106 protein-coding genes and 7 pseudogenes (2 of these 113 running past the window's edge) are annotated in these 111,047 nt (G+C 70.4%); 59 read left to right on the top strand and 54 right to left on the bottom strand.

All coding sequences use genetic code 11. From position 1 onward, the window contains the following. The 6 genes from OHT57_RS04895 to OHT57_RS04870 all read left to right on the top strand — a co-directional run. Window positions 1-400: the end of an amino acid permease gene (locus OHT57_RS04895; RefSeq protein ID WP_328744719.1), read on the top strand. The gene continues 1,043 nt to the left of window position 1, outside the view; 400 of the gene's 1,443 nt are visible here — the last part of the coding sequence; its start codon lies off the left edge, out of view; its stop codon occupies window positions 398-400. Window positions 401-478: 78 nt separating this feature from the next. Next, window positions 479-1,498, top strand: coding sequence for an asparaginase (locus OHT57_RS04890; protein ID WP_328744717.1), 1,020 nt, complete (start codon window positions 479-481; stop codon window positions 1,496-1,498). Window positions 1,499-1,598: 100 nt separating this feature from the next. Continuing rightward, window positions 1,599-3,011: an aspartate ammonia-lyase gene (gene aspA / locus OHT57_RS04885; protein ID WP_328744715.1), complete on the top strand. Its 1,413-nt coding sequence runs from the start codon at window positions 1,599-1,601 to the stop codon at window positions 3,009-3,011. Window positions 3,012-3,067: 56 nt separating this feature from the next. Next, window positions 3,068-3,997: a glutaminase gene (locus OHT57_RS04880; protein ID WP_443053421.1), complete on the top strand. Its 930-nt coding sequence runs from the start codon at window positions 3,068-3,070 to the stop codon at window positions 3,995-3,997. A 131-nt stretch (window positions 3,998-4,128) separates the two neighbouring features. Further along, a complete protein-coding gene (gene mptB / locus OHT57_RS04875; RefSeq protein ID WP_328744713.1) occupies window positions 4,129-5,532 on the top strand; it encodes a polyprenol phosphomannose-dependent alpha 1,6 mannosyltransferase MptB in 1,404 nt (467 codons plus the stop codon). Next, complete coding sequence (locus OHT57_RS04870) at window positions 5,529-6,887, top strand: glycosyltransferase 87 family protein (RefSeq protein WP_328744712.1); 1,359 nt, start codon at window positions 5,529-5,531, stop codon at window positions 6,885-6,887. The genes mptB and OHT57_RS04870 overlap by 4 nt, the downstream gene beginning before the upstream one ends. 83 nt (window positions 6,888-6,970) lie before the next feature. Here the strand turns inward: OHT57_RS04870 and OHT57_RS04865 are convergent. The 4 genes and pseudogenes from OHT57_RS04865 to OHT57_RS04855 all read right to left on the bottom strand — a co-directional run. Continuing rightward, window positions 6,971-7,774: pseudogene (locus OHT57_RS04865) on the bottom strand (D-alanyl-D-alanine carboxypeptidase family protein); the annotation flags it as partial. A gap of 158 nt (window positions 7,775-7,932) precedes the next feature. Then, window positions 7,933-8,154 (bottom strand): IclR family transcriptional regulator domain-containing protein, encoded by a 222-nt coding sequence (locus OHT57_RS47375; protein ID WP_443053597.1) that lies wholly within the window; start codon window positions 8,152-8,154, stop codon window positions 7,933-7,935. After that, window positions 8,151-9,287: a transcription termination factor Rho gene (rho, locus tag OHT57_RS04860; protein ID WP_328744710.1), complete on the bottom strand. Its 1,137-nt coding sequence runs from the start codon at window positions 9,285-9,287 to the stop codon at window positions 8,151-8,153. Before rho ends, OHT57_RS47375 begins: the two co-directional genes overlap by 4 nt. Before the next feature lie 275 nt (window positions 9,288-9,562). Continuing rightward, window positions 9,563-10,390, bottom strand: coding sequence for a class I SAM-dependent methyltransferase (locus OHT57_RS04855; protein WP_328744708.1), 828 nt, complete (start codon window positions 10,388-10,390; stop codon window positions 9,563-9,565). 264 nt (window positions 10,391-10,654) lie between these two features. On the opposite strand from OHT57_RS04855, the gene OHT57_RS04850 reads away from it, so the two are divergent. Genes OHT57_RS04850 through OHT57_RS04840 form a run of 3 tightly spaced genes read left to right on the top strand, consistent with a single transcriptional unit; the run spans window position 10,655 to window position 12,953 of the window. Further along, window positions 10,655-11,389, top strand: a complete 735-nt coding sequence (locus OHT57_RS04850; protein WP_328744706.1) for an SgcJ/EcaC family oxidoreductase — start codon at window positions 10,655-10,657, stop codon at window positions 11,387-11,389. After that, window positions 11,386-11,727, top strand: coding sequence for a YciI family protein (locus OHT57_RS04845; protein ID WP_328744704.1), 342 nt, complete (start codon window positions 11,386-11,388; stop codon window positions 11,725-11,727). Before OHT57_RS04850 ends, OHT57_RS04845 begins: the two co-directional genes overlap by 4 nt. After that, window positions 11,724-12,953: an RNA polymerase sigma factor gene (locus OHT57_RS04840; RefSeq protein WP_328744702.1), complete on the top strand. Its 1,230-nt coding sequence runs from the start codon at window positions 11,724-11,726 to the stop codon at window positions 12,951-12,953. Before OHT57_RS04845 ends, OHT57_RS04840 begins: the two co-directional genes overlap by 4 nt. Before the next feature lie 130 nt (window positions 12,954-13,083). Here the strand turns inward: OHT57_RS04840 and OHT57_RS04835 are convergent, their stop codons facing one another. Beyond that, window positions 13,084-13,422, bottom strand: a complete 339-nt coding sequence (locus OHT57_RS04835; protein ID WP_443053420.1) for a nuclear transport factor 2 family protein — start codon at window positions 13,420-13,422, stop codon at window positions 13,084-13,086. Window positions 13,423-13,472: 50 nt separating this feature from the next. Here OHT57_RS04835 and OHT57_RS04830 point away from each other — a divergent pair. Next, window positions 13,473-13,915, top strand: a pseudogene (locus OHT57_RS04830) (PadR family transcriptional regulator); the annotation flags it as partial. 5 nt (window positions 13,916-13,920) lie between these two features. After that, entirely contained in the window at window positions 13,921-14,649 is a 729-nt protein-coding gene (locus tag OHT57_RS04825) for a class I SAM-dependent methyltransferase (protein ID WP_328744700.1), read from the top strand. Here the strand turns inward: OHT57_RS04825 and OHT57_RS04820 are convergent. From OHT57_RS04820 to OHT57_RS04800, 5 genes are all read right to left on the bottom strand, one after another. Continuing rightward, window positions 14,646-15,827 (bottom strand): serine hydrolase domain-containing protein, encoded by a 1,182-nt coding sequence (locus OHT57_RS04820; RefSeq protein WP_328744698.1) that lies wholly within the window; start codon window positions 15,825-15,827, stop codon window positions 14,646-14,648. The two genes, OHT57_RS04825 and OHT57_RS04820, sit on opposite strands and share 4 nt — an antisense overlap. Before the next feature lie 100 nt (window positions 15,828-15,927). Beyond that, the gene (locus tag OHT57_RS04815) at window positions 15,928-16,896 is read right to left on the bottom strand and encodes an acetylxylan esterase (RefSeq protein ID WP_328744696.1); all 969 of its coding nucleotides are present in this window, start codon (window positions 16,894-16,896) and stop codon (window positions 15,928-15,930) included. Between the two features lie 280 nt (window positions 16,897-17,176). Further along, on the bottom strand, window positions 17,177-17,761 hold the full coding sequence (locus OHT57_RS04810; RefSeq protein WP_328744694.1) for an Rv1733c family protein: 585 nt from the start codon (window positions 17,759-17,761) through the stop codon (window positions 17,177-17,179). A 118-nt stretch (window positions 17,762-17,879) separates the two neighbouring features. Then, the gene (locus OHT57_RS04805) at window positions 17,880-18,659 is read right to left on the bottom strand and encodes a ferredoxin reductase (RefSeq protein ID WP_328744692.1); all 780 of its coding nucleotides are present in this window, start codon (window positions 18,657-18,659) and stop codon (window positions 17,880-17,882) included. Further along, on the bottom strand, window positions 18,652-19,257 hold the full coding sequence (locus OHT57_RS04800) for a sulfite oxidase-like oxidoreductase (protein ID WP_328744690.1): 606 nt from the start codon (window positions 19,255-19,257) through the stop codon (window positions 18,652-18,654). Before OHT57_RS04800 ends, OHT57_RS04805 begins: the two co-directional genes overlap by 8 nt. Window positions 19,258-19,424: 167 nt before the next feature. Between OHT57_RS04800 and OHT57_RS04795 the strand changes: the two genes are divergently transcribed. Both OHT57_RS04795 and OHT57_RS04790 read left to right on the top strand, forming a co-directional pair. Next, window positions 19,425-19,553 carry a hypothetical protein gene (locus tag OHT57_RS04795; protein ID WP_328744689.1) on the top strand — a complete coding sequence of 43 codons (129 nt, stop codon included), beginning with the start codon at window positions 19,425-19,427 and terminating at the stop codon, window positions 19,551-19,553. After that, a complete protein-coding gene (locus OHT57_RS04790; RefSeq protein ID WP_328744687.1) occupies window positions 19,550-20,284 on the top strand; it encodes a GNAT family N-acetyltransferase in 735 nt (244 codons plus the stop codon). The genes OHT57_RS04795 and OHT57_RS04790 overlap by 4 nt, the downstream gene beginning before the upstream one ends. A 22-nt stretch (window positions 20,285-20,306) precedes the next feature. On the opposite strand, the gene OHT57_RS04785 is transcribed toward OHT57_RS04790, so the two are convergent. Next, window positions 20,307-20,696: a MarR family winged helix-turn-helix transcriptional regulator gene (locus tag OHT57_RS04785; protein WP_443053596.1), complete on the bottom strand. Its 390-nt coding sequence runs from the start codon at window positions 20,694-20,696 to the stop codon at window positions 20,307-20,309. A 280-nt stretch (window positions 20,697-20,976) separates the two neighbouring features. Here OHT57_RS04785 and OHT57_RS04780 point away from each other — a divergent pair, with 280 nt between their 5' ends. Further along, window positions 20,977-21,762, top strand: a complete 786-nt coding sequence (locus OHT57_RS04780) for a putative protein N(5)-glutamine methyltransferase (protein WP_328744683.1) — start codon at window positions 20,977-20,979, stop codon at window positions 21,760-21,762. Between the two features lie 31 nt (window positions 21,763-21,793). Here the strand turns inward: OHT57_RS04780 and OHT57_RS04775 are convergent, their stop codons facing one another. After that, a complete protein-coding gene (locus OHT57_RS04775; protein ID WP_328744681.1) occupies window positions 21,794-22,720 on the bottom strand; it encodes a LysR family transcriptional regulator in 927 nt (308 codons plus the stop codon). Between the two features lie 134 nt (window positions 22,721-22,854). Between OHT57_RS04775 and OHT57_RS04770 the strand changes: the two genes are divergently transcribed. Beyond that, on the top strand, window positions 22,855-24,102 hold the full coding sequence (locus OHT57_RS04770) for an MFS transporter (RefSeq protein WP_328744679.1): 1,248 nt from the start codon (window positions 22,855-22,857) through the stop codon (window positions 24,100-24,102). Here the strand turns inward: OHT57_RS04770 and OHT57_RS04765 are convergent. Beyond that, window positions 24,066-24,746, bottom strand: a complete 681-nt coding sequence (locus tag OHT57_RS04765; protein ID WP_328744677.1) for a hypothetical protein — start codon at window positions 24,744-24,746, stop codon at window positions 24,066-24,068. The two genes, OHT57_RS04770 and OHT57_RS04765, sit on opposite strands and share 37 nt — an antisense overlap. A 132-nt stretch (window positions 24,747-24,878) precedes the next feature. Next, window positions 24,879-26,957 (bottom strand): SpoIIE family protein phosphatase, encoded by a 2,079-nt coding sequence (locus OHT57_RS04760; protein WP_328744676.1) that lies wholly within the window; start codon window positions 26,955-26,957, stop codon window positions 24,879-24,881. Window positions 26,958-27,219: 262 nt separating this feature from the next. Here OHT57_RS04760 and OHT57_RS04755 point away from each other — a divergent pair, with 262 nt between their 5' ends. The 6 genes from OHT57_RS04755 (at window position 27,220) to OHT57_RS04730 (ending at window position 33,274) form a co-directional block, all read left to right on the top strand. After that, a complete protein-coding gene (locus OHT57_RS04755; RefSeq protein ID WP_328744674.1) occupies window positions 27,220-28,095 on the top strand; it encodes a hypothetical protein in 876 nt (291 codons plus the stop codon). Between the two features lie 172 nt (window positions 28,096-28,267). Beyond that, window positions 28,268-29,503: a cation:proton antiporter gene (locus OHT57_RS04750; protein WP_328744672.1), complete on the top strand. Its 1,236-nt coding sequence runs from the start codon at window positions 28,268-28,270 to the stop codon at window positions 29,501-29,503. Window positions 29,504-29,524: 21 nt separating this feature from the next. After that, window positions 29,525-29,794: a DUF3040 domain-containing protein gene (locus tag OHT57_RS04745; protein WP_328744670.1), complete on the top strand. Its 270-nt coding sequence runs from the start codon at window positions 29,525-29,527 to the stop codon at window positions 29,792-29,794. Between the two features lie 103 nt (window positions 29,795-29,897). Then, window positions 29,898-30,266, top strand: a complete 369-nt coding sequence (locus OHT57_RS04740; RefSeq protein WP_328744667.1) for a hypothetical protein — start codon at window positions 29,898-29,900, stop codon at window positions 30,264-30,266. A 307-nt stretch (window positions 30,267-30,573) separates the two neighbouring features. After that, complete coding sequence (locus OHT57_RS04735; protein WP_328744665.1) at window positions 30,574-32,589, top strand: NADPH-dependent 2,4-dienoyl-CoA reductase; 2,016 nt, start codon at window positions 30,574-30,576, stop codon at window positions 32,587-32,589. Window positions 32,590-32,731: 142 nt separating this feature from the next. After that, window positions 32,732-33,274, top strand: a complete 543-nt coding sequence (locus tag OHT57_RS04730; protein WP_328744663.1) for a PadR family transcriptional regulator — start codon at window positions 32,732-32,734, stop codon at window positions 33,272-33,274. A 6-nt stretch (window positions 33,275-33,280) separates the two neighbouring features. Here OHT57_RS04730 and OHT57_RS04725 read toward each other — a convergent pair whose 3' ends face one another. Both OHT57_RS04725 and OHT57_RS04720 read right to left on the bottom strand, forming a co-directional pair. Continuing rightward, window positions 33,281-33,832: a hypothetical protein gene (locus tag OHT57_RS04725; RefSeq protein ID WP_328744661.1), complete on the bottom strand. Its 552-nt coding sequence runs from the start codon at window positions 33,830-33,832 to the stop codon at window positions 33,281-33,283. A 167-nt stretch (window positions 33,833-33,999) separates the two neighbouring features. Continuing rightward, a pseudogene (locus OHT57_RS04720) lies at window positions 34,000-34,176 on the bottom strand (fibronectin type III domain-containing protein); the annotation flags it as partial. 320 nt (window positions 34,177-34,496) lie between these two features. On the opposite strand from OHT57_RS04720, the gene OHT57_RS04715 reads away from it, so the two are divergent. Beyond that, the gene (locus OHT57_RS04715) at window positions 34,497-35,195 is read left to right on the top strand and encodes a glycoside hydrolase family 75 protein (RefSeq protein ID WP_328744659.1); all 699 of its coding nucleotides are present in this window, start codon (window positions 34,497-34,499) and stop codon (window positions 35,193-35,195) included. Between the two features lie 15 nt (window positions 35,196-35,210). Here the strand turns inward: OHT57_RS04715 and OHT57_RS04710 are convergent. From OHT57_RS04710 to dhaK, 4 genes and pseudogenes are all read right to left on the bottom strand, one after another. Next, window positions 35,211-35,318: pseudogene (locus tag OHT57_RS04710) on the bottom strand (3-ketoacyl-ACP reductase); the annotation flags it as partial. A 267-nt stretch (window positions 35,319-35,585) separates the two neighbouring features. After that, window positions 35,586-35,996, bottom strand: coding sequence for a PTS-dependent dihydroxyacetone kinase phosphotransferase subunit DhaM (locus OHT57_RS04705; protein WP_328744657.1), 411 nt, complete (start codon window positions 35,994-35,996; stop codon window positions 35,586-35,588). Next, window positions 35,989-36,606 carry a dihydroxyacetone kinase subunit DhaL gene (gene dhaL / locus OHT57_RS04700; RefSeq protein ID WP_328744656.1) on the bottom strand — a complete coding sequence of 206 codons (618 nt, stop codon included), beginning with the start codon at window positions 36,604-36,606 and terminating at the stop codon, window positions 35,989-35,991. The genes OHT57_RS04705 and dhaL overlap by 8 nt, the downstream gene beginning before the upstream one ends. Window positions 36,607-36,643: 37 nt before the next feature. Then, window positions 36,644-37,636, bottom strand: coding sequence for a dihydroxyacetone kinase subunit DhaK (gene dhaK, locus OHT57_RS04695; RefSeq protein ID WP_328744654.1), 993 nt, complete (start codon window positions 37,634-37,636; stop codon window positions 36,644-36,646). Between the two features lie 368 nt (window positions 37,637-38,004). Between dhaK and OHT57_RS04690 the strand changes: the two genes are divergently transcribed. Beyond that, window positions 38,005-38,886, top strand: coding sequence for an LLM class flavin-dependent oxidoreductase (locus tag OHT57_RS04690; protein ID WP_328744652.1), 882 nt, complete (start codon window positions 38,005-38,007; stop codon window positions 38,884-38,886). 234 nt (window positions 38,887-39,120) lie between these two features. Next, window positions 39,121-39,828, top strand: a complete 708-nt coding sequence (locus tag OHT57_RS04685) for a FadR/GntR family transcriptional regulator (RefSeq protein ID WP_328744650.1) — start codon at window positions 39,121-39,123, stop codon at window positions 39,826-39,828. Between the two features lie 155 nt (window positions 39,829-39,983). Here OHT57_RS04685 and OHT57_RS04680 read toward each other — a convergent pair whose 3' ends face one another. Further along, window positions 39,984-41,357, bottom strand: coding sequence for a Tat pathway signal sequence domain protein (locus OHT57_RS04680; protein ID WP_328744648.1), 1,374 nt, complete (start codon window positions 41,355-41,357; stop codon window positions 39,984-39,986). A 210-nt stretch (window positions 41,358-41,567) separates the two neighbouring features. Next, the gene (locus tag OHT57_RS04675; protein ID WP_328744646.1) at window positions 41,568-42,563 is read right to left on the bottom strand and encodes an Lrp/AsnC family transcriptional regulator; all 996 of its coding nucleotides are present in this window, start codon (window positions 42,561-42,563) and stop codon (window positions 41,568-41,570) included. A gap of 159 nt (window positions 42,564-42,722) precedes the next feature. Here OHT57_RS04675 and OHT57_RS04670 point away from each other — a divergent pair, with 159 nt between their 5' ends. Further along, window positions 42,723-44,354 carry an MFS transporter gene (locus OHT57_RS04670; protein ID WP_443053419.1) on the top strand — a complete coding sequence of 544 codons (1,632 nt, stop codon included), beginning with the start codon at window positions 42,723-42,725 and terminating at the stop codon, window positions 44,352-44,354. Window positions 44,355-44,632: 278 nt separating this feature from the next. Here OHT57_RS04670 and OHT57_RS04665 read toward each other — a convergent pair whose 3' ends face one another. Then, window positions 44,633-45,010 carry a DUF6479 family protein gene (locus OHT57_RS04665; RefSeq protein ID WP_328744644.1) on the bottom strand — a complete coding sequence of 126 codons (378 nt, stop codon included), beginning with the start codon at window positions 45,008-45,010 and terminating at the stop codon, window positions 44,633-44,635. A 107-nt stretch (window positions 45,011-45,117) separates the two neighbouring features. Here OHT57_RS04665 and OHT57_RS04660 point away from each other — a divergent pair, with 107 nt between their 5' ends. Together OHT57_RS04660 and OHT57_RS04655 are read left to right on the top strand one after the other, a co-directional pair. Continuing rightward, window positions 45,118-45,492 (top strand): ferredoxin, encoded by a 375-nt coding sequence (locus tag OHT57_RS04660; RefSeq protein WP_328744642.1) that lies wholly within the window; start codon window positions 45,118-45,120, stop codon window positions 45,490-45,492. Window positions 45,493-45,562: 70 nt separating this feature from the next. Beyond that, the gene (locus OHT57_RS04655; RefSeq protein WP_328744641.1) at window positions 45,563-46,741 is read left to right on the top strand and encodes an acyl-CoA dehydrogenase family protein; all 1,179 of its coding nucleotides are present in this window, start codon (window positions 45,563-45,565) and stop codon (window positions 46,739-46,741) included. A gap of 109 nt (window positions 46,742-46,850) precedes the next feature. Here the strand turns inward: OHT57_RS04655 and OHT57_RS04650 are convergent, their stop codons facing one another. Beyond that, window positions 46,851-47,123: an HNH endonuclease gene (locus OHT57_RS04650; protein WP_328744640.1), complete on the bottom strand. Its 273-nt coding sequence runs from the start codon at window positions 47,121-47,123 to the stop codon at window positions 46,851-46,853. Here OHT57_RS04650 and OHT57_RS04645 point away from each other — a divergent pair. Further along, window positions 47,116-47,283 carry a hypothetical protein gene (locus OHT57_RS04645; protein ID WP_328744638.1) on the top strand — a complete coding sequence of 56 codons (168 nt, stop codon included), beginning with the start codon at window positions 47,116-47,118 and terminating at the stop codon, window positions 47,281-47,283. The two genes, OHT57_RS04650 and OHT57_RS04645, sit on opposite strands and share 8 nt — an antisense overlap. A gap of 78 nt (window positions 47,284-47,361) precedes the next feature. On the opposite strand, the gene OHT57_RS04640 is transcribed toward OHT57_RS04645, so the two are convergent. The 5 genes from OHT57_RS04640 to OHT57_RS04620 form a co-directional block, all read right to left on the bottom strand. Continuing rightward, complete coding sequence (locus tag OHT57_RS04640) at window positions 47,362-47,835, bottom strand: MarR family winged helix-turn-helix transcriptional regulator (RefSeq protein ID WP_328744636.1); 474 nt, start codon at window positions 47,833-47,835, stop codon at window positions 47,362-47,364. A 157-nt stretch (window positions 47,836-47,992) separates the two neighbouring features. Then, entirely contained in the window at window positions 47,993-48,775 is a 783-nt protein-coding gene (locus tag OHT57_RS04635) for a tyrosine-type recombinase/integrase (protein ID WP_443053595.1), read from the bottom strand. Between the two features lie 115 nt (window positions 48,776-48,890). Next, entirely contained in the window at window positions 48,891-49,520 is a 630-nt protein-coding gene (locus tag OHT57_RS04630) for a TetR/AcrR family transcriptional regulator (protein ID WP_328744634.1), read from the bottom strand. Between the two features lie 99 nt (window positions 49,521-49,619). Beyond that, entirely contained in the window at window positions 49,620-50,081 is a 462-nt protein-coding gene (locus tag OHT57_RS04625; RefSeq protein WP_328744633.1) for a MarR family winged helix-turn-helix transcriptional regulator, read from the bottom strand. 138 nt (window positions 50,082-50,219) lie between these two features. Then, window positions 50,220-51,272, bottom strand: a complete 1,053-nt coding sequence (locus OHT57_RS04620; RefSeq protein ID WP_328744632.1) for an ABC transporter permease — start codon at window positions 51,270-51,272, stop codon at window positions 50,220-50,222. A gap of 84 nt (window positions 51,273-51,356) precedes the next feature. Here OHT57_RS04620 and OHT57_RS04615 point away from each other — a divergent pair, with 84 nt between their 5' ends. Next, window positions 51,357-51,842 carry a MarR family winged helix-turn-helix transcriptional regulator gene (locus OHT57_RS04615; protein WP_328744631.1) on the top strand — a complete coding sequence of 162 codons (486 nt, stop codon included), beginning with the start codon at window positions 51,357-51,359 and terminating at the stop codon, window positions 51,840-51,842. Here the strand turns inward: OHT57_RS04615 and OHT57_RS04610 are convergent. Next, window positions 51,784-52,407: a DUF7134 domain-containing protein gene (locus OHT57_RS04610; protein WP_328744630.1), complete on the bottom strand. Its 624-nt coding sequence runs from the start codon at window positions 52,405-52,407 to the stop codon at window positions 51,784-51,786. The two genes, OHT57_RS04615 and OHT57_RS04610, sit on opposite strands and share 59 nt — an antisense overlap. Window positions 52,408-52,435: 28 nt before the next feature. Then, window positions 52,436-52,909, bottom strand: a complete 474-nt coding sequence (locus tag OHT57_RS04605) for a MarR family winged helix-turn-helix transcriptional regulator (protein WP_328744629.1) — start codon at window positions 52,907-52,909, stop codon at window positions 52,436-52,438. 72 nt (window positions 52,910-52,981) lie between these two features. Between OHT57_RS04605 and OHT57_RS04600 the strand changes: the two genes are divergently transcribed. The 7 genes from OHT57_RS04600 (at window position 52,982) to OHT57_RS04570 (ending at window position 61,217) form a co-directional block, all read left to right on the top strand. Further along, on the top strand, window positions 52,982-53,773 hold the full coding sequence (locus tag OHT57_RS04600) for an SDR family NAD(P)-dependent oxidoreductase (protein ID WP_328744627.1): 792 nt from the start codon (window positions 52,982-52,984) through the stop codon (window positions 53,771-53,773). A gap of 598 nt (window positions 53,774-54,371) precedes the next feature. Next, window positions 54,372-56,087, top strand: a complete 1,716-nt coding sequence (locus OHT57_RS04595) for an aldehyde dehydrogenase family protein (protein ID WP_328744626.1) — start codon at window positions 54,372-54,374, stop codon at window positions 56,085-56,087. Window positions 56,088-56,348: 261 nt separating this feature from the next. Beyond that, entirely contained in the window at window positions 56,349-57,296 is a 948-nt protein-coding gene (locus OHT57_RS04590; RefSeq protein ID WP_328744625.1) for an ABC transporter ATP-binding protein, read from the top strand. After that, window positions 57,293-58,132, top strand: coding sequence for an ABC transporter permease (locus OHT57_RS04585; RefSeq protein ID WP_328744624.1), 840 nt, complete (start codon window positions 57,293-57,295; stop codon window positions 58,130-58,132). The genes OHT57_RS04590 and OHT57_RS04585 overlap by 4 nt, the downstream gene beginning before the upstream one ends. Before the next feature lie 27 nt (window positions 58,133-58,159). Continuing rightward, window positions 58,160-59,443: a sensor histidine kinase gene (locus tag OHT57_RS04580; RefSeq protein WP_328744623.1), complete on the top strand. Its 1,284-nt coding sequence runs from the start codon at window positions 58,160-58,162 to the stop codon at window positions 59,441-59,443. Continuing rightward, a complete protein-coding gene (locus OHT57_RS04575) occupies window positions 59,440-60,108 on the top strand; it encodes a response regulator transcription factor (RefSeq protein WP_328744622.1) in 669 nt (222 codons plus the stop codon). The genes OHT57_RS04580 and OHT57_RS04575 overlap by 4 nt, the downstream gene beginning before the upstream one ends. Window positions 60,109-60,560: 452 nt before the next feature. Next, window positions 60,561-61,217, top strand: a complete 657-nt coding sequence (locus OHT57_RS04570) for an AMP-binding enzyme (protein ID WP_328744621.1) — start codon at window positions 60,561-60,563, stop codon at window positions 61,215-61,217. A gap of 376 nt (window positions 61,218-61,593) precedes the next feature. On the opposite strand, the gene OHT57_RS04565 is transcribed toward OHT57_RS04570, so the two are convergent. Further along, window positions 61,594-61,965, bottom strand: a complete 372-nt coding sequence (locus tag OHT57_RS04565; RefSeq protein WP_328744620.1) for an antibiotic biosynthesis monooxygenase family protein — start codon at window positions 61,963-61,965, stop codon at window positions 61,594-61,596. A gap of 92 nt (window positions 61,966-62,057) precedes the next feature. Continuing rightward, window positions 62,058-62,852, bottom strand: coding sequence for an alpha/beta fold hydrolase (locus OHT57_RS04560; RefSeq protein WP_328744619.1), 795 nt, complete (start codon window positions 62,850-62,852; stop codon window positions 62,058-62,060). Window positions 62,853-62,994: 142 nt separating this feature from the next. Here OHT57_RS04560 and OHT57_RS04555 point away from each other — a divergent pair, with 142 nt between their 5' ends. Next, the gene (locus OHT57_RS04555) at window positions 62,995-63,597 is read left to right on the top strand and encodes a TetR/AcrR family transcriptional regulator (protein WP_328744617.1); all 603 of its coding nucleotides are present in this window, start codon (window positions 62,995-62,997) and stop codon (window positions 63,595-63,597) included. Window positions 63,598-63,811: 214 nt separating this feature from the next. On the opposite strand, the gene OHT57_RS04550 is transcribed toward OHT57_RS04555, so the two are convergent. The 8 genes from OHT57_RS04550 to OHT57_RS04515 all read right to left on the bottom strand — a co-directional run bounded on the left by OHT57_RS04550 (window position 63,812) and on the right by OHT57_RS04515 (window position 71,241). Then, window positions 63,812-64,756, bottom strand: a complete 945-nt coding sequence (locus OHT57_RS04550; protein WP_328744616.1) for an amidohydrolase family protein — start codon at window positions 64,754-64,756, stop codon at window positions 63,812-63,814. Window positions 64,757-65,005: 249 nt separating this feature from the next. After that, complete coding sequence (locus OHT57_RS04545; protein WP_328744615.1) at window positions 65,006-65,992, bottom strand: aldo/keto reductase; 987 nt, start codon at window positions 65,990-65,992, stop codon at window positions 65,006-65,008. Window positions 65,993-66,134: 142 nt separating this feature from the next. Next, window positions 66,135-67,094: an amidohydrolase family protein gene (locus tag OHT57_RS04540; protein WP_328744614.1), complete on the bottom strand. Its 960-nt coding sequence runs from the start codon at window positions 67,092-67,094 to the stop codon at window positions 66,135-66,137. Between the two features lie 57 nt (window positions 67,095-67,151). Then, window positions 67,152-68,738, bottom strand: coding sequence for a Na+/H+ antiporter (locus OHT57_RS04535; protein WP_328744613.1), 1,587 nt, complete (start codon window positions 68,736-68,738; stop codon window positions 67,152-67,154). Between the two features lie 67 nt (window positions 68,739-68,805). After that, window positions 68,806-69,177 (bottom strand): DUF2255 family protein, encoded by a 372-nt coding sequence (locus OHT57_RS04530; protein ID WP_328744612.1) that lies wholly within the window; start codon window positions 69,175-69,177, stop codon window positions 68,806-68,808. Continuing rightward, a complete protein-coding gene (locus tag OHT57_RS04525; RefSeq protein WP_328744611.1) occupies window positions 69,174-69,680 on the bottom strand; it encodes a nuclear transport factor 2 family protein in 507 nt (168 codons plus the stop codon). Before OHT57_RS04525 ends, OHT57_RS04530 begins: the two co-directional genes overlap by 4 nt. A 22-nt stretch (window positions 69,681-69,702) precedes the next feature. Further along, window positions 69,703-70,719: a zinc-dependent alcohol dehydrogenase family protein gene (locus OHT57_RS04520; protein WP_328744610.1), complete on the bottom strand. Its 1,017-nt coding sequence runs from the start codon at window positions 70,717-70,719 to the stop codon at window positions 69,703-69,705. A gap of 189 nt (window positions 70,720-70,908) precedes the next feature. Then, entirely contained in the window at window positions 70,909-71,241 is a 333-nt protein-coding gene (locus OHT57_RS04515; protein WP_328744609.1) for a carboxymuconolactone decarboxylase family protein, read from the bottom strand. 494 nt (window positions 71,242-71,735) lie between these two features. Here OHT57_RS04515 and OHT57_RS04510 point away from each other — a divergent pair, with 494 nt between their 5' ends. Further along, window positions 71,736-72,614 carry a helix-turn-helix domain-containing protein gene (locus OHT57_RS04510; RefSeq protein ID WP_328744608.1) on the top strand — a complete coding sequence of 293 codons (879 nt, stop codon included), beginning with the start codon at window positions 71,736-71,738 and terminating at the stop codon, window positions 72,612-72,614. Between the two features lie 98 nt (window positions 72,615-72,712). Beyond that, the gene (locus tag OHT57_RS04505; protein WP_328744607.1) at window positions 72,713-73,582 is read left to right on the top strand and encodes a helix-turn-helix transcriptional regulator; all 870 of its coding nucleotides are present in this window, start codon (window positions 72,713-72,715) and stop codon (window positions 73,580-73,582) included. A gap of 175 nt (window positions 73,583-73,757) precedes the next feature. On the opposite strand, the gene OHT57_RS04500 is transcribed toward OHT57_RS04505, so the two are convergent. After that, window positions 73,758-75,689, bottom strand: coding sequence for an MDR family MFS transporter (locus tag OHT57_RS04500; RefSeq protein WP_443053594.1), 1,932 nt, complete (start codon window positions 75,687-75,689; stop codon window positions 73,758-73,760). Window positions 75,690-76,045: 356 nt separating this feature from the next. Here OHT57_RS04500 and OHT57_RS04495 point away from each other — a divergent pair, with 356 nt between their 5' ends. The 4 genes from OHT57_RS04495 to OHT57_RS04480 all read left to right on the top strand — a co-directional run bounded on the left by OHT57_RS04495 (window position 76,046) and on the right by OHT57_RS04480 (window position 81,117). Next, window positions 76,046-77,311: an MFS transporter gene (locus tag OHT57_RS04495; protein WP_328744606.1), complete on the top strand. Its 1,266-nt coding sequence runs from the start codon at window positions 76,046-76,048 to the stop codon at window positions 77,309-77,311. 40 nt (window positions 77,312-77,351) lie between these two features. Continuing rightward, window positions 77,352-78,746: a glucose-6-phosphate dehydrogenase gene (zwf, locus tag OHT57_RS04490; RefSeq protein WP_328744605.1), complete on the top strand. Its 1,395-nt coding sequence runs from the start codon at window positions 77,352-77,354 to the stop codon at window positions 78,744-78,746. Window positions 78,747-78,858: 112 nt separating this feature from the next. Next, window positions 78,859-80,097, top strand: coding sequence for an MFS transporter (locus OHT57_RS04485; RefSeq protein WP_328744604.1), 1,239 nt, complete (start codon window positions 78,859-78,861; stop codon window positions 80,095-80,097). A gap of 57 nt (window positions 80,098-80,154) precedes the next feature. Continuing rightward, complete coding sequence (locus OHT57_RS04480) at window positions 80,155-81,117, top strand: SDR family NAD(P)-dependent oxidoreductase (RefSeq protein WP_328744603.1); 963 nt, start codon at window positions 80,155-80,157, stop codon at window positions 81,115-81,117. Between the two features lie 81 nt (window positions 81,118-81,198). On the opposite strand, the gene OHT57_RS04475 is transcribed toward OHT57_RS04480, so the two are convergent. From OHT57_RS04475 to OHT57_RS04450, 6 genes are all read right to left on the bottom strand, one after another. Continuing rightward, the gene (locus OHT57_RS04475; RefSeq protein WP_328744602.1) at window positions 81,199-82,131 is read right to left on the bottom strand and encodes an NADP-dependent oxidoreductase; all 933 of its coding nucleotides are present in this window, start codon (window positions 82,129-82,131) and stop codon (window positions 81,199-81,201) included. Window positions 82,132-82,311: 180 nt separating this feature from the next. Continuing rightward, window positions 82,312-83,181 carry a helix-turn-helix domain-containing protein gene (locus tag OHT57_RS04470; RefSeq protein ID WP_328744601.1) on the bottom strand — a complete coding sequence of 290 codons (870 nt, stop codon included), beginning with the start codon at window positions 83,179-83,181 and terminating at the stop codon, window positions 82,312-82,314. A gap of 166 nt (window positions 83,182-83,347) precedes the next feature. After that, on the bottom strand, window positions 83,348-84,046 hold the full coding sequence (locus tag OHT57_RS04465) for a type 1 glutamine amidotransferase domain-containing protein (protein ID WP_328744600.1): 699 nt from the start codon (window positions 84,044-84,046) through the stop codon (window positions 83,348-83,350). Window positions 84,047-84,070: 24 nt separating this feature from the next. Further along, window positions 84,071-84,463, bottom strand: coding sequence for a nuclear transport factor 2 family protein (locus OHT57_RS04460; RefSeq protein ID WP_328744599.1), 393 nt, complete (start codon window positions 84,461-84,463; stop codon window positions 84,071-84,073). 51 nt (window positions 84,464-84,514) lie between these two features. Next, window positions 84,515-85,114 (bottom strand): flavodoxin family protein, encoded by a 600-nt coding sequence (locus OHT57_RS04455; RefSeq protein ID WP_328744598.1) that lies wholly within the window; start codon window positions 85,112-85,114, stop codon window positions 84,515-84,517. A 68-nt stretch (window positions 85,115-85,182) separates the two neighbouring features. Then, window positions 85,183-86,178 carry an alpha/beta hydrolase gene (locus OHT57_RS04450; protein ID WP_328744597.1) on the bottom strand — a complete coding sequence of 332 codons (996 nt, stop codon included), beginning with the start codon at window positions 86,176-86,178 and terminating at the stop codon, window positions 85,183-85,185. Between the two features lie 157 nt (window positions 86,179-86,335). On the opposite strand from OHT57_RS04450, the gene OHT57_RS04445 reads away from it, so the two are divergent. Then, complete coding sequence (locus tag OHT57_RS04445) at window positions 86,336-86,515, top strand: hypothetical protein (RefSeq protein WP_328744596.1); 180 nt, start codon at window positions 86,336-86,338, stop codon at window positions 86,513-86,515. Window positions 86,516-86,645: 130 nt separating this feature from the next. Here the strand turns inward: OHT57_RS04445 and OHT57_RS04440 are convergent, their stop codons facing one another. Then, window positions 86,646-87,533: an SCO6745 family protein gene (locus OHT57_RS04440; RefSeq protein ID WP_328744595.1), complete on the bottom strand. Its 888-nt coding sequence runs from the start codon at window positions 87,531-87,533 to the stop codon at window positions 86,646-86,648. Between the two features lie 175 nt (window positions 87,534-87,708). Here OHT57_RS04440 and OHT57_RS04435 point away from each other — a divergent pair. The 3 genes and pseudogenes from OHT57_RS04435 to OHT57_RS04425 all read left to right on the top strand — a co-directional run. Beyond that, window positions 87,709-87,921 (top strand): annotated as a pseudogene (locus OHT57_RS04435) (oxygenase MpaB family protein); the annotation flags it as partial. A gap of 61 nt (window positions 87,922-87,982) precedes the next feature. Next, complete coding sequence (locus OHT57_RS04430; RefSeq protein WP_328744594.1) at window positions 87,983-90,232, top strand: serine/threonine-protein kinase; 2,250 nt, start codon at window positions 87,983-87,985, stop codon at window positions 90,230-90,232. 54 nt (window positions 90,233-90,286) lie between these two features. Further along, the gene (locus tag OHT57_RS04425; RefSeq protein ID WP_328744593.1) at window positions 90,287-91,861 is read left to right on the top strand and encodes a phytoene desaturase family protein; all 1,575 of its coding nucleotides are present in this window, start codon (window positions 90,287-90,289) and stop codon (window positions 91,859-91,861) included. Here the strand turns inward: OHT57_RS04425 and OHT57_RS04420 are convergent. Then, complete coding sequence (locus tag OHT57_RS04420) at window positions 91,858-92,670, bottom strand: SDR family NAD(P)-dependent oxidoreductase (RefSeq protein WP_328744592.1); 813 nt, start codon at window positions 92,668-92,670, stop codon at window positions 91,858-91,860. The genes OHT57_RS04425 and OHT57_RS04420 overlap by 4 nt on opposite strands. Window positions 92,671-92,724: 54 nt before the next feature. Here OHT57_RS04420 and OHT57_RS04415 point away from each other — a divergent pair, with 54 nt between their 5' ends. From OHT57_RS04415 to OHT57_RS04405, 3 genes are all read left to right on the top strand, one after another. After that, a complete protein-coding gene (locus tag OHT57_RS04415) occupies window positions 92,725-93,576 on the top strand; it encodes a helix-turn-helix transcriptional regulator (protein ID WP_328744591.1) in 852 nt (283 codons plus the stop codon). A 186-nt stretch (window positions 93,577-93,762) separates the two neighbouring features. Continuing rightward, window positions 93,763-94,872, top strand: coding sequence for an NAD(P)H-dependent flavin oxidoreductase (locus OHT57_RS04410; protein ID WP_328744590.1), 1,110 nt, complete (start codon window positions 93,763-93,765; stop codon window positions 94,870-94,872). Further along, the gene (locus tag OHT57_RS04405) at window positions 94,869-96,422 is read left to right on the top strand and encodes an acyl-CoA synthetase (RefSeq protein ID WP_328744589.1); all 1,554 of its coding nucleotides are present in this window, start codon (window positions 94,869-94,871) and stop codon (window positions 96,420-96,422) included. The genes OHT57_RS04410 and OHT57_RS04405 overlap by 4 nt, the downstream gene beginning before the upstream one ends. Window positions 96,423-96,486: 64 nt before the next feature. On the opposite strand, the pseudogene OHT57_RS04400 reads toward OHT57_RS04405, so the two are convergent. Then, window positions 96,487-97,191, bottom strand: a pseudogene (locus tag OHT57_RS04400) (penicillin acylase family protein); the annotation flags it as partial. Here OHT57_RS04400 and OHT57_RS47370 point away from each other — a divergent pair. From OHT57_RS47370 to OHT57_RS04365, 8 genes are all read left to right on the top strand, one after another. Continuing rightward, window positions 97,103-97,483, top strand: a complete 381-nt coding sequence (locus tag OHT57_RS47370) for a transposase family protein (protein WP_443053593.1) — start codon at window positions 97,103-97,105, stop codon at window positions 97,481-97,483. The pseudogene OHT57_RS04400 and the gene OHT57_RS47370 overlap by 89 nt on opposite strands. A gap of 87 nt (window positions 97,484-97,570) precedes the next feature. Next, entirely contained in the window at window positions 97,571-98,881 is a 1,311-nt protein-coding gene (locus tag OHT57_RS04395) for a cellulose binding domain-containing protein (RefSeq protein WP_328744588.1), read from the top strand. A 22-nt stretch (window positions 98,882-98,903) separates the two neighbouring features. Then, window positions 98,904-100,082, top strand: coding sequence for a cellulose-binding domain-containing protein (locus tag OHT57_RS04390; RefSeq protein ID WP_443053592.1), 1,179 nt, complete (start codon window positions 98,904-98,906; stop codon window positions 100,080-100,082). A gap of 212 nt (window positions 100,083-100,294) precedes the next feature. After that, window positions 100,295-101,770, top strand: coding sequence for a cellulase family glycosylhydrolase (locus OHT57_RS04385; protein WP_443053591.1), 1,476 nt, complete (start codon window positions 100,295-100,297; stop codon window positions 101,768-101,770). Window positions 101,771-102,094: 324 nt separating this feature from the next. Then, entirely contained in the window at window positions 102,095-102,340 is a 246-nt protein-coding gene (locus tag OHT57_RS04380) for a hypothetical protein (protein ID WP_328744585.1), read from the top strand. A 1,417-nt stretch (window positions 102,341-103,757) separates the two neighbouring features. After that, window positions 103,758-104,129 carry a hypothetical protein gene (locus tag OHT57_RS04375; RefSeq protein ID WP_328744584.1) on the top strand — a complete coding sequence of 124 codons (372 nt, stop codon included), beginning with the start codon at window positions 103,758-103,760 and terminating at the stop codon, window positions 104,127-104,129. Next, window positions 104,107-105,318, top strand: a complete 1,212-nt coding sequence (locus OHT57_RS04370) for an MFS transporter (protein WP_328744583.1) — start codon at window positions 104,107-104,109, stop codon at window positions 105,316-105,318. The genes OHT57_RS04375 and OHT57_RS04370 overlap by 23 nt, the downstream gene beginning before the upstream one ends. A gap of 176 nt (window positions 105,319-105,494) precedes the next feature. Continuing rightward, complete coding sequence (locus OHT57_RS04365) at window positions 105,495-106,217, top strand: IS630 family transposase (protein ID WP_328744582.1); 723 nt, start codon at window positions 105,495-105,497, stop codon at window positions 106,215-106,217. A gap of 193 nt (window positions 106,218-106,410) precedes the next feature. Here the strand turns inward: OHT57_RS04365 and OHT57_RS04360 are convergent. Further along, window positions 106,411-106,734 (bottom strand): annotated as a pseudogene (locus tag OHT57_RS04360) (penicillin acylase family protein); the annotation flags it as partial. A gap of 63 nt (window positions 106,735-106,797) precedes the next feature. Here OHT57_RS04360 and OHT57_RS04355 point away from each other — a divergent pair. Further along, window positions 106,798-108,294 carry an acyl-CoA synthetase gene (locus tag OHT57_RS04355; RefSeq protein ID WP_328744581.1) on the top strand — a complete coding sequence of 499 codons (1,497 nt, stop codon included), beginning with the start codon at window positions 106,798-106,800 and terminating at the stop codon, window positions 108,292-108,294. Here the strand turns inward: OHT57_RS04355 and paaK are convergent. Both paaK and OHT57_RS04345 read right to left on the bottom strand, forming a co-directional pair. Then, a complete protein-coding gene (gene paaK, locus OHT57_RS04350; RefSeq protein ID WP_328744580.1) occupies window positions 108,291-109,586 on the bottom strand; it encodes a phenylacetate--CoA ligase PaaK in 1,296 nt (431 codons plus the stop codon). The genes OHT57_RS04355 and paaK overlap by 4 nt on opposite strands. A 270-nt stretch (window positions 109,587-109,856) precedes the next feature. Next, a protein-coding gene (locus tag OHT57_RS04345) for a sulfatase (RefSeq protein ID WP_328744579.1) crosses the window boundary here: on the bottom strand, window positions 109,857-111,047 show its 3' portion. The gene runs 660 nt beyond the window's last position; the window shows 1,191 of its 1,851 coding nt (coding positions 661-1,851); the start codon falls outside the window, past its right edge; its stop codon occupies window positions 109,857-109,859.

Raw genomic sequence — 111,047 nt, 5'->3', positions numbered from 1 at the left:
GGTCCCCTACGGCGGCATCCTGCTCACCAGCGGCATCTGCGTTCTCGGCGTCGGCCTCAACTTCGTCGTCCCGGCCGACGCGTTCGAGATCGTGCTGAACTTCGCCGCGATCGGGATCCTGTCCACCTGGGGCATGATCATGGTCTGCCACCTGCTCTTCTGGCAGAAGACCGAGAAGGGCGACCTCACCCGCCCCGGCTACCGGCTGCCGGGCTCACCCTGGACCGAACTCGTGACGCTGGCCTTCCTCGCCTCCGTCCTGGTCCTCATGTACGCCGACGGCGGCGCCGGCCGCACCACCGTGCTGTGCCTTCCGCTGATCGTCGCGGCCCTGGTCGCCGGATGGTTCGCCGTCCGCCGGCGGGTCGCCGCCACATCCACCACCGGCCCCGGCGCGTGAACGCTCGCGCGGGCGCCGGGCCCCGACCCCCAGGTGTTCACACGTGATCCGTGTGACGCGCTCCAAGAGAAGGCAGTGATGTACAGCAGTTCCCCCGCGGACGCACCCCTTGTCCGTGAACCCCTTCACGCTCCCGTCGCCCACCTCATCCGCGGTGGGCTGATCGAGGGCACCCACTACGGCTCCGTCGTCGTCCTCGACGCCGACGGGGACGTCCGCTTCCAGCTCGGCGACATCGAGGCCGCGTTCTATCCGCGGTCCGCGCTGAAGCCGGTCCAGGCCGTCGCCATGGTCCGGGCCGGCCTGCCGCTCGACGGCGAGCTGCTCTCGCTCGCCGCGGCCAGCCACTCCGGCGAGGAACGCCACCTCGCCGGGACCCGGCGGATCCTCGAACTGGCGGGAGTGTCCGAGGACGCCCTGCGCAACGTCCAGGACATGCCGTTCGACCCGGCTGTGCGGGACACATGGATCAGGGAGGGCCGCGCGCCCTCGCGGATCGCGCAGAACTGCTCGGGGAAGCACGCGGCGATGCTGTACACGTGCGTGCTCAACGACTGGCCGCTGGAGGGGTACCTCGACCCCGCGCACCCGCTTCAGCAGGCGATAGCGGAGATCGTGGAGGACCTGACCGGGCAGCGGATCGCACGGGTGACCGTCGACGGCTGCGGCGCACCGCTGTTCTCCGTGTCGCTGCACGGACTCGCCCGGGCCGCCGCGCGGATCACCTCGGCGGTTCCCACCACCCCGGAGGCCCGGGTCGCCGACGCAATGCGCGGGCATGCCGAGATGGCCTCCGGCGCCGGTCGGGACGTGGCCGCACTGATGCGGGCCGTTCCGGGGCTGCTGGCCAAGGACGGGTTCGAAGGGGTCCAGGTCGCCGCGCTGCCCGACGGGCGGGCCGTCGCCGTGAAGATCGCCGACGGGGCGAACCGGGCGCGGGTGCCGGTCGCCGCGGCGGCGCTGGCCTGGGCGGGTGTCGACCCCGCGCTGCTCACTGAGTTCGCCGGTGAACCGCTGCTCGGCGGCGGGGAGCCGGTGGGTGCGGTTCGGCCGGTACGCGCGTTGGATCCCCTCGCCGCCGCGGCTTCTGTCTCGTAGCCGGTGCGGACCCGCTGCGGCTGGTCGCACCGTTCCCCGCGCCCCTGAAGGCGCTCACCTCACCCCTTGCGAACCTTGCGAAAAGAGGACTTGTACCCCCATGAACGCCGTCGTCAGCCGCCGTGAGCACGATCTGCTGGGTGACCGGGATGTTCCCGTCGACGCCTACTGGGGTGTGCACACCCTGCGTGCCACGGAGAACTTCCCCATCACCGGCACCCCGATCTCCGCCTACCCCCACCTGATCGACGCCCTCGCCGCCGTCAAGGAGGCCGCCGCCCTCGCCAACGAGGAGCTCGGGCTGCTGGAGCCGGGGAAGGCCGCCGCCATCGTCGAAGCCTGCCGCGAGATCCGTGACGGCAAGCTGCACGACCAGTTCGTCGTCGACGTGATCCAGGGCGGGGCCGGCACGTCCACCAACATGAACGCCAACGAGGTCATCGCCAACCGCGCGTTGGAGCTCCTGGGGCACGAGAAGGGGCAGTACGCGTTCCTGCACCCCAACGAGGACGTCAATCTCGGCCAGTCGACCAACGACGTCTACCCGACCGCCGTCAAGATCGCGACGGTCTTCGCGGTGCAGGGACTGCTCGGGGCGATGGCCGTACTGCAGGACTCCTTCGCCCGTAAGGCCGTGGAGTTCCGCGATGTGCTCAAGATGGGCCGTACACAGTTGCAGGACGCGGTCCCCATGACGCTCGGTCAAGAGTTCTCGGCGTATGCCGTCATGATTGACGAGGACCGCAGCCGTCTTGACGAGGCCGTCACGTTGATCCATGAGATCAACCTGGGTGCCACGGCCATCGGCACCGGGCTCAACGCCCCCGCCGGATACGCCGAGTCGGCCCGCCGGCACCTCGCCGCCCTCACCGGGCTGCCGCTGGTCACCGCCGCCAACCTGGTCGAGGCGACCCAGGACTGCGGGGCGTTCGTCCAGATGTCCGGTGTGCTCAAGCGCGTCGCCGTCAAGCTCTCGAAGAGCTGCAACGACCTGCGCCTGCTCTCGTCCGGTCCGCGGGCCGGGCTCGGCGAGATCAACCTGCCGCCCGTGCAGGCGGGTTCGTCGATCATGCCCGGCAAGGTCAACCCGGTGATCCCCGAGGTCGTCAACCAGGTCGCCTTCGAGGTGATCGGCAACGACGTCGCCATCACGATGGCCGCGGAGGCAGGACAGCTCCAGCTGAACGCCTTCGAACCGATCATCCTGCACTCCCTGTCGGAGTCGATCACCCACCTGCTGGCCGCCTGTCTCACCCTCGCCGAGCGCTGCGTGGACGGCATCACCGCCAACACCGAGGTGCTGCGCCGGACCGTCGAGAACTCCATCGGCCTGGTCACCGCCCTCAATCCGCACATCGGCTACACGGCCGCCACGGACATCGCCAAGGAAGCCCTCGCCACGGGCCGCGGCGTGGCCGAACTGGTCCTGGAGAAGGGCCTGTTGCCCGCCGAGACACTCGCCGAGCTGCTGCGCCCCGAGGTCCTCGCGGGCAGCGGCGCAGCCTTGGCCTGACCGACCCGACCTGAGCTGATACGCGCCAGGACCGACCCGGAGGCACAATAGTGATCATGACAACGACGTCGTCGTTCACCTTCCAGCCGGTTCTGGAACGGATCGCCGAGGAAATCGAACGAACCCCGGGCCGGGGCGTGCCCGCCGACTACATCCCGGCGCTCGCCGCCTGCGACCCGCGCAGCTTCGGCATGGCCGTGGCCGAGCTGGACGGCACGGTGTACGGCGTCGGGGACTGGCGCGAGCCGTTCTCGACCCAGTCCATCACCAAGGTCTTCACCCTCGCCCTCAACCTGGCCCGCGAGGGCGACGAACTCTGGGAGCACGTGGGCCGCGAGCCCTCCGGCAACCCCTTCAACTCCCTGGTGCAACTGGAGTACGAGAACGGCATCCCGCGCAACCCGTTCATCAACGCGGGCGCCCTCGTCGTCACCGACCGCCTCCAGACCCGTACCGGAGACGCGTCGGGAGCACTGCTGTCCTTCCTCCGGGAGGAGAGCGGCAACCCCGCCCTGGACTTCGACGAGGAGGTCGCCGCCTCCGAGTCCGCCCACGGAGACCGCAACGCCGCCCTGGCCCACTTCATGGCCGCGTACGGCAACATCGACAACGACATCCCGACCCTGCTCGACCAGTACTTCCGCCAGTGCTCGATCAGGGCCTCCTGCGCCGACCTGGCCCTCGCCACCACGTTCCTGGCCCGCCACGGCATCCGCGCCGACGACACCCGCCTTCTCAGCCTCAGCCAGGCCAAGCAGATCAACGCGATCATGCTGACCTGCGGCACGTACGACGCGGCGGGCGACTTCGCCTACCGGGTGGGGCTGCCGGGCAAGAGCGGGGTGGGCGGCGGTGTCATCGCGGTGGTGCCGGGGCGTTGCACGCTGTGCGTATGGAGTCCGGGACTGGACGAGCGGGGCAACTCGGTGGCGGGAGTGGCGGCCCTGGACCGGTTCACCACGTTGACGGGTGTGTCGGTGTTCTGACCGGGAGGCGGGAGGCGCGCGGAGTGGGTGAAGAGCGGGGGTGCGCACGTCTCGCGCCCGACCACGCACCGGTCACACCCCGGTCGCCACCACGTCGCCTTCCAGCCACCCGAGGCTGACACGCTGCTGATGTGTCGGCCACCGTTCCCGTCGATCTCCGCCGCTGCCAGATCCTCGGTCTGGTCGGCACCACGTTCCTCGCCGCGGGAGGCGAGACGGCCGGCGCCCTCCCCGCGCGGGAGCTGCTCACCCCGTCGGCCCCGCGCGCCGCACTGGGCCTGGTGGGTGCCTACTTCGGTGTCGTCCTCCTGATCGCGGCCTGGCTGCTCCTCGGCCGCCTGGTGCGCAGTGCCGACAGGAGACCCGGTACGCGCGAGCTCATGGCCGTCCTGGTCGTCTGGTCGGTGCCGCTGCTGCTCGCCCCGCCCCTGTTCAGCCGGGACGTCTACAGCTACCTCGCCCAAGGCGCCATGGCCGACGCCCACATGGACGTCTACCGTCACGGGCCCGCCCTCCTCGGCGGCCCGCTCGCCGACGAGGTCGCCCCGATGTGGCGCAACACGGCCGCCCCGTACGGCCCGGTGTTCCTCGGCGTGGCCTCCGCACTGGCGAAGGCGTCCCGCGGTGAACTCCCCGTCGGGCTGCTCGGAATGCGGCTCGTCGCCCTGCTCGGCGTGGCCCTCATGGCGGCCGCCCTGCCCCGCCTCGCCCGCCACAGCGGCGCCGACCCGGCCGCCGCGCTCTGGCTCGGCGCCCTCAACCCGCTCGTCCTGCTCCACCTGGTCGCGGGCGCCCACAACGACGCCGTCATGCTCGGACTGCTCGGCGTCGGCCTGGTCGCCGCCCTGGGCCGGTGGCCGATCCTGGGGGCCGTGCTCGTGACGCTCGCCGCGCTGGTCAAGGCGCCCGCCGTGCTCGGGCTCGCGGCGATCGTCGTGCTGCGGATCCGGGCCGGCGACCATCCGGCGAGAGCCGTCCTGACGGCCGCCGCGGCGGCGGCCGCCACCACGGTCGCCGCCACTGCCGTCGCGGGCACCGGCTACGGCTGGATAGGGGCGCTCAACACCCCGGTGTCGTCCGGGAACTGGGCCCTCACCAGCCTCCTCGGACGGGCCACCGGAGCCCTGCTGGAGCGGCTCGGCAGCGACCTCGCCCCGCTGGCCGTACCTGCCTGGCACGCGTTCGGCATCGTGACCGCCGTCGCCGTCATCGGCTGCATATGGCTGCGCCTTCGTCCCCGGCCCGTCTACGCCCTGGGTCTGAGCCTTGCCACCGTCGCCGCCCTGGGCCCGGCGATCCGGCCCTGGTACGCCCTGTGGGGCCTGTTCCTCATAGCGGCCGCCGCGCCCAGCGCGTCGGTACGGCGCCGGGTGGCCACCGTGACCGGCGTGCTCGCGCTCGCCACCCTGCCGAGCGGCGGCCCGGCCGACGTCGGGCAACTGGTCCTGGCCGTCTCCGGAGGAGCGCTCGCCCTGATGGTGCTCGTGCAGGCCCACCAGACCGCACAGTCCACGGCGACGGAACGTACGGCATGAGGGCGCCGGCCACGGATCGCGCCCGGCTGACGCTGGTCCTGTCCCTCGCCGCCGCGGTCACCGTGTTCACGGCGACCGTGCCGCTCCTGCGTGACTGGTTCGACCTGCGCGTCTACCACGGAGCCGTGGACACCTGGGTGCACCACGGCGGACGGCTCTACGACTACCGGGTGCCGGGGACGACGTACGGCTTCACCTACCCGCCGTTCGCGGCCGTCGCCATGCTGCCGATGGCCCTGCTCGGTCTGCGCGCCGCGATCGCGCTGGGCCTGCTGCTCAACCTGGTGGCGCTGGCCGCGGTCGTACGCCTCCTGACCGGACGGGCCTGGCGGCGCTACGGCTGGTACGGCTGTGCGCTGGGCGCGTGCGTGCTTGCGCTGTTCGAGCCGCTGCGCGACACCTTCAGCTTCGGCCAGGTGAACCTGCTGCTGCTGGCCCTCGTCCTCGTCGACGCGTGGCTGCTCGCCACCGGCCGGGAACGCCGGGCCGGTATCGGGATCGGTCTGGCCGCCGCGGTGAAGCTCACGCCGGCCCTGTTCATCGGTCTGCTGCTGATCGCGCGGCGCTGGCGCGCGGCGGCCGTCGCCACCGTGGTGGCCCTGGCGGCCACCGGATTCGCGGCCGTGGTGGCCCCCGGCGCCTCGCGTTTCTACTGGACCGACGCCATGTGGGACACCACCAGGGTGGGCCGCCTTGACTACGTCTCCAACCAGTCGTTGCAGGGCATCCTGGCCCGGCTGGGCGAACCGGACCGCGGGGTGTGGGCCGGGGCGGTGCTGCTGACCCTGTGCGTGTGGGCCGTACGGGCCCGGCGGGCCGCGGCGGCGGGGGACTGGGCGGCCGCGTTCGCGCTGACCGGGCTGACCGCGTGCCTGGTCAGCCCGATCACCTGGGTCCACCACCTGGTGTGGCTGCTGCCGTCCTTCGCCGTCCTCGTGCGTACAGGGCACCCGCGCATCGCGGGCGCCCTGTACGCCGTGCTGTGCACCAGCGTGGTGTGGCTGTGGTTCGACGACGCGTCCGGCGTCGACGGTTTCCTCGGCAGCAACACCTACACCTGGATCACGCTCGGGCTGCTGCTGTGGCTGCCGGTGGGTCAGCCCCGTACCGAACGGCCGGCCCGGGACCGCAGCGCCATCACCATCGATCCCGCGCCCAGCCCGGCGGCGCCCAGGACGGTCCAGGTCTCCAGCCAGCCCGGTCCGCCCTTCCCGTCCGGTGACACCGCCGCCGCGACCGGTACCGCCGCGGGACCCGGCCGGGGCCTCACCCGCAGCGCGTCCAGCGAACCCACCGGATCCACCCGGCCGGCCGCGCCGAACCCCCAGTCGAGCAGCTCGCGCGCCTCCTCGTAGACGGTGAAGCCGCCGCCCTCCTGGGGGTTCATCACCGTGACGACCAGGGTCCGGTCACCCCGGTGGGCGGCGGCGACGAGCGTGTTGCCGGCGCGGCTCGTGTAGCCGTTCTTGATCCCGATCAGCCCGGGATAACGCGCCACGCCGTTGGCACCCGTCAGCAGCCGGTTGGTGTTCTGGATCCCGTACGACCACCCGCCCCTGCCGGGGAACTTCGACTCGGCCGTGCTGCAGTACCGCGCGAAGTCCGGGTTGCGCAGCCCGGCCCGGCCGAAGACCGCGAGGTCGTACGCCGAGGAGACCTGGCCCGGGGTGTCGTAGCCGTCGGGGGAGCGGACGTGGGTGTCACGGGCGCCCAGGAGCCGCGCCTTGGCCTGCATCCGGACGGCCGTGGAACGCCAGCCGCCGCTGAGCCCGGCCAGCACGTGCACGGCGTCGTTACCGGAGTTGAGGAAGACCCCGCGCCACAGGTCGGCCACCCGGTAGGTCTGCCCCTCGGCGACCCCGACCAGACTGCTGCCTGGCGCGACGTCCGCCAGTTCGTTCTCCTCGACCCTGTGCCTGAGGCCCCCGGGCAGCGTCGGCAGCACGGTCAGGGCGAACAGGGTCTTGAGCGTGCTGGCCGGAGGCAGCTTCCGGTGGGCGTCGTGCGCGGCGAGCACCGTTCCGCTGCGGGCGTCGGCCACCACCCACGACAGCGCGGAGACGTCCGGGACCCTTGGCGCGCCCGGGTGCGGCCGGACCTGGGTGCCGGAGCGGTACAGCAGGGCGGGCGACACGGACGAGGTCCGAGGTCCGGCGGGTCCGGAGCCCGGGTGCGCGGCCGCCGTCACAGGAGCGAACACCAGCAGGCCGGTCGTGCACAGCGCGCAGGCTGAGACGGCCATCCGAGAGGGAAGTCCGATTGTCATACCGCAAAGCTAGGAAGAGACCGGCCCCACACCGTGCTGCCCGGGCCGAGGAACGTGCGCGAGCACCCGGATGCCGCACGCCGACCGCCGTGTCAGTCCTGTGAAGGCTCCGGTGTCCCACTCAGGGTTCCGGGTCATGGTGCGGGTGGCGAAGAGGAGCAGCGTGCCGGCCCCGGGACGCCGGCGGCCGCGGTGACGGCACCGGCGCGGTCGCGGACGGGAGCGGCCACGCAGCGGACGTCCTGTTCGCTCTCCACGTCGCCGACGAGGTGGCCGCGGGCGTCGGATGAGGTCGAGCTGCCGAGAGCCGTCGCGCCCTCGACGAGGCGGGCCGGGCCGCTCTGCGACTCGGTCAGCCCGTGGGCAGCGTCGGCTGGATCCGGCGCAGGAAGGTCGCGTTGTCCGGGGTCTCGCGCATGCGCTCCAGGAGGGTCTCCAGGCTGGCCTGGCCGTCCCGGGTCCGCAGCGCCCGGCGCAGACCGTGTACGGTCGCCAACTCGGCCGGGGGCAACAGGAGTTCCTCGCGGCGGGTGCCGGAGGGGTCGATGGCGACGGCCGGGAAGACGCGCCGGGAGGCGAGCTCGCGGTCCAGGCGCAGCTCCATGTTGCCGGTGCTCTTGAGTTCCTCGAAGTAGAAGTCGTCGGCGCGCGAGCCGGTCTCGACCAGGGCGGTGGCGAGGATGGTGAGCGAGCCGCCCTCCTCGGCGAGCCGGGCGGCACCGAAGAACCGCTTCGGCCCGATCAGCGCGGTCGCGTCGACCCCGCCGCTGAGGGTGCGGCCACCACCGGCGGCCGCATTGTTGTGCGCCCGGCACAGCCGGGTCAGGGAGTCGAGCAGGATCACGACGTCCTCACCGGCCTCGACGAGCCGCTTGGCCCGCTCGATCACCAGCTCGGCCAGCGCGATGTGCTGCTTGGCCGGGCGGTCGAACGTCGAGGCGTACACCTCGCCGCGCACGGAGCGCTGCATGTCGGTGACTTCCTCGGGGCGTTCGTCGAGCAGCACCACCATCAGGCGGCACTCGGGGTGGTTGCCGGCGACGGCGGCCGCGATCTGCTGGAGCAGGACGGTCTTGCCGGTCTTGGGCGGGGCCACGATCAGCCCGCGCTGGCCCTTGCCGACGGGTGCGATCAGATCGGCGACCCGACCGGTGAGGCCGGACGCCGGATGTTCGAGACGGATCCGCTCGTTCGGGTGCAGCGGGGTGAGATCGCGGAAGTGACGGCGACCCGTGTCGGGGATACCGCCGTTGACCCGGGCGACCTCGGTGAGGGCGCGCTGGGTGCCGCGCACCCCGTCGACGGTGTCTCCCTTGCGCAGGCCGAACCTGCGGATCAGTGCGGGGGAGACCTGGAGGTCGGAGGGCGAGGGCAGCAGGTTCGCGGCGCGCAGGTGCCCCTTCCCGCTCGCGTCGATGTCGAGGACGCCGGTGACGGCGCGGACCGGGGACTGCTGCTGTACTGGGGGCTTTTCGAGTGTGGTGGTCATGGTGGTCTGTCCTTTCGAGGACGGAAGGCATGGGACATGCGGAAGGAAGGGGAGAAGCCGCGCGGGGAAGACGAACAGCGCCTTCGGGCGGCGGGAAGCAGTACCTCGGGTACGGCGAACTCGCACAGGGCGAGGGGGCCTTGCTCACGAGGTGGTGCTGAAGAGCTGAAAGACCGGTCGGCAAGCGACGGGAGATTCAGTGATTCGAAGGGAACTGGCACCGGCGCCCACAGCGGGGCGTACACAAGTGCTGTCGGCAGAGTAGCACGTATCCGTCAGCGCTGGGCGAGAAGGCCGTACAGGAGCGGGATCCGCGGGGCGGGGAGCCGCCACCAGCCGGACGGGGTGCGCTGCATCTGCGGCCACCGCGGCCAGGGCAGCTCGTCGCTCTCCCTGAGGTGCCGGATGTTCAGTCCTGCCCTCGTCAACGCGGTGACGACCTCTCCTATTCCGTGCATCCACTCGAAGCTGTCGGTGGCGCCCTCGACGGCCGGACCGTCGGTGTAGGTGTGGGTCGCGTCCCGGTGGACCGGTCCCTCACCGCCCAAGTAGTCATGGCGCAGCAGCAGTTCGGGCCCCTGGTCCGGTTCGGGCTTCGGGCCCAGCGAGTTGAGCAGCGGATGGAACTCGACGACGTACAACAGGCCGCCGGGGCGCAGCAGTCGGGCGATCACGCCCGCCCAGCGCTCCAGGTCGGGGAGGTAGCACAGGGCGCCCTTGCCGGTGTAGACGACGTCGAAGCGCCGCCCGTCCAGCGCCTCGACGGCGTCGTACACGTTCGCCCGTACGTACGTGACGTCCGCGCCGGCCTTCGCCGCGAGACCGGTCGCGGCGGTCACCGACGCCTCCGAGAAGTCGAGCCCCACCGCGCGGGCTCCGCGGCGGGCCAGGGCGAGCGTCTCGGTGCCGAGATGGCACTGGAGGTGGAGCAGGTCCAGGCCGGTGAGGTCCCCGAGGTCCTCCCACTCGAAGGGGGCGAACCAGCGCTCGGGATCGAGGTCCTGGTCGAGGCCGTAGAACCGGCTGCCGAGGTGGACGGGGGTGCGGGCGTCCCAGTTGGCCTGGTTGGCCCGCATCAGCCGCGCGTGCTCGTCGGGGGTCATCGATGGAACAGTAGCCGGAATCGGCCGGGCCGCAGCCGAAGCGTTCGCCGCCGAGGGCGCGCTCGTATTCGGTTGGCATCTCGACGGGGAGAGCGCGTCGGAAACCGTGGAACTCGTCGAGAAGACCTCGGCCGCCTGACCCACGTACAGCCGAACTGAGGGGCCGGACATCCGGCCCCTCATTTTCGTGTGCCTCGGGTGTCGATTCGGGGCGGTCGCGTTCGTCGGTGGGGTGTAGGAAGCTCATGAGGACCGGGAGGATCCATGAAGTACATGCTGCTCGTCTGCGGCGACGACACCAACGACGCCTCAGGCATGGCCCCCGTCGAACCCTGGGTCGAGGAACTCGGGGACCGTGGCGTACGGCAGCACGGGCACCGGCTCGCGCTGCCCGCCGACGCCGTCACCGTGCGGGTGCGCGGCGGCGAGGTGCTGCGTACCGACGGGCCGTTCGCGGAGACCAAGGAGTACGTCGCCGGCTTCGACATCCTGGAGTGCGACAGCCTGGAGGAAGCGGTCGAGGCGGCCGCACGGCACCCTGTGGCCTCGGTCGGGGCCATGGAGGTGCGGCCGTTCTGGGAGGCCGAGGACGCCGAGGGGGAGATCCGCCGCCTCGACGCGGAGCTCACCCGGGCCGTCCGGGACCGTGACCTCACCGGGATGCTCGCCTGCTACGCGCCGGACGTCGAGGTGTTCCATCCCATGACCGGCCTTGAGCAACGCGGGATCGACGCCTTCCGCAAGGCCCAGGAGTGGTGGTTCTCCACTGTCACCGGGTCCGTGGAGCGCGAGGTGCTGGAGTTCCGGCTCCGGGTCGACGAGAGCGTCGCGTTCAGCCACGCGCTGGTGCGGACACGGGCCACGCTGACCACGGGGGAGCGCCTGGACAGCACCCTGCGGGTGACCACCGGCTACCGGCTGCCCGCCGACCGGTGGCTGATCGCCCACCAGCACGCATCCGTCGCGTTCGACGCCGGAATCGAGGAGGACCGGTCATGAAGTACGCCCTGCTGATCTGCACCCCGGTGGGTGGCACGGAACTGAGCCCCGCCCAGATCGCCGAGGATCCCCGCTTCACCTCCTACATCGAGGAGGTCGTCAGCCGCGACATCGTCAAGGGCGGTGCCCGTCTGCGTCCCGCCTCCGACGCCACCACCGTGCGCGTCAGGGGCGACGAGGTCCTGCTCACCGACGGGCCGTTCATCGAGTCCAAGGAGTACATCGCCGGGATCGACATCATCGAGGTCGCCGACCTGGACGAGGCGATCTCCCTCGCGTCCCGGCATCCGGCGGCGCTCGGGGGCGGCTCGGTGGAAGTACGGCCCGTGTGGGAATGACCCCGCAAGAAGCCGTCACCGCCGCCTTCCGGGAGGAGTGGGGCCAGGTCGTCGCCACCCTGATCCGGGTGACCGGCGACTGGGACCTCGCCGAGGAGTGCGCACAGGACGCCTTCGCCCAGGCGCTCGACCGGTGGCGGCGCGACGGAGTCCCGCGCCGCCCCGGCGCCTGGCTCACCACGACCGCCCGCCACCGGGCCATGGACGTGCTGCGCCGGGAGGCGGTCGGGGCGCGGAAACTGCAGGAGGCGGCGATGCTCACGGGGTACGAGGAGCCGTACGACGACAGCGGCGTCCAGGACGACCGGCTGCGCCTGATCTTCACCTGCTGCCATCCCGCGTTGCACATCGAGGCCCGCGTCGCCCTGACCCTGCGGACCCTCGCCGGGCTGAGCACACCGGAGATCGCCCGCGCCTTCCTCGTACCCGAGGCGACCATGGCGCAGCGTCTGGTGCGCGCAAAGAAGAAGATCCGGCACGCCGGCATCCCCTACCGGGTACCGCCCGCCCACCTGCTGCCCGAACGCACCACCGGTGTGCTCGGCGTGCTCTACCTGCTGTTCAACGAGGGGTACGCGGCCACCTCGGGCGCCGATCTCCTACGGCGGAACCTGTGCGTGGAAGCCGTCCGGCTGGCCCGCGTCCTGGCCCGCCTCATGCCTGACGAGCCCGAGGCCCTCGGCCTGCTCGCGCTGCTGCTCCTGCACGACGCACGCCGCGAGACCCGGGTGGACGCGGCCGGGGAGCTGGTGACCCTGGAGGACCAGGACCGCACGGCCTGGGACCACGCCGAGGTCGACGAGGGCGCCGCCCTGCTGGAGGGCGCACTGCGCCGCGGCCGGCCCGGCCCTTACCAGATCCAGGCCGCCATCGCCGCCTGCCACACCACGGCGGCGACGGCCGCGGACACCGACTGGGCCGACATCGCCGCCCTGTACGGCGAGCTCCTGCGCCTGGTGCCCTCCGCCGTGGTCCGCCTCAACCGCGCGGTCGCCGTGGGTATGGCCGAGGGCCCCGACGCGGGCCTGGCACTGGTCGCGGAACTGGAACGGGAAGGCGAGCTGAACGGCTACCACCTGCTCCCGGCCACCCGCGCCGACCTGCTGCGCCGCAGCGGCCGTACGGCGGAGGCGGCCAGGGCGTACGAGCGGGCGCTCGAGCTGGTGGAGAACGACGCCGAGCGGAACTTCCTGGCCAAGCGGCTCGCGGCGTGTCGATCGGCGTAGGGGCCGGCGCCGGTTCGCCCTCGGTCTGCTCTGCGTCGCCGGGTCACGTCGGGACCGCGACGGCTCTGACGCCCGGCGCGACCTACCCGGGGTCCCTCACCCTGACCGTCGCGTGAGCTGACGTGTGAACTCAGGAGGCGGTGGCCGCCCGTGCCTCCGCCTCCTTCGCGATCTCGTCGAACCGCGCCCCCATCGCCGCCGCCAGGGCCTGCGCGCCCGAGAGCGGACGGACCATGACTATCAGCCGGTCGATCAGCCCGTTCTCGTCGAGATGGATGAAGTCGCAGCCGTCCAGGGCCCGTTCGCCCACCCGGGTCGCGAACACCAGCGCGTGGTCGCGGCCGTCCTCGCTGCTCAGCTCACTCACATAACGGAAGTCCTCGAAGACCTTCACCACCGCGCCAAGGATCGCCGCCGTGATGGCCTTGCCCTCGTACGGCTTGAACACCACCGGACTCGTGAAGACCACGTTCTCGGCCAGCAGCGCCTCGACGGCACCGAGGTCACCCGCTTCGACCGCAGCTCTACCGCGAACTGGAGCGCCTGGCGCAGGACGGGCTGATCGAGGCCCGGGTCGTGCAGCAGGAACGCAGACCCAACAAGCGGCTGTTCACCCTCACCGAAACCGGCAGGCGCGAACTGAGCACCTTCGCCGCAGAACCGCCCCGCAGGCCCGCGGCCCTCCGTGACGAGTTCCTGATCAAGATCCAGGCCGTGGACGGCACCGACCCCGAGGCCACCCGGACCCTGGTCGAGGAGCGCCTGTCCTGGGCGCGCGGCAAATTGGCCCGCTACGAGCGCCTGCGCGACAGACTCCTCGACGGCCGCACCGAGGAGGAACACCTCGCAACGGCCGACCGGATCGGCCCACGCTCCTGGGCGGAATCGCCCTTGAAACGGAGAGCGTCCGCTGGTCCGAGCGCGTTCTCGTCGTACTGAAGCGCCGGGCTCCCCTAAGCTGACGCGGATGTTCAGCCCAGAAGGCCCCAGCCTCCGCGAACTCGCCGTCCAGGCACTGTCGTCCGTCGAGCGCGGCTACGACCTGCTCGCCCCCAAGTTCGACCACACACCCTTCCGTACGCCGGACTCCGTACTGGACGCCGTGGCGTCCGCGCTCCGGCGGATGGGCCCCTTCGACGCCGGCCTCGACCTGTGCTGCGGCACCGGCGCCGGAGCCCGGGTGCTGACGCAGGTCTGCCGGGAGAGCGTCACCGGAGTCGACTTCAGCGCCGGGATGCTCGACACGGCCCGGCAGCGGACGCGGTCCACGGGCCCGGACGTGTCCTGGGTGCGGGGCGATGCGCGTGCCCTGCCGTTCGCCCGCGCCTCCTTCGATCTCGTCGTGAGCTTCGGCGCCTTCGGCCACTTCCTGCCGAGTGAGCTGCCGGGCCTGTTCGCCCAGGCCGGCACAGTGCTGCGGCCCGGCGGCTGCTTCGCCTTCCCGATCGTCGCCCCACCCCGCCCCCGGTCGCGCGCCTACTGGATGCTCCTCGGCTTCGACGCGGTGATGCGGGTGCGCAACGCCGTATGGCGGCCGCCGTTCGTCATGTACTACCGGGACTTCCGGCTCGGTGACGTGCGACGGGACCTGGAAGGGGCCGGTCTGCAGGTGGAGCTGCACGCCCTGCCCGAGTTCGGGGAGCGCGGGGACGGCAGCCCGCGGGTCCGCATGGTCGTGGCGAGGCGCCCTGCCTAGTCGGTCCGCTGCCGCAGCGCGTCGTACAAGGCGTCGACCAGGGCCATCTTGCGTGGGTCGTCGGCGATATGAGGGCCCATCCGGTTCATCACGTACCCCAGCGAGACCCCGGCCTCCGGATCCGCCAGACCGCACGAGCCGCCGAAGCCGTCGTGCCCGAAGGCGCGCGGGTTGGGCCCGTACGAGCCGTTCGGCCCGCTGAGCCACAGGCCCAGCCCGAGTTCCGTGTCGCTCCCGAGCCCGATGCCCAGCACCAGGTCGCGGCAGCTGCCCTGGCCCTCGCGCACCCGCTCGGCCGATTCCGGGGACAGGACGCGGTGACCGTCGTAGGAGCCCCGGCCCGCGAGGATTCCGTAGAGCGCGGCGACGGCCCGGGCGGTGCCGTGTCCGTTCGCGGCGGGTATCTCCGCGGCCCGCCACCCGGGAGTGTTCGCCTCGTCGGCGCCCGCCATCGGGTTGGTCAGCGCGGCGATCGCCGCGGGCGTCAACTGCGCGAAGATCGCGGCCTGTTCGCTTGCCGACGCGGCAGGCGGATGCACCAGCTCGGCCGCCCGTACGGCCTCCTTCTCCGGCAGCCCGATGCTGAAGTCGATACCGAGCGGCCCGGTCACCTCCCGCTGCAGGAAGGCCCCCGGGAGGAGCCCCGAGACCCGTCGGACGACCTCGCCGACGAGGAAGCCGTACGTCAGCGCGTGGTACCCCGACTGCGTCCCCGGCTCCCACCAGGGCTCCGTCGCGGCGAGCCGCCGGGTCGTCAGCTCCCAGTCGCAGAGCTCGGCGAGGGAGTGCGGCTCGCGCAGCCCGGCCAGTCCGGCCCGGTGCGACAGCAGATGCCGTACGAGCACCTTGTCCTTGCCCGCCGCGGCGAACTCCGGCCAGTAGACGGCCACCGGGGCGTCGAAGTCGAGCAGGCCCCGGTCGGCGAGGATGTGGGCGCACAGGGCGGTCGGGCCCTTGGTGGTCGACCACACGTTGACCAGTGTGTCCCGCTCCCACGGGCGGGTGCGGGCCGCGTCGGCCCAGCCGCCCCACAGGTCCACCACCGTCTCGCCGCCGACCGTGACGCTCACCGCCGCGCCCAGTTCGTCGCGGTCGCGGAAGTTCTCCGTGAACGCCCTCCGCACCGCCGCGAAGCGGTCGTCGCAGTGACCGTGGACAACTGACTCGTGCTCGGACATGTGCCCTCCGCCGTCGCCGGAAGCCCGGTCCGCGACGCTGCGAACCGAGCCTCTCGAACATACCGACTGGTCGGACTGGAGGGAAGTTCCCGGACGGGACTCAGACGTGCGAGCGCAGCCAGCGCAGCTTCGCCGCCTCCTGGTAGGGGCCGCCGCCCTCGTGGTCGTTGAAGTCGTAGACCTCGATCGCCTTGTCGTCGTGGGCCCAGTTGTTGAAGGCCGCGAAGACGGTGGAGGGCGGGCAGGTCTGGTCCTCCAGGGCCGCCGAGAAGAGCACAGGGGCGCTGGCGCGGCTCGCGAAGTGCACACCGTCGAAGTACGCGAGGGTCTTCAGGACGTCCTCGAAACGGCCGCGGTGCGTCTTGAGGTACAGGCCGATCTCCCGGTACGGATGCCGGTCCGTCAAGGTCGCCGCGCGCGGGAAGTCGCACAGGAACGGCACGTCCGGGGCGACCGCCGCCAGGTCCGGGACCAGACCGCCCACCGCGATCGAGATACCGCCGCCCTGGCTGCCGCCGAGCACGATCGTGCGCGCCGGGTCGGTCAGCGGATGCGAACGGGCCGCCTCCACCGCACGCACCCCGTCCGTGAACACCCGGCGGTAGTAGTAGTTCTCGGGGGCGTCGATGCCCCGGGTCATGAAACCGGGGTACGCGGGACCGCCGGCCACGGGGTCCGCGGTGCCGCCACCGCCACCCCAGGCGCTGCCCTGGCCACGGGTGTCCATCACGAAGTGCGCCCGGCCCGTCGAGGCCCACAGCAGGTGCTCGTGCGGCAGTCCGCGCCCGCCGCCGTAACCGATGAACTCCACGACCACCGGTATCGGAGCGGAGACCTCGGCGGGGATCGTGAACCAGCCCTTGACCGGGTGGCCGCCGAACCCGGCGAACGTCACGTCGTACACCTTGACCGTGGACAGGCCCGTGTCGACGAGTTCGAAGCGGGCGTCCAGGTCGTACTCGCGAGCCTCCTGAAGGGTCTTGGACCAGAACGCGTCGAAGTCCTCGGGCTCGGCGGACTCACTGCGGTACTCGCGGAGCTCGTCGATGGGGAGGTCGAACAGGGGCATGCAGGACCGCCTTAACGAAGGAATGTGCCGGATGATCACACCGTACGTGGGTGGTCGGACGAATCGCCAGGCCTTTCGCCGGACCTGCCGACTGCGCCGGCGCCCGGCCGGAAATCGGGGATCCGCTGGTCAAGGACGACGAGCTGCTGGGCGCGGACGCGGAGCGGGAGTTCGTCGACCGCCGGCCGGTCCTCGCGAATGGTCGGGTCGCCGCCGGGCGCAGGCGCCTGCGCAGACGTCGGCCCAGGTCGCAAGGTGGCGGGAGCACCGTGCCGCGGCCTCAGGCCCGGCGGCGGCTCCACTGCGGTTCGGTGAGCGCCCACTCCCGTTCCCACTCGACGAGCCGGTGCCGGTTGGCCGCACCGCGGACCAGCGAGTTCCCGAGGAGGATCAATGCGATCGCCGCGCCCGCGCCGCAGGCGCCCATCGTCAGGGTGTGCTGCCAGATCGCGGTGCTGTCGGGTGGCGGGGCCACATTCCGGCCTCGGGAGTCGAACCACACGTCGATCTTCGCGCCCTGGTGGGTGCCGGTCGGGACGCGGGCCTCGGCCGTCTTCACGACGCCTCCGGCCTGCGACCATCGCACGGTCACCCGGTAGGGGCGCTCGCGGCCGCCCTGGACCGTGGGCGGTGAGTCCGGGACCTTGCCGACGACCTCCGCGCGGACCCGATGACGTTCCGCGCGCTGCTGGACGGCCACCGCTCGGGCGTCGTCATGCGCCCAGCGGCCGACGACCGCCCCGGCCAGCGGGGCGACCAGCAACAGGAGAAGGGCGACGCTCAGCACCGTCCACGCCTCGACGACGTCCGACCGGCGCCTGAGCGGATTGCGCCGCCAGCGCCAACCGCGCACCCGGGTTCGCATGTCGACCTCCGCACCACGCACGCCTGCGAGTGGTCACATGGATGTAATACCCCCTCACCCGCGTCCTTCACGGGTGGGACAGCACCCATCCGGACGGTGTGCGCCTGCGCACCGTCTGTCAGCCGAAGCGCTCGATGCGGATACGGTCCACCGGCTGCCCCGCCTCCACAAGGAGCCGCGAGGCATGCTCGGCGAACGCGTTCGACCCGCACACATAGGCCTCCCATCCATCATCCGGCTGTTCGGCCAGGAACGGCACCACATGGGCGGCCGCCATACGTCCCACACGCACCCCGTCCGGCGCGCTCCGTGTGAACACCGTCGTCGTCTCGGCGCCGAACTCCCGCGCGTAGATGAGCTCCTCGGGGCTGCGGGCCGACACCAGCAGCCGCAGCGGCACGGACAGCGCACGGGCCCGGTGGTGCCGCACCATCGACATCAGCGGTACGACTCCCGACCCGGCCCCGATCAGCAGGGCGGGCCGGTCACCGGGCCAGGCGAAGAACCCGCTCAGCGGCCCGCGCACCTCGATCTCGTCACCGGGCTCGGCCACGGTGTGGAACCAGCCGGAGACCTCGCCGTCCTCGACATGGTCCAAGGTGAGCTCGATGTGCCCGCGGTCGTCGGGCGGGGACGCGATCGAGTAGTGCCGCTGGGCGGTGTAGCCGTCCGCGGCGGTCAGCCGCAGCATCAGATGCTGGCCGGGCAGATGCCCCTGCCAGGCGGGCACCGCGAAGCGGAACGTGGAGGCGTGCGGGGTCTCCCGGCGGATCTCGGTGAGCGTGGCGGTCTGCCACGTCGCCGCGGCCCGGTTGCTCACGGCGATACGTCCGGGCACGGCGAACCGGGTGGCGGGGACGAAGGCGGGGGAGGGCACCGCCTGGGCCGTCTCAGTCACCGGAGTACCTCTGTTCCTCCCACGGGTTGCCCCGCGCGTGATAGCCGTTCTGCTCCCAGAAACCCGGCTCGTCGTGATCGAGCAGCGTCAGCCCCGCGACCCACTTGGCGCTCTTCCAGAAGTACAGGTGCGGCACCAGCAGTCGCGCCGGACCCCCGTGTTCGGCGGGCAGCGGCTTCCCGTCGTACTCCCACGCGATCCAGGCCCGCCCGCCGGTCAGGTCCGTGAGCGGGAGGTTGGTGGTGTATCCGGTGTGCGAGTAGGCGACGGCATGTGTGGCGGACCCATGTGGCCGCACCACATCGAGGAACGCGTCCAGCGAGACACCCGCGAACCGCACCCCGAACTTCGACCAGCTCGTCACACAGTGGATGTCACCCTCGTAGGCCGACTCCGGCAGCGTGTGTGCCTCGTCCCAGTCCCAGGTGCGCGGCTGTCGGACCAGCCCGTCCACACGGAACGTCCAGTCGGCCGGTGACAGGTCCGGTGTGACCTCCGCGGAGAGCACGGGCCAGTCGTCACCCGCGTCGTACTGACCGGGCGGGAGCCCGGGGTTGTCTGCGCGAGGGCGTCCGGTGAAGCCTCGGGTGCCGTTCATGCTTCAACCGTACGCTGTCGCCACGCGTGCTCCGTCCCAGGTCAGCGCCCCGACCATTGCGGTCGTATGAACACCGCACAGGTCCGGGAATAGCCGTCGCGCGCCGCTCCTTGGCGCTGTCACCGGGTCGGTGCCCCGGTGACAGCGCGAGGAGAGTGAGGAAGCAGATGCCCGAGGTGTACGTCTTCATGCGGTACGGCGGATCGAAGACCGAGGCGTTCGTGGACGTGGACCGGCTCTGCCCCGGCCCCGGTGAGCACACCCGCGGCGAGAACGTGACCGAGGCCGGCCGATGAGCGACCAGGTAAGGCATCCGCACGAAGAAGCGCCCTACGGGGACGCACCGGGCTCGCATGTCCTCGACAACCCTGCTCTCGCCTCCCTGACCGGCCCGCACGCCCACTTCGCCGAGAAGCGCGGCCGGGTCCTGCGCTACCCCGCCGACGTGTCCCCGTGGCTGGCTATGCCGGACGTGCCCGACGCCGGTGACTGGGCCGACCTCGCAGCGCTCGCCGGCCCCGGCATCGAGGTGCCGCTGGCCGGCTACACGGGCACCGTGCCGGACGACTGGGAGATCACCTTCCACATCGAGGGCGTGCAGCTGGTGGACGACGGCATCGCAGCCGCACCCGATCCGGAGGCGGTCCGCCTCGGCCCCGCCGACGTGCCCGAGATCCTCGACCTGATCGAACGGACCCAGCCCGGCCCGTTCCTGCCCCGCACCATCGAGATGGGCACCTATCTGGGCATCCGCCGGGAAGGCGCCCTCGTCGCGCTGGCGGGCGAGCGGCTGCACCCGCCGGGCTGGACCGAGATCAGCGCCGTCTGCACCGACCCCGCCGTCCGCGGCCAGGGTCTCGCGACGCGGCTGGTTCTGGCCGTCGCGCACGGCATACGCGAGCGCGGCGAGACTCCGTTCCTGCACACCGCTGCCCGCAACACCGGCGCCATCCGGCTGTACGAGTCCCTCGGCTTCCGGCTGCGCCGCAGGACCGCCTTCCTCGCGGCACGGCCGGCCGAGCGGTAACCGGAGGGGGGTCCGGGCGCCTTCAGCCGGGCTGGGGCCAGGAGTTGTAGCGCGTGAGGTACCCGGCGAACCGCTCCAGGTCCTCCTCGGACCACTCCGCAAGCCGCTCACCCACGGCGGCCCGGCGGCTCACGGTGACCTGGCCGAGGATGCTCCGGCCTGCGTCCGTCAGATGCAGCACCTGGACGCGGTGGTCCTCCGGGTCCGGGCGCCGCTCGAGGAGTCCGGCCCGCTCCAGGGCGGTGACCTGGCGGCTCACGGTGGACTTGTCCAGGGCGTAGTGGGCGGCCAGGTCGGTGGCGCGGCACCCGTCGCGTTCCTCCAGATGCCCGAGGAGGGTGTAGGACACCAGGGACAGTTCGGGATGCAGGCGTCCCGCCGAGGCCCGCGCCCGTCGCGCGAAGACCGTCATCTCGCGCTGGATCGTCTCCACGGCCGTTGCTGCTTTCACCGGACCTCCCTCGCAGTGCTGGTTGCACAATACAACTCATGCCGTACGGCGGCGCTGCCGGGCCGCGTCGCCGGTGTAGGGTGGCCGTCCGGCTGAGGGAGGTCCCGGCCGGGAGACACCGAGGAGGTGAGACCCATCAACGCAGTGTCAGATCGGGTGCTCTCTTCTCGCATCGGCGCGGATCACCGCCTGTAGGCGACCGCCGGAGCGCCCTTCGTTACTCGAAAGGCTCTCGTCCTCCATGCCCTCCCCGTCTCCCCGTTTCACCTCTCCCGACTCCGTCGTCGCCGCACTGCGCGCCGCGGGCTGCGTCTTCGCCGAGGACGAGGCCCGGATGATCCTCGGTGCCGCTCGTACCCCGGACGAACTGACCGGGATGGTCGACCGCCGGGTCGCCGGACATCCCCTCGAACTCGTCGTCGGCTGGGCCGAGTTCAGAGGTCTGCGCATCAGCGTGGACCCAGGTGTCTTCGTACCCCGGCGGCGCACCGAGTTCCTCGTCGAACAGGCTCTCGCCCAGGTGCCGGACGCTTCTGTCGTCGTGGACCTGTGCTGCGGCTCGGGTGCCGTCGGCGCCGCGCTCGCCGCCGCGCTGGGCCCGGTCGAACTGCACGCCGCCGACATCGATCCGGCCGCCGTGGACTGCGCCCGCCGCAACACCGCCGGCGCCCACGTCCACACAGGCGACCTCTTCGAGGCACTGCCCGCCGGCCTGCGGGGCCGTGTGGACATCCTCGCGGCCAACGTCCCCTACGTCCCCACCGGGGAGGTGGCTCTCCTCCCGTCCGAGGCCCGCGACCACGAGCCCCTGGTCGCACTCGACGGCGGCACCGACGGCCTGGACGTCCTGCGCCGTGTCGCGTCCGAGGCCCCGAACTGGCTCGCCCCCGGCGGCTGTCTCCTCGTGGAGACGAGCGAACGCCAGGCCGAGGCCGCCGTCGACGCCTTCACACGCGGCGGCCTGACGACCCGTCTGGCGGTCTCCGAGGAGCTCTACGCCCAGGTCGTGCTCGGCATCAGGACGTAAGGCCGCCGTGCGTGCCGCGGCCGCCCCGCCCTCAGGCCCAGCTCGGTGTCCACATGCCGGTGTCCGGGGGCTCGGGCCGGGTCGTGGCCAGGTGGGATCTGAGGGCGTCGAGGGTCGGGTGCGGGTTGTCGGCGCGCCAGATGAGGGAGTGGGGGTAGATCGGTGTGGGGCCGTGCACCGGGATGCGGCGCAGGTCCTGGTCGGATGGCCAGACCAGGCGGGTCAGTTCGCCGACGAAGGTGGCCAGGGTCGAGGAGTCGGCGATCGTGTCGAGGAGGGGGTCGGTGCCGAAGTCGGGGCCGGTGACCTCGATGGTGAGGTCGAAGGCGGCGGCGAGGTCGTCGTAGTAGGTACCCCATTCGGTGCCGGTGACGAGGCCGGGCATCCAGATGCGGTGCCCGGCCAGCCGGGTCGGATCCACCGTGCGGGCGGCCGCCAGCTTGTGGTCCGGGCCGGTGAGCAGCTGGATCGGTTCGTCGTAGACCCGTTCGGACGTGATGCCGTCGGGCGACTGCCGGGCGGAGTGCGGGACGGCACGGAAGGAGGCGTCGATCGTGCCGTCCCGCAGGGCGGCGAGGGCCGCGTCGGCGTCGAAGAGGGTGACGACGTCGAGCTCGATGTCGGGGTGCGCGCGGTGGAAGGCGCGCAGCAGCTCCGCGGGGGCGAGCCGGCGGCCGATCACGTCGACGCGCAGGGCCCGGCTGCCCGGCCGTACCGAGGCGGCCGCCCGTTCCGCGGCTCTCAGGAGATCGCGGGCGTGCGGCAGGAACGCCTGGCCGTCGATGGTGAGCCGGGCACCGCGCGGAGTGCGGGTGAACAGCCGGGCGCCGAGGTCCTTCTCCAGCGCGGCGACCCGCTTGGACACGGCCTGCTGGGTGATGGCCAGCCGGTCGGCGGCCTCCTGGAAGCGCCCCGCGTCCGCCACGGCGACGAAGGTGCGTACGGCGTCGAGATCCATGCGGGAAGCCTAGGCCGTCCCGTGCACAACCTGAGGTTGTGTCAGTCCGGTCCCGTGGTTGTTTGATAGGCAGGCCCGGCACTCTGTTTGATGGCGTCGGTCAACGTGAGGTTGTCGACGAGGGAGCTGCGGGCGTGGAGGAAAGACGGTCGCCGGACCGGCGGTTCGGGTGGCTGTGGGCGGCGTACGCGGTCAGTGCGTTCGGCACCTCGCTGTCGTTCGGTGCCTTCCCGCTGATCGCCGTCCTCGTGCTGCACGCGGGTCCGGCCGAGGTGTCCGCGCTGGCGGCCGCGGGACTCGCGGCCGGGGCCGTGGTGGCGGTGCCGCTCGGACCCTGGGTGGAGTTCCGCCGCAAGCGACCGGTGATGGTCGCGATGGATCTCGTCCGGTTCGTGGCGTTGCTGAGCGTCCCCGCCGCATACGCGCTCGGCACGCTGAGCTTCGTCCATCTCCTTGCCGTGTCCGTGGTCGTCGCGGCGGCCGACATCACCTTCACGTCCGCCTCGGGGGCCTTCCTCAAGTACCTCGTCGGCCCGGAGGACCTGCTGGTCGCCAACGGGCGCTTCGAGGCGACGAACTGGACCTCCATCCTGATCGGCCCGCCCCTCGGCGGCGCTGCCATCGGGATCTTCGGCCCGGTGACGACGCTGGTGGCAGACGCCGTCAGCTATCTGCTGTCGGCGCTGGGGATCCGCGCGATCGGCGGCGGCGAGCCGCGTCCCGCACCGACCGGCGCCGCGAAGGGCTCCCTCCTGGAGGGCTGGCGGTGCATCCTGGCCAGTCCCGTCCTGCGCCCGCTCTTCTTCAACACGGTCCTCGTCAACGCCCTGATCATGGTGTCCGTGCCGCTGCTCACCGTCCTCATGCTCGGCCCGCTGGGCTTCGCCCCCTGGCAGTACGCCCTCGCCTTCTCGGTGCCGTGCATCGGCGGCCTGCTCGGTTCACGGATGGCCCGTCCCCTGGTCGCCCGGTTCGGGCGGCACCGCGTCCTGTACACCTCGGGCGTCCTGCGCGCGTGCTGGCCGCTCGGCCTGGCCTTCATCGGACCGGGGACGGCCGGGCTGGTGCTCGTCATGGTGATCGAGCTTGGCGTGATCACTTCCTGTGCCGTCTTCAACCCGGTGTTCTCCACTTACCGGCTCGAGATGACGCCGACGGACCGGGTGGTCCGTACCCTCTCCGCCTGGTCGGTCACCGGAAAGCTGACCACTGCGGCCCTGACCGCCCTGTGGGGCCTTTTGGCGGTCCTCATGGGAACCCGTGAGGCGATCGCGCTCGCCGGTGTGCTGTTGCTGGCCACGCCGCTTCTGCTGTCCCGGCGGCCCGCCGCCGCGCACGAGGAGCGTCAGGACTCCCTGCCCTCGTCCATCGGACCCCCGTGATGCCGGCCCCACGGACCGCGGCCGGGGAGTCCGCCCTGACCGTCGTCATCAACGGTGCCGGTGAAAACCTGGGCGGCGGTCCTGGTTCCGTCGTCGGCGAGCCTGCCGGTCACATGGACCGTGTCGCCCTTCTTCAGCGTGCCCGCTCCCGAGCCGGACGTGCCGTCCCGGAACACGCTGGTGTCCGAGCCGACGGTCCACTTCCACTCGGCGCCGTCCTCGCTCTTCACGGTGACCTGGTCGCCGTCCGCCTTCACGACGGTGCCCGACTGCCAGGTCCGCACGACCCATGTGCCGGAGGGGCCGTCCTTGACGGTCTCCTCACCGTGCACGGCGCCACCTCGGAGGCCGAACCACGGACCCCTGCCGTCCGGTGACGTCGAGGACGACGGTGACGAGGCCGCCGCCGGGGACGTGCCGTGCGGACCGTCCGAGGCGGCGGCGTAGGCGACCGTGCCGCCGACGGCCAGGACACTGACCGTGGCCGCCGCGATCACCGCCCTCGCCCGCACGGGCCGCCGCTCCCAGCTGCCGCGCAGACCCCCATGTCCGGGTCCGGCTCCGCCCGGGCCCGTGAGGACCTCGTCGGGCCCGTCCAGGGGCTCTTCGCCCGGTGTGTGTTCCTGGTCCCGTTCGTGTGTCACGGCTCGCTCCCATCGGCTCGGCACCCGGCATCCCCACACCGTGCCCTGCTGAGAGTGTGGGAAAGAACCGGTAAGAAACCGGTAATCAGAGCCTGTGAATTCCCACGGCCGCGTCCCTTGCGCCCCAGGCGGTCACTCCCGTGTCTGCACCCGTGCGATCAGCAGGGCCACGTCGTCGGAGTTGTCCGGCTGGTGCAGGGTCCGCAGCAACACGTCACAGACCGTCTCCAGCGCCCGGTCGGGGCCGTCGAGGAGTTCGAGGAGTGCGTCCAGGCGCTCGTCGAGCGGATGCTGACGGGTCTCGACGAGGCCGTCCGTGTACAGGACGAGCCGGTCGCCGGGTTCGAGGTCGACGACGGTGGTGGAGAAGGCGACTCCGCCCACGCCCAGCGGCGCCCCGGTGGGCAGGTCCAGCAGTTCCGGCGGACGGCCCGCGCGCATCCGTACCGGTGGCAGATGCCCTGCGTTGGCGATCCGGCACTGCCCCAGCCGCGGATCGTAGACGGCGTACACGCAGGTGGCGAAGGACGCGTCCAGGTCCTGGGTGATCCTGTCCAGGTGTTCGAGAAGCTTGGCCGGGTCGAGGTCGAGGGAGGCCAGGGTGGTCGTCGCGGTGCGCAGCCGGCCCATGGTCGCGGCGGCGTTGATACCGCTGCCCATCACGTCGCCCACCACCAGGGCCGTCTCGCCGCCGTCCAGGGGGATCACGTCGAACCAGTCGCCGCCGACCTCGGCGGTCGCGCCGGCGGGCTGGTAGCGGGAGGCGACCTCCAGGCCGCCGGTCACCGAGGGGTGGCTGGGCAGCAGGCTGCGCTGGAGGGTGAGAGCGGTGTTGCGGGCATCCTGGTACCAGCGTGCGTTGTCGATCTGCACGGCGGCGCGGGCCGCGAGTTCCCGCGCGAGCAGCAGGTCGTCCTTGCCGAACGGCTCCGGGTTGCCGATGCGCTTGAGGTCGAGGGCGCCGAGCACCTCGCCGCGGGCGATCAACGGCACGGCGAGGTAGGAGTGCAGCCCGGCTCTGGCCAGCAGCGCTGCCGCCTGAGGTGAGCGGGCGATGCGGGTGAGGTCGTCCGGTCCGACCCGCTTCACAAGGACCGGGCTCCCGGTGCGGACGCACTCGGTGACCAGGCGTTCGGCGGCGTACCGGGCCACCTGCCCGGGCGGATCCGCCGCGCCGAGGGCGTCCGGGGCACCGGCCGCCTCGACGGCCAGCGGGCGGATGAGGGCGGGCTCGCTGGGGCCGAGGGTGCTCGGTCTGCCCTGCACGACCGCCTCCAGCAGGTCCACGGCCGCCACGTCGGCGAGCTCCGGCACGGCCACGTCGGCCAGCTCCCGGGCGGTGCGGTCCAGGTCCAGAGTGGTGCCGATGCGGGCAGAGGCGTCGGCGACGAGCGCCAGCCGGCGCCGGGCCGCCTCGGCCTCCACGGTGGCCAGGTGGTGCTCGGTCACGTCCAGCACCGAGCTCGCGACCCCCAGCACGGTCCCCAGCGCGTCCTCCAGTCGGTACAGCGAGACCGACCAGGCGTGTTCCGAGTCGGGGTCCGCGGCCGTACGGCCGACCGTGTGCAGGTCGACCAGCGGCTTGCCGGTACGCAGCACCTCGCGCGCGGCGGTCTCGAAGGCGGCCGCGTCGAGGTGCGGCAGGACCTCGCCGATCTTGCGCCCTAGATGGTCCTCGGCCGGTACTCCGTTCAGCTGCTCCAGTGCCGGGTTCACCGAGACGTACCGCAGCTCGGTGTCCAGTACGGCCAGGCCGATCGGGGACTGGGACACCATGCGCGTGGAGAGCGCCACGTCCCGCTCCAGCCTGCGCACGGTCTCGTGGTCGGCGCACAGCCCCAGCGCGTAGACGCCACCCCGGTCGTCCAGCAGCCGCATGTTGCGGAACTCGACCAGCCGGGTGCCGCCGTCCTTGTGCCGGACGGGAAAGGCGCCTGCCCAGCTCTGACCGGTCTCCATGACGTCCGCGAACAGCTTGACGACCAGGTCGACGTGCTGTTCGTTGATCATCAGGTGGGCCGCGTACTTGCCGAGGGCCTCCCGCGCGCTGTAGCCGAACAGTTCCTCGGCCTGCGGGCTCCAGAGCACGATGCGCCCTTCGGTGTCCGTGACCACCGAGGCCATGCCCAGTACGTCGAGCAGCCCGCTCGGCCGCACAGTGCCGCGCGCGGGCTCCCCGTCCTCGGACGCGGGTATTCCGGCTGCACCCATTGCACGAACCGCCTTCGACCGTTCTCGCGGCACGCCGTACCCCGGTGCCGACTCCCCTTGTTCTATCGCGCTCAACCGCCTCCGCGACCACGCGGTGGTGTTCTTCCACCATCTCTCAACAAGGGGGCGCGCGTCCGGTGAAGTCCGCCGGGGTGACGAACGCCCTTTGTTCATCGACTTGGTCTGTACATGGCGACCATGGGGTCGTCAGACTGTCCGCCGAGCCGTATCACCCCCGCCCCGGCAGCCTCAGGAGTCATCCATGCCTCTGCGCGTCAGACAGCGTTGTCACGCGGTCCTCACCGTCCTGGCCACCCTTACCGCGACGGTCCTCATGGCCGCCGCACCACCCGCTTCTGCCGCCGACACCTGGACCGAGGCCGGATCCGACCGCGCCGACCCGCTCACCGAGAGCCAGGGCCTGACCTCGGTCGAGGTCCCCGCCGGGGCCGCCAACCGGTACACCGGCATCGGCACCATCCCCGTCGGCGTCTCCAGCCGCGGCTGGAACCACGTGGGTGACCCCGACGCCTCCTACGACGGCCACTACATCGAGCCCTACCAGGCCGACTCCGGCACCGCCAAGATGTTCCGGGTGCAGGCGCCGGACGGGACCTGGTCCGAGTACGTCCACACGCTCAGCGCCGGAGAGGCCCTCAACAACTCCTGGGTCGCGATCTCGCCCGACGGACAGTGGATGCTGTCGGGCGAGTACGGAACCATGAGCCGCTTCCTGGTCTTCCCCACGCCCGGCGTCAACGCGAGCACCTCGCCCTCGGCGAACCTTCCGCAGGCGGCCACCGTCACCCTCGACCACGCCGTACGGGACGTACAGGGCTGTGACTTCGTGAGCGCCACGCAGCTGCTGTGCTCCTCCGACGACCCGGCGGGCACCCTCTTCGGCATCACCAAGCCGCTCCTCCAGATCGACCTGTCCGCCGCACCGACGGGCACGGCGAACGTCACCGGCCATGTCACGGCGCTTCGCCAACTGCCCCTCAGGAGCGCCTGCTCGGGCGAGTTCGAGGCGGAGGGCATCGACTACGACCGCCGCACCGCAACCCTGCGCGTGATTGTCGTCTCGCCCGGCTTCTGTGTGCTGACGGACAGCAAGACATACCGCTTCACGAGGAGTTGAGCCGCTGACCCAAGGTGCCGGCCCGGCGCGGAAATGAGGGTCGGCACCGATGGCGGGGCCTCGCGGCCGGATGTGACGGTGGACGAACACCGCACCGACAAAGGGAGATCGCGCATCCATCCCCGTGAAGCACCGCCCGTACGTCCTTCCGCGCGCTCGCGGGAGGTGAATCGTGGGACACGCTGACACCCTGCTCGCCATGGGCGGTGCCTTCCTGGCCGCCGCGTTCCTCGCCCGGCTGGGCGGTCGGATCGGGCTGCCGACCATCCCGCTGTTCATGCTCGCCGGCATCCTGCTCGGCCCGCACACCCCCGGCCTCGTCCTGGTCGAGGACGCGCACGACTTCGAGATGCTCTCCGCGCTCGGCCTGGTGCTGCTGCTGTTCTACCTGGGCCTGGAGTTCCATGTCGACGACCTGCGCACCGGCGGCAGACGGCTCCTGGCAGCGGGCGGCATCTACCTCCTCGCCAACGTCGGCGCGGGCCTCGGCTTCGGGTTCGCCCTGGGCTGGGGGACCCGGGAGGCACTGGTGCTCGCCGGTGTCCTCGGCATCTCCTCGTCCGCGATCGTCACCAAGATCCTGATCGACCTCGGGCGGCTCGGCCGCCCCGAGACCCGGCTCATCCTCGGCGTGATCGTCGTCGAGGACATCTTCCTCGCGCTCTATCTCGCCGCCCTGCAGCCGGTCATCAGCGGTGCCAGCGGACCGGTGGAGGTGTTCCTGCAGGCGGGCAAGGCCTTCGGGTTCCTGCTGGTGCTGGCCGTCGCCGCCCGGTACGGCACGCGCTGGATCGGCCGGCTGATCCACGTCCGGGACGACGAACTCCTGGTCATCAGCTTCCTCGGCGCCGCGGTGCTCGTCGCCGGTGTCTCCGAGGTCCTGGGCGTCGCCGACGCCATCGGCGCCTTCATGGTGGGCCTGATCCTGGCCGGCACGCCCTCCGGGCCGCGCATCCGACGGCTGGTCCACCCCCTGCGCGACGCCTTCGCCGCGATCTTCTTCTTCGCGTTCGGGCTGTCCATCGACCCCGGCGTCGTCACGTCCGTCGCCGGCCCCGTCGCCGCGGCGGCGGCCGTGACCGTGGTGATGAACATCGTCGCGGGCCTGCTCGTCGCCCGCCTGTACGGCTACGGCGCCCAGCCCGCCGCCGACATCGCCACCACGCTCGTGGCCCGCGGGGAGTTCGCCCTGATCCTCGGTGCGATGGCGGCCAGTGCGGGACTCGACGCACGTCTGGCGCCGTTCATCGCCGGGTATGTCCTTGTCCTGGCCGTTCTCGGTCCGGTGGCCGCGGGACGGGCCCATCTGCTGGCCCGGGCCCTGGGTTCACGTCGTGCCCGGCCGTCCGGGGACGACCCCGCACCGGAGCCGGTTCCCGTCGCGGTGGGGGCGGACCGCGAACGGTAGGGGCCGTCCGAAGGAGGAGCCATGCACCGGCCCGACGACGAACACCTGGTCGATCTCGCGGCACGGCTGGAGCGTGACGACCCACGGTTCGCCCGCGCCCTGGGGTCGGGACGGCCGGCCCGGCCCCGCGAGTACCGGCGCACCGGGGCCTGGTGGACCCTTGCCGTCGCCGTGTGCCTCCTGGCCGCCGGAATGGCGCTGCCGGAGGGCATCCTCGTGGCTGCGGGCCTGGTGCTCGCCGGGATAGCCGTGCCGCTGTTCGACCCGCACCGGGACCGTCCGCATCGCTGACGCCGCCGGCGGTGCTCTGTGAATGGTGATGCCTTCCGAGGATGTCGGGCGGTTCGCTGGGAACCCGGTGGTACCGGCCACGGCCACGAAAGGAGCGATCACGATGGATCATGAGCGACCGCGCGAGGAGTCCGTCTCCCTGGAGATCAGCGGATGCAGCAAGGAGGACGCCCGGATCGTCCTCGACGCACTGAGTGCGTGCTACGAGTCCGACCGGGGTGCCGACGACGTGCCGGAGCAGCTTCATGAGAACCGGCCGATGGTGTGGCTCGGCACCTTCGAGGTCACCGACGCGCAGGAGTGCCCGCCGCCGGCGCCGCTGTCGTCCTCCGTCGTCGCCGATGCGCAGGGCGGCTACCAGGCCATCGAGAAGTTCCGGACGACGTTGGACTCGATGTTCACGGTGCGGGATCTCTCGTCCGCGTCAGGGGACCAGGAGCGCGAGCTCCATGTGCGGCTGGAGAGCCGTTGAGGGTGGGCTGACCGGCCGGCCTGCTCCGGGCAGGCCGGCCGATCGGCTGCCCCGCGCTCAGCCCGTGCGCACCGGCACCGCCACCATTTCGGCGACATTCACGTTCGGCGGCGCCGCGGCCGCGAAGGCGATGGCCTCCGCGATGTCCGATGGGCTCAGGGGGCTCAGGTCCCTGGTCCCGCATGCCTCGGACCCACCGTCGTCCCGACGTGGTCCGGATCACCTCCCCCCGGTTGTGCAACTAGTTGCATAAAGATGGTGCGGTCCTCTACAACAGAGGGGCACGAGACCGCGACGGAGGGGCCCCATGAGCCGTTACCCGCACCTGCTGAGCCCGCTCGACCTGGGCTTCACCACGCTGCCCAACCGCGTCCTGATGGGCTCGATGCACGTCGGCCTGGAGGAGGCCGAGCGCGGCTTCGAGCGCATGGCGGAGTTCTACGCCGCACGCGCGCGTGGAGGAGTGGGTCTGATCGTCACCGGCGGTATCGCGCCCAACGACGAGGGGCGGCCCGGCGAGGGCGGCGCCAAGCTCACGACGGACGCGGAGGCCGAGCAGCACCGGCTCGTCACCGACGCCGTACATCGCGAGGGCGGCCGGATCGCGATGCAGATCCTGCACTTCGGCCGGTACGCCTACCACCAGGACCTGGTGGCGCCGAGCCCCCTGCAGGCGCCGATCAGCCCCTTCCCGCCGCGCGAGCTCACCGACGCCGAGGTGGAGCGGACGATCGAGGACTACGCCCGCGCCGCCCGCCTGGCCCGACAGGCCGGGTACGACGGCGTGGAGATCATGGGCTCCGAGGGCTACCTCATCAACGAGTTCATCGCCGCGCAGACCAACCACCGCACCGACGGGTGGGGAGGGCCGTACGAGAACCGCATGCGCTTCCCGGTGGAGATCGTGCGGCGGGTGCGTGAGGCCGTCGGCGAGGACTTCATCATCGTCTACCGGCTGTCGATGCTGGACCTCGTCCCGGGCGGCTCGACGCTCGACGAGGTGATCACGCTTGCCAAGGCCGTCGAGGCCGCCGGGGCCACGATCATCAACACCGGCATCGGCTGGCACGAGGCCCGCATCCCCACCATCGCGACGTCGGTGCCGCGCGGTGCCTACACCTGGGTGACCAAGCGGCTCATGGGCGAGGTGTCGATCCCGCTGGTGACCACCAACCGCATCAACACCCCAGAGCTGGCGGAGGAGTTGCTCGCCGAGGGCTGCGCGGACATGGTGTCGATGGCCCGTCCCATGCTCGCCGACCCCGACTTCGTAGTGAAGGCCGCCGCCGGGACGCCGGAGGCCATCAACACCTGCATCGGCTGCAACCAGGCCTGTCTCGACCACACCTTCAACCTGAAGATCACCTCCTGCCTGGTCAACCCGCGCGCCTGCCACGAGACCGAGCTGGTGCTGGCCCCGACCCGGCTGCGCAAACGTGTCGCGGTCGTCGGCGCGGGACCGGCCGGGCTGGCCTGTGCGGTGTCCGCCGCCGAACGCGGCCACGAGGTCACGCTGTTCGACGCGGCGAGCGAGATCGGCGGCCAGCTCAACGTGGCCCGCCGGGTTCCCGGCAAGCAGGAGTTCGACGAGACGATCCGCTACTTCCGCCACCAGCTCGACGCCCACGGCGTGGACGTACGGCTGAACACCCCAGTGGACGCGGGGGACTTGTCCGCCTACGACGAGGTCGTCGTCGCCACCGGAGTCACCCCGCGCACCCCCGACATCCCGGGCGTCGACCACCCCAGTGTGGTCGGCTACCTCGACGTCCTGCGCGACGACGCCCCCGTCGGCGACCGGGTCGCGATCCTCGGCGCCGGCGGCATCGGCTTCGACGTCGCCGAGTTCCTCACCGACGGCGGCGACAAGGCGAGCGAGGACCCGGCGACGTACTTCCGCCTGTGGGGCGTCGACATGGACTACACGGCACCCGGCGGACTCACCGCCCCCGAACGCCCCGCCCCGCCGCGCTCCGTGCACCTGCTCCAGCGCAAGACCGGCAAGGTCGGCGCCGGGCTCGGCAAGACGACGGGCTGGATCCACCGCGCCGAGCTCAAGCACCGGGGCGTGGGCATGGTGCCGGGTGTGCGCTACGACCGTATCGACGACGCCGGCCTGCACATCACCGTCGGCGAGGAGAGCACGGTCCTGGAGGTCGACACGATCGTTCTGTGCACCGGTCAGGAACCGCGCCGGGGCCTCTACGACGACCTCGTCGCCGCGGGCCGCAGCGCACACCTGATCGGCGGCGCCGACGTGGCCGCCGAACTGGACGCCAAGCGGGCGATCAAGCAGGGCACCGAGGTCGCGGCCGCCCTCTAGGGTGCGCTTCGAAAGTGGCGTCGTCCGCCCGTACGGCAAGCCGGCAACGCGGCTGGGGCCCTTTGGGGGAGTGCGTGCCGGACGCCACCGGGCGGGCGGGACCTTCGGAACACGCCCTGGGCGCCGTCCCTAGGATGACTTCATGTCACTCCCGCACGCGATCCTCACCGCTCTGCTCGAAAGGCCGTCGGCGGGGCTGGACCTGACCCGCCGGTTCGACCGGTCGATCGGCTACTTCTGGTCGGCCTCGCACCAGCAGATCTACCGCGAGCTGGGAAAACTGGAGGCCGAGGGCCAGATCCGGGCCATTCCCGCGGCCCAGCCGACCCGGGGGCAGAAGAAGAGCTACGAGGTCCTGCCCGCGGGCCGCGCCGAACTCGAACGCTGGACGGCCGCAGCGCAGGACCCCAAGCCGCACCGGGACACCATGCTGCTGCGGCTGCGCGCGGCGGCCGTCGTCGGCACAGAGGGCCTCGAAGCCGACCTGCGCCGCCATCTCGACCTGCACCGACGGCAGTTGGCCGAGTACGAGGAGATCCAGGAGCGCGACTTCCCGCCCGGCAACCACAGCGCGCAGGCCAGGCTTCAACACCTGGTCCTGCGCGCCGGCATCGAACTGGAGACCTTCTGGACCCGGTGGCTCACCGAGGCCCTGGAGGAGTTCGCCGAACTCCCCGACAGCTGAGGGCTTTCAGAGCCGGTACGGCCGCGCGCGGCGACGCAGGAACCACGCCGTGGCCACCGTACCGACCGCCACCAGGCCGCCGCCGACCGCAAGCGTCAGGGTGCCGTAGTCCTTGGTCGCGCCGCCGAGTCCGCCCAGGACACCGCGGGAGGGGGAGGCGGAGGCCGTCGCCGAGATCGTGGGCGTCGCGGTCCCCGAGACGATGATCGACTGGGTGCCCGCCGTGCTGTTGTTGTAGGCGCACATCACGATGACCGTGTAGGTGCCGGGGCTCACACTCGACCAGGCCGCGGACTGGAGCGAGGTGGTCCCCGACAGGGCCACCTGGCGTCCCTGGCTGAAGTTGGCCTGACTGCTGTTGAGGAGCGAGGCCGTACCCCAGCCGCCGGTCGTGGCGGTGCGGGAGCATGCCGTGGTCGTGACGGAGACCGTGGATCCGGAGGTGCTCACGGAGATCCCCGACGCCGCGGCGGCCGGCCCGGCGGTCAGGGTGAGCGGCAGCGCGGCGACGGCCGCGACGGTCAGGCCGGAGCGGAGAAGTGGCTGAGTAGTGCGCATGGACTGCCCTCCGACGGCACGGTTGGCGGTACATCCGTGGCGCCGCCGAGGTGGGGGAGGGCCCGTGCTGCCTCAGGGAGAGCCAATGGGTTCGCGGCCCGCTCCGCACGCGGAGCGCCTCCAGGCGGGTGATGCCCTCCTTCGCCCGGCGTAACGCCGAGGGGCCGTCACGGGGCCGCGGGCGTGCCCGTCGTCACCGTCCGCTCCGCCGAAAGACCGCCCCACATGCCGTCGGGCAGCCGGGCCCGGATCCGCACCCGGTGGCTCTCCCCGGCCGTCCGCCCCAGACAGAAGCCGTACGTCGCCGTCCCGCGCGGGGGCGTCCCGCCGAACACGAGCGAGGTAATAGTCCGGACCAATATGGCGCCGGTGGTGTGCTCGCATCAAGGGGGCGGACCGTATCGGTCCGGCCCGGAAGAGGTACGTATGCTGAAGCCCTTCACGGCCGAACTCGCTTTGTAGAACGAGGAGTTCGGGCCGGTGGCGCGGGGCGCTGTCGTCGCTGTTCCCGCGCCGGTGCCGGAGGCCGGGAGGCCTGGGTTCGTCGAGAACCCGGGCCCCCGGTCCCTGCCCCGTCCGGACCCCCTGCGGTGGCCGCCCAGCTGAAGCAGCATCAGATTGGGCTGAGTGTGCGTCACCGTCCCCCAGGAGAGGGTTCCTTATCGTGCGTGTCCAGTCGCTGACGCTGGCCGCGGCAAGCGCCGCTCTGCTCGCTCCCACGATGTCCCCCGCCACGGAGCCGGCCGCCGCCCGGACGGCGCCGGTGGTGCGGGGAGAGGGTGAGGTCAAGGCCGCCGACCTGCTGGCCAGGGTGCGACACTGCACCCCCGTGTCGCGCGGCCGCTACCGCAGTGACGACGGCACGCCCGCGACCATTCCGGTGTGCGGCACCCGGGACGCCGTGTTCTGGAAGGCCGACATGGACATCGACTGCGACGGCCGGCGCGGCCGCCTCTGCAACCGCCGCACCGACCCGCTGTTCTCCGGCGCCACCGCCTACCAGCAGTCCGACGGCCGGTACCTGAGCGCCGAGCGCCTGCCGTACATCGTGGTCCCGACCCCGAGCCGGATCTGGGACTACCGCGACCACGGGGTGCACGGCGGCGCGGTCGCGGCCGTCGTGTACGAGGACCGGGTGCAGTACGCCGTCGTCGGGGACGTGGGGCCGAGGGGCATCATCGGGGAGGCGTCCTACGCCACCGCGGACGCCCTCGGGATCCGACCCGACCCGCGCGGCGGCGGCACGCCCTCCGGCGTCACCTACATCGTCTTCAAGGACTCGCAGGCCAAGCCCATCGAGGACCATGCCGCCGCCGTCGCGGCGGGGGAGCGGCTGGCGGGACTGTTCGTACGGGAGAAATGACCCGGTGAGGGCTCGTCAGACCGCCGACCAGCCGTCGTCGACGGGCAGGACCACGCCGTTGATGTCGCTCGCCGCGTCCGGGGCGAGGAACACGATCGCGGTGGCCTGCTCCTCGGGCCGGGACATCCTGTCCGTCGGTGACATGAATCCTTGGCCCCGGTCGAGCGAGCCGGACTCCCCGGCGAGGCACCGGAGCCGAGGATCCGGGCGGCCATGCTCAACGCGGCCCTGCGCGCGGCCGTCGAGCACCATGCCCGGCGCACCGCCGACGCCCGAACCGGGCGCGCGACGGCGGAGGGCGAGCCGGCCGAGACCTTGCGCTCGGCCCTCGCCGTCGCGGCGGACGGCGTCAGACAGACGCCGGCGTCATTCCTTCTGGTAGCGCCGCTGTCATGCCTTCCGGTAGCTGTACGCCTCCGCGGCGGCAGCCTCCACCGCCGCGAGGTCGGCCCCCGTGGACGCCGTGACCACCGCGGCCACCGCTCCTTCGACGAACGGGGCATCCACCAGGCGGGTGCCGCCCGGGAGTTCGTCGCCCTCCGCCAGCAGCGCCTTGACGGTGAGCACCGCACTGCCGAGGTCGGCGAGGACCGCGACCCCGGCGCCCCGGTCCACGGAGGCGGCCGCGGCCGCGATCAGTTCCGCACTCGTGCCGAGCCCGCCGCCCTCGGTGCCGCCGGCCACCGCGACGGGCACCTCCGTGCCACCGCCCACGAGCCCCTTCGCCAGCTCCGCCACGGACGCGGCGACCGCCGCGCTGTGCGACACCAGCACGATCCCGACCAGCTTCCCCTCACTCACCGGAATCACCGGCCTCACCGGCGGCCTCTGCGAGAGCGCCGATCAGCAGGGACGCCGACGTCGCCCCCGGATCCTGGTGGCCGATGCTGCGCTCGCCGAGATAACTCGCCCTGCCCTTGCGGGCCTGCAACGGCGTGGTTGCCAGGGCCCCCTGCTCGGCGGCCGTCCGCGCCGCCGCGAACCCGGTACCGAGGGCGTCGACGGCAGGCACCAGCGCGTCGATCATGGTCTTGTCGCCCGGGGCGGCCCCGCCCAGCGCCATGACCGCCTCCACCCCCGCCCGCAGCGCCTGCGCGAGCTGCTCCGCACTGACCTCGGCGCCGTCCCCGAGCGCCTTGCCGGTCCGCCGCAGCAGCGTCCCGTACAGGGGGCCCGAAGCGCCGCCGACCGTCGAGATGAGCCGGCTTCCCGAGAGGATGAGGACCGCGCCCGGGGTGTCCGGGGCCTCCTTGTCCAGGGTCGCGGCCACCGCGGTGAACCCGCGCTGAAGATTGCTGCCGTGGTCGGCGTCCCCGATGGGGGAGTCGAGCGCGGTGAGCCGTTCCGCCTCACGTTCCACGGAGGCGGCGGTCGCCGTCATCCAACGGCGGAAGAAGTCGGCGTCGAGCACTGGATCTCCTTGCGTGGTCGGAACGTTGACGGCCTGCTCACACTCCCCAGCGCAGCCCCGGCGTCTTCACCGGCGCGTCCCACAGGCGCAGCAGCTCCTCGTCGACCTGGCACAGGGTGACCGAGGCGCCGGACATGTCGAGCGAGGTGACGTAGTTGCCGACCAGGGTGCGGGCCACGGCGACCCCGCGGTCGGTGAGCACCCGCTGCACCTCGGCGTTGAAGCCGTACAGCTCCAGGAGCGGGGTCGCTCCCAGGCCGTTGACCAGGACGAGTACGGGGTTGCGCGGGCTCATGTCGTCCAGGATCGCGTGCACGGAGAAGTCGGCGATCTCCCGCGAGGTCATCATGGACCGGCGCTCCCGGCCGGGCTCGCCGTGAATTCCGACCCCCAGCTCCAGCTCGCCGGTCGGCAGCTCGAAGGTCGGGCTGCCCTTGGCCGGTGTGGTGCACGCGCCCAGCGCCACGCCGAAACTGCGTGAGTTCTCGTTGACCTGACGGGCGATGGCCTCCACCCGCTCCAGCGGCTGCCCCTCCTCCGCCGCGGCGCCCGCGATCTTCTCCACGAACAGGGTGGCGCCGGTGCCGCGCCGACCGGCCGTGTAGAGACTGTCGGTCACCGCCACGTCGTCATTGATCAGGACCTTGGCGACCTGGATGCCCTCGTCCTCGGCGAGCTCGGCGGCCATGTCGAAGTTGAGCACGTCGCCCGTGTAGTTCTTCACGATGAACAGCACACCGGCGCCGCTGTCCACGGCGGCAGCCGCCCGCACCATCTGGTCGGGGACCGGAGAGGTGAACACCTCACCCGGGCAGGCCGCGGACAGCATGCCGGGCCCGACGAAACCGCCGTGCAGCGGTTCGTGCCCCGAGCCGCCGCCGGAGATCAGGGCGACCTTCCCGGCGACGGGGGCGTCCCGCCGTACGATCACACGGTTCTCGACGTCCACGGTCAACTCCGGATGGGCGGCCGCCATGCCGCGCAGGGCGTCCGCGACCACGGTTTCCGGAACATTGATCAACATCTTCATGGGTACCTCCTGGTGGCACGTGCAGATGGGCCGATGACCTGTGATCGAGCAGTTCAGGGTAGCCAAGGTCAGGTGGCGATCGTCGCGGTGCACGGCGGTCGAGAGCGGGTTCCGGCGGTTTTGACGCCGGCTCGGGCCGACTTTGCGGACGGGACGTCGGGCTGGTGAAGGCGGTCGGAGGTGAGTGGGCCCGGAGTGCTGCTGTCGGCAGTATCGGCCTTGAGGCAGTGAAGGTCACGCGGGGCGACGCATGGACGGTGGCACCCGGAGCCGGCCCGGATACGGGGAGGCGTGTTCCGCGGCGCGATGGTGCGTGCTCCCGTGGACACCGTTGATCGACACCTCGTCCGCCGCATAGGTTTCTCTGTATGACGAACCTGCGGATCGGTGTCATGTACGACCGTGACTGGGCCCCGGAGGGGCTGCCCGGTTTCGCGCGCCGGGCCGAGGCGCTCGGTGTGGACGACCTGTGGGTCGTGGAGGACCTCGGCTGGAACGGCGGGGTGTCCGCGGCGGCTGTGGCGCTGGGCGCGACACAGCGGCTGCGGGTGGGCATCGGCATCGCTCCGGCGCCGTTGCGGAGTCCGGCGTTGCTGGCGATGGAACTGGCCACCCTGGCACGGGTGTTCCCGGGTCGGCTGGTGGCCGGGATCGGACACGGTGTGCGCGAGTGGATGGAGCAGGTGGGGGTGGCGCCCGGCTCGCCCCTCGCTCTCCTGGAGGAGACGATCACCGCCGTGCGCGCACTGCTGCGTGGTGAGAAGGTCGAACTGGACGGACGTGAAGTACGCCTGGAAGGCGTCCAGTTGGTCCATCCTCCGGCAGAGGTCCCGTCGGTCGTAGCCGGCGTCGTCCGGCCCCGCTCCCTTGAACTCTCCGGCCGTGTCGCCGACGGCACCCTGATCGCGGAGGGCCACGGCCCGCGCGACCTGGAGAACGTCCGGGCCCTGACCGCGAAGGGCGGTGCCCGCGCCGACCACACCCTGAACGTGTTCGCCTTCTGCCATGTCGGTGACGACCCCACGGAGGTCGCCCACACCCTTCACCCGCACACCGAGGGCCACGGCAGCTGGCTCGGCCGCCCCCAGGAAGAGGTCTTCACCGTCTCCGGTACGGCGGCCGAGGCCGCCGAGGACGTGCACGCCCTGTCGGCGGCGGGCGCCAACACGGTCGTCCTGCGGGTTGTCGGCCCCGAGCCCCTGGTGCAGCTCGAAGCACTGCTGAAGGCCCTTGGAGACCGCCGGGGCTGATTCCGTCTCCCCGCCGCAACTGGCCCGTACGGTTTCTCGCGGCTCCGGGCCGACGGGGCAGACGCGAACTCCGTCTGGACGTACGGGAGTTGGCGGCACCGGCGATTTACCTGCGACCGGGGATACCTGTATATTTGTCGACTTATTAGCTTATCGTGCGTTTGCTCACTTCTGTAGATCACCTCTCTGTCGGCCCCCGTATGATCGGGCGGCACCCCTCGGAAGGAGGCCCCGGTGTCCCTGACGGACAAAGCCATCGAGCAGATCCGTGAGCTGGTCCGCACGGGTTCGCTGCCTCCCGGCTCGAAGCTGCCGCCGGAGGCCACCCTGGCGGCCCAGCTCGGCCTGTCCCGCAACCTAGCCCGCGAAGCGGTCAAAGCGCTGGCCGTGGCACGGGTCCTGGAGGTCCGGCGCGGGGACGGCACCTATGTGACCAGCCTCCAGCCGAGCCTCCTTCTGGAGGGACTGGGCGGGGCCGTGGAACTCCTCCAGGGGGACTCGGGCGCCCTGCGGGACCTCATGGAGGTACGGCGGCTCCTCGAACCGGTCGCCACCGCGCTGGCCGCGACCCGGATCACCGACGAGCAACTCGCCGAGGTCGAGCGGCACCTGGACGCCATGCGTGAGGCGCGCGACGACGTGGAGCGGCTCAACGCCCATGACGCGGCCTTCCACCGGGCCGTCGTCTCGGCCACCGGCAACGAGTCGCTGCTCGCCGTCCTCGAAGGCATCTCCGGTCGCACGCTGCGGGCCCGCATCTGGCGTGGCCTGGTCGACACCCGGGCCGCGGGGCGCACCCTCGCCGAGCACGAGGCGATCTTCGCGGCCCTGTCCTCACGTGACGCGGCCCTCAGCCAGGCGGCGGCTCTGCTGCACGTGAGCAACACCGAGCACTGGCTGCGGGAACACCTGCGGTCCCTGGAGTCGACCACCGCCTCATAGCCCGGCGGCCCGGAACCGGAATGTCGCGGAACCCCTCGGCGGCGGCGTACGCCCGCACGCCGAGGACTCCCGCAGCGACGCCCACTGCGCCTCGCACAGCTCAGCCGACACACGTCGCCGCATGATGATCCGTCCCCGGTGACCGGGCGACGAGGTCACGCCCGCAGTGGATTGGCCCGGGCCGTCGCTAGGAGGTACCAGGCGGTGGCACCCGCGTGCCGGTAGGGGTAGTAGCCGAACCCGAAACCGGTGTCGAGCGGGCTGCTCGCCGAGACGACTCCGGAGCGGACGGGGAGCGGAGTGCCGCCGATGGTCTGGGTGTCGCCGAGAAGGTCCTGGGCGCGTTCGATCGAGGCGAGCAGACGGTGGGCGCGCTTCTCGTCGCCGGCCGAACCTCGCTCGCGCAGGGCCAGGGCGAGATGGGCGGTGCCCTCGAACCAGACGCCGTTGCGGTCCGGCCTCGGCTGGCCGTCGGCGATCGGGGCGGCCTCGTTCGCCAGCAGACTCGCCGAGCTGAAGGTGACGCCTTCGTAGGACTGACCGGACGGGACCGTGCTGTTGGTGCGGCCGGCCGTGTCCAGTACGGCCAGTTCGGTCGCGGCCCAGTCGAGCGAGCGCGAGTGCGTCCGGGAGTCGAGGGCGAGGTGGGTCCAGGTCTGGGTGTCCTCGGGGACCGGGGACTTGTTGATCGTCACGCCGTCGTTGGAGCCGGTGTAGAAGAAACCACCCGACGGCTCCCACATCTTCCCGACGAACGCTCGCGCCCGTGCGCGGCGCTCCCGCCAGACCCGGTCCCCGGTCAGCCGGGCGAGCCGCCCGAACAGGCCGACCAGGTCGGTGTTGTGCTCGGTCGAGGTGAATGGCAGCCGCTCGTCGGCCCCGTTGACGCCGAACTTGTAACCGCCCAGCGGCTCGTCGGTCCGCCCCACCCGCTCGATCCACTCGCCGATCCGCACCGCGCCGGTGAGGAAGCGCCGCCCACCGGTCCGCTCCGCGAGCGCGCCGAGCGCGATACCGGCCCACGCCATGTCGCCCACCGCGGTGCCGGTGAAGCCGAACTGGGTACCGACATTGGCCGTACCGTCCGCCCGGACGAACCCGTCCGGCTGCGGGGAGCCGTCGTAGAAGGTGTACGGCCCGACGTTGTACGCCTGCCGCAGTCTGCCGTCGTCGTGGGCGGGGTCGTGGGCCTGGGCGTAGAGGAGCGCGTCACCGAGTGCCACGGCCCGGCTCTCGCCCCCGGGGGAGGCGAGGAGGGCCAGGATCGTGAGGGCGTTGTCGTAGGTGAACGCGGTACTGAACAGGCCCGCCTGGTCGGCGTAGCTCTGCGCGAGCCGGATGGTGCCGTGGTCCGGGTAGGCGTCCATGGCGGCGGCGAGGAAAGTCCGCGCGCGGCGTGGCGCGGAGGCCGCCGACCCGCCCTGCGCCGCCCGTGCCGGGCCGGCGCCGGTCGCAGTGAGGACCGTGGCACCGAGGCCGGTCGCGATGAGCGTACGGCGGCTGAGGGGCCGGCGTGGGCTGCCGTTCATGGGACTCCTCGGAAGGACGGGCCGGAAGCGTGAGAGCGCTCTCAAAGGGGCGGGATCATTCTGCTGTCGCACCCGGTGCGGGTCAACGTCCGCGATCCGAACAGCAGTTGTCTCCTTGCCCCGTGGCCGGCGTGACCGGATGCGGCCGACGGAGTCGAGCGGTCCGGGGATGGTGCGTCGTCCTGCCTGATGCCGGCCTTCGGGCGGCTGCTATGCAGGGCTCGACGGGATCAGTCTGCCGTGCGCGATGAGCGAGGCGGCCTGCTTGAGGCGGCGGACCCGGATGCTGACGCTGTAGGCGTCGATGCCGGGCACGGCGGCCACGCGGGTGGTGAGGTAGCGGTAGAGGTCCTCCGCGTCCCGGCAGGTGACGACGACCATGATGTTGTCCTCGCCGCTCTTGGCGCAGGCGAAGGCCACCTCGTCGTGGCCCGCCAACTCCTCGCCGACCTGGCGGAGATGAGCCGGGGTGACGCGCAGCCAGAGGGTGGCGTTGAGGTGGTGGCCCAGGCGTTCGGCGAGCAGGTCGATGTCGTAGGACAGGGCTCCCGATGACTCCAGGGCGGCGAGCCGGCGGGCGACGCGTGCCGTGGACCAGCCGGTGAGTTCGGCGAGCCGGGTGTGGGTGGTACGGCCGTCCTCGGCGAGCGCGTCGAGCAGCGGGGTGTCCTCGGCGCCGGGCGGGTCCTGGGGCCCGGTGGGCGTGGCCGACCGGTCATCGGTGAGCAGGTCCACCTGCTCGGGAGTGAGGTGACCGCCGTAGCCGCCCCATCCGGAGAAGCTGTCGGTGCCGAAGGGGTGGATGAGCAGGTCGATGCTGACGTCCAGCACCGAGGCGGCCTTGGGCAGCTGCCGCAGCAGGATGTCGTCGCGCGCGGCGTCGACCGGCGAGTGGATCATGCAGATGATCTCCGAGCCGCCGGACGCGAGACCGACGTAGGCGATGTCGGGCCGGCGGGTGAGGGCGTCCGCCAGCGAAGCGACCCGGTCGGGGCGGCAGCGGATGCGGGTGATCCAGCGCGCCAGCCCGTGCGCCTCCGGGTTGACCAGGCCAACCACCCGCATCACTCCCTCGCGCCGCAGAGCCTGATAGCGGCGGGCAGCGGTCTGCTCGGACACCCCGGCGACCTCGCCGATGAGCCGGAACGAGGCACGCGGGGAGTGGTGCAACGCACGGAGGATTCTTCTGTCGATCTCGTCGGCCATGGGGGAAGTCTGACAGCAGAGGCGGCCTCGATAGAGGTTTACGTTCGTTCATGGCTGCAGCGTTGGGGATTCGGCCCGGTGTCGCCGAAGCTGGGGCGCCCGAGATCCCCAGCAGCAAGTGAACGACCGCGGTGCGCGTCGCCGTAGAGGAGAGTTCCCGTGAATGTCACAACCCCGGCAAGCGGGTCGGCCGAGCGGCGGGCTGCCACGCTCGTCATGGCCTGCCTCGGCGTCTTCGTCGCCTATCTGCCGGTCACCACGGTCGCCGTGAGCCTGCCCGTCATCCAGTCGGCGCTGGGTGCCACGACCGCCCAACTGTCCTGGGTGCAGGACGCGTTCGTCCTTCCCATGGCCGCGTTCATCCTGACTGCCGGTGTCGTCGGTGACGTCTACGGACGCAAGAAGGTGTTCCTGGGCGGGCTGCTGTTCTCCGCGGCCGGTGCCACCGTCGCGCTCACCGCCCAGTCGGTGCAGATGCTGTGGGTCGGCCAGGCTCTCGCCGGACTCGGCGCGGCCACGCTGCTGCCCACCACGCTGGCGCTGATCAGCCACTCGGTGCCCGACCACCGGGAGCGCGGCAAGTTCATCGGCCTGTGGGCCACCTCGCTGATGGCGGCGCTCGCCGTCGGCCCGATCATCGCCGGAGTGATCCTCGACCACTACGCCTGGCGCTGGATCTACCTGCTGGCGATCCCCGTCTCGCTGCTCGCCGCAGGCATCGCCGCCGGACTGCTGACCGACTCGCGCGCGCCCTTCGAGCGGCGGCTCGACTGGCCCGGCCAGATCACCGCCACGGTGACCGTCACCGCCCTGGTCTACGGCGTCATCGAGGGCGGAGCCGACTCCTTCACCGGCCCGAAGGTGCTGACGGCCCTCGCGGTGGCTGTCGTCGGCGGTGTCGCCTTCGTGCTCGCGGAACGGCGCAGCGACAGTCCGATGCTCGACCTCGCACTGTTCCGCAGCCCGGCCTTCACCGCCACCACGGTCGTCGCGATGATGACCTTCCTCGCGCTGATCGGCTTCTTCTTCCTGCTCAGCCTCTACTTCGGGATGGTGCAGCGACTCGACACCCTGGAGGCGGCCCGGCGACTGCTGATGGTGACCGCGTGCGCTCTCCTGGTCGGCGGGCCGGTGGGACGCCTCATGCACCGGATATCCGCTCGCGTGCTGATCACGGGCGGTCTGCTCCTTGTCTCGGCCTCGCTGTTCGCACTCATCGGCGTCGACGCGGACACCTCCTTCATGTCACTGGCCTGGCGGCTGGTGCCCCTGGGGCTCGGAATGGGGGTGGTCATGACCCCGATGACCGCGACGGCCGTGGCCTCCGTGCCGCACCACCTCGCCGGCATGGCCGCGGCGGGCAACAACGCCTTCCGGCAGGTCGGCGGCGCGCTCGGCCCGGCCGTCCTGGGCGCCCTGCTGACCACCCGGGCGCTGCACACCTTCCCCGCTCACCTGGCCGAGGCCGAAGTGAGCGGGCCGGCAGGGGAACGGGTCCTCGCGGCGGCGGACCAGGGAGGGCTGGGCGCGGTCGCCGGGCTCGACCTGGGCGCGGACACGGGGCGGGCCATGGGTGCCCTGAGCGAGGCCTTCCTGGACGGGCTGCGGCTGAGCCTGACGGTCGCCGGCGCACTCACCCTGCTCGCCGCGCTGGTCGCCCTCGTGCTGCTCCGCCGCCCCCGGAGCGCGGGGGCCGGACACACGCAGATCGCCGCGTCGAACCCGGCAGGTGGTGGCGTCTCCGCCGAGGCGGCTACGGCGACGGCGGCGGGGAGCCGCGGGGAGCGTTGAGGGCAGGCCCTCCCGGTCGTACGACACCCCGTTGACCTCCGTACCCCCTGGGTACCCATACGCCATGAACACGCCCTTCCCGCCCCACGCGCTGCACGACTACGCGCTGCTGGTCGACGGAGAGCGCGGGGCGCTCATCGGGGCCATCGGGTGGCTGTGCGCGCCCAGCTGGCACGACGAGGCGGTCTTCGCCGCCCTGGTCGGCGGGCGGGGCGCGTACGCCATCACCCCCAAGGGCCGGTATGTAGTGCCGGGGCACCTTCACGTGGCCGGACACGTCAGCTGCGCCCCGGGCCCCCGCTGCCGAAGCCCCCGCTGCCGCCCTCGTCCCAGCGGGGCCGCTCCTGCGACGAGCCCGTCCGGGTCGGACTGTTGCCGTGACCCGGCAGCTCGTGCGGGGTCAGCCGGGTGTCACTCCTGGGCATCTCGTCGGCCTCCCGGTGCTCCCGGACCTCACGGACCGGTCCGCCCTCCGGCAGTTTCGGCTGTTCCTCGGGAGTGGGCGGGCGCGACTCGTTGCGCCTGACCCGGGCGCCCAGCCAGAAGGCGCCGATCAGGACCGCGACGATCACCACACCCGCCACGATCAGCCCGGCCGCGAGGCCGCCCCGGCCCGCGGCGAGGTCCATCCATTCGGTGTTCACGGCTTGGTTCATGCCACGCGAGTACCCCTGGCACCCCGGGCGAACCGACTCGGCCCACCCGGACGGAAACCCCCCAGAACACCGGGTTTGACGGCCCGGACCCCGGCTACCCGACCGGTGTGACGACGACTACTTCCCAACAGGAACTCTTCCGCTTCCTGGAGGACCGCTTCGCGTGTGCCCAGGCGTGCACCGAGTGTGCACGTGTCTGTGCGCTGCGTGCGAGCCTGGTCGATCCGGACGGCGACGAGGAGCAGGAACTACTGCGCCGCAAGGGCATCATGTGCGCGGAGGTGTGCGACGCGACCTGTCGTGTGCTCTCCGAGGAGAACCATCTCGACGAGGCCGGGATCCGCGCCCAGCTGGAATGGTGCCGATCGGTCTGCCTGGAGTGCGCCCAGGTCCTCGACCTGCATGCCGGCAACGAGGACGCGGCCAAGGCGTGCCGCGAGTGCGCCCAGGAATGCACGGACTTCATGGCGACCCTCGCCTGACCGTTCCCAATTTCTGGAACACGTTCTACCGTGTGCGCCGTCAGGACCGGCCCGGGAGCCTGGAGGCGTCGTGCATCTCGACCACACACCCGAACAGCATCGGCTGCGCACCGAACTGAGCACGTACTTCGCCGATCTGGTCCCGGACAACGCGCACGCCCGTTTCACCGACCGGGACGCCCAGAAGCGCTTCTACCGCGACACCATCCGGCGCCTCGGCGCGGACGGCTGGCTCGGGGTGGGCTGGCCCAAGGAGTACGGCGGCCGCGGCCTGACCGCGACGGACCAGTTCATCTTCTTCGACGAGGCCGCCCAGGCCGGCGTACCGCTGCCTCTGATGGCCCTGAACACCGTCGGCCCGACGATCATGCGGTACGGCACCGACGAGCAGAAGTCCTGGTTCCTGCCGCGCATCCTCGCCGGTGAGATCGACTTCGCGATCGGCTACAGCGAGCCCGACGCGGGCACCGACCTGGCGGCCCTGAAGACCCGCGCGGTACGGGACGGCGACGACTACGTCGTCAACGGCCACAAGATCTGGACCACCAACGGCGACACCGCCGACTGGGTCTGGCTCGCCGTCCGCACCGACCCCGACGCCCCGCCGCACAAGGGCATCACCATGCTCCTGATGCCGACCACCGACCCCGGCTACTCCTGCACGGTCATCAACACCCTCGCCTCGCACGACACCACGGCCAGCTACTACGAGAACGTCCGCGTCCCCGTCTCGCACCGCGTCGGCGAGGAGAACCAGGGCTGGCGGCTGATCACCAACCAGCTCAACCACGAGCGGGTCACGCTCGCGGCCCACGGCACGATGGCGATCCGCGCCCTGCACAACGTGCAGCGATGGGCGGCGGAGACCAAGCTCGCCGACGGCCGCCGCGTGATCGACCTGCCCTGGGTGCGCCGCCGCCTCGCCCAGACCCACACGCGTCTCGACGCGCTCAAACTCCTCAACTGGCGGATGGTGGGCGCCGTCCAGGACGGCACCCTCACCCCGCAGGACGCCTCCGCGGTCAAGGTCTACGGCTCCGAGGCCCGCCGGGACGCCTACGCGTGGCTCATGGAGATCGTCGCGGCGGCCGGCGCCCTGAAGGAGGGCTCGGAGGGTGCCGTCCTCCACGGCGAACTGGAGCGCGGCTACCGTTCGGCGGTGATCTTCACCTTCGGCGGCGGCAACAACGAGATCCAGCGGGAGATCATCTCTTGGATCGGTCTGGGTATGCCGCGCGTACGGCGGTAGCCCGCTGTGGTCGGGTAGCCGGATCACGTTGCCGTGACCCGGCCCCCTCAGAACCGGACGTGCGACTTTCACCGCGTCCGGCTCAAGCAAGCCCCATGGGCTTCGCAGGTCAGCAGGGTGATGTGGCCCGTTCGCCGTCGCCCGCGTGGTGCTGGCGGTGGCATTCGGAGTGCACGAGGCGAAGGTTGTTCCGCTCGTCCGTGCCGCTGTCTCGCCGGTAGGTGAAGTGATGCTTGTGGAGCATCTTCTTCGAGGCCGCGAACCAGTTGATCCACTCGCGTGGGCTGTCCGGTTCGTACTCGGCTCCGGCGATCAGCGCCTGTTTGCAGAGAGGACAGAGCCCCTGCTGCCGGACCGCCAGGAGAAGACTCGTCTTGTCCATCGGCGGTGGCGCTTTCCTGCGGCGGCGGTCCCGCCAGTACTCGATCAGAGCGGGATCGTCCGGGGACGGGTTTGCCGCCTACCGGCGACACCACCTCGCCCGCGAACACGAACGCCTCAACCCCACCCCCGACCAGCACAACTACGACCTCACGGCCTGATCAGGAACGTCTCTGAAGGGGAGCCACACTCTGCCCAGTTGATTTTCCCACCCGCGCCGTCCCGCTCAGGCTTCACCGTCAGGTGGCGCCCTCCCGCTGGGCTTGCCGTCCTGCGGCAGCGGCGTCGCGCATCTCCACCAGGAAACGCAGCACCGTGGTCAGCTCCGCATCGTCGAAGGAACGCATAGCCGCGACCATGTTGTTGATCAGTGGTCCGAAGAACGACCAGCCCAGGGCCACAGCCTTGTCCTCCACCGCCAACAGGACCCGGCGGCGGTCGTGGGTGTCCCGTTCGCGGCGGACGAGGCCCAGCCGCTCCAGCCGGTCGATCAGCGCCGTGACGGAGGCCGAGTTCAACCCCAGCTGGCTGCCGAGCCGGCCTGGTGTGGCGATGAGGTCTGCACGACTGGCGTCCAGCAGGTGGATCAGTGCGCGTACGTCGGTGGGATGCAGCCCGTTGCCGTCGGCGAACTCGGCGCCGAAGAGGTCGAGTTCGACCGTGATGGCCCGCAGCAGATGGACCAGTCGGAGTGCGGGGTCCTGGTCGTCCATACGTCACCTCCGCGCTATTGTCTCGATTGTCGAGAAAGTTGATGATCTAATAATTTCACGGAGGAGCCATGGATGGCGAGGGGGCCTTCTACGCGGCGTACGACGCCGTACTGCGTCGGTGGCCTGCGGATGTCCGAAGTATCGATGTGCCCTCCGCCTACGGCAGGGTGAGGCTGTTGAGCTTGGCAGTGGCGGCGTCGAGGCTGGCCTGGAGTCCTTCGACTTCTCCGAGCCAGCCGTTGCCGCGGGCTTCGCGGATGCGTTCGTGGAGGTTCTGGATGATCTCGATGAGGCGGCCCCGTTGGCGGGGGTCGATCTGGAGGACCGGGCAGCGGATGCAGGCGTGTTCGTGCTTGCACGGGGTTCCGTAGGGGCGCCCGCAGGTCCCCAGGGAGACCTTGCGCAGCTCGAAGTGCTGCTGGAAGGCGCGCCACTCCTGCTCGGTGGGCTCCCGGTATTCCTCGACGGGGCGTTCGGCCCGGCGGCGGTCGAGGAAGCCGCGGTAGGTGCGGATCAGGTCGTCCTGGAAGACCGCGAGGTATGCCTGAGTGGTCGTCAGGGCTTTATGTCCGAGGATGCGGGCGGCGATGTGGACAGGCAGTCCGCCGGTGACGGCCTCGGTCGCGAACATCCTGCGGAAGTCGTGGGGCGTGTAGCGCATCGGGTTGCCGGCCTGGTCGCGCAGCCCCATCCGTTCCAGGGTCTTGCGGAGCAGGCGGGAGACGGTGTTCTGGCCCATGACCTGCGGCTGCCAGTAGTGGCGGCGCTGGAAGAGGTGCGGCAGCACTGGCCCGGTGACGCGTTCGTGGTCGTCGTAGCGGGCGGTGAGCGGGATCTTGCCGCCATTGGCGTCCCGCAGGCGCTTGCTGATCGTGGCCAGGACGCTGGCCAGTTCCGGGCTGACCAGCAGCAGCCGTTCTTCGTGGCTCTTGGACGGCACGATCTGCAACAGCGGGACGATCTCGCCGGTGTCCGGGAGCTTGTAGGAGACCAGCGCGAGGTGCGTGATCTCGGTGAGTTCCTCGACGCGTACTCCGGTGTGCGGCCCATCCTGATCAAGCGCTCGGGGAGTTGACGGGCCGTAGACCGTGGAGCACGGTGTCGACGATCTGCTCGGCCACTCCGTCAGGGAGGTCGGGTTCGGGGCCGACGAACGAGCGTATGAGCAGAGGAGCGACGAACATTTCGACAGCCAGTTCCAGGTCGATGTCCGTACGAAGTTCCCCGTTTGCCCGGCCTCGACGGAGGATCGCCAGTCCGAGGTCACGCCGGGGAGTGATCACGTGGGCATGATAGGCGGCCCATATGTTCGGGCTGCTCCTCGTCAGGGCGTGCGCGTTGTGCAGGATCGCCGACAAGGAGCCGACCAGGCTGCGCTGCCGCAGTGACTCCAGCAGAACGACGAGGTCGTCCCGCATCGAGGTGCCGGGGAGTTCGGGTTCGGCGGACTCGGCAGCGCGTATGACGTCGACGAACAGATCCTCTTTGTCGCTCCAGCGGCGGTAGATGGCCGCTTTGCCGACGCCGGCGGTGCGGGCGATTCGCTCGACGGAGAGATCGCCCAATGGCACGCCGTCCTCCAGGAGGGTCATCACTCCCTCCAGGATGGCCTGTTCCACGGCTGCGCTGCGGGGGCGACCGCGGGTGGATCCGTTCGACGGCTGACGGCCTCTGGCACGGTTCATGGCTCTCCGTCGCTCAGCCTCTCCATGTCTCTTGTCCAGTGCTCACATCGACGCGGTGGAGCCGACAACGGCATCGGCTGGACAGCCAGGGCTCCAGGGCTAGTTCAAGGGGCGACTGTCGATGGCGAGGGCATCGGGGTTCAGTTCCTCGACCAAACGGTAGAGCAGACCGTGAATGCTGTCCTTGTCGTCCGGGGAGAGTGGTGAGGTCGTCTCCCGTTCGATCCGCTGGGCGATCGAAGCGGCACGAGCGGCGGTTGACTCTCCCTCGGTGGTCGCGAACAGGCGCACGCTGCGGCGGCTGGTCGGGTGCGGCTCACGTCGTAGTAGTCCTCTCTCGACGAGCTGACTCACTGCGGCTCCCATGGACTGGGCCGTGATGCCCGAGCGGCGCGCGATCTCGGCGGCGGACACACCCGGCGTCCAGAGGACCTGCTGCAGAGCGTTGTGCTGCGCCAGTGTGAGGTCTTCCGCGCGCAGTGCCCGCTCCAGCCGTCCGGCGATGATCTGGGAGAACTGCCAGGCGAGGTATCCGGTGGTGGGGAACGCGGCATCGGTCACGGCCGCAGTCTACGAGAGCAAGGTGTGTTGCTCGCCGGGGCGTTACCGGGCAGCCGAGCTGCGTCCCCGTGCCATGGACCGGTATCTCTGCCGTTCCCCACGGACGGTGCCTGGCTACAGGGCAGGGCAGGAGCCGGGTCAGCCGACGGCTGCGCGGCGAGGTCCGCGGGCATCGAGCCAGAAGAGCACCACGGCGGCAACGAGGATCCATGCCACCAGGACGACGATACCCGCGGTGAGACCGTCGTTGTTGAAGTGGGACAAGCCCTGGACGGCTCGTACGCCGACTCCCACCGGGAGGACCTCCGAGAGCGGATGCAGCCAGTCCGGCAGGTAGGGGGTGGGCAGCGTGCCACCGCTCGTGCTGTTGCCGAAGGTCAGCAGGACCACGGCGGCCAGCGACATCCCGGCGCGGCCGAAGAGACGCATGAACGTCATGGTCGCGCTGCCGACGGCCGCGGCCATCAGGGCGATGATCCCCGCGATGCCCAGGAAGGGCCCGGGTAGTGCCGCGAAGCCGAGGCTGCCGGCCATCGCCGCCACGAGGACGCCGGCGAGGATGCTGAAGGAGGCCAGGCTGGCCAACCTCCACCGGTACTCCAGTCGTGGAGCCATCTGGTAGGTCATCATGCCGAACAGGAATCCGGCCAGTACGACGCCGAACCCGGCGTAGAACACCGACATGCCGCGGGTGTCGCCCGCCGAGGCCGGCACGAGGTCGCGCACGGTCAGCCGGTCATTGTCCGCCTTGGCGACACCGGAGAAGGCGCCGGTGACCGTCGAGGTCACCGAAGGGCCGTTGGCTCCGGCGTACAGCAGTGTGGCGGACTTCCCGGGGCCGGTGACATAGGCGGCGTACACCTTGCGGTCCTGCAGCGCGCGGCGGGCCGTGTTCTCGTCGGCGTAGCGCTTCACCTCGAAGCCGCCGGGCAGCCCGAGTTCCAGCCCTCCGGTGACCTGTTCGAGCCGTTGGGTCGTCCCGACGACGGCGACCGGAAGGTTGTGAGGCCGGGGGGCGTGGAAGGCGGCCAGGAACACGCTGACGAAGATCGAGCCGATGACCAGCACGATCGCGACCGGCAGCAGAACTCCCTTCGCTCCGGTGGCACCTTGCGGCGCTGGAGCGGCGTCCATCGCGTGGTGATGGGGCGCAGGGCGCGCCTCGGTGGAAGTGGTGGGTGATGTGGACATGGGAGAAGGCTCTCCGTCTCTAATTGGAAGGTGCCTTATAGTTGTACCATAGAAATATCAGGTACCTTACTGTCGGAGCCGCTCGTGAGCCGCACGCACGCAGATCCGTCCACGCGCATGGGCTACCTGGCGTGGCAGGTGGTCCACGTGATGGGAACGCGGCTCGAGAGGGCGTTGCGTTCGCTCGACCTCACGGCGGCGCAGCACAACGCGTTGCAGCACGTCGGCTGGACGCCGGGAATCTCCGCCGCGGAAATCGCGCGTCGGACCGGCTTGACTCCCCAGTCCATGGGTGCCGCCGTCAATGCGCTGGTCGACCGCGGCCTTCTGGTGCGCCGCGAGCATCCTTCGAACCGGAGAACCGTGCGGCTGACCATCACCGACAGTGGCGCGAAGCTCGCCGGCCGGGCGCGGGAACTGGTGGAGCGACTGGACACGGAGGCGCTCGCGGTCCTCGCTCCCGCCGAGCGGGCGGCAATTCATTCCTTGCTGCTCCACGTGCTTGCCGAGCTCAATCCTGATGCCTTGCCGCCGTTGGATATGCGTGGTGCGGACTCCGGAGTGGCGTGATCCGGGTGGGCTTCGCAGAGAGGCGTTGGTGCGCCTCCTCCGGCAGTTGTCCCCGTTGCGTCGTGCCGTCGTAGTGGCGGTTCTTCCGGACGCGGCCCTTGGCTGCGTCCGGAAGGCCTGGCGTGTGAGCCTCATACAGCCGCCGTCCGGCAGTTGACGGGCACCTGGCGCCGTCATGCAGGCCGCGGCCTCGGTACAGGGCGAGGGCTGTGCCCGAGACGGCGATCACGGCGATTCGCCGGCGGACTGTTCGGGCCACGGTGTAGACCGCGATCAACGCGGCCATCTTCAGCACCCGCGACGGATACGACGCGATGACGGTGAAGGCAACCTCCCCGAGCACTGCCAGCGCCAGGACGGGCAGCGGTGTCCGGCGGCGGGCCAGCACAAGCAGGAACGCAGCCGTCGCGGCCATGGCGTCGGCGCCCGAGGGGTGTACGCCGTCGGGCCACCGTCCGAACAGCAGGGGCAGCAGGCCGAGACCGCCCGCGAAGGTGGCGAGGGCGGCGTCCAGCAGGCGCGGGTGAGCGCCGGTGACCCGTTGCAGCGACGCCGGTGCGATCACGACTTCAGACCGCAGCTTGGGGGGACGCTCAGTCGACGGGGCCGTGGGCCGAGACCTTGCGAACCGCCTCGGTCACTTGGTCGAGCAGTGCTCGCAGGTGTGCTGTCTCCGAGCCGAGACCATCGGTGACCTGCCGCTCGATGCCGGCGATCACTGCGTCGGCCGCGCGCAACGCCTCCCGCCCGGCATCGGTGAGGTGCAGCTCCTGGATGTGCCGGTGGCGCGAATGCTCACGTCTCTCCAACTGCCCGCGGCCCTCCAGGCGCGCCACCAGTGAGGCAATGGCCTGTGGCGTCACGTTGAGGCGGCGGGCGAGTTCGGCGCCGGTCAGCCCTGGCTCGTCGTGCACGGAGATCAGGAGCGTGTAGTGCGCCGCCGCCATGCCCAGCGGGCGCAGTCGCTGCTCCTTGAGGCTCTGCACCGCCAACTCCGCACGGCGCAACGCCCAGGTCACCCGGTCAAGCGCGCCGAGCCCGACCGGCTCCTCATCATTGCGTATCACGCGAGGAGGATACGACACTTCACAACTATCAAGTGTTTGACATGTGCCTAGAGGTTGATGAACCCTGGTCCCATGACTCGCCCCCTCGCTTTGATCACTGGCGCCTCCTCCGGCATCGGCGCCGCCTATGCCCGTCTCCTGGCGGACGATCACGACCTCGTCCTGGTCGCGCGACGCGCCGACCGGCTCGCCGATCTCGCCCAGGAACTCCGCGCTCATGGAGCAGCCGCCGAGGTGCTGCCCGCCGACCTCATGGCCCATGACGGCATCGCCGCTGTCACCGACCGGCTGGCCGCCGGGGACGTGCGCATGCTGATCAGCAATGCCGGCGCCGGCGGCTATGCCCCGCTCGTCGACGTCGACCCTGCCGACATCGACCGCCTGCTCACCCTCAACGCCGTCGCCCCCGTCCGGCTGGTCCACGCCGCACTCCCCGGAATGCTCGCTGCGGGCGAAGGTGTGATCGTCACCGTCGCCTCGCTCCTCGCGTTCAGTGCGGGCCTTGCTGACTCGCGAGCACCCCGGCGCACCTTGTATGTCGCCGCGAAGTCCGCCGTCTTGGGCTTCACGCGCACCCTCGCCGGTGAGCTCGCCGACACCCCGGTTCGCGTCCAGGTGGTGTGCCCCGGCGTTGTGGCAACAGAGTGGAACAGCGGCGCCGGCCGCAGCATCCCCTGGGCGATGTCGCCCGAGGACGTCGCAGCGGCCAGCCTGGCCGGGCTGCGCCTCGGTGAGACCGTCTGTGCCCCTGGTCTGGAGGGCCAGGACTCAGCCCTGGACGCCTTGCTCGCCTCAGAGGCCGCTTTCGTTACGGGCGGCAACCAGCCGACACCCGCGGCTCGCTACATGGAGCCGCAGGACTAGGGCAGTGACAGCCGGCGGGTAGGCGAGTGTCGCTGGCCGTCTGCCCGCCGGTCGGCTGCCTGCTCCGTTCGGGTCGGCCGGCACGATGTGCGCACCTGGTGGCAGTTCTCGTTGGTGGGCAGATGCCGAACTGGACGAGGGTGCGGTGCGGGAGGCGGTGCTCGATCCGGTTGTCGGTGAACTGGGAGCGGTGCTCCGGCTCGTTGGCCTGAACCGGCAATCCCCGGACCGGGGGAGCCCGACGTGAGAAACCGCGGTGCGTGTTCACCACCGCCGGCTCGCGGGTGATCACGCTCGATTACGGGCGGAACCCGAGGCCCTGTTCGCCCGCCCGCCGCTCAGGCGGTTCGGGTTGTGACGTTCCCGGGGATTCGCCGAGCCACAAGAATCTTGCTATCCATCAAACGCTTGATACTAAACAGCTGATTGATAGTCTAATGCTTGCCAGGCTCGTGAGTCTTCGCTGAAGTCATTCGTGTCGGCGCACCCCCGCTGTCGCGCGGCAGCCCTTCGTCGTGCCGACGACCGTGCCCCCCATCTGCCACCACCCGCAGGGTGCTGCCCGGATGCCGGCGGTCCCAAGAAAGTGGGAAAGTTCATGATCAATAACACCCCGACGATCACGCGCGACGGAGCCATCGGGCAGGACGGAAACCAGGTGGTCACCGTCGATCAGGCCACCGGGGCGGAGTTCGCCCGCCGAGACACGAACGGCCAGATCGTTCTCACGCCCTGGGGGGCCATCACCAAGCGACGGTTGCTGCATCCGGCGAGCGAGTCGTCACCCCGCAGCAAAATCCTTGAACGGAGCAGAGCCATGGCAAGGTCGTCACAACCCGAACGCACGATCCGCACCCGGTGGTCGTCCGAGGACGCCGCCGATCAGTTCACCGTCGACAACCCCGCGACCGGCGCGCCGCTTGCCGTCGTGCAGGGCGCAGGCGACAAGGAAGTCGACCAGGCTGTCCAGACGGCCTACGACGCGCACTTCTCCTGGAAGACCCGCACCGCCCGCGAACGCGGCAGCTGGCTGCGGAAGGTCGCCCAGGCGGTGCGCGAGCACGCCGACGAGATCGCGGTCCTGGAGTGCAGTGACAACGGCAAACCCCTTTCCCAGGCACGCAATTGGGACGTGAACGCGGCGATCGGGATCTTCGAGTACTTCGCGAGCCTGTGCGACTCCATGCCCGGCCAGGTCAATGACGGCGGAAGTCTGCTGGACATCACGGTGCTCGAACCCTACGGCGTCATCGGCGCGATCGTGCCGTTCAACTGGCCGCCGATTCACACCGCGAGCAAGCTGGCCCCGGCGCTGGCCGTCGGCAACGCGGTGGTGATCAAGCCGCCGGAGCAGGCCCCGCTGTCGGCCCTGCGCATGGTGGAGATCATCCAGTCCGTCCTGCCCGACGACGTGGTGCACATCATTCCTGGCACCGGTCCGATCGGATCGCAGCTCGCAGGGCACCCGCTCGTCGGCAAGGTCTCGTTCACCGGGTCGCCCACCACCGGCGTCTCCGTCATCAAGACGGCGGCCGACAACCTGACACCGACCCTGATGGAGCTCGGCGGCAAGGACCCGTTCATCATCTTCGAGGACGCGGACCTCGACCTGGCGCTGCCGTGGGCGATCGAGGGAGGTCTCTTCAACCAGGGTGAGGCCTGCACTTCGGCGTCCCGCGTCCTGGTACACGCCGACATCTACGACGAGGTCGCGCGCCGCTACGGCAACGCGGTGAAGCGGCTGCGTGTCGGCAACGGCGCCGACCCTGGCACACACATCGGACCGATGGTGTCCGCCGCCCAGCGCAAGCGGGTGCTGGACTACATCGACATCGGCGTCCAGGAGGGGGCCACGATCGCCGCACAGGCGCCGCTCCCCGACGATCCGGAGCTGGCGGGCGGCTTCTACGTCGCGCCGACGCTTTTCACCGGCGTTCGCCCGGACATGCGCATAGCGCAGGAGGAGATCTTCGGCCCGGTCATCTCGATGATCCCGTTCCGCGACGAGGACGAGGCCGTCAGGATTGCCAACGGCACCGACTTCGGCCTGGTCGCCGCAGTGTTCACGCCGAATTCCGAGCGCGCGCTGCGGGTCAGCCGCGCCCTGCACACCGGGTTCGTCTTCGTGAACAACTACAACCGGAATTTCACGGGCGCGCCGTTCGGCGGTGTCGGTGCGAGCGGCTTCGGCCGGGAGACCGCGGCGGAAACCCTGCGCGAGTACGGCTACAGCAAGAACATCCGCCTGGTCTCCGGGAGGGGTGAGATCCCGCGCTGGGCGCCGTCCCTCGAGGTGACCGGACCCGAGGAATGAACGACCCGGTCTTCGAGGCACCGTAACCGCCTCGCCGGTGCGGCGTGGGTAGGTCGCGCTCCGCGGTGGCCGGATGCCTGCCGCGGCCACGGCGGAGTCCACGAACACGGGACAGCACCGCAGGTGGGTGCGTAGTACCGCGGTACCACCAGTACGGCGCAGGTCAGCCTCCCGGTACCACCGGACCGGGGTGATTCGGCACCTAGCGTTACCGGTGCGGCGCCGAAGTGACGGACGCCGGACCCGAGAGAAAGAACGCGCATGATCGACGCACGGCAGTTGACCAAGAAATACGGCGAGAAGACGGCTGTCGACGGGCTGGACTTCGTCGTGAAGCCGGGCACGGTGACCGGCTTCCTGGGGCCCAACGGCGCGGGCAAGTCCACGACCATGCGCATGATCGTCGGCCTCGACGCCCCGACGAGCGGCTCCGTCACCGTCAACGGCCATCACTACGCCCGCCACCAGGCGCCGCTCCAGGAGGTCGGCGCGCTCCTGGAGGCGAAGTCGATCCACCCGGGCCGCTCCGCGTACAACCACCTCAAAGCCCTCGCGCTGACCCATGGCATTCCGGGCCGCCGGGTCGACGAGGTCATCGGCCTCGCGGGACTGGACACCGTGGCGAAGAAGCGGGCCGGTGCCTTCTCCCTCGGCATGGGCCAGCGGCTCGGCATCGCCGCGGCCCTGCTCGGCGATCCGCAGACGGTGATGCTGGACGAACCGGTCAACGGGCTGGACCCGGAGGGCGTGCTCTGGATCCGCAACCTGCTGAAGGGGCTCGCCGACGAGGGGCGGACGGTGTTCGTGTCCTCGCACCTGATGAGCGAGATGGCGCTGGTGGCGGACCACCTGATCGTCGTGGGGCGCGGTCGGCTGCTGGCCGACACGACCGTGGCGGATCTCATCCGCGAGGCGGGCGGCGACATGGTGAACGTCGCGGCCCAGGACCCGGCGCGGCTGCGGGACGTGCTGGCCGGGCCGGGCGTCGACGTCACCGGCCGGATCGGCTCCGAGGAGCTTCAGGTGACCGGCCTGAGTGCCCGCGAGATCGGGCTGAAGGCGGCCGAACACGGGATCGCGCTGTTCGAGCTGAGCGCGCGGACGGTTTCGCTGGAGGAGGCGTTCATGGAACTGACCAGGGATGCCGTGGAGTACCACGGCACCACGACCGGGATCGAGACCATCGAGGCCGCCGGGAGGCCCGCGTGAGCACCCTCACCGCAACCGCCGAGAAACCGCGCACCACCCCCGCCCGACCCGTCTACCGGGTAACCGGACGGCGCGTGCTGGCCTCCGAGTGGGCCAAGTTGTGGTCCCTGCGCTCGACCTGGATCACCCTGGGCCTCGGCCTGCTCTTCCTGGTGGCCTTCGGGCTGATCGCCGCGAGCCGCTACAAGTCGGGAATCGACTCCGGCAACCTGGACTCGGACTTCGCCGACTCGACGACCGTCAGCCTGTCCCTGTTCGGTACGAACTTCGCCCAGTTGGCCCTGGGTGTGCTCGGCGTGCTGGTCACGGCGGGCGAGTACTCGACCGGCATGATCCGCTCGACGCTCGCGGCGGTGCCCCGCCGACTGCCCGTGCTGTGGTCCAAGGCGGCCGTGTTCGGGCTGGTCGCCCTGGCGGTGGGGACACTGGGTGCGTTCGTCACCTTCCTGATCGGGAGTGGCATCGTCTCGGGCACGCCCGCGGACATGAGCTTCTCCCACGCAGGTGTCCTGCGGAGTCTGCTGGGCGCAGGGCTGTACCTCGGCCTGGTCGGGGTGATCGGCGCAGCCCTTGGCGCACTGCTGCGGTCGGTGGCCGGCGGGATCTCGGTCCTGGTCGCCACGTTCATGCTGATCCCGGGGCTCATCTCCCTGCTGCCCAGCTCCTGGCAGAACGACATCAGCCCCTACCTGCCGTCCAACGCGGGAGAGGCGATGTTCTCCCTGACCCACGACTCCACGACCCTCTCGCCGGGCGCCGGACTGCTGGTCTTCGTCTGCTGGACGGCGCTCGCGCTGGGCGGCGCGGCGTACCGGCTCCTGCGCAGTGACGTCTGACACCCGCACCATGGACAGGTGACGTCCATGACCACCGATGACATCAGCGGGATGGGACCGCTGGTCGCCCGGCTCTCCCGGGGCGGCCAGCGGCTGCGGCAGGCCGACCGGACACATCCCTGGGTGCTGGACACCGCCATCGTCGTCCTGGTCTTCCTGATGTTCTGCCTGCCCGACCTGATCCACGGCGGTGTGGACGACGGAGACAGTCCGCGCCGGTTCCGGCTCGCCTTCACCCACCTGCCCGTCGCGGGCATGCTGGTCCTGCAGGCGGGCCTGGTACTGCCGCTGCTGTGGAGGCGGCGCAAGCCGGCGGTGGCCTTCGGCGTCATCGCCGCGGTGTTCGTCCTGCAGTGGTCCCTGGGCGCCGCGATGCGCGCGGACATCGCCCTCTTCGTCGCGCTGTACAGCCTGGCCCTGCACGGGCGGCTGCGGCAGATGCCGTACGCCTGCGCGGTCATGGCGGGCGCCATGACGCTGGTCGCGGTCCGCGTGTCCTCGGCGGTGTCCGCCTGGGACGCGCTGTTCTTCCTGCTGAGCACGGCGACCGCGGCCCTGGCGCTCGGCATGATGGTCCGGATCCGCCGGGCCCAGCTCGCCGGGCTGCGGGACCGGGCCGCCCGGCTGGAGATCGAGCGTGACCAGCGCAGCAGGCTGGCCACGGCCACTGAACGCACCCGTGTCGCCCGCGAGATGCACGACATCGTCGGCCACAACCTGTCCGTCATCATCACGCTCGCCGACGCCGGCGCTTACGCCACGGACATCCAACCCGCGCGAGGCAAGGAGGCCCTGCTGCTCATCGGCGACACCGGCCGACAGGCCCTCGGCGAACTGCGGCGGGTGCTCGGGGTGCTGCGCGAGGCCGGTGGCGATCCAACCGGTGGACCCGAGCTCAGCCCGCAGCCCGGCATCCTGGACCTCGGCGCCCTCTGCGCCACGGTGCGCACCGCAGGACTGGAGGTCGTCTATCGGACCTCCGGCGACGTCGACGCCCTGGACAGCGGGGTGCAGCTGACGGTGTACCGCATCGTCCAGGAAGCCCTCACCAACACCATGAAGCACGCCGCACCCGACACCCGGGTACACCTGGCGATCCTCGCCGAGGACAGCCGGCTGACCATCAGGGTCCAGGACACCGGCCCGGACACATCACCCGGACCGCCGAACGAGGAAGGACATGGCCTGGTGGGCATGCGGGAGAGAGCGGCCTTGTACGGCGGCGATGTCAGCGCAGGACCGACGGCCGGCGGAGGATGGAGCGTCGAGGCAGTCCTCGACCTCACGCCCGGAAGCGGCGGTGACCGATGACCACCGTGCTCATCGTGGACGACCAGCCGCTGCAACGCTACGGCTTCCACCTGCTCCTGGACTCCGTCCCCGAGACCGACGTCGTAGGTGAGGCCGGACACGGCGCCGAGGCCGTCCGCAAGACGGCCGAACTGCGTCCGGACGTCGTCCTGATGGACGTCCGCATGCCCGGCATGGACGGCATCGAGGCCACCCGCCGCATCGTCGCCGCAGGCGGTCGCTCGCACGTCCTCGTGCTCACCACCTTCGACCTCGACGAGTACGTCCACGCCGCCCTGCGGGCCGGTGCGAGCGGGTTCCTCCTCAAGGACGCGCGTCCCGAGGAGCTCCTCGCCGGGATCCGTGCGGTCGCCGTCGGCGACGCGGTCATCGCGCCCGCTCTCACCCGCCGCCTCCTTGAGGAGTACGCCAAGTACGTCCCCTCCCACAGAACCGACCCGGCCGAGGACCCGAGGCTCACCTCCCTGACCGACCGTGAACGCGAGATCCTCGTGGCCGTCGGCAAAGGCTGGACCAACGGGGAGATCGCCACGCGGTTCGTGCTGTCCGAGTCCACGGTCAAGACGCATGTCGGCCGGGTCCTGACCAAGATCGGAGCCCGGGACCGCATCCAGGCCGTGATCTTCGCCTACGACCGCGGCCTCGCCCGGCCCACCGCGGACTGAACCGACGAGCGGCGGTCTGGAGGAACGCCGTGGGCCTGGGAACCGAGCGCCGACGAGCAGGTGCGGATGCGGAGTTCTCAGGCGGAGGCAGGTGCAGGAACCGCTCGTCGGCCTCCCACACAGCCGACGAGTGGTCGAGTCGCTCGTACGGCCGATGCAGCGAGTCCATCACCGCGACGAGTAGTACCCGTGGACATTGCCTGGTTGCGTCCAGGGACGTGGTGTACAGGTTCGACCTGATCCGGGGGTTCGCCCCGGCATCCTGGGCACCCACATGAACGGCGGCCGGGTCGTCCTGGCCCGCACCCCGGAACCCGGTAAGGCGCTGCCGCTGATGGCCGCCGAGGGCGTGACGGTCGCCGCCGCCGTACCGGCCGTCGTCCAGCGCTGGATCGACGCGGTGGCCTCCGGCCGCCACCCCGCCCCGCCCGCACTACGGCTGTTGCAGGTGGGTGGGCGCCCGCCTTGCGCCGGAGGTCGCCCGCCGCGCCGAACCCGTGCTCGGTGGCACGCTCCAGCAGGTGTTCGGCATGGCAGAGGGACTGTTGAACTACACGCGCCTCGACGACGAGATCCTCGTCGCCGATGCCTCCGACAAGCCGGTACGGCCAGGCGAGATGGGCGCGCTGCTCACCCGCGGCCCGTACACCCCAAGCGGCTACTACCGGGCCGACGAACACAACGCCCGAGCGGTCACCCCCGACGGCTGGTACCGCACCGGTGACGTCGTCCGGCTGCACCCGTCGGGCAATCTCGTCGTCGAAGGACGAGACAAGGACCTCATCAACCGGGGAGGCGAGAAGATCTCCGCCGAGGAGGTCGAGAACCTGATCTACCGCCTGCCCGGTGTCGCCCGCGTCGCGGCCGTCGCGAAGGCCGCCCCCGACCTGGGGGAGCGGGTGTGCGCGGTCGTGGTCGTCGAGCCAGGGACCCACTTGAGCCTCGAATCGGTCCGTGCCGCCCTCACCGCCATGCAGGTGGCGCGATACAAGCTCCCGGAAGACCTGCTGGTCGTTGAGGAGTTGCCGCTGACAAAGGTCGGCAAGATCGACAAGAAGCGTCTGCGGGATGTCGTCCGTGGCAAGGCAGACTCCGTCGAGGCGGTGTGACGGCGCTCGCCGCGGCGGCGAACGGGCCGGCGGCGTCAGGGTGACCTTCGCTTCCCGGAGGGAGTCGATCGGCTTCGCCGACCTTCCGGCGGTACCTGGGAAACAGCTCCAGGTACCGCCATCGCCGTCACCCGGTGTCCCGACCGTCGGACCAGCAGCGGGATGTACGCCGTCCCGGTGACCAGCGACCTGCGTCCTCTCGTACGTCCTGCCGCTGAGTGTTTCTCCGTGCGGACCAGGCCGAGTGCTTCGAGCACCGGTCGGTCAGAGGACACGGATCGGCGTCGTCGGCGCGAGCCCGAGGCTGACCAGGAACCGAACGTCGCTACCACGTCGTGCGCGTGGCGAACGGCGGCCCGGTCTCGGGTGGCGGTCGTCATTCCCCGTCGCAGACGCCCTCTACAGCGAACTTCTGGTAGAGGTGCGGGTAGGCCACCGTGCCGGCAGGGTAGCTCGCCAGGTGCGAGGCGAACTCCGGCGTGCCGAGCGCTGCACGGAGGTGCTCGGTGGATTTCCAGACCGCGACGTTGGTGAAGAGCCGGCTGCCGGCTATGCCCCGGTACAGCTGCACCGAGAGGAGGCTCCCCGACCTCTTCATGTACTCCGCGTCGTCCTTCCAGGCGGCCACCACCTCGTCCTCCTTGCCCTCCGGGGCGACAAAGGTGTTGATGATGGTGACCGGGCCGGCCTCCTCCTTCTGCTGGTCGTGGAAGTGGGGGGTCTCGTCGAGCTGGCCGAACTTGAGCATGGTTCCTCCATGTACGCGGGTGTGGTGAGTTGTGATCAAGGAGCGGTCCGGGTGTGGGGCCTGGCCCCTGGGGTGCCGCTCGTGGCGAGCGTTCAGGCGGGGTGCTTGTCGAGGAAGTCGGTGATGAGCTGCAGCCACTCCTCGGTCCGCTCCAGCATCGGAAGGTGGCCGGTGGCTATTTCCGCGAGCTGGGCGCCGGGGATGGTCTCGGCGAGCCGGCGGTGCAGGGCGCTGGAGACGAGCCGGTCGTCGGTGGTCGAGACGACCAGGGTGGGGACCGTGATGCCGGCGAGGTCGTCCCGGACGTCGACCTGGCCGACGAGGTCGGTCTGCTCGGCGCTGCCGTCGGCCGTACCGGCGGCGACGTAGCCGAGGGTCTGCCGCAGCTGTTCGGCCGGCATCGACTCCAGTGCCTGGGTGCCGAGGGCCACCATGAGCTGGAACTCGGCGAGCAGCTCGCGGTCGCCGGACGCGGCGATCTTGCTCTGGATCGAGGAGGCGAGAGCGAGCCGGTTGTCGCGGTGCGGGAAGGCGGCGGTCAGGACGAGTGCGGTGACGCGCTCGGGGTGGCGGGTGGCGGCGCGGACGGCGACCGGGCCCCCGAGGGAGTAGCCGGACACGGCGAAGCGGTCGACGTCCTCCGCGTCGGCGGCGGCGACGAGCTGGTCGGCGAGCTCGTCGACGGACAGCGGGGTGGTGGAGCGGGGGGTGTCGCCGCTGCCGGGGTAGTCGATGCCGACGACGGTGTGGCGGGCGGCGAGGGCTTCCAGGACGGGGCCGTAGGTGCCGGCCAGGCTGCTGCCTGCGCCGTGGGCGAGGAGTAGGCCGGGGCCGGAGCCGAGGCGAGTGCGGGCGAAGGTGGGTGCGGTGAGGTTGCGGGGTGACATGAGCGTCTGCCTTTCGAATCGTCGACACGCAAGAATCATCCAGTGCGTGTGATTGCTTCCTCAGGTCTATCATGCAGCGCGTATGATTGCCGCCTGTGACGTCAATCACACGCGCCGTATGATGTGCGGGTAGGGTGGTGGCATGAAGCAGCCCCTCCACCGCCGTCAGCCGACTCCGGGCAACCCGCGTGTACAGCGCACCCGCAATCGCGTGCTGGCGGTCGCGCGGGAACTGCTGCCTCAGGTCGGACCTGCCGGACTGACCTACGCCCTGCTGGCCGAGCGGTCGGACGTCACCCGCCAGACCCTCTACCGGCACTGGCCCACCAGGGCCGCGCTGCTCTTCGACCTCGTCCTCGAAGGCCCCGACCTCGGCACCTACCCCGAACCGGGCAGTGACGTGCGTGAGGTGGCCACCGCCTGGCTGAAGAGCCTGCGCGCCGGCGTCAGCGTGCCGGCCGTGCGATCCGCGGCCCTGGCCGTCACCGCCCAGGCCGACCACGACCCCGACAGTGCGCGCGCGCTCGTCCGCATCGGCGAGGACCGCCACGTCGGCTTCAACAAGCTGCTGGAGCCTTCGGGCATCCAGATCGGCGAAGACGAGTTCACCCTCCTGTACGGGCCCGTCCTCGCCCGCCTCTTCCTCGACCGCGGCCAGGTCACCGACGCCTTCATCGACGCCGTCGTCGCCCAATGGCTCACCACGGTGCAGCCTTCCGACGCACAGCGGGACTCCCGGGAGTAGTCACCGAAAGCTTCTGACGGAGGGGAACCACCGCGTTCAGGCAGCTGGACCGGACTCCTGACAACCCGTCATCGCCGCTCCTGTCGGGTGGCCTCGCCACCCGCTGCTGGGCACTACCGCACACCAGGCATGGCCGCCGGCCACCTGCCCGTGGCCGCATGTGGAGCGCCGTCAGGTACTCCCGGACGTGCTCGCCGACCCTTGGCCGGCAGGATCAGGCCAGTCCCAGAAGCGCTTCCGCGTTGGCGGCCAGGATGCCCTGGGTGTCCTCTGCGTCGAGACCGGCCCGTTCGATGTAGGCGACGGCGTCGAGGTAGTGCTCGCCGCCCTGGTACGGGAAGTCACTGCCGAGGACGAGTCGGTCTGCGCCGACCGCCTGGACCGCGGCCCGCAGTGCCGCCTGGGAACTGTGAGCGACGGTGTCGTACCACACCAGGCGCGCAGCCTGGCTTGGCGGAAGGGGGGCCTCAGGTGCCTCGAAGTGGGCAAGGTTGTCCCACCGCTCCAGCAGCATGGGCAACGCCCCTCCGAAGTGGGAGTTGAGGATGCGTACACGGGGGTAGCGCGTCACGAACCCACGGGTGATGAGCTGGGCCGCTACGACGGTGTCCTCCACGGGCGCGCCGACCATCCAGGTGAGGTGGTGGTCGGTGATCTGCGGGGAGGCGACGCCGTCGCCGGCGGGGTGGAGGTACATCACGGTGCCGCGGTGGTCGAGTTCCTGCCACACCGGTGCGAAGGCCGGGTCGGTCAGCGCCCGGCCCGCGGCCGAGGTGGTCAGGGCCACGCCCACCACCCCCGGCGCGTCGAGGACGCGGTCGAGCTCGGCCAGGGCCGCGTCGACGTGCGGCAGAGGAAGCACGACGAAGGCCAGGAAGCGGTCGGGGTGGTGGTCCACCAGGTCGACGTACCGGTCGTTGATCATGCGGGCGGCCGACGCGGCCTGATCCGGATCCGGCAGTGCGCCCGTCAGCGGGGAGGCGGAGATCACCTGCCGGTCCACACCGGCCCGGTCCATCAGGGAGAAACGGGCCTCGAGTTCCTTGTCGGTGTCGTCGGCCCCGAGCCCGCGCTGGCCGCCGGTGGTCGTGACGCCCGAGTCGGCCAGGAAGTCCAGGTAGTCGCTGGGGTAGACGTGAGCGTGCGTGTCGATGCGCATGAAAGGGTTCTTCAATCGTCGCGGGAAGGAGGAGGGAAATGGGAGCGGATTCCGGATTCGCCGGTGGCGCAGGGGGACCTCGGACTGTCTCGGCCGCGGTCAGCGCCTTCACGTCTCCGATCAATTCCGGCATCGACCCTGAGCACCGGGCTGGGTCCCACGGATTCGCACTTCACCGAAGCCGCCGACCGGGTGGGCCCGGAGAAGGAGCGGTGCAGGAGAACGGCCCGGCGAAATGGATGGGCCGAGCTACTTGTCGACCAGGGACATGTGGTGCTCGTTGTAGCGGTCTCCCTGTACCCCGACTCGGCCGACGAGTCCGTTGAGGTCGGCGAGTTCGTCGGCGGAGAGGGGCAGTTGGGTGGCGCCGATGTTCTCCTCGATGCGTGCGGTGCGCCGGGTTCCGGGGATCGGAACGACCGACGGATGCCGTGCGAGCAGCCAGGCGAGCGCGACCTGGCCCGGTGTGGCGTCCTTGGCCTGCGCGAGCAGGGTGACGTGATCGACGAGCGCTTGGTTCGCTGCCCGGTTCTCGGCTGTGAACCGTGGGATGTTCGTGCGGACGTCGTTGGCGGTGAATGGCGTCGTGGCGTCCACCGTCCCGGTCAGGAACCCCTTGCCGAGCGGGCTGAAGGGTACGAATCCGATGCCGAGTTCGGAGCAGGTCGGCAGAACCTCATGTTCGGGGTCCCGGGTCCACAGCGAGTACTCGCTCTGGACTGCCGTCACCGGGTGGACCGCGTGAGCCCGGCGGATGGTCTGCGCACCGGCCTCGGAAAGCCCGAAGCAGCGCACCTTGCCTTCCTGTACGAGCTCCCCCACGGTTCCGGCGACGTCTTCGATCGGCACGTCCGGATCGACGCGGTGCTGGTAGAAAAGGTCGAGCGTTTCGACCCTGAGCCGTTTGAGGGAGGCCGTAGCGACGGCTCGGATCTGCTCGGGCCGGCTGTTGAGTCCGGCGGGGGCGCCGTTCTCGATGCGGAATCCGAACTTGGTGGCGATCGCTGCCTGGTCTCGCACCGGGGCGAGGGCTTCTCCGAGGAGCTCTTCGTTGACGTAGGGGCCGTACACCTCCGCGGTGTCGAAGAACGTGACCCCGCGGTCTACGGCGCCACGCAGTACGGCGATCATGTCGGTGCGATCGCCGGGATTGGGGCCGTAGCTCTGGGACATTCCCATGACACCGAGACCGATGGCGGAGACATGCAGGTCGCGTCCGAGCGTTCGGGTGTGCATTCTTCCTCCTCGTTGCTGCCAACTCGTTGCTGTCAATGCCGGTGGGTGGGCTTCAGGCCATCGGCAGGCCGCCGCCGCATCCGGTGTCGTCGCGAGTCGCTTCTCATTCGCGGGATCGCGCTGAGGGCCCGCGTACTGCGGTTCACCGCGTTGTCCGCGGAAACAGGCGCTTGGCGTTCGCCGTCGTGAGCGATCGCCATGTCGTGTCCTGCGCCGGTGGTTCGGCCGCGTCGATCGCCGCGATGTGGGCGTCGGCCAGCGGCGCAGGAGTCCAGCAGTAGTCGCTGCCGAAGAGCACGCGGTCAGGGTCGACGAGCCTCAGCAGTGCGGGGACCTGGCGTGGGAAGGCGGTGCCTGCCATGTCGTAGTACAGACCGCGGAGTTGCTGCACCGCGTCGGGGCTGGGCGGCTGCTGTGCAGGCAGGAACAGACTCATGAACTCGTTGATGCGGTCGGCCAGGACGGGAATCGCGCCGCCGCAGTGCGGGACGATCACCCGCATGTTCGGGTGACGCGTCAGGACGCCCGCCATCACCAGGTCAGTGACGGTACGGGCCGTGTCGAAGATGTACTCGACCATCGGACGCGGCCGGCCGAGAGCGGACTGCTCCCAGCACACGGGGGACGTGGGGTGCAGGAAGACCACCGCCCGCCGCCGGTCGAGCTCCGCGAAGACCGGGTCGAGGCGCGGGTCGCCCAGATACACCCCGTGGGTGTGAGTCAGCAACGCCACGCCGTCGGCGCCCAGTTCGTCGAAGGAGAAGGCGATCTCCTCGACCGCACCGTCGACGTCCGGCAGCGGAAGTGACACGAAGTTGCCGAAACGGCCCGGGTGGTCCCGGGTCAGTTCGGCGGTGTACTCGTTGACGCGCCGGGCAAGGAGACGGGCCGCCTTGTCGTCGCCGAAGTGCACGCCGGGGGAGGACATGGAGAGCATCGCGGTCTCGATGCCGTTGCGGTCCATCAGATCGAGATGGGCTTGCACGGACCATGACGGCCAGCCGCCCATCCCGTCGGGGTGGGCGTGGCCCGCCGCCGTCGCCTGCTGAACGTAGAAGTCGGGAAGCATGTGGGCGTGAACATCGATGAGGCTGGAGGACATGGCAGCGGGATTCCTTCTCGTGGGGCTCGCGTCGTCAGGGCACATACCGCAAGCGGCCTACTCCACCTGCTCGCCTCCGGCCAGCCGGACCTCTTCGTTGTCCAGGGAGGCCTGGAGACGGCGGAGCACGGTGTCGTCGATCTGCGACTCGTCCCTCAGGCGGACGACGGTCGCACGCTTCGTGGCGATGAGGGCGAGGCGGAGGTCGGTGTAGTGGCGGTTGTGGAGCAGGGCGGGATCGTCGTCGGTGCCCGAGCCCCTCGCCCGTACGGTCGCCAGGTTGGCCTCGTACTCCTGGCGCAGCCACTCCACGACCTTCGGAGTTGTCCCCTGTTCGGCGGCGAGCTGTGGCAGCGCCTGGATGGCCTCCTCGGTCGCCGTGGTCTCGGCGAGGACCTGCTCCTCGTCGACGGAGGTGTCGCGGGGCAGCCGGGCCCAGCGCACCACGCCCGGCAGCAGCAGTCCCTGCACCACGAGGGTCACCACGATGACGCCGCAGGTGACGAAGACGATGAACGCCCGGCCGGGGAACGGCTCGCCGGAGTCGAGGTTCTGCGGCACGGACAGTGCCACGGCCAGTGACACCGCTCCCCGGAAGCCCGCCAGCCCGCTGACCACTCGTGCCCGGTCGCTCATTCTCCGCAGGCGCTGCTCGGGGCGCCGGTCGATCGCGCGGATCAGGTAGGCGGAGGAGAACAGGAATGCGAACCGGACCGCGACCAGGACCACGCTGACCGCCCCGATCGCGATGAGGGCGTCCCTGAGGTCGGCTCGGCTCAGGTGGCGCAGCGCGTACTGCAGTTCCACTCCGACCAGGACGAACAGAGCGCCGTTGATGATGAAGGTGGCCAGCGGCCAGAAGGCCAGTGCCTGACGACGGTGATCGGCGCGGATGAGGCTGGGCGCCACCTGGGCCATGATCAGGCCGCTCACGACGACCGCGAGGACGCCGGAGGCGTGGATCAACTCGGCCACCAGGTACGCCGTGAACGGAGCGAGGATCATGACCAGGTTGCCGAGCAGAGGATCGTCCAGTCGGCGCCGCAGGTTCATGTTGACCCAGGCGACCGCCACCCCGACCGCGGCCCCTCCGCCGTAGGCCAGCAGGAACAGCGCTCCGACGTGCGGCAGTGCCAGGTGTTCCTCGCCGACGGTGATACCGACGGCCAGGCCGTAGATGACCAGTGCGGTGCCGTCGTTGACGAGGCTTTCCGCACGCAGCACGGTGATCTGACGGCGCGGCAGGGAGCCCGCCAGGGCACTCACCGCGGTGGCGTCGGTGGGCGCCACGGCCGCGCCCAGGGCCCACGCCGGTCCCCACGGCAGCCCGAGCGCGTGCCCGGCGACCGCCACGGCCCCCGCGGTGAGGATGACCAAGACCGTGCTGAGCAGGACGATGCCGCGCAGGTTCGTCCGGATCTCCCGCATCGAGGTGGTCAGACTCTCCCAGTACAGCAACACGGGAAGGAAGAGCAACAACACTACTTCGGGCGGGAGTTGGGTCTGGCGGACGGCCGGGACGAAGCCGATGAGCGCGCCCACGACGAGCAGCACGACGGGCGGCGCGACGTGGAAGCGCTGCCCCAGTACGTTGCCCACCAGCACGGCCGCACCCAGGACGACGACGAGTTCGAGACCGAGCATGGTGCTTACTCCTGTGCGGGACTGGCTGTCGGTGGTGGTTCAGCGGCTGCCAGCGGGATCGTCTCGGTCATCGGGGCACCAGTCGCAGTGTTGTGGAGCGCGCCGCGACCAAGGGGTCGACGTACGCGTCGCCGAAGCGGCCGTACTTGGTGCGGTATGCGGTGTCGACGCGGTCGTCGACCTCGGAGTCCGCCACCCGGACGAAGGTGACGTCCTTGTCGACGCCTCCGGAGCGGATGTGTCCCTCGTGGACGGCGCGGGCCGTGCGCCACCAGCCGCCGTCCGTACCGCGGAAGGAGCGGACGTACAGGTCGTCGCCGTCGCGGACGACCCAGACCGGCACCGGACCCCGCAGTGTGCCGTCATCGCGGCGCGGCGCCATCTCCAACTCGTCGGCCGCGGCGATGCGGTCGAGTTCGTCGTTCGTCCAGATCGTCATCGGTGTCCTCCAATCCTTGTGACCGGGTGGGAGAGAGGCCCCGCCAAGTCCGTCGAGCGGGTTGCCGGAAGACCCGTGCAGGTGGGAGCGGCGCCGGACTGCTCACCGAGGTGCGTCCGGGTGATGCCGAGTGAGTCCTCGAAGACGCGGTAGTCGGTGATCAGACCGTCCGTGACGGTGAAGCGCATGATCATCTCGCTTTCGAGCACCTGCCCCGAGGGGTGGAACCGGGAGGTGTACCGGCCCGGTGCCAGGACACGCCCGTCGGCCTCCACCATGGTCCCCGGTTCGAACGCGAGCGCCTCGACAGCCGCGAAGAACGCGGTGAGGGACTGCCGGATCCCCTCTGGTCCGGTGCGGCTCCCGGCCCATGGAGTCAGAGCCGGATCGCCCGGGATCGTCCAGGTCGCGTCCGGTGAGAAGTGGGACAGGACGCGCTCCATGTCGCGCGTGCCGAAGGCATCGAGGTACGCCTCGACGGTGGCGATCGCCCGGCTGGTCATGGCTGTCGGTCCGTTCTCCCGGTCACGGACGCAGCAGCGTCTTGATGGCGCGGCGCTCGTCCATGGCCTTGTAACCTTCTGCGACCTCGTTCAGGGGCAAGGTGAGGTCAAAGACCTTGCCCGGGTTGATACGGCCGCCGAGGACACGGTCGATCAGGTCGGGAAGGTAGGCGCGCACGGGGGCGGGACCACCGCGCAGACCGACGTGGGAGAAGAAGAGCTGCTGGCCGTCGATCTGCGTGCCGTGCGGGAAGCCTACGAAGCCGACGTTGCCACCCGGACGCGCGGACTGCAGGCCCTGGCGCATCGACTCCTGCGTGCCGACGCACTCGAGCACCGAGTCGGCGCCCATGCCGTTCGTCAGCTCCTTCACGCGGGCGACGCCTTCTTCACCGCGCTCGGTGACGATGTCGGTGGCGCCGAACTCCAGGGCCAGCTTCTGCCGGGACTCGTGACGGCTCATGGCGATGATGCGTTCAGCGCCCAGTTCCTTCGCGGCGATGACGCCGGACAGGCCCACCGCGCCGTCTCCGACCACCACGGCCGTCGAACCGGGTTTGACCTCGGCGGCCTTGGCGGCATACCAGCCGGTGCCCATGACGTCGGACAGAGCCAGCAGGTCCGGGATCAGCTCCTCGGACGGCTGCTCCGGCGTGGCGACCAGAGTGCCGTCGGCGAGAGGGACGCGAACGTACTCGGCCTGAGCGCCGTTCACCCACTGCGCGTGCCGGCAGGAGGTGTGGTACCCGGCCAGGCAGATCGGGCAGGTGTTGTCGGAGGCGACGAAGGAACCGATGACGAACTGTCCCGGCCTGACGCTGGAGACGTCGCTGCCGACCTCCTCGACGATGCCGACGTACTCGTGGCCGATCGGCTGCGGCTCGGCGACCGGCAGGACGCCCCGGTAGCTCCACAGGTCGGAGCCGCACACACAGGCGGCGACGACACGGATGACCGCGTCCGTCGGAGCCGTGATCTTCGGCTCGGGGGCGTTCTCCATCCGGATGTCACCGGGCGCGTGAATGATGGTTGCTCGCATGGTGCCTTCCCAGCTCTAGTCGTGTCCGTCGTGCCGTCAGGCGCGGGGCGGAGGCGCGGGCCGTTGGCGTCGTGGTCGCAGACGTGTGCGAGCCAGGCTGTGCCGGCCGTCTCCGGATGGCGCCGCCGGGCGCGTGACGGCGGTTGTGCGTGGGGGGAGAGCCTGCGACGTGTGGGCGGCGAAGAGGCGTCAGCCGGACCGGTCGGCCTTCTCCACGATCTCCTTGAGCTGCGTCATCGCGGTCATGGCGTTGGGCCATCCGGCGTAGAAGGCCAGATGCGTGATGACCTCGATCAGCTCGTCCTTGGTGACACCGTTCTCCAGGGCCTTGCCGAGGTGGAAGCCGAGCTGGTCGGCCCGGTACAGGGAGGCCAGAGCGGTGACGGTGACGAGGCTGCGGTCGCGTGGGGACAGACCCGGCCGCTCCCAGATGTCGCCGAACAGGACGGTGTCGGTCACCTCCGCGAGCTTGGGGGCGAACTCCTGGATCGCCGGCGGCGCGAACTTCTTCCGTTCTGACATGAGGTGGTGCTCCTGGCATGTTTTTCGGGTGGGGGACTGTGCGCTGCCCGGTCTTCGACCGGGGGCTGGATGGGCTGCTCACCGAGGAACGAGGCGAGCCCGACGAGGGCGGAGGGGGGTGTACGTAACCTTCGAGTCGGCCACCGACCCCGCCGGCGACCCTGATGCGCTCGGGGGTCTGCGGGGGACCGGTGAGCGCCAGGCTGTCGCCGAAGCAGGGGACGATCGTCCGCACCGGCGCTCGTTTCCTCCTCTGCCTGCCTCAGAGATATTGAATATCGGTGACACGCGGGAAATCATTCTTTCCCGAGATCGGCCTTCCCGCTCATCCGGGTGTGCGCGATCCGCAGACCGGTTCCGGTCACCGAACACACCCCAGACCCTGCCACTTTCACGGGAACCCGCAAAGGGGAGAATTCCATCCAGGGAATCCCGTATCCAGGGGAGAAATCCTTACCCCCCTTCCCATGACCGAGCGATGCCACACTGGAGTCATGGCCGGCGACGCGCATCTGAGTGAGCTGGGAGAAATCCTCAAGGCGCGGAGGGCCGAGCTGACCCCGCGCACCGTCGGTCTGCCCGACACCGGTGGTCGGCGTGTGCCCGGTCTGCGCAGAGAGGAGGTCGCTCTGCTCGCCGCCATCAGTGGCGACTACTACACACGGCTGGAGCAGGGCCGCATCCAGCCGTCCGCGTCGGTGCTGGCCGCTCTCGCCCACGTCCTGTGCCTGTCGGATCGCCAGCGTGACCACCTGTTCGAACTGGCCGGCCGGCAACCGGCACGACACCGCCGACCAGCCGCACAGAAGGCGCACCCGCAGCTGCTCCGCCTGCTCGACGATCTCACCGTGAGTCCCGGTGTGGTGATCGGTCGCCGTATGGACATCCTGGCCTGGAATCCGCTCGCTGCCGCCCTGGTCACCGATTTCGCGAAGGTGCCGGAAGGCAGGCGGAACTGCGTCCGCATCCTCTTCACCGATCCCTCCATGCGGACGCTCTACGCGGACTGGCGGGCCGTCGCCCGGGACTGCGTGTCCCATCTGCGCATGGAGGCCGCCAAACATCCCGAGGATCCGCAGCTGATCGGCTTGGTCGGGGAACTCTCCGTGCAGGACAGTGACTTCGGTCGATGGTGGGGAAGCCGTCACGCACCGTCGCGCAGGGCGGGCGTCAAGAGGTTCCACCATCCCGTCGTGGGCGAACTCGTCCTGGACTGGGACACCCTCATCTGCGGTGGCGACCCCGATCAGGAACTCGTCGTCTGGACGGCGGAGCCAGGCACGCCGTCGTACGACGGTCTGAGCGCCCTCTCCTCGCGGGCCAACGGTCGGCCCGGCGGGCTCACGGCCGCTCAGGCCGGTGAGACCGGCTGATGCAACGGCCTTGTCTGCCGCGGTGATTCGACAGGCGACAGACCTGGGACAAAACTCTCCCCCTCACATTTCGACTGGACACTGCGACACTCGCTGGTATGTACACCGAAGCACATTTGCCTGAACTGGGAGAATTCCTCAAGGTGTGCCGGGCCCAGCTCAGCCCGCGGACCGTCGGTCTGCCCGAGTCCGGGGCGCCCCGGCGAGTGCCCGGGCTGCGCCGTGAGGAGGTCGCTCACCTCGTGGGGATCAGCACCCGCGCCTACGAGCGGCTGGAACAGGGGCGTACCCCCGTGCCGAGGACGGTGCTCGCCACGCTCGCCCGCGTCCTGCACCTCGACGACGCCCAGCGTGACCACCTGTTCGAGCTGGCGGCAAGGGGCACGTGCGAACCGCGTCGCCGGCCGGCGCAGAAGGTCCACCCGCAGCTCAGACGCATCCTGGACGAACTGTCCACGACCCCCGCACTCGTCCTCGGCCGATACCTGGACATCCTCGCCTGGAATCCTCTTGCAGCCGCTCTGCTCACCGACTTCGACAAGCTCCCCGCGAACAGGCGCAACTACGCGCGGCTCATGTTCACCGACCCCGCCTTCCGCGAGCTCTGCCTCGACTGGAGGACGAATGCCCGCATCTGCGTGACCCATCTGCGCCTGGAGGCGGCCCGGTACCCCGGCGACCCGAAGCTGGCCGCACTCGTCGGCGAGTTGTCGGTCACCGACGCCGACTTCCGGCAGTGGTGGGCGGGCCGACAGATGAAGGGCCTGCGGATGGGTACCAAGAGGCTGCGCCACCCGATCGTCGGCGACCTCACCCTCGACTGGGACACCCTGACCTGCACAGCCGACCCCACACAGAAACTGGTCGTCGCGACCGCCGATCCCGGGGCCCCGTCCCACGACGGGCTTCTGTTCCTGGCGTCATGGACCGCGGACTCGGACCGGCCCGCACAGGATGCGGCGGCCTGAGTCCTCAGGGGTCAGGTGGGCCACCGCGCAGCCACAGGGCCGTCGGGACGGCCTCATAGCCGCAATGGGGCTGCCGGGCGACCGTCCGTGGAGGGCCCCGGCCCGGCGCGGGGAGAGACGCTGCCCCTCCCCATCCGGAGTGGCGCATGCCCCTGGATCAGGTGCGACGAGCGTGTTACCCGGGCGCCGGGAGGCGCGGTCGTTCCCCGTCGGAGCCGGAGAGCTGCGACGACAACTCGTCGACCAGTTCGACCAGGTCCGTCGGCCGGTCGGGTCCCCACCAGTCGCCGAGCAGCTCGGCGAGAGCGTCCCGGCGGGCCGCCGAAAGCCGGGCCGCGGCGTCGCGGCCCGCGTCGGTGAGGGTCAGGTCCGTACCCTCGATCGTGGCCAACTGCCGCTGCTCGATCTGCTGCAGGGCGGCCTGGATCACCGGCAGCGGCACCTGGCTGTACTCGGCGAGCCGTGCCGGCGGCAGAGACCTGTCCGGTCGTAGGGCCCGCAGCAGTAGCCAGCTGGAGGCGGGCAGGAGGTCGTATCCGGCCGTGGCGGTGATCTTCTCGTAGATGCCGCGCCGTCCGTTTCGTGACCCGAGGAGGGACAGGGCCCGCTGCGCCTCCTCACGCGAGGAGCGGTGCACGGGGTGGACGCTGAGGGTCTGCGCCATGTCGGGCGCGGTGACCGAGCCGCGCAGCCTGTCCTCCTTGAGGAGCCAGGTCAGCGCGAAGGCGAGCAGGACGACCGGGGCAGCGTAGAGGAACACGTCGGTGATCGATGTGGCGTACGCGTGCAGCGCGGACGGGCGCAGCTCGGGCGGGAGTCGGTCCATGGCACGTGGGTCGGCCTCGAGCGCGGCGGCCGACCGGGACCGGGCCGACCCGGTGAACACGTCGTGCAGCTTGTCGTCGAGCCGGCTGGTGAAGACCGTGCCGAAGACGGCGACGCCGAACGCGGAGCCGATCGACCGGAAGAACGTGACCCCCGAGGTGGCGACGCCCAGATCCTCGTACGACACCGCGTTCTGCACGATCAGGACGAGCACCTGCATGACCAGGCCGAGCCCGAAGCCGAAGACGAAGAAGTACAGGCTCATTTCGAGGTTGCCGGAGGACTCCGTGAGCCGGTGCAGAAGCAACAGTCCCGCGGCGGTGACGGCGGTGCCGAGCACCGGGAAGATCTTCCAGCGCCCGGTACGGGAGACGACCTGGCCGGACAGCGTGGACGTCAGCAGCAGGCCGAGCACCATCGGCAGCATGTGCACACCCGACATGGTGGGCGACACTCCCTGCACGACCTGGAGGAACGTCGGCAGGTAGGTCATCGCACCGAACATCGCGAAGCCGATCACGAAGCTGATTGCTGAGGACAGCGCGAACGTACGGATGCGGAACAGCTTCAACGGCAGCACCGGTTCGGCAGCCCTGCGCTCGACGGCCAGGAACCACACGAGCAGTACGGCACCCAGGGCCGCCGTCCCGATCAACGGGACGGATGTCCATCCCCAGGTCCGGCCGCCGAGCGAGGTCACCAGGATCAGGCAGGTGGCGACGGACGCGATCAGAAGCGTCCCCAGGTAGTCGATCCGGTGCTTCTGCGACCGGACCGGGATCCGCAGCGCGGCGGCGATCACCACGAGAGCGACGGCACCGACGGGCAGGTTGACGTAGAAGACCCAGCGCCAGCTCAGACGGTCCACGAACAGCCCGCCGAGCAACGGCCCCAGCACGCTGGTCGCGCCGAAGACGGCACCGAACAGGCCCTGGTAGCGGCCCCGGTCCCGGGGCGGCACGATGTCGCCGACGATCGCCATCGACAGGACCATCAGGCCACCGCCGCCGAGCCCTTGAAGCGCGCGGAACGCGATCAGCTCCGGCATGTCCTGCGCCAGACCGCACAGCGCCGATCCGATCAGGAAGATCACGATCGCGGCCTGGAAGAGCTTCTTGCGCCCGTACTGGTCGCCCAGCTTGCCCCACAGCGGGGTCGCGGCGGTCGAGGCGAGCAGGTAGGCGGTGACGACCCACGACAGGTGGCTCATTCCGCCGAGGTCACTGACGATCGTCGGCAATGCGGTGGACACGATGGTCTGGTCCAGCGCCGAGATGAGCATGCCGAGCAGCAACGCGCCGATGGACACCCGCACCCTGTGCCGGTTTCCCGCCGCCGACTGCGGCTCCACTACCTGTTCGCCTACCTCCTGGACCACAATTCCCTTCCCTTCGATACAGGAAATCGGACCTGTTGCTTCCGCCCGGGCCGCGCCGCTGACCATATCCGCGGGGCCGACACGTGCGCATCGGTGTATGGGGGGAGGAATTCATCCCCTGGGTAATTCATGCCGGGGAAGAAAACAGCCCCTTCACTTATTCCTCGACACCGGGAAACTTACTGTCCAACTCAGAACTGCGGAGATGCACTTGCTGCCGTGATGCGTCTCGGACCTAGGCCGAAGGAAGCGAGTCACGGATGACCAGAGCCACCCCCACGTCCAGCCAGGTCGCCGCTCCGACCCCCACGGCACGGGCCGGCCTGTTGCTGCCCGTCGCCCTGGTCGCTGCCTACTACGGTGCCTACATCGCGGTGATGTCCCCGCCCACGATCAGCATGGCCCTGCGCGTGCGTGACGTGGTCGGTGAGGGCCAGCGGGTCTCCACGCTGAGCACCGTGCTGTCCGTCGGCGCCTTCGCCGCTGCGATCGCCTCCCCGCTCCTGGGCGCCCTCTCCGACCGCACCACCCTTCGCCTCGGGAAGCGTCGGACCTGGTTGGTGATCGGCCCGCTCGTCGGGCTCACCGGCCTTGCCTGCATCGGCCTCGGCGGCGCGGTGTGGCTGCTGGTCGTGGGCTGGGTGCTGGCACAGGCCGGCTGGTCGGGCACGCTGATGGCGTCGCAGGCCGTGCTGACCGAGCGCATCGAACCAGGGGTGCGGGGCCGGGTCAGCGGGCTGATGGGCCCGGCCATGCCCATCGGGATGGTCGCCGCGACCCTGTTGGTCAGCCTGTTGGACTTCAGTCCCGCGCTGATGCTGCTGGTCCCTGGTCTGATCGGCGCGGCCGGTGCGGCACTGCTCGTCGCCGTGGCCCCCGACGCACCCGCCGACAAGAGCACCCTCCCGCCCTTCGGCCCGCGGGAGTTCTTCTCCAGCTTCTATGTGAACCCGCGCCGCTACCCCGCCTACGCCTGGGCGTTCGCCAGCCGGTTCCTGATGTTCTCCGGGGTCTTCATCATCCTCACCTACCAGACGTACATCGTCTCGGACCGCGTGGGATACGGCGGCGACAGCACCGCCGGCCGGGTCTTCCAGTCCACCCTGCTGCTGGGCGCCGGATCGTTGGTGGCCTCGCTGCTCTTCGGCATGCTCGACGACCGTACCGGCCGCCTCAAGCCCTGGCTCCGCCTGGCCGCGCTCGCGTCGGCGGGCGGACTCCTGGTCATGTGCGTCGACAACTCGTTCGGGATCTTCCTGACGGGCATGGTGCTCATCGGCGTCGCCCAGGGCGGCTACCTCTCCGTCGATCTGCCCATGGTCAGCCGCGTCCTGCCCGATCCCGAGCACGCGGCACAGGAACTGGGCGTCTACAACCTGGCCCTCGTCGTCCCGCAGATGCTCATCCCGCTGTACGGATCGCTCATCGTCGGCTCCCACGACAACTATCCGCCCCTCTTCGTCGTCGGCGCCATCTGCTCGGCCCTCGCCATCGCCTCGCTCGCAGGCGTACGCGGCGTCAAGTGACGACGCGCGGATCGCCCCCCTCACCTCCTCAGGAGCGACCATGACCACCCCCGCCCCCCGCGCGGATGCCCTCGTCCTCTTCGGCATCACCGGCGACCTCGCCAAGAAGATGCTGCTGCCCGCCCTGTACGACCTGACCCGCCAGGGCTTCCTCGACGTGCCCGTCATCGGCGTCGGCCGCAGCGACTGGGACGACGAACGGCTGCGTCGACATGCTCGCGATGTGCTGAGGGCCGCGGAAGTCTCCCTGGACGAGGGGGTGTTCGACAGGTTCGCCGCACTGCTGTGCTATGCCCGCGTCGACTACGACGACCCCGCGAGCTTCACCGACCTCGCCGACCAGGTCCGTCCGCACGGCTTCCTGACGCACTGCGTCGCCTTGCCGCCGTCCACCTACCCCGTCATCGCCCAGCGGCTCGCCGAGGCAGGCCTGGCCGACAACGCCCGGCTCGTCGTCGAGAAGCCCTTCGGCCACGACCTGCACTCTGCCCGTGCCCTGCAGAGCGAACTGACCCGGTACTTCCCCGAGGAACGACTGCGCCGCGTCGACCACTTCCTCGCCAAGGACGTCATCGAGGACCTGCTGACCTTCCGCTTCGCCAACACCAGCGTCAACGCCGTCCTGGACCGCCGCTTCGTGCGCAGCGTCCAGATCACCATGGCCGAGGACTTCGACGTGGCCGACCGCGGCGGCTTCTACGACGTGACCGGATGCCTGCGCGACGTGGTCCAGAACCACCTGCTGCAGATGCTCGCCTACTTCGTGATGGAAGCACCGCGTACGGGCTCCGCCGTCGACGTCCTCGACGAACGCATCCGAGCCCTGCGCGCCGTCCGTACCGTGCGCTCCGAGGACTTCGTACGCGGTCAGTACGACGGTTACCTCGACGTCCAGGGTGTCAAAGCGGGGTCGACCACCGAAACCTACTGCGCCCTGCGCACCTGGGTGAACCTCGACCGCTGGGCCGGGATCCCCTTCACCATCCGGGCGGGCAAGGCGATGGCGGCCACCGCCATCGAGATCGTCGTCGAACTGAACCGTCCCGTCGAGGGCTTCCACCACACCGCGAGCGCTCAACAGGCCCCTGCGAACGGGCTGCGTTTTCGCATCAGCCCTCGTGCGGGCGTCACCTTCGATCTGCTCGCCCAGCACGAGGGAGAGACCGGCGAGGTCGACCAGGTCGCCGCGACGGTCGACTTCGCCCACCTCACCGGAAACGACTCCGTGGCCTACACCCATGTCCTGGCCGACGCGATCACCGGCGACCCGCGCCGCTTCACCACCATGGACATGGTCGAGGAGCTCTGGCGCATCGTCGGGCCCGTCCTCGACCTGCCCGGTGCGCCCCACCGCTACGACGTCGGCGGCTGGGGGCCGGCGGATGCCGACCGCCTGGCCACCGACGACCGCTGGCTGCCACTGGAACAGGCGTAGCCCCGTCATCGCGCGGAAGGCCGACGGATTTCCGCCACCACCCCATCACACAGGCCCACTTCACCTCGCGGCGACACAGCCGACCCGCCCGTACTCACCTGGACACCCGACCATGGCCACTCCGGACACCCCCACGCCGCCCACCGCGAGCGTCCCCGCCACAGCGGACGGGAACAGGATGAGCCGCGGCCTGACTCTGCTGTTCGCAGTCGCCGGTGGCACCGCTGTCGCCAACCTCTACTGGGCACAGCCGCTGCTCGGCTTCATCGGCAGTGACCTGCACGCCTCGACCGCGTCGGCAGGCTGGCTCGTGACAGCCACCCAGATCGGCTACGCGACCGGAGCACTGCTGCTGGTCCCGCTCGGCGATGTCCTCGACCGGCGCCGGTTCATCCCCGGAATGATGCTCTGCGCGGCCCTCGCGCTCATCGCCTGCGCCATAGCTCCTTCCCTGGGCGCGCTCCTGGTGGCGACCACCCTCCTCGGGTTCACGACCGTCAGCGGCCAGTTGCTCACCCCGCTCGCCGGTGACCTCAGCGACGACACCAACCGCGGGCGCGTGGTGGGGACGGTGGTCTCCGGGATGCTCATCGGCATCCTCACCTCCCGCACCATCAGCGGACTCCTCGCGGACGCGGCCGGATGGCGCGCCATCTACTTCGTCGCCGCCACGGTCTCGCTCGCCTTCGCGTTGCTCCTCAGCCGCACGATCCCTCCGGTCGCCCCGAAGGTCCACCTGCCGTACCCACGGCTGTTGCTCTCGGTGTGGCAGGTGATCCGGCAGGAGCGCGCGGTGCGCTGGACGCTGTTCCTCGGTGCCACCGCCTTCGGCGTCTTCACCCTGTTCTGGACCGGGCTGACCTTCCTGCTCGGCGCGGAGCCGTTCTCCTACTCGGTCTCCGTGATCGGTCTGTTCGGCCTCCTCGGGCTGGCCGGGGCGCTGGCCGCCCGGCGTGCCGGGCGACTCCATGACCGGGGCAGGTCCATGCCGGCGACCGGGTGGGGGTGGGCGGCGGTCGTGGTCTCGTTCGTCGTCGCGGCCCTCGCCGAGCGTTCCGTCGTGGGGATCGTCGTGGCCGTCGTGCTGCTCGACATCGCCGTACAGGGCGTGAACATCCTCAACCAGACACGGCTGTTCGCGCTCGCGCCCCAGGCCCGAAGCCGCCTCAACACGGCCTTCGTCACCTGCAACTTCATCGGCGGCGCGGCCGGCTCCGCGGCAGCCTCCGTCCTGTGGTCCGCCGCCGACTGGACCGCCGTCTCGCTGACCGGCGCCGGCCTCGCCTGTCTCGCACTCTTCGTGTGGACCCTCGGCCGCCGCGGACCGCTCCTCTCCGAGAGGAACGGTTGAGCGCCCTCCCTCGAACGTCAGGTTTTCTTCCACTGCTCTCGTCAGGAGTGATTGCGCATGACCACCGCACAGCACAAGATCGGCTCCGGGTTCGACGCCAGGAGCACCGCCGCCGACGTCCTCCAGGGCATCGACCTGAGCGGCAAGCTCGCGATCGTCACCGGCGGCTACTCGGGCATCGGCCTGGAGACCACTCGTGCGCTCACCCGGGCCGGCGCCCACGTCGTCGTCCCCGCGCGTAGGCCCGCGGACGCCCGGGGCGCGCTCGACGGGGTTCTCGGCGTCGAGGTGGACGAGCTGGATCTCGGCGACCTGGAGAGTGTCCGCGGATTCGCGGAGCGGTTCCTCGACTCAAGCAGGAGTGTCGACATCGTCATCGACAGCGCCGGGATCATGGCCTGCCCCGAAACCCGGGTCGGGCCAGGCTGGGAAGCGCAGTTCGCGACCAACCATCTCGGTCACTTCGCCCTCGTCAACCGTCTGTGGCCGGCGCTCGAACCCGACGGCGCACGGGTCGTCTCCGTCTCCTCCGGCGGCCATCACATGTCCGGCATCCGCTGGGACGACGTCCAGTGGGAGCGGGGCTACGACAAGTGGCAGGCGTACGGCCAGGCGAAGACCGCGAACGCGCTCTTCGCGGTGCACCTGGACAGGCTCGCCAAGGACTTCGGCGTCCGCGCCTTCGCCGTGCATCCCGGCGTCATCATCACACCGCTCCTGCGGCACGTGCCCGAAGAGGAGAGGGTGGAGTTCGGCTGGTTCGACGAGGACGGCAACCTGCGCGACCCGGACTTCTTCAAGACCCCTCAGCAGGGCGCGGCAACGCAGGTGTGGGCCGCGAATTCCCCCCAGCTGGAGGGCCTGGGCGGTCTCTACCTCGAGGACTGCGACGTGGCCGAGCCCGCTCCGGCCGACGGCGAGATGCGCGGTGTGAAGGACTGGGCGACCGACCCCGGGCAGGCGGCGCGCCTGTGGGAGCTGTCTGCGGAGCTGACGGGTGTGAACGCGTTCGCCGCGTAGTGCGGGTGGCCGGACGTCGTACGACGTCCGGCCACACACGCGTGACGTCGAGGCGGTCTCCGCGCCCGCACGTGCCCCGCGTCAGAAGGTCAGGACCAGTCGGCCGCGCACTCCGCCTGCGGCGAGGAGCCGGTGTGCCTCGGCGGCCTGTTCCGCCGGGAACGTCCTGGCGACCCGAAGGGTGATCCGGCCGTCCTCCGCCTGCTGCCGCAGCCGGTCGAGCTTGGCGTGCTCGCGGGCATAGCGGAACACGACGATCGGCTCGTAGACGATGCCGCGTTCACCGGGACCGTCGTAGCCGCGCAGTGTCACCACCCGGCCGCCGTCCCGCACCGCCCGGGCGGTGAGAGCGCCGAGCGACGCGGCGTCGAGGAGCCCGTCGACGCCCTCCGGGACCTCCGCGCGCACCCGGTCCGGGTACTCGGCGCCGCGACGCAGAACGATGTCGGCACCGAGTTCCTTGACCAGGGTCTCGTCCTGCTCCGAGGCATCGGCCACCACCCGCAGCCCGTCCGCCTTGGCCAGTTGGACGGCATAGCCGCCCACCGCACCGGCCGCTCCGGTGACGGCGACGGACTGCCCGGCCTCCAGGCCGAGGGTGTCAAGCGCCAGGCGCGCGGTCAGACCGTTCATCGGCAGCGACGCGGCCTGTGCGTCGCTCACGCCGTGGGGTGCGCGCACCACCGACTCCGCCGGGACGACGATCTGCTCGGCGTAGGCGCCGCGGGCACCGTCAGCGAGCACGAGCGCCATCACCTGGTCACCGACGCTGAGGTCCGTGTCCGTGCCCGCGCCGATCTGGTCCACGACACCGGCGGCCTCCATGCCGGGCACGAACGGCGGCCGGGCGTCCGGAGACCGGGCGGGTCCGCTGCGCTGGAGGGCGTCGACCGCGTTGACGGTCGCGGCGTGCACCCGGATGCGCACCTCGCCCGGACCGGCCTCGGGAGCGGGCAGCTCCAGAACCTGAAGCACCTCCGGCCCACCGAATTCCGTGAAACCTACAGCCTTCATGCGAAGCACCTCGTTGTCTGACATTCGGTCGTTGAGGTGTCCGACCTTTCCGGCTCGCGTACGCCCGGAAAAGGGGAAGGTTTCTTGGCCGGGATACGGCTATAGGGGGGATGTATGTATCCCCCTCATGTGTGACACCGCACCGCCGGTCAGCCCTTGCGGGCGCGCGGGAGAAAAGGCTCAGGTAGCCGCGTCGGACGCCGACGGTTTCTGGTCGGCGGTCCAGGAGGCGAGCAGGCGCAGCCCGTCGTGGGAGGGGGTCCCGGGTTCCGCGTTCCACACGATGATGTGCTGGTCGGGATCCGTACCGCAGGTGAGCGTGTTCCAGTCGAGCGTCAGCTCGCCCACCACAGGGTGCCGCAGCCTTTTGACGCCATTGCCCCGCATCGCGACGTCGTGTTCGGTCCACCACTGCCGGAACTGTGGGTCACGGGCGGAGAGTTCCTCGACCAGTGCGGTGAGAGGCTGGTCGTCGGGGTAGCGCGCGCTCTCCATGCGCAGCTGGGCGATGGCCAGCCGGGTGACCTCCTCCCAGTCGACGTACAGCTCACGCATCCAGGGTTCGGTGAACAGCAGCCGCACGAACACCCGCTCCGGCTCGGGGTAGCGCCCGAAATCGGTCCACAGGGCGGCGGCGAGTCGGTTCCAGCCCAGGATGTCGGTGCGCCGGCCGATGACGAAGGCCGGGGAGGCGCTGAGGTCGTCCAGCGTGCGCTGCAGCTGCGGGTCCACCTGCTGGCGCTCGCGGTACAGGGTCGGGCGCACCCGCTCCTTCGCCGCGAGATCGAAGAGATAGGTGCGCTGGGCGTCGTTCAGACGGAGCACCTGGGCGATCTCGTCGAGGAGGGGAGCTGACGCCTGGAGTCGGCCCTGCTCGATCCGGGTGTAGTACTCGGTGCTGATCGCGGCGAGGAGTGCCACTTCCTCACGGCGCAGTCCCTGCACGCGCCTCCGTGGCCCGCCGCGGAGGCCGACCTCGGAGGGGGTGAGCTCAGCACGACGGGCCTTGAGGAACTCACCCAGCTCGTTCAGATGCGGGTTGCGGTTCATGACCTTCAGCCTGGCACAAACGCCGCATCTTGTGAGGGGTACGGATCCGTCCCCTGGCTGATCGGCCAGTGGGCGCGATCCTCTCGATCGTGGTAGGGCCCGCAGCAGGACAGGTGGCCCGGGGCGCGAGCGCGCCACGGGCCACCTGTGGGAGCTTTCCGAGTGGTCAGCTCAGCGCCTTGACCAGCTCCTGGGCGAGGGCAACGGCCGAGACCGGGTTCTGGCCGGTGTAGAGGGTGCGGTCGACCTGGACGTGCGGGGTGAACGGGTCGGCCTCGCGGTAGTCCGCCCCGAGTTCGCCCACGAGGCGGTCCTGGAGCAGCCACTTCGCGCGGTCGGCGAGACCGTTCAGCTTCTCCTCGGCGTTCGACAGGCCGGTGAGGCGGTAACCGTGGAACGGGGAGGTCCCGTCCGGGCCGATCGTCGCCAGCAGTGCCGCGGGGCCGTGGCACACCAGGGAGACCGGCTTGCCGGTGGCGAGCCACTCGGTGAGCAGCTTGCCGGAGGCGGCGTCGTCGGGCAGGTCCTCCATCGGGCCCCAGCCGCCGGGGTAGAAGACGGCCACGTAGTCGTCGATGTTCACGTCCTCGATGCGCATCGGGTGCGCCAGCTCGGTGGCCTCGCGCAGGGCGGTCCGCATGCGCTCGGCGCCTTCCTCGCCGCCGTTGAAGTCCGCGGTGAGGCTGAGCGCGTCCGCGGTCGGCGGCACACCGCCCGGCGTCGCCGCCGCGATCTCGTATCCGGCCTCCTTGAAGACCTGGTAGGGGCCGATCGCTTCCTCGGCCCAGAAGCCGGCCGGCTGGCGGGTGCCGTCGGCCAGCGTCCAGTGGTCGGACGCGGTGATCACGAAGAGGATCTTCGCCATGGTTGTCGTCTCCTGGTGAGGGTGTCAGCCCTTGAGGGCTTCCTGGAGGATGTGGCTGTCGGCGGCCTGCCGCATGCTCACGGCCTTGCCGTCACGGACGGTCCACAGGTGGATGAACCGGACGTCGGCCTTGTTCCCGGTCTTCGTCTCGGCGTGGTAATGGCCGAACACGAAGACATGGCCTTCGTCGTCGGCGTAGAACTCCTCGGGCACCGCGCCGAAGGAGTCGTAGTTCGGCATCGTCCTGCCGAAGAAGTTCTTGGCCGCGTCGTCCCAGCCGTGGTAGACACCGCTGTTCGGGAAGCCGGGGGTGATGTCCCAGACGAGGTCCGGGGCCATGACCTCGGCGGTCACTTCCGGGGACATTCCGGATTCGTAGAGCCGGCGGACGAGGGCGAGGCTCGGGGAATCGGACATGACGTACTCCTTGCGGGGGGTGGCGGATGGAGAGGGGAAAGGGTTCCGGGATCAGGCGGCGAGGGCGGTCCGCCCGGCGCGGAAGATCGCGGCCTGGCGTGCGACGCGGGCGCCCAGGTGCTCCGCGGTGGCGATGTCCGACTTGTGGACCGCCTCCGGGCCGGCGTCGGTCGGGCTCTGGGCGCCGGCGCCCAGGAAGAAGCCCAGCCGATTGATGTCGTCCTCGCTGCCCGCGGTGGAGTCCCAGCCTGGCTGCAGGCCCAGGCTGATCCAGTGCATGCCGTGCTGGGCGGCCATCGTGGCGAAGTAGCCCAGGGTGGACGACTTGTCGCCGTTCTTGGCACCGGAGTTGGTGAATCCTGCGGCGAGCTTGTCCACCCAGGCCTGGGAGAACCAGCGCTTGCTGCTGGCCTCGGCGAACGCGTGGAAGGCCGCGGAGGCGGTACCCATGTATGTGGGGGCGCCGAAGACGATCGCGTCGGCGGCGTCCAGCTGTGCCCACTGCTCGTCCGTAATGGTGTCGACGGAGATCGAGACGACCTCGACGCCCGCTCCCGCCGCACCACGCGCCACGGCTTCGGCGATGACGGCCGTGTGGCCGTAGCCCGAATGAAAGGCGATGGCGACGGTGGGGCGGCCGGGATGGGACATGGTGATGGTGCTCCTCGAATGATTTCTACGGCGGGCCAGGCTCTCCGGGCGTTTGCCCTGGAGGATTTCTACTGAAGGACGGCGAAGAACTTCACCATCTTGGTGAGCGCCTGATCCATGTACTCGGGAACGTCGTACATGGCGATGTGAGTCGCCCCGTCGACGACGAACAGTTCCTTCGGGCCCTTGGAAAGCTCGTAAGCCTGGTCGCTGAACACCTTTGTGTCCGCCTTGCTCCCCGCGATGAGGAGCAGCGGCTGGGTCAGCAGTTCCGGAATTTGATGGAACGTCGAGAAGGCGTACATCCTGTCCATGCTGGTCAGCAGAAAGCGGCCCTTGGAACGGGGATGCTGACCACGCGGAGTCCGGTAGTAGTCGTATCCCTCGCGGAGGAGGTCCGGCGTGTTGTCGTCGATCTCCTCCAGCGTTTCCGGGACGAACGGGGCGTAGACGGGCTCTGCTCCCCTCGCCTCCGCTGTGCGCTGCTGACCGACCATCTCCAGGGCCTTGATCTGCTCGGACACCGGAGACAGATGCCCCAGAAAGCTCCTGGAACCTTCGCCCATCGGAGCCGCGCTGACGGTGGCGACCGCCTTGAAACGGCGTTCGGTCTGCGCCACGCTGATCGCGTAGCCGCCACCGGCGCAGATGCCGAAGACGCCCATCCGCTCGGTGTCCACGTACGGGAGAGTGCTGAGGAAGTCCGCCGCGCAACGGGCGTCCTCCACCCTGGTCGTCGGGTCTTCCAGAAGGCGCGGTTCGCCGCCGCTCTCTCCCTGGTAGGAGGAGTCGTAGACCACGGTCACGAATCCCTCGGAAGCCAGCCGCTTCGCGTACTGGCCGATGGTCTGTTCCTTTACACCGCCGGCCGGATGAATTCCGACAAGGGCGGGATATCTTTTATCTTCGTCGAAGTCGTCCGGCAGGTGGAGGTGTCCCGCGATCTCTACGGCTTTGTTCCTGAATGAAACAGTCTCGACCATGACGCCTGTCCCTTTGTCGGCCGCGATCCGCCGATCGGCGGTCCGCACACCATGATTCGCCGGTGCAGAGATGATGTCCACTCACGATGGGGGGAAGGAATCATCCCCTGGATATGAATTCCCGGGTGTCCACCTCTCCGTCTCATTCCGCGGGGGGTGTGAAGCCGGCGCGCGGCATTCCTGCCCCGAGCGCGGTGGGCCACCACGGCATCGCCGGCGTGACGGCCATGCCGTGGGCGTGCGCGAGCGACTCACCGCGCTGGAGGCCATCCGCGACAACGCGCAATGGGTGGGCGACCCGGTCCAGATCTGTGGCTGGCTCATGCTCGAATACGGCCTACGGGGTTCTCGGACCGCGGAGGAATGGGGCCACTGGGCCGCCGAACAGCTCACCGAGCACCTCGACACCCCCTCCTGATCCACACTGCCCAACAGGCCGCCTTCATCGCCCCCGCGGCGCGGTCGCGTGCCGCACATGCATGCGCGCCTCGGGCGGGGTCCGGACGGTCTTCAGCCGTCGAGGAACCCCGACCGGGCCACCTTCTCTCTCATTTGCTCTCTTCGCTGAGGCGGTCCACTGCCCAGGGCAGGAGTTCCTTGGCCACCGCAAGGCTGAACGGCCGTACCAGCGAACGAAGTTCGGCGCAGGCGGCCGGACCGAGCGTGATGTAGGGGAGGGCGGCAAGCCTGTCGGTGGTGTGCTCGATCTCCGCCCTGCGTCGCGCACCGTCCTCGGTCAAGGCCAGGTGAGGTCCCTCGTCGAGCCATCCACGCTCACGGAGGCTCTGTACGGCCTCTCCCCACTGCTCCGGCGTCCATGCCCGCGAGTCGCGCAGCACCGCTCCGTCGATGTCGCCTGTGGCGGCGTGCGTGACAAGGGACTCGAGCCCGCTCAGTCCGGCGGTGAGCAGCGCCGCCACGTGACCGTCGCCACGGAACTCACGCAGCAGAGTCTGCGCGTGCCAGAGGACGAGGTGGGGTGCGCTCGGCCACGGCAGTGCGGCGTGCGCGGCGAAGAGGGGGCGGCCTTGTGGATGGTGCACGGTCACTTCAGCCGCGGTACGGGCCAGTTCCGCCGCGCGGGCCATTGCCGGTGAGGAGACGTCCGTGCCGAGGATGCGGCGGAGCGTGGAATCGATGCCGGCGAGCCGGGCGGCGGCGAACCGCTGGGGCGTGGCGGCCTCCCATGCCGCGGGTATGGCTCGGCGCACCAGTTGGGGATTGAAGTTGTAGAAGGCGGCGATGACCACCTCCGCCGGAGCGGCGCCGAGCGCCGCGGAGCGGGACGCGAAGTACCCCGTCCTGGCGTCGACGCCCAACTCGGCGTACTGGCCTGCGGCTTCGGGCGAGAAGTAGACAGCCCCGTGGTAGGGCTCAAGAGTTCTCCAGGTCCGGCGTGCGAAGGCCAGGCTGTCGCGGTCCGTGTTCTGTGTCATGAGGGCCCTTCCGTCCTGTGGCGGATGAAACGTTGCTGTTCATCGAGCACACGACGGCGCGTGGGGCACACCCAGTCGTACCGCCTGGTCGGTACGTTATCGGAGGGCGACTCCGGCAACCACCTGCCTGCGATCAGTTCGCGCCACCGATTCGGGATGACTACGCACGTTCCAGGCAGAGGCCGCCCTGGCGCCGCGCGCCCATGAGCCGTACGGCCGAAAAGCCCCCGAACCCGCCACCGCCACCCGGCAGTTGCGTGCCACCGGCACCCTGCTGCGCTGCGGTCCCGCCCGGCTGCGCCGGCACCTCCCGCCCAAGCACATCCTGCACGCCATGGACCGGCTCGGCCCGGGCTCCCGGCCCGCCCCGTACAAACTCGTACGATAGGTCGCCATACTGGACGAGCCAGGGGAGGGCGGGCCGGACATGACGGGGGCGGTCGCAGGAGATGGGGGACAGCAGGCTCATCCAGGGGCGGTACCGACTGCTCGATCTGATCGGGCGCGGAGGCATGGGCGAGGTGTGGCGGGCGCGCGACGAGTCGCTGGGCCGTCATGTCGCCGTGAAGTGCCTCAAGCCGATGGGCGGACACCACGACCAGACCTTCACGCGGGTCCTGAGGGAGCGGTTCCGGCGTGAGGCACGGGTGGCGGCGGCCCTCAGCCACCGCGGGGTGACCGTCGTCCACGACTTCGGCGAGTACGACGGCGTGCTCTACCTGGTGATGGAACTCCTGGACGGCCGCAACCTCAGCCAGCTCCTGGAGGACAACCGACAGCATCCGCTGCCCGTCGCCGACGTCGTCGAGATCGCCGAGCAGGTCGCCGCCGCGCTCGCCTACACCCACCAGCAGGGCATCGTGCACCGGGACCTGAAGCCCGCGAACATCGTCCGCCTCACCGACGGCACCGTGAAGATCTGCGACTTCGGCATCGCCCGCCTCGGCCACGACATCGGCTTCACCTCCCGCCTGACCGGCACCGGCATCGCGATGGGCACCCCGCACTACATGTCGCCGGAGCAGATCGGGGGCTCCGAGGTCGACCTGCGCAGCGACCTGTACTCGCTGGGGTGTGTGCTCTACGAAATCGCCACCGGGGCCCCGCCGTTCGACCTGGACGACGCGTGGGCGATCCTCGTGGGCCACCGCGACACCCCGCCCCGCCCGCCGCGCAGCCACCGCGCCGAACTCCCCGAGTACCTGGACAAGGTCATCCTGGACCTGCTGGCCAAGCTCCCCGAGCAACGCCCGCAGGACGCGCGTGAGCTGGGCCGCCGGATCACTCTGGGCCGCACCACGCCGGCGTACGTGCCCACCGTGGTGACCCAGCAGCCCGACCTGTGGCCACGGGAGACGCCCGAGCCCGCCCGTCCCCGTGAGACCCGGCTGCCGTCCTGGACCCACGGCATGACCACCGGCCACAAGGCCACAGGCGCTGGCCTCGCCATCACACCCCCGGACGCCGGAGCCGGTCTCACCGGCGAGTGGATCGCCCGCCCCGTGGGCGGCCGCGCCGAGGAGCCCGTGCCCGACGAGCCGCCCGCGCTCTCCCCGCAGGCCGTCACCGCACTCGCCGGACGGCACAACGCGGGGCTCAGCCTCGGCCGCCTGGGCCGCTGGGCCGAGGCCGGCGAGGTGCACCGCGCGGTCGCCGCCGAGCGCGCGCACCTGCTCGGCCCCGATCACCCCGACACCCTGGCCAGCCGCTACGAGGTCGCCTTCTCGCTCAGCCGCACCGGCCGCGCCGCCGACGCCCTGCGCGAGTACAAGCACGTGGCCGCGACCAGGACCCGCGCGCTGGGCGCCGACCACCCCGACACCCTCGCCGCCCGCCAGGAAATGGCGTACGTACTGGGCCAGTTGGGCCGGCACTTCGATGCCCACCAGGTCTACAACTCGGTGCTCGCCGCCCGGGAGAGCCGGATGGGCCCCGACCACCCCGACACCCTGCGCTGCCGCCACAACCTCGCCTTCAACCTCAGCAGACTGGGCCGCCTGGAGGACTCGTACCGCATGGCCTGCGAGGTGGCCGCCGCCCGCATCCGGGTGCTCGGCCCCCACCACCCCGACACACTGGTCACCCGGTATGAAGTGGCCTACGCCCTCGGTCAGTTGGGCCGCTGGGAGGAAGCCCTGGGGACCTATCACGAGGTCGCCGAGGCCCGCGCGCAGGCCCTCGGACCCGACCACCCCGACACCCTCGCCGCCCGCTACGAGGTCGGCATCAGCCTCGGCCGCCTCGGCCGCAGCCCGGAGGCCCTCCAGCTCTACCGCGACCTGATCGAGGACCGCACCCGCATCCACGGCCCCGCCCACCCCGAGACCCTCCGGGCCCGCCACGGCCTCGGCGTCAACCTCGGCCGCCTCGGCCGCTGGGAGGAAGCCCTCGCCGAGTCCCGTGACGTGTGCGCGATCCGCGAACGCGTCCTGGGCCCCGACCACCCGGACACCCTGATCAGCCGTCGCGAGGTCGCCGTGGGCCTCGGCTGGCTCGGCCGCTGGACGGACGCCCTCACCGAGTACGGCAGGGTGGCCACCGCCCGCGAACGCGTCCTCGGCGCCGACCACCCCGACACCCTCGCCAGCCGCAACGACGAGGCCCACTGCCTGGAACAGCTCGGCCGGGGCGCGGAGGCGGTGGAGCTCTACCGCAGAGTCGCGGCGCTACGGCAGCAACGGGCGCCGGGCACCCCGTGAGCTGGGTGCCGCCTCCCCCTGGCCGACCTAGATCACCACGTGTTACGAAGAACCATGCCTGCACACGAGGGACCCCAGCGGAGCTACGACGCCGTCATCGTCGGCGGCGGCCACAACGGCCTGGTCGCCGCCGCCTACCTGGCCCGGGCCGGACGCTCCGTGCTGGTCCTCGAGCGGCTCGCGACCACGGGAGGCGCCGCGGTCTCCACCCGGCCCTTCACAGGGGTGGACGCCCGGCTGTCGCGCTACTCCTACCTGGTCAGCCTGCTCCCCAAGAAGATCGTCCGGGACCTCGGCCTGGACTTCCGCGTCCGCACACGCAACGTGTCGTCGTACACCCCGGTGGAACGTGACGGCAGGCCGACCGGCCTCCTCGTCGGCGGTGGTGAGCGGCGAACCAGGGAGGCCTTCGCCAAGCTCACCGGCGGCGAGCGCGAGTACGAGCAGTGGCAGCGGTTCTACGGAATGACGGGCCGCGTCGCGCAGCGGGTCTTCCCCACGCTCACCGAACCGTTGCCGGCGCGGGACGAGCTGCGCCTGCGGGTGGACGACGAGGAGGCGTGGCGGGTCCTGTTCGAGGAGCCGATCGGAGTGGCCGTCGAGGACCGGTTCGCCGACGACCTGGTCCGGGGCGTGGTCCTGACCGACGCTCTCATCGGAACGTTCGCCGACGCCCACGAGCCCTCGCTCCAGCAGAACCGCTGCTTCCTCTACCACGTGATCGGCGGCGGGACGGGCGCCTGGGACGTACCCGTGGGCGGCATGGGCGCCCTCACCGACGCACTGGCGACGGCGGCACGGCAGGCGGGCGCGGTCATCGCCACCGGGCACGAGGCCGTGCGAATCTCCACGGACGGGCACGCGGCGCAGATCACCTACCGCACCGCCGACGGCGAGGGCGCGGTCGACGCCCGGCACGTCCTGGTCAACGCCTCCCCGCAGGCCCTGGCCACCCTCACCGGCGACCGGCAGCCACCGCCCGCCGAGGGCGCCCAGCTCAAGGTGAACATGCTCCTCAAGCGCCTCCCACGACTGCGCGACGACTCCGTCGACCCGCGCGAGGCGTTCTCGGGCACCTTCCACGTCGCCGAGGGCTACCGGCAACTGGCCACCGCCCACGCCCAGGCCGCCGCCGGCCACCTGCCCGCCGCCCCGCCCTCCGAGATCTACTGTCACTCGCTCACCGACCCCTCGATCCTCGGGCCGGACCTGGTCGAGCAGGGCTTTCAGACGCTCACCCTGTTCGGCCTGCACACCCCGGCCCGGCTCTTCGACCGGGACAACGACGCCGTACGCGAGGAACTCCTGGCGGCGACCCTCGCCCAGCTCGACACGCACCTCGCCGAACCGCTCGCCGACTGTCTGGCCACCGACGCGGACGGCCGGCCCTGCATCGAGGCCAGGACCCCGCTCGACCTGGAGCGGGACCTGCGGCTGCCCGGCGGCAACATCTTCCACCGCGAACTGTCCTGGCCCTACGCCCAGGAGGGCACCGGCCGCTGGGGTGTGGAGACCCGGCATGCGAACGTGCTGCTGTGCGGGGCGGGCGCGGTGCGCGGCGGCGGGGTGAGCGGGGTGCCGGGGCACAACGCGGCCATGGCCGTGCTGGAGGGCCCCTCCTCCGATTAGGCCAGACTGCCGCCGTCGACCCGGAGCACCGCCCCGGTCACATAGGAGGCCCGGTCGCTGAGCAGCCAGGCCGCGGCCTCGGCGATCTCGTCCGGAGCGGCGGCCCGGCCGAGCGGGGTCCGGGAGGTGAGCTCGTCGACGATGCCGGGAGAGGCCGTTTCCCACTCGTCGATCATCTCGGTCAGCGTGGTGCCGGGGGCGATGGCGTTGACGCGGATGCCCTCCGGGCCGTACGTGGCGGCGGCCGACGCGGTGAGGCTGTTGACCGCCCGCTTGGCGGCGCCGTACGCGGGCAGCCACGGGTTGGCCATCAGGCTGCCGACGCTGGAGTTGTTGACGATCGCGCCGGTCCCGGCGGTGGCCCGGATCGCGGCGATCTCGGCGTTCATCGCCAGCCAGGGACCCTTGAGATTGACGGCGAGGACATGGTCGAAGTCGGCTTCGGCCAGCTGGTCCATGGGCCCGGGCTGCTGGATGGTCGCCCCGTTGTTGAAGGCGACGTCGAGCCTGCCGTACAGCTCGACGGCCCGGTCCACGGCGGCGCGGACGCTCGCGGGGTCGGCCAGGTCGCAGTGGACGTGGTCGGCGATGCCGCCCGCGGCACGGATCTCCTCGGTCACCGCCTTGAGCTGACTCTCGGTGCGGGCCGCGAGCAGGACCCGGGCTCCTTCCCGGGCGAACAGTCGCGCGGCCGCGGCGCCGATACCGCGTCCGGCGCCGGTGACGAAGGCGACCTTGTCGGCGAGCAGGGCAGAGGTGGTGGTGTTGTCGGTCATGCCGACGAGCCTGCGCCCGGAGGCCGGACTCATCCAGGCACCGGCAGTACCTGGCTCGGCGGCCCGGTGCCCGCGCACACTGGGACCGTGGACCGACGAGAACTGGCCGACTTCCTGCGCATCCGACGCGAGCGCATCGCCCCCGCCGACGTGGGCCTGCCCGCCGGACCGCGCCGCCGTACCCCGGGACTGCGCCGCGAGGAGGTGGCGCAGCTGGCGTACATCTCCACCGAGTACTACACCCGCCTCGAACAGGCCCGTGCGCCCCGGCCGTCCCGTGAGGTCCTGGCGCAGGTCGTCCGCGCCCTGCGGTTGTCGGACGCCGAACGCGACCACCTCCACCACCTCGCCGGCACCCCGCCGGGCCCGCCGCCCGGCCCCTCGCGCGAGGTGCGCCAGAGCATCGTCGACCTGCTGCACCGGCTGCCGCAGGCCGCCGCGATCGTCATCTCGGCGTTCTACGAGGTGATCGCCTGGAACGACCTGGCCGCGGCGCTCATGGAGGACTTCTCGGCCCTGTCCCGCCGCGACCGCAACCTCGTCCGCCGTTCCTTCCTGGGCCCGCACCCGCAGGGCCGCCGGCTCTACGGCGTCTCGGACGGCGAGGAGTTCGCGCGCTCCTCGGTCCAGCGACTGCGCGCCGCCTCCGCCCGCTATCCCGACCATCCCGAGCTGACCGCACTGGTGGCGGAACTCCTTGACGGGAGCGAGGCGTTCGCCCGGATGTGGGCCACGCACGAGGTCACCGTCCGCCCCACGCTCTGCAAGACCTTCGACCATCCCCTGGTCGGCCCGGTCACGGTGAACTGCGACGTCCTGGACATCGCCGACCGGGACCAGCACGTCGTGATCTACACGGCCACCCCGGGCTCGCCGTCCGAGGAGGCACTACGGCTGCTGTCGGTCGTCGGCACCCAGCGGCTGGACGTGCCTGGCTGAACCGTCGGTTGCCGGGCGCTGCAGCCGAGGGCCTCAACACGGGGCGCGTCCGCCTGATGTGCCCGCCCACTGAGGTGCTCGCCCGACGGTCTTCGTGGAGTTCCGGCCGACGATCCGCCGACCTGAATCTGACGGAGCATCAGAAAACCTCTTCCGTCGTCCGGAGGACTGCGGCATCCTGCGGCCATGCAGACGGAGCTGAGCAAGAAACTGGGACTGGAGCACGCCGTCTTCGGCTTCACGCCGTTCCCCGCCGTCGCCGCGGCCATCAGCCGGGCCGGCGGCTTCGGAGTGCTCGGCGCGGTCCGTTACACGGAACCCGACGAACTCAAACGCGACCTCGACTGGATCGAGGCCCACGTCGACGGCAAGCCGTACGGCCTGGACGTCGTCATGCCGGCCAAGAAGGTCGAGGGGGTGAGCGAGGCCGACGTCGAGGCGATGATCCCCGAGGGGCACCGGCAGTTCGTCAAGGACACCCTCGCCAAGTACGGCGTACCCGCACTCGCCGAGGGCGAGGCGTCCGGGTGGCGCATCACGGGCTGGATGGAGCAGGTCGCCCGCAGCCAGCTGGACGTCGCCTTCGACTACCCGATCCGGCTGCTCGCCAACGCCCTCGGCTCGCCTCCCGCCGACGTGGTGGACCGCGCGCACGAACAGGACGTGCTGGTCGCCGCCCTGGCGGGCAGTGCCCGGCACGCCGTCAAGCACCAGGAAGCCGGCATCGACATCGTGGTCGCACAGGGCTACGAGGCCGGTGGCCACACCGGTGACATCGCCTCCATGGTCCTCACCCCGGAGGTCGTCGACGCCGTCGATCCGCTGCCTGTACTGGCGGCGGGCGGCATCGGCAGCGGGCAGCAGGCGGCCGCCGCACTGGCACTCGGGGCCCAGGGTGTGTGGCTGGGCTCCATATGGCTGACCACCACAGAGGCCGAACTGACGTCGCCCCGGCTCATCCAGAAACTTCTCGCCGCCGGTTCCGGCGACACCGTGCGCTCCCGCGCCCTGACGGGTAAGCCCGCACGCCAGCTGCGAACCGAATGGACCGACGCCTGGGACTCCGCCGAGGGGCCCGGCACCCTCCCCATGCCGCTGCAGGGCCTGCTGGTCGCCGAGGCGGTCTCACGCATCCAGAAGTACGAGGTCGAGCCGCTGCTGGGCACGCCCGTCGGTCAGATCGTGGGGCGGATGAACAGCGAACGCAGCGTCCAGGCCGTCTTCGACGACCTCACCCGCGGCTTCGAGCGAGCCGTCGATCGCATCAACCGCATCGCCGGAAGGAGCGCCCAGTGACGAGCACACCTCCCGCGGGCTTCTGGGCCCAGGCCGCCCAGGACCCCTCCCGTACGGTCCTCATCGCCCCCGACGGCACGCCCTGGACCGCCGGTCGCCTCCACGCCGCCGCCAACCGGCTGGTCCACGGCCTGCGCGCCGCCGGGCTGGAACGCGGCGACGCCTTCGCGGTCGTCCTGCCCAACAGCGCGGAGTTCTTCACCGCGCACCTCGCCGCCAGCCAGGCCGGCCTCTACCTGGTGCCGGTCAACCACCACTTCGTCGCCCCCGAGATCGCCTGGATCGTCGCCGACTCCGGTGCGAAGGTACTGATCGCTGACGAGCGGTTCGGGGAGACCGCGCGCAGGGCCGCCGACGAGGCCGGCCTTCCGGCGGACCGGCGATACGCCGTCGGCGAGGTCGAGGGCTTCCGGCCGTACGCCGAACTCCTCGACGGACAGCCGGAGTCGGCGCCCACGGACCGTGAACTCGGCTGGGTCATGAACTACACCTCCGGCACCACCGGCCGCCCCCGCGGCATCAGGCGCCCGCTGCCCGGAAAGCGCCCGGAGGAGGCGTACCTCGGCGGATTCCTCGGCATCTTCGGCATCCGGCCCTTCGGCGACGACGTCCACCTCGTCTGCTCCCCGCTCTACCACACGGCCGTTCTGCAGTTCGCGGCCGCGTCCCTGCACATCGGCCACCCGCTGGTGCTGATGGACAAGTGGACGCCCGAGGAGATGCTGCGGCTGATCGACGCACACCGGTGTACCGACACCCACATGGTCCCGACCCAGTTCCATCGCCTGCTGGCCCTGCCCGAGGACGTCCGGGCACGCCATGACGTCTCGTCCATGCGGCACGCCATCCATGGCGCCGCTCCCTGTCCCGACCACGTCAAGCGGGCGATGCTCGACTGGTGGGGGCCCTGTGTGGAGGAGTACTACGCGGCCAGCGAGGGCGGCGGTGCCTTCGCGACCGCCGAGGACTGGCTGAAGAAACCCGGCACGGTCGGCAAGGCCTGGCCCATCAGCGAACTCGCGATCTTCGACGACGACGGCAACCGGCTGCCGCCCGAAGAACTCGGCACCGTCTACCTGAAGATGAACACCGGAGGCTTCGCGTACCACAAGGACGAGGCCAAGACGAAGAAGAACCGTATCGGCGACTTCTTCACCGTCGGCGACCTCGGCCTCCTCGACGAGGACGGTTACCTCTTCCTGCGCGACCGCAAGATCGACATGATCATCTCGGGCGGGGTCAACATCTACCCGGCCGAGATCGAGTCCGTCCTGCTCCAGCACCCCGCCGTCGCCGACGCCGCCGCCTTCGGCATTCCGCACGACGACTGGGGCGAGGAGGTCAAGGCCGTGGTGGAACCGGCGCCCGGCCGGGAACCCGGCCCGGACCTCGCCGCCGCGATCCTCGACCACTGCGCGGAGCAGCTCGCCGCCTACAAACGGCCAAAGAGCGTCGACTTCATCACCGAGATGCCCCGCGACCCCAACGGCAAGCTGTACAAGCGTCGACTGCGCGACCCGTACTGGGAGGGCCGTACCCGGCCGGTGTGACCGAGGCCCGCGCTCTCTCCGCGTGGTGATGTGGTCTCGCCACATATGTGGCGGGACCACATGCTCAGTGTCCGCGCACCCGCACGATCTTCAGGGCGGGCGAGGACAGGATGTCCTTCTCGCAGAACCGGGACGTCACCCACTTCTCCGCCGAGAACAGCCGTGTCTGGTCACTGAAGTGCGGCGAGTTCGGGTTCGAGGACTGGGAGTACGTCAACAGGGTCCGGGCCACCGGGCAGCGCCCGCCGTCCCAGCCCACCGCCTGGATGTTGCTGGACCCGGTCGACACCTCCGTGTATCCACCGCCCGCCGGGTCCCACACCGACTCCACCTTGTTCCACACGCCCAGCGACCGCGATCCGCCGGGAACCGCGATGCGCTTCTCGTTCCGCACCACGAACTGGTGCTCCCCGAGCCGCGAGTCCAGCGGGATGCCGGCCGCAGTCAGCTCGGTGACCGTGTCGGCGAGAGCCGTCGCGAAGGCGGGTGAGCCGGTGTCGAGGGTGTTCGGGGTGTTCACCGGGTCGGCAGCCGAGAACGGCACCGTCCACATCTGGGACACGGGCAACTTCCGCCACAGCCGGTCGAAGAGCTGGGCGCCTCGGCTGCCGGTGTTCGCGGTGCGGTCCCAGGCCGCGAGCACCCCGCAGGCCGCACCGACGTCGACGGCCTTGCCGTCGGTGCCCGTCGCCGTGCCGCCGGGAAGAGCCGCACACGCCTTCGCCGCGTCCGCTGCCAGGAGGTCGCCCGCGGGCACCCGGTCGGCGAGGCCCGGGCGGCGCGGATGCGGTCTTCGGCACGGGCGCGCTGGCGGTCTGGCCGCGGCGGATGCCTCGGCTGGGGACTGTCCGGCCTGCGGGGTCTTTGCATCTCAGGTGAAAGGCTCCGCGACCACCAGACCCCGGGATATCCCTTATGGCGAGCGCGTCCTGGAGTTGTTGTGGCAAAAGCGGCGCTGGTGGTGCCGCGAGCCGGCAAGCCCTCGGCCCCGACCCCTTGTCAGGGGCATGGCCCTCTTCTACAGTCCCCGGACACGGAGACCATGGGAGCGCTCCCACTAGAGAGGTGTTCCAGCGCTCACCCCCTCCCTCCGAGAGGACTCCCATACGAACGTCACAGCGCCCCGTCACGAAGAAGGCGGATCCCCCATGCAGCTTCTTTCGGCCCCCCGCTCGCCCGCCCGAAGGCGCACCGCCCTGTTGCTGGCAGCGCTCTGCTGTGCCGCGTTACCCGTCGTGGCTGCGGCGGCCCAGCCGCCCGCGGCGAGTGCCGCCGCCACCGAGGTCCTGGGCAACGCGACCCACTTCGCCGGGCTCGGCAGCCCCTACGGCGGCTGCGGTCTGCCGCAGCGCGAACTGGACAGCCAGGACTTCGTGGCGCTCAACGTGTTCAACACACCCGGCGACTACTCGGGGGCCTACCCGCGCCCGGTGCCGGACTCACAGGCATCGATCAAGGGCGTCTTCGACAACGGCCGCAACTGCGGCCGCTGGGTCAAGGTCACCATCGGGGACTACTGCACCGGCACCAATGACGGTGCCCCGGGCCAGCCCTTCTGCCGCAACGGTTCCTGGGTGGCCGACAAGTACAACGGGGCCACCCTGAACATGCTCGTCGCGGACAGCTGCGCCGATTCCAACGCCTGGTGCCGGGACGACCCCAACCACCTCGACCTGGCAACCGACTCCCTCAACCGCTTGCGGATCGGCGGCACCCCAGCGGGGACGATGTACCCGGACCACTGGAACAACCGTCATGTCTCCTGGAGCTTCGTCCCGGCCCCGGACTACAGCGGTGACATCCGTATCGGCTTCCTCAGGGGAGCCCAGCAGTACTGGCCCGCCATCGCCGTCTCCCATCTGCCGGGCGGCATCCACGGCGTCCAGTACCTGGCGAACGGCACCTGGACCGACGCCGCGATGAACAGCGACATGGGGCAGTCCTACGTCATCGGCGCGACGGCCTCCGGCCAGAGCAGCTTCACCATACGGATCCGCGACGCGGCCGACGCCTGGCTGGGCGGCAGCCGTACGTACTCCTTCTCGCTGCCGTCAGGCTGCGCGGGAGGCTGCTCGCAGGACTACACCGCCGTTCCCTACACCACCGACAGCTCCGGAGGGACGCCATCTCCCACTCCGACGCCGAGCCCCTCGAGCGACACCGCCTGCACGGCCCAGTGGAAGCTGACCGGCTCATGGCAGGGCGGGTACCAGGCCGACGTCACGGTCACCAACACCGGGTCCCGGCCGGTCACCGGCTGGTCGGTGCACCACACCCTGCCGGACGGTGTGACCGTGGCGAACCGCTGGAACGCGGTGGTGGATCCGTCCCGCCCCGCCACCACCGTTCACAACGCCTCCTACAACGGCTCGCTGGCACCGGGCGCGTCGACGACCTGGGGGATGACGCTCAGCGGCGATGACCGAGCCCTCGGCACACTCTCCTGCACAGCGTCCTGACTCCGGGAGATTGATCATGGCCATGACTTCCTTACGCGTGCGCCGCCACCGCCACCGCCTGCCGCTCTGGGCATTGGTGCTGACCGTGGTGGCGGTGGCCCTTCCCACCATCGCGACATCGCGCGCACAGGGCGCGGCGACGGGCTGCACGATCACCTACACCACCAACGAGTGGTCCGGCGGCTTCACCGCCCAGATCCGCGTCACGAACCTCGGCGCCGCCCTGAGCGGCTGGCGGCTGGAGTGGACCTACAGCGGCGACCAGCAGGTCACGTCCGCCTGGAACGCGCAGGTCACCCAGTCGGGCAGCGCGGTGACCGCCGTGAACGCCGCGCACAATGCCGTGCTCGCCGCCGACGGGTCCGTGGACTTCGGGTTCCAGGGCACCTGGTACAGCGCCGATCCGGCTCCCACCGCCTTCGCCCTCAACGGCACGCCGTGCGGCGGAACCGCGAGTCCCACCCCGACGGCGACCGCCTCACCGACACCGACCGCGACGGCCACGGCTCCGGCCGACTGCGCCGGGGCCACGATCTGCTCCGACTTCGAGGACCAGACCGGCACCGTGCCCTCGGGCTCCTGGCAGACCACGGCACCCGACTGCCAGGGCACGGGGAAGGTCAGCGTCGACACGTCCGTCGCCTACAGCGGCACCAGGTCGCTGCGCGTCGACGGCCGCGCCGGCTACTGCAACCACACCTTCGCGGCCTCCACCCGCGATCTGTCCTCCGTCGGGCCCGTGGTGTACGTCCGCATGCGGGTCCGGCACACCACCGCCCTGCCCACCAACCACGTCACTTTCGTATCCATGCCGGACGCCTCACAGGGCGGCAGGGCGCTGCGCGTCGGCGGGCAGAACGGCGCACTGCAGTGGAACCGCGAGAGCGACGACGCGACGCTGCCGGAACAGAGCCCGGCGGGGGTCGCGCTCAGCACGCCGCTGCCGACCGGCCGATGGCTGTGCCTGCGGTTCCAGATCGACACCACCGCCCAGTCCATGCGCACCTGGGTCGACGACCAGGAGGTCGCCGGACTGCACGTGGACGGGGTGGCGACCCAGAACGTCGACGGACAGTGGCTCGCCCGTAGGACCCCTCCCCGCCCCACCGGCCTGCGCCTGGGGTGGGAGAGCTACAGCAACGGGGACGACACTTTCTGGTTCGACGACGTAGCCCTGGGCTCCTCACCGATCGGCTGCTGACACCCGCGTGGGATCCGTCGGGAGGACAGGACCTGAACGCGCGACAGTTGTTGATTCCTTGATCCGTACCGCGCGCAGTACCCGCCTGGTGGACCGGTCCGCTGCAGGCCCTCGGCCTGGGCCCGGCTCGCCGGCTTGTCGATCAGCTGGGTATCGAGCTCATCGATCCCTTACGGCAACGAGGAGATCAGGTGAAACGTCGTCACGCCCTCATGGCCACCGGCGCCGCCAGTGCACTGATCATGGGTGGCCTTGCCATCGCCACCCTTCCCGCATCGGCAGCCGCCACCGGCTGCTCCGTCGCGTACAAGGTGCAGAGCGAATGGCCGGGAGGGTTCACCGCGGACCTGGCCATCACCAATCTCGGCTCCCCCGTACGAGGGTGGACCGCGACGTTCGACTTCCCGGACTCCGACCAGAAGGTCACCCACGGCTGGAGTGCCATGTGGACCCAGTCCGCAACCCACGTGTCCGCCACCAGCCTCGACTGGAACGGAGCGCTGGATACGGGCAGTTCGGCTTCCATCGGGTTCAACGGTGCGTGGAAGGGCGCCAATCCGGAACCCGTATCGGTCGCGCTCAACGGCGTGACCTGTACCGGCTCGGTGACATCCCCGACCCCCAGCCCCACCGGCGGTCCGACCGGCGGTCCCAGTGATCCGGCCCCGGAGCTGAAGGTCTCCGGCAACAAGATCGTCACCGCGAGCGGCAAGCAGTACCGGCTGCTGGGTGTGGACCGCTCCAGCGGTGAATACGCTTGTGTGCAGGGCAAGGGGCTGTGGGACAGCGGCCCGGTCGACCAGGCTTCCGTCGACGCGATGAAGACCTGGAACATCCACGCCGTACGCCTGCCGTTGAACGAGGAATGCTGGCTCGGCATCAACGGCTCGCCCACCGGAGCCACCTACCAGCAGGGCGTCAAGGACTACGTCAACCTGCTGGTGGCCAACGGCATCACCCCGATCCTCGACCTGCACTGGACGCGGGGCGCCTACACCAACGGGCCGGACTGGCACTGCAAGGACGCCACCGCGACCTGCCAGAAACCGATGCCGGACGCGCAGTACGCCACCCAGTTCTGGACCGGTGTCGCCAACGCCTTCAAGGGCGATGACGCCGTCGTCTTCGATCTGTTCAACGAGCCGTACCCGGAGATCGCCGCCGACTGGGACAAGACCGTCGGCTGGCGGTGCTGGCGAGACGGCGGTACCTGCACGGGCCTTCCCTATGAGACGGCCGGCATGCAGGACCTTGTCGACGCGGTCCGTGCCACCGGCGCGACCAACGTCCTCATGCTGGGTGGTGTGGAGTGGGCCAACGACATGCGCGAGTGGCTGACGCACATGCCAGCCGACCCGTTGAACAACATCGCCGCGTCATGGCATGCGTACAGCTTCAACGCCTGTGCGACCGAATCCTGCTGGGACACTCAGGTCGCGCCGCTCGCACAACAGGTACCGGTTGTCATCGGTGAGTTCGGCCAGGACAACTGCGGCTTCGACTACATGCAGCGGTTGGTGGACTGGGCTGACGCGCGCAGCATGGGTTATCTCGCGTGGACGTGGAACCCATGGGGCTGCAGCACTGGTGGCGTGCTCATCAAGGACTGGGCGGGCACCCCGGAACCTGGCATCGGCGATGGTCTGAAGGCCCACCTGATCAGCCAGGACCCCTACACGACCCCGTAACCGCGCACCCAGCGGCTGCCCAGTCGCGTACGACGCCGCCTCGGCCGGATGCCCCAACGGCACAACTCGGCCCGGGCGGCTTTCGACCACCACGCGTGTGAGTGTGGCGAGGTGCTCGAACCGCAGCACACAGGGGAGTCGTCGGCTCCCGGACTCCAGGGGTGAAACCGGTCGGCGGTTCTTCGCGGTGCACGAAATCCCGGTGGCGGCACGGCACCGACTGCAGCAACACGCGCGGGACACCTACGACGTCGCCCTGGACGTGTTCGACTGGCAGGCTGTGGCCGGCATGCCCCCCCAGGGCGACCTGGTCATGCCGTGTCCGTGGGCGAACTCGTTGATGGTGCCCTCGACTCCGGAGCGGACCGCGTAGCGGGTCTTCCAGTCGGGGGTCTGCTGCTCGGCGCGGACGCGGAGTTGCAGGTCGCGGAGTTCTCGTGGGGGAAGCCCACGGTCCGGGCGCTGTCGGCGGTGGTGGTGCCGCGGGTGCGGACCGGGCAGGGGCGGCACTGGCTCTTGGTGAACCGGGCCACGATCAGCGGGGCGGCGGTGGGCGAGGAGGTCGGGTAGGGGCCGTGCCAGCCCGCGCTGACCTGGCCCTGGGGGCAGGTGACCTGTCGGCGCTCGAAGTCGGGAAGTCGTCCCGGCCGAAGCCTTCGCTCTTGCGGTGCTGGCGAGTGAGGTTGCCCGGCAGTGGGCCGCTGACGGTGACCTGGTGTTTGCGCTCGGCTCGATCACGGCACCTCATCCAAACTCAACGGCGAACCGGGCAAAGGCTCACATCCCGCCCTTTCGCAGTGAGACTCCTCGCATCGATGTCCTACGGCATGCTCTGGACGCCGAGCCAGGGCGGAGCCCCTGTGGCTCTGGAACGTCCGGACCTGAGGAGCGGGGAAGGGCAGGTTGGTCTTGGTCGACAGTGTGCGATGGAATAGGTGGCAAATTCGTGCACATCGAGGGAGCGGGGAGATTGGTCGGCCAAATCCGGGGCGAGTGACCTGTTTATTAAGTGCCGCTACTCTGTCGCTGTACGCAGGTTGACGTGGGAGTGGATCCAGCCAATTAGGGTGGAGTCTCTCAGTAAGCTGGAACCGATCGTCCAGTTCGTCGCGTTGGTGAAGCGTGTTGAGGGTCGGCCGCCGTGAGATTTTAAGCCATCTCGCCCCCTTGATCTTTCTGTGCTCGAGGGGCCGCGAGTAGTGTCGTGTGCAACCAGATGATTTCTGTGGAGTTGTTGAGAGCATCATTTCAGTAAAGTCTGCAATTCGAAGTCGCGTGGTGATGCACCCGCCGCATCGCATCGCCGAAGGCTTTCCAGCCAGTCGTGCGCGATTTCATGAAGTTCGAGTATTGGATCGAGGTGCAGATGTATCCACCAGAGCGGAACGAAGGGGTCCGTCTAGCCGCAGATCGGGTACAGAGACGGATTTACGGGTTCGAAGAACCCTTCTAGGACTCGCGTCGGCGACAGCCTGTTCCGGGACTGCTCGTAACAACCGTTGCCCTTGAGGTAATGGCTGGAGTGCTGGATTCAGACCTCGTGCCGGTACCGCCTCCTACCCAGATGAGGATGGCCGCGTCGACAGCGCGCATAGCCGGGCTGTCGTGGTGATCGGCGCCCCTGGCCGGTAGCTGCAACAATCGTGCAGCGGCCCGTGCGGTGCGATCCATATCAGCCCAGGCCATCTGACTGATTGTGGCTGGCGTCAGCCTTCGCATCCCTCGGAATCGTCTCCTGTGGGGTTTCGCGGCGACGGCATGCCCTCTGGCTGCGCGATAAGCAGCGACCGGAAGACCGGCGTCGGCTGCAAAGAAGAAGGCAGCCTTCCACCACGCATACGACAACTAGGCATCCCACCAACTCTGGCCCAGCAACAAAGATGTCAAGGAAGTAGAGCGACTGAAGTGCCGGATCCTCAAACCCTGGACCTTCTTCCTGCTCGCCGCGAAGTCGACTCAGGAGGGGTTCGTCGCCCGTGCGGCGGAGATGCTCACACCCGGCGGTCGGCTGGTACTCGAGACGTTCGTGCCGCACCCGGGGCGGCTCCCCAACGGGCCCACCCCGGGAGTCCTCCCCGAGCAGTCGGACGTGGTCGTCAAGCGCTGGGTTCCGGACGGAGTGGTCCTGTTCGCCGCGAGCAACACTCCGGAAGACAGGCGCTTCGACTACCAGGAGATCATCCTGCGGCACGGGGAACCTGTACGGCTACACCCAGGCCATATGCGCTACATGTGGCCATCAGAGATCGACGCGCTCGCGGCCGAGCACGGCCTCAGGCTCGAAAGCCGCTGGGCCGACTGGGAGCGCAGTCCCTACCAGCCGGACAGCCGTAAGCATGTCTCCGTCTACACACGCTGACCCGCGCACGGACGGCCAGTCGGTGGGCATCGGCGTCGCTGCAGCCGCGCGTCTGCTGTGTCTGGCCGCCGGAACCTTCGTCATCAGCACGGGCGCGTACGTCATGGCCGGACTGCTGCCCGTCATCCAGGCTGAACTCGACATCAGCGTCGGAGCCGTGGGGCGACTGAGTTTCGCCTACGCGGTGGCATACGCCCTCTGGGCGCCTGTCTGCGGTGTGCTGACGCGCCGCTGGGACCGACGCTGGGTCCTGTTCGTCGGCATGGTCCTGTTCATCGGCGGCACCCTGGGCACGGTGACGGCCGGATCCTACGGCGGGATGATGGCTGCACGTGTCGTGGCCGGGGTGGGAGCCGGGACGTTCACGCCGGCGGCGAGCGCGGCGGCCGTCGCGGTGGTGCCGCGTGCCTGGCAGGCACGCGCCGTGGCATGCATCATCGGTGGCCTCGCCGCCGCCACGGTCCTGGCCGTGCCGATCGCCAGCGTGGTCGGCCATTGGACGGGTTTCCGTCCGGTTCTGAGCGGTATCGCCGCACTCGGTGCGGTCATCGGCGTGGCGCTGTGGTCCATTCCCCGGATCCAGCCCTCCAGAGCCTCCGGGCCTCCCTCGGCCGCCGCACCTCTCGCGGGCGTCGTCGCGACGTTGCTCACGGTGTCGTGCCTGGTATCCGTGGCCGACTTCGCCGTCTACACATACGTCTCGCCACTGTTGTCATGGATGAGGGCGGGAGATGAGACGGCGATCGGGGGATTGCTCTTCCTCTACGGCTGCGCGGGTGTCGTCGGAAACGCGATCGGCGGTCAGCTGGCGGACCGCTGGGGAACGCGCAGGACGGTGATGCTGTCGCTTGCACTGATCGTGGCGTCCACCGTGGCCATGCCGTGGGCCAGGAGCTTGCTCGTGATCTGCGTGGTGATCACGTTGTGGGGGATCAGCGGCTGGATGGTGGTTCCGGCGTTGCAGAGCCAGTTGATGAGACTGCGCCCCGAAGCCCCCGGGGTGCTCGCCGCGATGAATGCCTCCGCGATCTACGCAGGTCTGGCGCTTGGCAGCCTCCTGGGCGGCTTTGTCATCTCCGCAGGTTCCGTCTCCTGGCTGGGGCCGTTCAGCGCGGCTGTGGCGGGTATGACCTTGATCGTCTATGCGGTGCTGCCCCGGATTCCGGTCGCCGGTGGGCGAAGAGGCTGAACGTCACCTGGTACGACGGGCGGTCGCAGCGCGAAGCTGTGACCGCCCGTCTGCATGGCTTAACCGCTGGGCTGCGCCGCGGATCTCAACCGCCGCCGCCATGGTCCCTGTTCGCTGCCAGCACCCAGTGCGACACGAGCAACGCGGCGCTGGCGGCCAGGGAACCTGAGATCAGGGTGGCGAAATACGCGAGCTCACCGAAGCGTACGTACAACTGGGCGCTGTACGCCGCCCGGGGGCGGGGCAACGCACGCATCGCCCGCGAAACGGGAGTGCACCTGGACACCGTGCGCACCTGGCGGGTCCGCTTCGCCGACGGCGGCCTGCCGGCCCTGGCTGACCGCGAGCGCTGCGGTCGTCCGCGGCGCTTCACCCCCGTGCAGGTCGCCGAGGTAAAGGCGCTGGCCTGTCAACTGCCCGCCGAAACGGGGACCCCGCTGTCGCACTGGTTGTGCCCGGAACTGGCGCGCGAGGTCGCCGCCCGCCACATCGCCGGCTCGATCTCGGCCTCCACCGTGCGCCGCTGGCTGCGCGAGGACGCGCTCAAGCCGTGGCAGTACCGGTCCTGGATCTTCATCCGCGATCCGAACTTTCGGTCCAAGGCCGCCCGCATCATGGACCTGTACGCCGGAGTCTTCGACGGCGTCCCACTGGGCGCGGACCAGTACGTGGTCTCCAGCGACGAGAAGACTTCTGTCCAGGCCCGCTGCCGATGCCACCCCACTCTGGCCCCCGGCCAGGCCCGGGCTATGCGGGTCAACCACGAGTACCGGCGCGGCGGCGCGCTGGCCTACCTGGCCGCCTACGACGTCCACCGTGCCCGCGTCTTCGGACGCTGCGAGCCCACCACCGGCATCGTGCCATTCATAGCACTCGGCCCTGCCCCGCACTCGCCCTGACTTGCGGCTACTTACACGTCAAAGCCGCGTGATATCTATGCCTTGATCATGGTCTTGGAGTTCTCCGCGTAGGGGGCGTCCTTCAGGACCGGCATCTTCGACGCTCCGAAAATGCCCGGCTGCACGGCGTCCGAGTCGCTGCTCAGGGCACAGTCCCCGCGCGAGCCGTCGAGGATCGCCACCCCCGAGGCCGGGTAGGTGACCCTGTCCAGGAGTCGGAGGCCGCGTCGGCCCCGAAAAAGCGGGAACGCTCGCCGCGTACGGTCACGAAACCGTCGGCGAGCGTGCACACCTGGTCGGCCGCCTGCGCCCAGCCCGTGCCGAAACCGAGGTCGGCGTAATCCTTGGCAAGGATGTGCGGGATGCCGCACTCGGTGTAGCGGATGGTGGCGGACAGACCGCCGTGGGACGGATGATCCTGTCTGTGCTGGTTCTGCGCGGGTGCGGCCGGCAGCGTGCCGACGGCGGCGCAAAGGGCCAAGGCCGCGACGACGGCGCGTCTGAGGCGGGTGCGCATCGTGCCTCCCAACGTCATTGACGGAAGGGGCGGTTGCGCGTACCAGCCGGTAGGTTGTCCCGTATGACGTCAGGACACGGCAGTACGGTTGACGGGGTGCTGCGCCGCAGCGCCGGGCGTACCCCGGCGCGGGTCGCGGTGGAGTACGCCGAGCGCTCGTGGACGTACGAGGAACTCGACGAGGCCGTCTCCCGCGCGGCGCGCCTGCTCCTCGACCAGGGCCTCGACCCCGGGGACCGGGTCGGCGCCTACGGCCACAACTCGGACGCGTATCTGATCGGCTTCCTGGCCTGCGCCCGCGCGGGGCTCGTGCACGTGCCGGTGAACCAGAACCTCACCGGGGACGACCTCGCGTACATCGTCGGCCAGTCGGGCTGCACGCTCGTCCTCGCCGATCCGGACCTCGCGGACCGACTCCCGGACGGCGTACGGACGTTGCCCCTGCGGGACGACGAGGAGTCCCTGCTGGCACGCCTGGGCGCGACACCGCCCTACGACGGACCCGAACCGCAGGGCGAGGACCTCGTCCAGCTGCTGTACACGTCCGGGACGACGGCCCTGCCCAAGGGCGCGATGATGACCCACCGCGCCCTGGTGCACGAATACCTGAGCGCGATCACCGCCTGCGACCTGAGCGCCGGCGACCGGCCCGTGCACTCGCTGCCGCTGTACCACTCGGCCCAGATGCATGTTTTCCTGCTGCCCTACCTCGCGGTCGGCGCGACCAACGTCATCCTCGACTCACCCGACGGCGACCGCCTCTTCGACCTGATCGAAGCGGGCCGCGCGGACAGCCTGTTCGCCCCGCCCACCGTGTGGATCGGCCTCTCCAATCGGCCCGACTTCGCCACGCGTGACCTCAGCGGCCTGCGCAAGGCCTACTACGGTGCCTCGATCATGCCGGTGCCGGTACTGGAACGACTCCGTGAGCGGCTGCCGAAGCTGGCCTTCTACAACTGTTTCGGCCAGAGCGAGATCGGCCCGCTCGCCACCGTCCTCGCCCCCGACGAGCACAAGCGGCGGATGGACTCCTGCGGCCGTACCGTCCTGTTCGTCGACGCGCGGGTCGTGGACGAGGACGGCAAGGACGTGCCCGACGGCACGCCCGGCGAGATCGTCTACAAGTCACCGCAGCTGTGCGAGGGGTACTGGGACAAGCCCGAGGAGACCGAAGCGGCCTTCCGGGACGGCTGGTTCCACTCCGGCGACCTCGCGGTGCGGGACGCCCACGGCTACTTCACGATCGTCGACCGGGTGAAGGACGTCATCAACTCAGGCGGCGTGCTGGTCGCTTCACGCCAGGTCGAGGACGCCCTGTACACCCACGAGGCGGTTGCCGAGGTCGCGGTGATCGGCCTGCCCGACGAGCGGTGGATCGAGGCCGTCACGGCGGTCGTCGTCCCGCGCGGCGAGGTCACCGAGGCCGAACTCCTGGACCACGCGCGCGAGAAGCTCGCCCACTTCAAGGCGCCGAAGCGGGTCCTGTTCGTCGACGAGCTGCCGAGGAACGCCAGCGGCAAGATCCTCAAGCGGGAGTTGAGGGACCGGTTCGCCGGCTAGCGGGGGCGCATGTCGACGATCCGGCGGATCTTTCCGACGGACCGCTCCAGGGACTCCGGCTCGACGATCTCGACGGTGACCGACACCCCGATGCCGTCCTTCACGGCCGCCGCGATGGCGTGCGCGGCCGCCTCCCGGGTCCCGGGGGTCGCGCCGGGCCGGGCCTCGGCCCGCACGGTGAGGGCGTCGAGACGGCCCTCACGGGTGAGACGGAGCTGGAAATGGGGCGCGACACCCGCGGTGCGCAGGACGATCTCCTCGATCTGGGTGGGGAAGAGGTTCACTCCGCGCAGGATCACCATGTCGTCGCTGCGGCCGGTGACCTTCTCCATCCGCCGGAACACCCGGGCGGTGCCCGGCAGCAGCCGGGTCAGATCCCGCGTCCGGTACCGGATGACCGGCATCGCCTCCTTGGTGAGCGAGGTGAACACCAGCTCACCGCTCTCACCGTCCGGCAGCACCTCCCCGGTGACCGGATCGACGATCTCGGGGAAGAAGTGGTCCTCCCAGACATGGAGCCCGTCCTTGGTCTCCACGCACTCCTGCGCGACACCCGGGCCGATCACCTCCGACAGCCCGTAGATGTCGACGGCGTCGATCGCGAACCGCTCCTCGAGCTCGCGGCGCATCTCCTCCGTCCAGGGCTCGGCGCCGAAGACACCCACCCGCAGCGAGGTGCCGCGCGGATCGACGCCCTGCCGTTCGAACTCGTCGAGAAGGGTCAGCATGTACGACGGGGTCACCATGATGACCCCGGGTTCCAGGTCCTGGATGAGCTGGACCTGCCGGGCCGTCATCCCGCCGGACGCGGGGACGACCGTACAGCCGAGCCGTTCGGCGCCGTAGTGTGCGCCGAGCCCGCCGGTGAAGAGCCCATAGCCGTACGCCACATGCACGACGTCTCCGGGCCGTCCGCCCGCGGCCCTGATGGACCGCGCCACCATGTCGGCCCACACAGAGAGGTCGTTGTCGGTGTAGCCGACGACTGTGGGGCGTCCGGTGGTGCCGCTGGAGGCGTGGATGCGACGCACCTGGTCCCGGGGCACGGCGAACATCCCGTACGGATAGTTCTCCCGCAGATCGGCCTTGGTGGTGAAGGGGAAGTGAGCCAGGTCGGTCAGGGACCGGCAGTCCTCCGGCCGGACGCCCGCCTTGTCGAAGGACTCGCGATAGAACGGCACGTTCTCGTACGCGTGCCGAAGCGAGCGCCGCAAGCGCTCCAGCTGCAACGCCTCCAGCGCTTCGGCATCCAGCCGTTCCCCCGAGTCCAGCAGCTCCGCCGCATCCGCCATCGGAACGTCCCTTTCGCCCATCGCCGCATTCCGGGCGACCGATCATTCGGTCGTGGTGCTGCGGATCAGTAATCCAGGCGATCCGCGTGGAGGCAAGGGGTCGGCGCACATTGCGGCGGAGCCGGCCGCGCATCGGCGGCCCGCGCCCGTGGCAGTGCCTCGGTGATCCCTGAGGCTCGGCTGGTGGCCGTCGGCGGCGGTCATCCCGTGCACCAGGCCGGGCGGGTGGAGTTCCCGGTCGGCCTGGTGCCGTTCACGCAAGGGCGAGCGTCACTTGGCGAACGCCGTCATGAAGCGGTCGCGGAACTTGTCCATGCCCCACACCGGCGCGTTGTCGGCGGGCTTGAGGCCGTCGGTCCAGTTCCAGTCGGCGACCCGGTCCAGCACCTTCGGGTCCTTCGCGACGATCGTGATCGGCACGTCCCTGCTGGTGGAGCCCTTGGTGACGGTCGGCACGGGCTGGTGGTCGCCGAGGAAGACAAGCACCGTGTTCTCGTCGCCGTAGCGCTGCATCCACTGGGTCAGGCTGTCCACGGAGTACTGGATGGCCTTGCGGTACTCGGTGCGCACGCGGTCCTGGCTCTTCCAGACCTCCGTCGGGTTCGTGCCCTCCTTCTTGATCTTTTCGAAGATCGAACCGTCCCCGAGGTCGTTCCAGTCGATCGTGTGGGCGATCGGCGACCAGGGGTTGTGGCTGGACGCCAGGATGATCTCCGCCATGATCGGGTCACGGTTCTTCTTGCCGTGCTCCAGCTTCTGGAAGGCCTCCAGGCTGAACTGGTCCGGCACCGGCGTCCAGCTGAAGTAGGGGCCCTTGTAGCCGAGATGCGTGGAGTCGTAGATGTGGTCGAGGCCGAAGTACTTGCCCTCGGGCCAGGTCTTGCGCACACCCGGCACGATGCCGACCGTGCGCCAGTCGCCGGTCTTCTGGAAGTAGCTGGTGAGGGTCGCGCGGTCACTGCCGGTGAGGTTCAGGTACCGCTGCTGGTTCTTGACCCACAGGCCGGACAGGAACGTCGAGTGGGCCATCCAGCTGCCGGCGCCCGTCACGGGGGACGTCAGCCAGCCGCTGCGGGACGCGAAACCGGCCTTCTTGAGCGTCGCGTCGCCCTTCGCGAGCGTCGCGTCCATCTCCGGTGCCATCTCCGGGTCGTCGATCGCCACCCGGCCGTAGCTCTCGATGAACGTGAACAGGACGTCCTTGCCGTGCAGTCCGGTCAGGAGCTGGTCGGGAGGGGTGGCGGCGAAGGCGTCGACGGCGGACTGCTTCTCGAAGACCTGGGCGTCGCCCAGCCCGTTGCGCACCTGCTGCACCCGGTTGGCGAGGAACTCGGTGTTGCCCTTGGTGGCGAACGAGACACCGCCGAACTGCACGCCCACCGTGAAGCAGGTCACCCACACCGTGCCGAGGACGAGGATGGTGCCGACGGCCGTGGAGCGGTGGGTGGACATCACGCTCGT

Origin of the sequence: Streptomyces sp. NBC_00285, from assembly GCF_036174265.1 — a bacterium.
Classification (GTDB): Bacteria; Actinomycetota; Actinomycetes; order Streptomycetales; family Streptomycetaceae; genus Streptomyces.
The sequence above is the reverse complement of the archived record's forward strand: the minus strand, read 5'-3'. Positions and strand labels throughout refer to the sequence as shown.

What these genes read in the sequence shown, in the direction of transcription:
- OHT57_RS04440 (WP_328744595.1), bottom strand. Translation starts at nt 87,533, where the DNA reads ATGACACAGAACACGGACCGCGACAGCCTGGCCTTCGCACGCCGGACC.
- OHT57_RS04760 (WP_328744676.1), bottom strand. Translation starts at nt 26,957, where the DNA reads ATGGGTGCAGCCGGAATACCCGCGTCCGAGGACGGGGAGCCCGCGCGC.
- OHT57_RS04520 (WP_328744610.1), bottom strand. Translation starts at nt 70,719, where the DNA reads ATGCGAGCAACCATCATTCACGCGCCCGGTGACATCCGGATGGAGAAC.
- OHT57_RS04500 (WP_443053594.1), bottom strand. Translation starts at nt 75,689, where the DNA reads ATGCTCATCTCGGCGCTGGACCAGACCATCGTGTCCACCGCATTGCCG.
- OHT57_RS04850 (WP_328744706.1), top strand. Translation starts at nt 10,655, where the DNA reads ATGAAGTACATGCTGCTCGTCTGCGGCGACGACACCAACGACGCCTCA.
- OHT57_RS04775 (WP_328744681.1), bottom strand. Translation starts at nt 22,720, where the DNA reads ATGGATCTCGACGCCGTACGCACCTTCGTCGCCGTGGCGGACGCGGGG.
- OHT57_RS04600 (WP_328744627.1), top strand. Translation starts at nt 52,982, where the DNA reads ATGACTCGCCCCCTCGCTTTGATCACTGGCGCCTCCTCCGGCATCGGC.
- OHT57_RS04755 (WP_328744674.1), top strand. Translation starts at nt 27,220, where the DNA reads ATGCCTCTGCGCGTCAGACAGCGTTGTCACGCGGTCCTCACCGTCCTG.
- OHT57_RS04780 (WP_328744683.1), top strand. Translation starts at nt 20,977, where the DNA reads ATGCCCTCCCCGTCTCCCCGTTTCACCTCTCCCGACTCCGTCGTCGCC.
- OHT57_RS04495 (WP_328744606.1), top strand. Translation starts at nt 76,046, where the DNA reads ATGACCAGAGCCACCCCCACGTCCAGCCAGGTCGCCGCTCCGACCCCC.
- OHT57_RS04725 (WP_328744661.1), bottom strand. Translation starts at nt 33,832, where the DNA reads ATGCGCACTACTCAGCCACTTCTCCGCTCCGGCCTGACCGTCGCGGCC.
- OHT57_RS04650 (WP_328744640.1), bottom strand. Translation starts at nt 47,123, where the DNA reads ATGGACAAGACGAGTCTTCTCCTGGCGGTCCGGCAGCAGGGGCTCTGT.
- OHT57_RS04455 (WP_328744598.1), bottom strand. Translation starts at nt 85,114, where the DNA reads ATGTCCCATCCCGGCCGCCCCACCGTCGCCATCGCCTTTCATTCGGGC.
- OHT57_RS04630 (WP_328744634.1), bottom strand. Translation starts at nt 49,520, where the DNA reads ATGAACCGTGCCAGAGGCCGTCAGCCGTCGAACGGATCCACCCGCGGT.
- OHT57_RS04595 (WP_328744626.1), top strand. Translation starts at nt 54,372, where the DNA reads ATGATCAATAACACCCCGACGATCACGCGCGACGGAGCCATCGGGCAG.
- dhaK (WP_328744654.1), bottom strand. Translation starts at nt 37,636, where the DNA reads ATGAAGATGTTGATCAATGTTCCGGAAACCGTGGTCGCGGACGCCCTG.
- OHT57_RS04515 (WP_328744609.1), bottom strand. Translation starts at nt 71,241, where the DNA reads ATGTCAGAACGGAAGAAGTTCGCGCCGCCGGCGATCCAGGAGTTCGCC.
- OHT57_RS04535 (WP_328744613.1), bottom strand. Translation starts at nt 68,738, where the DNA reads ATGCTCGGTCTCGAACTCGTCGTCGTCCTGGGTGCGGCCGTGCTGGTG.
- OHT57_RS04550 (WP_328744616.1), bottom strand. Translation starts at nt 64,756, where the DNA reads ATGCGCATCGACACGCACGCTCACGTCTACCCCAGCGACTACCTGGAC.
- OHT57_RS04690 (WP_328744652.1), top strand. Translation starts at nt 38,005, where the DNA reads ATGACGAACCTGCGGATCGGTGTCATGTACGACCGTGACTGGGCCCCG.
- OHT57_RS04465 (WP_328744600.1), bottom strand. Translation starts at nt 84,046, where the DNA reads ATGGCGAAGATCCTCTTCGTGATCACCGCGTCCGACCACTGGACGCTG.
- OHT57_RS04880 (WP_443053421.1), top strand. Translation starts at nt 3,068, where the DNA reads ATGACAACGACGTCGTCGTTCACCTTCCAGCCGGTTCTGGAACGGATC.
- OHT57_RS04525 (WP_328744611.1), bottom strand. Translation starts at nt 69,680, where the DNA reads ATGACCAGCCGGGCGATCGCCACCGTCGAGGCGTACCTCGATGCCTTC.
- OHT57_RS04390 (WP_443053592.1), top strand. Translation starts at nt 98,904, where the DNA reads ATGACTTCCTTACGCGTGCGCCGCCACCGCCACCGCCTGCCGCTCTGG.
- OHT57_RS04590 (WP_328744625.1), top strand. Translation starts at nt 56,349, where the DNA reads ATGATCGACGCACGGCAGTTGACCAAGAAATACGGCGAGAAGACGGCT.
- OHT57_RS04425 (WP_328744593.1), top strand. Translation starts at nt 90,287, where the DNA reads ATGCCTGCACACGAGGGACCCCAGCGGAGCTACGACGCCGTCATCGTC.
- OHT57_RS04820 (WP_328744698.1), bottom strand. Translation starts at nt 15,827, where the DNA reads ATGTCCGAGCACGAGTCAGTTGTCCACGGTCACTGCGACGACCGCTTC.
- OHT57_RS04540 (WP_328744614.1), bottom strand. Translation starts at nt 67,094, where the DNA reads ATGTCCTCCAGCCTCATCGATGTTCACGCCCACATGCTTCCCGACTTC.
- OHT57_RS04665 (WP_328744644.1), bottom strand. Translation starts at nt 45,010, where the DNA reads ATGAACCAAGCCGTGAACACCGAATGGATGGACCTCGCCGCGGGCCGG.
- OHT57_RS04730 (WP_328744663.1), top strand. Translation starts at nt 32,732, where the DNA reads ATGTCACTCCCGCACGCGATCCTCACCGCTCTGCTCGAAAGGCCGTCG.
- OHT57_RS04870 (WP_328744712.1), top strand. Translation starts at nt 5,529, where the DNA reads ATGAGGGCGCCGGCCACGGATCGCGCCCGGCTGACGCTGGTCCTGTCC.
- OHT57_RS04825 (WP_328744700.1), top strand. Translation starts at nt 13,921, where the DNA reads ATGTTCAGCCCAGAAGGCCCCAGCCTCCGCGAACTCGCCGTCCAGGCA.
- OHT57_RS04510 (WP_328744608.1), top strand. Translation starts at nt 71,736, where the DNA reads ATGGCCGGCGACGCGCATCTGAGTGAGCTGGGAGAAATCCTCAAGGCG.
- OHT57_RS04470 (WP_328744601.1), bottom strand. Translation starts at nt 83,181, where the DNA reads ATGAACCGCAACCCGCATCTGAACGAGCTGGGTGAGTTCCTCAAGGCC.
- paaK (WP_328744580.1), bottom strand. Translation starts at nt 109,586, where the DNA reads ATGGCGGATGCGGCGGAGCTGCTGGACTCGGGGGAACGGCTGGATGCC.
- OHT57_RS04745 (WP_328744670.1), top strand. Translation starts at nt 29,525, where the DNA reads ATGCACCGGCCCGACGACGAACACCTGGTCGATCTCGCGGCACGGCTG.
- OHT57_RS04575 (WP_328744622.1), top strand. Translation starts at nt 59,440, where the DNA reads ATGACCACCGTGCTCATCGTGGACGACCAGCCGCTGCAACGCTACGGC.
- OHT57_RS04375 (WP_328744584.1), top strand. Translation starts at nt 103,758, where the DNA reads ATGCTCACACCCGGCGGTCGGCTGGTACTCGAGACGTTCGTGCCGCAC.
- OHT57_RS04735 (WP_328744665.1), top strand. Translation starts at nt 30,574, where the DNA reads ATGAGCCGTTACCCGCACCTGCTGAGCCCGCTCGACCTGGGCTTCACC.
- aspA (WP_328744715.1), top strand. Translation starts at nt 1,599, where the DNA reads ATGAACGCCGTCGTCAGCCGCCGTGAGCACGATCTGCTGGGTGACCGG.
- OHT57_RS04385 (WP_443053591.1), top strand. Translation starts at nt 100,295, where the DNA reads ATGGCCACCGGCGCCGCCAGTGCACTGATCATGGGTGGCCTTGCCATC.
- OHT57_RS04640 (WP_328744636.1), bottom strand. Translation starts at nt 47,835, where the DNA reads ATGGACGACCAGGACCCCGCACTCCGACTGGTCCATCTGCTGCGGGCC.
- OHT57_RS04530 (WP_328744612.1), bottom strand. Translation starts at nt 69,177, where the DNA reads ATGACGATCTGGACGAACGACGAACTCGACCGCATCGCCGCGGCCGAC.
- OHT57_RS04480 (WP_328744603.1), top strand. Translation starts at nt 80,155, where the DNA reads ATGACCACCGCACAGCACAAGATCGGCTCCGGGTTCGACGCCAGGAGC.
- OHT57_RS04790 (WP_328744687.1), top strand. Translation starts at nt 19,550, where the DNA reads ATGAGCGACCAGGTAAGGCATCCGCACGAAGAAGCGCCCTACGGGGAC.
- OHT57_RS04555 (WP_328744617.1), top strand. Translation starts at nt 62,995, where the DNA reads ATGAAGCAGCCCCTCCACCGCCGTCAGCCGACTCCGGGCAACCCGCGT.
- OHT57_RS04560 (WP_328744619.1), bottom strand. Translation starts at nt 62,852, where the DNA reads ATGTCACCCCGCAACCTCACCGCACCCACCTTCGCCCGCACTCGCCTC.
- OHT57_RS04785 (WP_443053596.1), bottom strand. Translation starts at nt 20,696, where the DNA reads ATGACGGTCTTCGCGCGACGGGCGCGGGCCTCGGCGGGACGCCTGCAT.
- OHT57_RS04675 (WP_328744646.1), bottom strand. Translation starts at nt 42,563, where the DNA reads ATGGCCGACGAGATCGACAGAAGAATCCTCCGTGCGTTGCACCACTCC.
- OHT57_RS04840 (WP_328744702.1), top strand. Translation starts at nt 11,724, where the DNA reads ATGACCCCGCAAGAAGCCGTCACCGCCGCCTTCCGGGAGGAGTGGGGC.
- OHT57_RS04800 (WP_328744690.1), bottom strand. Translation starts at nt 19,257, where the DNA reads ATGAACGGCACCCGAGGCTTCACCGGACGCCCTCGCGCAGACAACCCC.
- OHT57_RS04815 (WP_328744696.1), bottom strand. Translation starts at nt 16,896, where the DNA reads ATGCCCCTGTTCGACCTCCCCATCGACGAGCTCCGCGAGTACCGCAGT.
- OHT57_RS04460 (WP_328744599.1), bottom strand. Translation starts at nt 84,463, where the DNA reads ATGTCCGATTCCCCGAGCCTCGCCCTCGTCCGCCGGCTCTACGAATCC.
- OHT57_RS04680 (WP_328744648.1), bottom strand. Translation starts at nt 41,357, where the DNA reads ATGAACGGCAGCCCACGCCGGCCCCTCAGCCGCCGTACGCTCATCGCG.
- OHT57_RS04545 (WP_328744615.1), bottom strand. Translation starts at nt 65,992, where the DNA reads ATGCACACCCGAACGCTCGGACGCGACCTGCATGTCTCCGCCATCGGT.
- OHT57_RS04855 (WP_328744708.1), bottom strand. Translation starts at nt 10,390, where the DNA reads ATGACCCCCGACGAGCACGCGCGGCTGATGCGGGCCAACCAGGCCAAC.
- OHT57_RS04430 (WP_328744594.1), top strand. Translation starts at nt 87,983, where the DNA reads ATGGGGGACAGCAGGCTCATCCAGGGGCGGTACCGACTGCTCGATCTG.
- OHT57_RS04420 (WP_328744592.1), bottom strand. Translation starts at nt 92,670, where the DNA reads ATGAGTCCGGCCTCCGGGCGCAGGCTCGTCGGCATGACCGACAACACC.
- OHT57_RS04890 (WP_328744717.1), top strand. Translation starts at nt 479, where the DNA reads ATGTACAGCAGTTCCCCCGCGGACGCACCCCTTGTCCGTGAACCCCTT.
- OHT57_RS04740 (WP_328744667.1), top strand. Translation starts at nt 29,898, where the DNA reads ATGGATCATGAGCGACCGCGCGAGGAGTCCGTCTCCCTGGAGATCAGC.
- zwf (WP_328744605.1), top strand. Translation starts at nt 77,352, where the DNA reads ATGACCACCCCCGCCCCCCGCGCGGATGCCCTCGTCCTCTTCGGCATC.
- OHT57_RS04580 (WP_328744623.1), top strand. Translation starts at nt 58,160, where the DNA reads ATGACCACCGATGACATCAGCGGGATGGGACCGCTGGTCGCCCGGCTC.
- OHT57_RS04845 (WP_328744704.1), top strand. Translation starts at nt 11,386, where the DNA reads ATGAAGTACGCCCTGCTGATCTGCACCCCGGTGGGTGGCACGGAACTG.
- OHT57_RS04355 (WP_328744581.1), top strand. Translation starts at nt 106,798, where the DNA reads ATGACGTCAGGACACGGCAGTACGGTTGACGGGGTGCTGCGCCGCAGC.
- OHT57_RS04795 (WP_328744689.1), top strand. Translation starts at nt 19,425, where the DNA reads ATGCCCGAGGTGTACGTCTTCATGCGGTACGGCGGATCGAAGACCGAG.
- OHT57_RS04395 (WP_328744588.1), top strand. Translation starts at nt 97,571, where the DNA reads ATGCAGCTTCTTTCGGCCCCCCGCTCGCCCGCCCGAAGGCGCACCGCC.
- OHT57_RS04410 (WP_328744590.1), top strand. Translation starts at nt 93,763, where the DNA reads ATGCAGACGGAGCTGAGCAAGAAACTGGGACTGGAGCACGCCGTCTTC.
- OHT57_RS04620 (WP_328744632.1), bottom strand. Translation starts at nt 51,272, where the DNA reads ATGTCCACATCACCCACCACTTCCACCGAGGCGCGCCCTGCGCCCCAT.
- OHT57_RS04810 (WP_328744694.1), bottom strand. Translation starts at nt 17,761, where the DNA reads ATGCGAACCCGGGTGCGCGGTTGGCGCTGGCGGCGCAATCCGCTCAGG.
- OHT57_RS04505 (WP_328744607.1), top strand. Translation starts at nt 72,713, where the DNA reads ATGTACACCGAAGCACATTTGCCTGAACTGGGAGAATTCCTCAAGGTG.
- OHT57_RS04565 (WP_328744620.1), bottom strand. Translation starts at nt 61,965, where the DNA reads ATGCTCAAGTTCGGCCAGCTCGACGAGACCCCCCACTTCCACGACCAG.
- OHT57_RS04475 (WP_328744602.1), bottom strand. Translation starts at nt 82,131, where the DNA reads ATGAAGGCTGTAGGTTTCACGGAATTCGGTGGGCCGGAGGTGCTTCAG.
- OHT57_RS04485 (WP_328744604.1), top strand. Translation starts at nt 78,859, where the DNA reads ATGGCCACTCCGGACACCCCCACGCCGCCCACCGCGAGCGTCCCCGCC.
- rho (WP_328744710.1), bottom strand. Translation starts at nt 9,287, where the DNA reads ATGACCACCACACTCGAAAAGCCCCCAGTACAGCAGCAGTCCCCGGTC.
- OHT57_RS04370 (WP_328744583.1), top strand. Translation starts at nt 104,107, where the DNA reads ATGTCTCCGTCTACACACGCTGACCCGCGCACGGACGGCCAGTCGGTG.